Raw genomic sequence first — 112062 nt, 5'->3', positions numbered from 1 at the left:
TCACTCGCCGCCGCGCGCGTAACGCCGTACGGACAGCGGCACGAACACCGCGAGGAGCACCGCCGACCAGGCGAGCGTCCCGGCCACCGGGTGGGCGACCGGCCAGGCGGCGTCGGCCGCCGGGGAGGCGTTGCCGAACAGGTCGCGGGTGGCCGAGGCCATGGCGCTGATCGGGTTCCACTCCGCGACCGTCCGCAGCCAGCCCGGCAGATTGTCGGTCGGGATGTATGCGCTCGACAGCAGCGGCAGGACGAAGGTGGAGCTGCCCAGCTGGCCGGCGATCTCCTCGTTGCGGATCAGCAGGCCCAGCCAGCAGCCCAGCCACGACGTGGCGAACCGCATGAGCAGCAGCAGTCCGAAGGCGCCCAGGGCGGCGAGCGGCCCGCCCTCGATCCGCCAGCCGACCGCGAGTCCGACGAGGATCAGCGGGACCATGCCGATGGCCGTGGTCAGCAGATCGGCGGCGGTCTGGCCGAACGGCACGGCGGGCCTGCTCATCGGCAGTGTGCGGAACCGGTCCATCACCCCGCGGTGGCAGTCCTGCGAGGCCTGGAACATCCCGGTCATGATGCCGCCCGCCGCCGTCGCCGCCAGCAGGCCCGGCACCAGGAACGCGCGGTACTCCTGGCCGGGCACGGCCAGCGCGCTGCCGAACACGTACCCGAAGAACAGCAGCATCGTGATCGGCATGGTCTGGGTCAGGATCACCACGCCCGGTGCGGCCTTGATCCGCTGCAGATGGCGGCCCAGTACGGCCAGGGCGTCGGCGACGGGGGTGCTCGTGGCGGGTGTGTCGGGCCGTTCCCGGACCAGTGTCGTGCTGCTCATGCTGCCGTCTCCTTCAGTGGCGGGGAGGTGCGGCCGTCGCCGCGGTCGGTCAGGCGGAGGAAGACCTCGTCGAGCGTCGGTGGGCGCAGGCTCGCGTCGATCACCGGGACGCCTGCCGTGTCGAGTTCGCGGACGATACGGGGGAGGGTGAGCGTGCTGTCGGACGTGACGGCGCCCACGGTGCGGCGCTCGTGGTCGAGCACCGGTTCGGCGCCGGTGAGCTGGTCGAGCACGCCGGCCGCCGGGACCAGCGCCGACTCATGGGCGACGACCACCTCGGCGTAACTGCCGATCCGGGACTTCAGCTCGGCGGGGGTGCCGCGGTGGGCGGCCCGGCCCCGGTCGATCAGCACGATGTCGTCGGCCAGCTGATCGGCCTCCTCCAGATACTGCGTGGTGAGCAGGACGGTGGTGCCCCGGTCGGCCAGTTCCCTCACCGCCGCCCAGATCTGGTTGCGGCTGTGCGGGTCGAGGCCGGTGGTCGGCTCGTCCAGGAAGAGCACCCGCGGGCGGGTCAGCAGGCTGGCGGCGAGGTCGAGGCGGCGGCGCATGCCGCCCGAGTAGGTGCGGGCCGGGCGGTCGGCCGCCTCGGTCAGCTCGAAGCGTTCGAGGAGCTCGTCGGCGCGGGCACGGGCCGCCTCGCCGCGGAACCGTTGCAGCTTGGCGAAGAGCCGCAGATTCTGCCGGCCGGACAGCTCGCCGTCGACCGAGGCGTCCTGCCCGGTGACGCCGATCGCGGCGCGCACCGAGGCCGCCTCGCGCGCCACGTCGTATCCCGCTACCAGGGCGCTGCCGCCGTCCGGTGCCGTCAGCGTGGTGAGCACCCGGACGGCGGTGGTCTTGCCCGCGCCGTTCGGCCCCAGCACTCCGCAGACGGTGCCCTCGGTGACCGCGAGATCGAGCCCGCGCAGCGCGTGGACATCGCCGTAGCGCTTCTCCAGACCTTCACTAAGTACAGCGTACGTAGTTGTCATGCGGCCTACCGTACCGCACTACGTACGGTGTACGTAACTACGATGGTGGGAGAGGTGGTGATCAATGGTGGGGCGACCCGCTGTACCCGAAGTGATCTGGGCGCGCCCCGAGCGTGCGGGCCGAGGCCCCAAGCCCGCTTTCAGTCGCGCCGACATCGCGGCAGCCGCCGTCCGCATTGCCGATGCGGACGGTTTCGACGCCGTGTCCATGCGGAAGGTCGCGGCGGAGCTCGGCTGCGGCACGATGTCGCTCTACAACTACGTGCCGCGCAAGGAGGACCTGCACGAGCTGATGCTCGACGCGGTCAGCGGCGGGTACGAGTTCCCGGAACCGTCCGGCGACTGGCGCGCCGATCTCATCGCACTGGCCCATCAGGCCCGCGAGATGATGCGCCGCCACACCTGGATGCCCCGGCTGATGTCACCCGTGTACGGCTTCAGCCCGAACGTCTTGCGGTATCTGGAGTACTCGCTCAGCTGCCTGGACGGGGTCGACGCACGGTTCGGCGAGAAGATGGAACTCATCGCCATGATCACCAGTGTGGTCACCACCTATGTGGCCAACGAGATCGCCACGGCAGAGCGCAGCCGGTCTCTGCCCTGGTCCGAGGAGCAGGAGCACGCAGTGCGCACCGGCTATCTGATCAGCCAGCTCGCGACCGGGAAGTATCCGAGGATGGCGGCGGGATTCGCCGAGGACCCGGGGCCGATCGATCTGGACGGGGTCTTCGACCGGGCGCTCCACCGGGTGCTGGACTCCTTCGACCGGTAGGCCCTGTCCGGCGTCCCCTCACAGCAGCGCGAGCTGCCCGTCCGCCCGGTCTCCGGGGCATCGCAGCCGCGCCCCTGCGGCACGAGGCAGTGCGTCGGTGCCCTTGCCGTGGTCAGTGCGCCTCCACGGTGACCGAGAAGGAGAACCGGTCGCCCCGGTAGCGGATCTGCGCCACGTCGACCACCTGGCCGCTCTCGTCGTACGTCACGCCCGTGTAGAACAGGATCGGGCTCAGCAGCGGGACCTGGAGCAGTCCGGCGGTGGCCGGGTCGGCCAGGCGCGCCTCGACCGTGTCGGTGATGCGTGCGATACGGACGCCGACCCGGTCGCGCAGCACCTTGGTCATCGGCCAGCGTTCGAGATCGGCGACGTCGAGTCGGGCCGCGATCTCGGGACGCACCACGTTCTCCGCCCAGTTGGTGGGCTCGTCGCTCTCCCCGTCGCGGCGCAGCCGGCGGTAGCTGATCAGTTCCTCGCAGTCGGGGAAGTACTCGGTGAGATCCCCCGGCACGGCGACCGGGCCGTGGCCGAGCACCGAGGCCCGCTCGCCCGACTGCTGGGCCACGATCGCGTCGATCGAACCCAGCAGCCGGACCGGCGACACCCGGCGGGCGCGCGGCTCGATGAAGGTGCCGCGCCGCCGGTGCCTGCTGATCAGCCCTTCCGCCTCCAGCTCCTTGAGCGCCTGGCGCATCGTCAGGACGCTGACGCCGTAGTGCGCGGCGAGCCGCTCCTCGGTCGGCAGCCGCGCCGAGGCGTCCTTGGTGCGGCCCAGTATCGAGGCGCGCAAAGACTGCGAGACCTGGTACCACAGTGGCAGCTTGCGGTTCAGGACCAGCGAGTCGGGGGCGAAGGCCGGCCCTGCGGGGACCTTGGGCGTCTGAGGCACCTGGGGCCTTTCGTTCGGATCGGGCCGGGCCGGGAGCGACGGGTGCTCCTACGGCCTGAAGTTGCGGCTCAGACCCTGCCACACGTCGTCGTAGCGCTGCTGCAGGTGGCCGGCGGTCGCCGCCTGCTCCGTCGCCGTCACCGGCCAGCGGGTCTCGAACATGAAGGCGAGGCCGTCGTCGATCTTCTGCGGCTTCAGCTCCGCCTCGCTCGCCCGGTCAAAGGTCTCCCGGTCCGGGCCGTGCGCCGACATCATGTTGTGGAGCGAGCCGCCGCCCGGGACGAAACCGCCCTTGCCGGCTGTTTTGGCGTCGTACGCGCCCTCGATCAGGCCCATGTACTCGCTCATCACATTGCGGTGGAAGTACGGCGGCCGGAAGGTGTCCTCGCCGACCAGCCAGCGCGGCGCGAAGACGACGAAGTCGACACCGGCCAGACCGGGGGTGTCGGACGGCGAGGTCAGCACCGTGAAGATGGACGGGTCGGGGTGGTCGTAGCTGATCGAGCCGATGACATTGAAGCGGTGCAGGTCGTAGACGTACGGGGTGTGGTTGCCGTGCCAGGCGACCACATCGAGCGGCGAGTGGTCGTAGGTCGCCGACCAGAGGTTCCCGCAGAACTTGTTGATCACCTCCAGCGGGCGGTCGTCGTCCTCGTACGCGGCGACCGGGGCGAGGAAGTCCCGTGCGTTGGCGAGGCCGTTGGCGCCGATCGGGCCGAGGTCGGGGAGGGTGAACGGCTGGCCGTAGTTCTCGCAGACATAGCCCCGGGCGGTGGCGTCGAGCAGCTCGACGCGGAAACGGACGCCGCGCGGGATCAGCGCGACATGCCCCGGTTCGGCACGCAGCAGGCCCAGTTCGGTACGGAGCAGCAGACCGCCGCGCTCCGGGACGATCAGCAGCTCGCCGTCCGAGTCGCTGAACACCCGGTCCGTCATGGAGGAGTCGGCGTGGTAGAGGTGCACGGCCATGCCGGTGCGCTGCGCCGCGTCGCCGTTGCCGCCGAGGGTCCACAGTCCCGCCAGGAAGTCGGTCCCGGGCGCGGGCTCGGGGAGCGGATCCCACCGCAGCCGGTTGGGGTCCGGCACGGATTCGGTGAACGGGGCGGTCCGGATCGCCCCGTTGCCGATCCGGGTGAACGGGGGATGGGCGGCCGACGGACGGATCCGGTAGAGCCAGGAACGGCGGTTGTGGGCCCGCGGTTCGGTGAAGGCCGAGCCGCTCAGCTGCTCCGCGTAGAGCCCGAGGGGCGCGCGCTGGGGGGAGTTACGGCCCTGCGGCAGCGCCCCCGCAACCGCCTCCGAGCTGTGCTGATTGCCGAAACCGGCGGAATGCTCCAGTGCTTCCGCCGTCTTCCTCGCCTGCTCGTTGCCGCTCATCTGCGCTCCCGGTGCCGAAGGAATCCTATGGGTAACCGTAGGAATCGGATCGGGGTGAGTCAACGGCATTCATGGCGCACGAGGGGGTTCAAAAAGATGAACAATGCTCTACTCTCCCGCACATGTCGTGGACACGAAGACTTCTGGTGGTCCTGGCGGCGCTCGCCTCCGCCCTCCTCGCGGCCCCGGCCGCCCAGGCGCACGAGGAACGTCCGGTCACTCTGCCCGACGGAACCGGCAGCGTCCCCGAATACCGCACCGGGGAACCCGACCTCCTGGTCTGCAAGAGCGACCGGGCGGACTTCGAGCGCCGGGTGTCCCGCTTCCCGGAGAAGCTGCGGACCCGGAACCTCAAGCTCTTCGACCGGTGCCAGGACTCCGGCTACCGCCATCTGCAACAGGCGGTGGACGCGGTCGACAGGCCCGGCATGAACATAGCCGTCCTGCCCGGCCTGTACGAGGAGGAGCCCTCGCTGCCCGAGCCGACCGGACAGTGCGCCCGGCTGAAGGCGCCCAACTCCCAGCTCGGCTACCAGATCCTCTCGTACGCCCAGCAGCAGCGGTGTCCGCACAACCAGAACCTGGTGGCGGTCCTCGGCAAGAAGGACCTCCAGATCGAGGGCACCGGCGCCGAGCGCACGGACGTGGTCGTCGACGCCAAGTACCAGAAGCTCAACGCGATCCGGGCGGACGGTTCCGACGGCATCTACTTCCGGAACTTCACCGCCCAGCGCACCACCTTCAACTCCCTGTACGTACTGGCCCAGGACGGCTTCGTCATCGACTCCGTCCTCACCCGCTGGAACGACGAGTACGGCTTCCTGACCTTCGCGAGCGACCACGGGCTGTACAAGAACTGCGAGTCGTACGGAAACGGCGACTCCGGCATCTACCCCGGCAGCGCGTCGAACATCAACGACGCCTACGGCTACGACGTGCCGCGCTACTCCATCGAGATCACCGGCTGCCGCAGCCACCACAACATGGTCGGCTACTCCGGCACCGCAGGCGACTCCGTCTATGTCCACGACAACGAGTTCGACCACAACATGGGCGGCGCCTCGATGGACAGCGCCTTTCCCGGCCACCCCGGACTGCCGCAGAACCACGCCCGCTTCGAACGCAACCTGATCCACGACAACAACGCCGACTACTACCGCTACGTCGCCGACGGCACCTGCGCCAAGCCGCCGGTGGACCGGGGCTACGAGGAGGGCGTCGTCTGCCCGCAGATCTCCATGCCGCCCGGCTCCGGCATCATCACCGCGGGCGGCAACTGGAATCTGTACGAGAACAACTGGATCTACGGGCACCAGCGTGCCGCCTTCGTCCTGACCGCCGTGCCCGCCTTCATCCGCGGTGAGGACGCGATGGCCAAGCAGGCCGACACCTCGCACCACAACCGGTACGCGGGCAACCGCCTCGGCAGGGACAAGGCGGGCAACTCCCGGCCCAACCGCACCGATGTGTGGTGGGACGGCCAGGGCGAGGGCAACTGCTGGCAGGCGGACGCCGGGCCGTCCTCGCCGCGCGCCCTGCCCGACTGCGGCTCCGCGCGCGGTGACGTGTCCGTGCGCACCGACCGGCTCGTCGGCGAACCGGTCAAACTCGCCCAGCTGCTGGTCTGCGCCGACTACAACGTGCAGGCGCGCCGGCTGCCGGCCGGCTGCGACTGGTACGGGGCGCGTGGCATCGAGCGCATCGAGGTGCAAATAGCGCTGGCGGTCGCGGTGGTGCTCGCGCTGGTCGGCGGGGTGTTGTGGTGGCGCAGGCTGCGCGGCAGCCGGCTCGCCGCGGTGGCCACGGGGCTCGGCGTGATCGGCCTCGGACTCGACGTGGCCGGATCGACCATGGGGCTGGCCGCCACCCATGTGCCCGCGCTGGCACTGCTGCTGACCGGGGTGTGGTGGACCGGCATCGGTCTCGTGCTCCGCAGGGAACGGCCCTGGCTGGGCCGGACCACGGTGGTGCTCGGCGCGCTCACGCTGCTCGACGCCGTGGACAAGGCCGTGTTCATGATCCCGTGGATTCCGCTCAGCCCGGCCTGGGTGCGGGGACTGCTCGGCGTGGTCTGGGTGGTGTGGGCCGTGATCGCCGCCGCCCGCCACGGTGACCGCACCCCGCCGGAGGAGACCGGGACCCCGGCCCCGGACGACGCCCCCGCCCCGACTCCGGGGCCTGCCCCGACTCCGGGGCCTGCCCCGACTCCGGGCTCTGCCCCGACTCCGGGTCCTGCCCCGGAAGGAGACGCATCGTGAAGCGTTCAGGTACACCGCCGCGGACCATCCGGCTGCTTCGGTTCCCCCGCCCGGTCGCCGCCGCCGTCACCGTGCTCACCGCGGGCGCCCTCGTGTTCGGTGCGAGCGCCTGCGGCGGGCGGGCCACCACTCACCACAAACCCGGCACCAGCCATGAGCAGGCCGGCGGCAACGTCGGCCGACTGCTCGCCGACGACGACGGCTCCGGCAACCGGCTGCGCCAGGTCGACGCCGAGGGCGCCCCCGCGGTGACGGTCGCCGTACGACCCGACTCCGAGGACGGATGGAACGTCCATCTCTCCGTACGGAACTTCAGGTTCACCCCGGACAGTGTGGGCGGCGCCGCGCTCCACGGGCGCGGCCACGCCCGGCTGTTCCTCGACGGCCACCCCCTCGCCCGCGTCTACGGCTCCTGGTTCCACCTCCCCGCCTCCGTCGTCCGCGCCGCCGGCGGCGGCACCGGCCTCACCGCACGGCTCTACGCCGACGACCACACCGCCTGGGCGGTGAACTCCACCCCCGTCCAGGCCACCGCCTCCCTCGCCGCTCCCTCCGGGTCGGCCTCCCCCCCCGAGGAGAGCAGACCGGCAACACCCCATCCCGGCACCACACTTGAGATCGTCGTCTCCCACGGCAAGGTCAGCCCGGACCCCGGCCGCACCGAGATCAAGAAGGGCCGAACCGTCGAACTCCGGGTCCGAAGCGACCGCGCCGACGCCCTCCATGTCCACGGCTACGACAAGGAGGCCCGGCTGCCCGCCGGAAAGACCGTCACCCTCACCTTCACCGCCGACCGCAGCGGGCTCTTCGAGGTCGAGACCCATGAGTCCGGCCTGCTCCTCACCCAACTCGTCGTACGGTGAGCGTCCTCGCCCACGGCATCGGCGCCCAGCACGACCTGCCGCTCTCCCCCTTCTACGCCTTCGCCGGTGCCTTCGCCGCGCTCTTCGTCTCCTTCCTCGCGCTCGGCCTGCTCTGGTCCGCCTCACGCTTCCGCGGCGACCGGGCGGGCCGTCCGCTCCCGTCCGCCCTCCAGCGCTTCGCCGACGCCCGCCCCACCCGTATCGCGCTGCGCGTGCTCGGCCTCGCCGCCGCCCTGTACGTCACGCTCCACCTCCTCCTCGGCCCGGACGACCCGGACCGCAACCCCGCCCCCGGGTCCGTATACGTACTCCTCTGGGTCGGGCTGGTGCCTGCATCGCTCCTCCTCGGTCCCGTCTGGCGGCTGCTCAACCCGCTGCGCACCGTCCACCTCCTCGGCTGCCGCGCACTGGGCCGCGACCCCGCCGCGGGGCGGCCCCTTCCCGCACGGCTCGGTCTGTGGCCCGCCGCCGCCGGGCTCCTCGCCTTCACCTGGCTCGAACTCGTCGCCCCCGACCCGGCGTCGGCCACCACCCTCCTGCTCTTCCTCTCGCTCCACACCGCCGTCCACCTCGCGGGCGCCGCCCGCCACGGCGCCGGGTGGTTCGACCGGGCGGACGCCTTCGAGGTCTACTCCGGGCTGCTCTCCCGGCTCTCCCTGCTCGGCCGCCGCCCCGCCGACCGCCGCCTCGTCCTCCGCTCCCCGTTCAACGGACTCGACTCCACCCCGCAGGTCCCCGGACTCGTCGCCACCGTCTGCGTCATGCTCGGCTCCACCGCCTACGACGGCTTCTCCGACTCCCCGTCCTGGATCACCACCGTCCAGACCTCACCCCTGGGCCGCACCACCGCGGCCACGCTCGGACTCCTGGGCGCCGTCGCCCTCGTGGCCGCCCTCTACGCCCTGTGCACCGGCGCCGTCCGGCTGATCTCCGGTCAGCTGAGCCACCCGCTCACCGCCTTCGCCCACTCGCTCGTCCCGATCGCGCTCGGCTATCTCGTCGCCCACTACTTCACGCTCTTCGTCACCGAAGGGCCACGCACGGTCATGATGGCATCCGGCACTGACAATCCGGCCCCGCCCGAGCCGTTTCTGGGCCCCGGCGGGGTCGCCACCCTCCAGGTCGCCGCGATCGTTCTCGGCCACGTACTCGGCGTCATCGCCGCTCACGACCGGTCCGTACGCCTCTTTCCGCCCGGCCGCGCCGTCGCGGGGCAACTCCCGCTGCTGGTCCTGATGGTCACGTACACCATCGGCGGACTGTCTCTGCTCATCGCGTGAGAACCGCGCCGGACACCAGTGGTCACCCGCCCGCCGGCCGACCCGGAACACACCGGCCACCCGCAGCAGAGGAGACCCACGGCATCATGGAGCCCGTGCCCCATACGAACACGAACCTCCGCCGCGCCCCTGTGCAGCAGCGCAGCGCCGAACGCCTCGCCCGGATACTCGACGCCTGCGCCGAACTCCTCGACGAGACCGGCTACGAGCAGCTGTCCACCCGGGCGGTGGCCATCCGTGCCGGGGTCCCCATCGGCTCCGTCTACCGGTTCTTCTCCAACAAACGCGCGCTGACCGACGCACTGGCCCGGCGCAATCTGGACAGCTACGCCGAGCGCATCACCGCCCGCCTGGCCGTCATCCCGCCCACCGACTGGCGCGGCGCCATCGACGCCGTACTGGACGAATACCTGGCGATGAAGCGCTCCGTGGCCGGATTCGCCCTCGTCGACTTCGGCGCTCCGGCCCCCGAGGACGACCCCGCCAATGACGCCAACCAGCGGGTCGCCGGCCGGCTTGCCGAACTGCTCTCCGGGTACCTGGGCGGCGCCTCTGACGAGGATCTGTCGCGCACCGTCCTGGTCTGCGTCGAGGCCGCCGACGCCCTCCTCCAACTCGCCTTCCGCACCGACCCGTCGGGTGACCCGGCCATCGTCGCCGAGACCCGCATCCTGCTACGGGCCTATCTGGCACGCGTCCTGGACTGACAGTGAGGATGTGTGGTGGCTTCTTCGGCGGGTCCGGCTCACGGACTGACCGACGCCGACCGGCTGTCCTTCAGCGGACAGGCCGGCCTGCACGGGGGAGCCACCGCACTCGGCCGGACGAGGGCGAGGGCTTCGAGGGGCTGGACCCGAACCGGGCCACCCTGCGCCCCGGCCGGCCCGGCACCCCGGCCCGGCACCCCGGCACCCCGGCCCGGCCGGCGCTCCGCCGACCGCAGCGGCGCCCGACACCCGTCGGCGGCAGTGCGCTGCCGCCGGAACCCGGCCGTTGACCTCAAGTCCACTGGAGGTCGTACGTTCCTCCCATGAGCATGGAAACCACGGCGTGGACACAGCTCCACAACGTCATGAACGCGCAAGCGGACCGACGCCCCTTCGACCGGAACACCCTGCGGCGCATCGCCGTCTTCGCCCGCCCGCACCGGCGCCGTGTCGGCCTCTTCCTGATCCTGAGCGTGGCGACGGCGCTGCTCGCCGTCGCCACCCCCCTGCTCGCCGGCCGTGTCGTGAACGCGATCGTGGCCGGCAAGGACTCGGGCACCGTCACCCGGCTGTCCCTCCTCATCGCCGTGATTGCCGTCGCGGAGGCCGCACTGGGCCTGGCCGGCCGCTGGCTCTCGGCCAATCTCGGCGAGGGCCTGATCCTCGATCTGCGCACCGCCGTCTTCGACCATGTGCAGCGCATGCCGGTCGCCTTCTTCACCCGGACCCGCACCGGCGCGCTCGTCAGCCGCCTCAACAACGACGTCATCGGGGCCCAGCGCGCCTTCAGCAACACACTGTCCGGCGTCGTCAGCAATGTCGTGACGCTGCTGCTCACCCTTGGCGTCATGCTCTCCATCTCCTGGCAGATCACTGTGCTCGCGCTGGTGCTGCTGCCGGTGTTCGTGCTGCCGGCGCGCCGTATGGGCACCCGGATGGCGAGGCTCCAACGGGAGGCCGCAGCCCACAACGCCGCGATGGGCACCCGGATGACCGAGCGCTTCTCCGCCCCCGGCGCCACCCTGATCAAGCTCTTCGGCCGCCCCGCCGACGAGTCCGCCGAATTCGCCGTCAGAGCCGGCCGGGTGCGCGACATCGGCGTACGCACGGCCATGGCCCAGTCCGCGTTCATCACCGCCCTCACTCTCGTGTCCGCGCTGGCCCTCGCCCTCGTCTACGGGCTCGGCGGGTACTACGCACTGCGCGGGCGGCTCGACGCGGGCGCCGTCGTGGCCCTCGCCCTCCTGCTGACCCGGCTGTACGCACCGCTCACCGCTCTCGCCGGGGCACGCGTCGAGGTGATGAGCGCACTCGTCAGCTTCGAGCGGGTCTTCGAGGTCCTCGACCTCAAGCCGCTCATCGACCAGAAGCCGGATGCCCGGACGGTCCCGGACGGCCCGGTGTCCGTCGAGTTCGACCGGGTGCGTTTCGGCTACCCGTCCGCCGACAAGGTCTCGCTCGCCTCGCTGGAGGACGTCGCGAGCCTCGACACCCGCGGCGGCGGCGAAGTACTGCGCGGGGTCTCCTTCCGTGCCGAGCCCGGCCAGACGGTGGCGCTCGTCGGCTCCTCCGGCGCGGGCAAGTCGACCATCGCCCAACTGCTGCCGCGGCTGTACGACACGGACGAGGGCGTTGTCCGCATCGGCGGCGTCGACGTACGCGACCTGACCGCCGACACCCTGCGCGACACCCTCGGCATGGTCACCCAGGACGGCCACCTCTTCCACGAGTCGGTGCGCGCCAACCTGCTGCTCGCCCGCCCCGAAGCCGCCGAGGAGGACCTCTGGGACGCGCTGCGCCGTGCACGCCTGGACGGACTCGTCGCCTCACTGCCCGACGGGCTCGACACCGTCGTCGGCGAACGCGGCTACCGGCTCTCCGGCGGCGAACGCCAGCGGCTGACCATCGCCCGGCTGCTCCTGGCCCGCCAGCGCGTCGTCATCCTCGACGAGGCCACCGCCCACCTCGACAACACCTCCGAGGCAGCCGTCCAGGAGGCACTGACCGAGGCGCTCGCCGGACGCACCGCGGTCGTGATCGCCCACCGGCTCTCCACGGTACGGACCGCCGACCTCATCCTGGTCGTGGAGGACGGGCGGATCGTGCAGCGTGGTACCCACGACGAACTCCTCGCGGCAGGCGGCCGGTACGAGGAGCTGTACCGCACCCAGTTCGAGAACCCCGGTGCGGAGCACGGGGAACTCGACCGGCAGCCCCTGGCATGACCGGCGTCTCCGGCGCCGGAGAACCCGCAGCGTCAGTGCCGCGGCAGGCGACGTTCGCCCGTCGAGGAGCGGCGCGCGGTGCGTGTTCCAGGCGTGCCGGCCGGAAGTCCTCGTACTGGATGTACTCGGGCTTTCGGGCGGTGCGGCGAGAGCGCGTGCCGTGCGCGGCGACGGGGCGAACGGTGCCTGCCGGGGCACTGGTTCGGCTTGCGGACGACCCCGTCCGCAACGGTGACCGGGAGGAACAGCGATGAAGGCCCACGACGGCATGTACATCGACGGGGCCTGGCGGCCCGCCGCGGGACGGGACACGATCGCGGTCGTGAACCCGGCGGACGAACAGGTCATCGCCGAGGTCCCGGCCTGGCGGGGCCGAGGACGTCGGCGCCGCTACCGAATGGTCGCGGCCTCGATGCCGAGGTGCTCGTACAGCGCCCGCTCCCCGTCCGGGGTGGCCTTCACCGCGCGCCCGGACCCGATCCGTACGCACCATCCGGTGTCCAGCGCGTGGCGGCACAGCGCGGCGCCCGCGACCCCGGCGAGGTGCGGCCTGCGCTCCGTCCAGTCCAGACAGCTCCGTACGAGGGGACGCCGCGAACCGGTCTCCAGGCCGATACCCAGCTCGTCGAACCAGCGCAGACCCACGTCGGTCAGCGCGAAGCCGGTGTCCTGCTCCAGCAGCCCCCGTACGGTCATCGCGTCGGTGATCGCGATGCCGATCCGCCCCGCGAGATGGTCGTAACAGGTGCGGCCTCGGGCCATCGCGCTGCCCGCGTTCACCGCGCCGAGGGTGCGCGGCCGCTCGGGCGCGGGGCCGGGGACGACGTGGGCCGCCAGATCCTCGACGAGGTGCGCGATCCGTTCGTCGGCCAGCCGCAGATAGCGGTGGCGGCCCTGCCGTTCCTCGGCCAGCAGCCCGCCCGCGACGAGCTTGCCGAGGTGTTCGCTGGCGGTCGACGGCGCCACGGAGGCGTACCGAGCCAGTTCCCCGGCGGTCCAGGCGCGGCCGTCGAGCAGGGCCAGGCAGAAGGCGGCGCGGGTCTCGTCGGCGAGGAGCGCGGCCAGGGCGGCGAGGCGGGGCGCTGCCGGGTCGGGGTGTGCCATGCGTGCCATGGGAACCAGAATGCGTCAGGAACGCTTCGGCGCCGGCCGAACCGTTCCGCCCGGTGGCAGGAGCTCGTACTGGAGCGAGAGGCCGTCGACCAGGGCCCGCAGCCCGGTCTCGAAGGCCCCCTCGTCGACCTTCTGGCGCCGTTCGGCCAGCAGGTGGGCCTGGCCGAGGTGCGGGTAGTCGGCGGGGTCGTACGCCGTCTCGTCGTCGACGAAACCCCGGGCGAAGGAGCCCAGTGCCGAACCGGTGATGAAGTACCGCATCAGGGCACCGATGTACGTCGCCTGGGCCGGCGGCCAGCCGGCCCTGACCATCGCGCCGAACACCGCGTCGGCGACCCGGAGACCGGCCGGCCTGCGGCCCGGACCCTGGGCGAGCACCGGAACGATGTGCGGGTGCTCGGTGAGCGCCGCACGATAGGAGACGGCCCAGTCGTGCAGGGCGGATCGCCAGTCGCGGGTGTCCGACTCGTCGAACATCGACAGGTCGACCTGTGCGGACACGGCGTCCGCGACCGCGTCCAGGATCTCGTCCTTGTTGCGGAAGTGGTTGTAGAGCGAGGGTCCGCTGACCCCGAGTTCGGCCGCGAGCCGACGGGTGGACACGGCGTCGAGCCCCTCGGAGTCCACGAGTGCGCTCGCCGCCTCGACGATGCGGTCTCTGCTCAGGAGGGGCTTGCGCGGTCGGGCCATGCGGCACATGGTAGGGTCTGCGAGCGAAAAACTAGCAGTGCTAACCAAAGGTGGAGTGCCGAAGGATCGACCTGGAGCTCGGCGGGGAGCAGGAGCCGTCCGGCAGCTCGCCAAGGACTTCGTCGCCCGCGAGATCGCCCCGCACGTCGTGGAGTGGGACCGGGCCGAGATCTGGCCGCACCGCCGCTCGAACGGGCGTCTGAGTACCGACTGAGTACGCGAGCGGATGTGGCGCCCGCCATGTCGGCCGATGCTGGGCGCCATGAGTGAGACAGCATCGGTCAAGCAGCAGGGCACCGCAGCCTTCTACGGCCAGGCCGTCGCCTCCTTCGGGGTGGCGATCGGCGCGGTGGCTCTGGGCATCTACTTCCTCGACGCCGACGCCTGGGTCCGCGGATTCCTCGCGATCGGTGTCCTCTACCTCGTCACCTCCTGCTTCACCCTGGCCAAGGTCATCCGTGACCGCCAGGAGGCAGGGCAGATCGTCAGCCGGGTCGACCAGGCCCGGCTGGAGAAGATCCTTGCCGAGCACGACCCCTTCCAGAAGCTCTGACAGTCCCGCCGGACGGAATCTAAGCGCTTGCTCAGGTTCGGGGTATGGTGTTCGTCCTGCTGACGAGAGGGGCGAGTGACGATGAGCACGGCGGAGGAGACCGACGGCGACAGTGCGCCGTGGGCCGAGGTGACGCCCGAGGCGGCCCGGCGGCTGCTCGTCGCCGCCGTCGACGCCTTCGCCGAGCGCGGGTACCACGCCACCACCACCCGCGATATCGCGGGCCGGGCGGGGATGAGTCCCGCCGCGCTCTACATCCACTACAAGACGAAGGAAGAGCTGCTCCACCGGATCAGCAGGATCGGCCACGACCGCGCCCTGTTCGTGCTGGAGGCCGCCGCCGACGGTGGCGGCACGGCGGCCGAGCGGCTGGCCGAGGCCGTACGGTCCTTCGTCCGCTGGCACGCCGAGAGGCACACCACCGCCCGCGTGGTCCAGTACGAGCTCGACGCCCTCGGCGAGGAGCACCGCGCCGAGATCGTCGAGCTGCGCCGCAGGAGTGACGCGGTGGTCCGCCGGATCATCGGCGAGGGCGTGCAGGCGGGGGAGTTCGACGTCCCCGACGTCCCCGGCACCACGCTCGCGGTGCTCTCGCTCTGCATCGACGTGGCGCGCTGGTTCAACGCGCAGGGCAGCCGGACGCCGGACGAGGTCGGCGAACTCTACGCCGACCTCGTGCTGCGCATGGTCGCAGCCAAGCGTTAGGGGGTGGCGGGCCCGCGTCGTCAGAAGTAGTAGCGGGACACCGACTCGGCCACGCACACCGGCTTGTCGCCGCCCTCGCGCTCGACCGTGACGACAGCGGTGACCTGCACCCCGCCCCCGGCCTCCTCGACGCTCTTCAGGACGGCCGAGGCGCGCAGCCGTGAGCCCACGGGCACGGTGGACGGGAAACGGACCTTGTTCGTCCCGTAGTTGATGCCCATCTTCATGCCCTCGACCCGCATGATCTGCGGTACGAGCGCCGGCAGCAGCGAGAGCGTGAGATAGCCGTGTGCGATGGTCCTGCCGAACGGCCCGTCGGCGGCCCGTTCCGGGTCCACATGGATCCACTGGTGGTCGCCGGTGGCCTCGGCGAAGAGATCGATCCGCTCCTGGTCGACCTCCAGCCAGTCGCTGTGGCCCAGTTGCTCGCCCACCCCGTCGCTCAGCTCCCGCGCGGACGTGAAGATCCTCGGCTCTGCCATGTCCCTGGTCCTGCCCTTCCGGCTCCGGTCCATCGTTCGTCACGCTGTCTAAGCGCTTGCTCAGCATGGTTGGCGGGTGCGTTCCTGTCAACGACGGACCGGCCGGAGGCAGGCCAGTAGGGTTGGAGGAGTGCCCCAGATCCCACAGATACTCCATGAACTCACGGTCGGACAGCTCTCCGCGCGCAGCGGCGCCGCTGTGTCCGCCCTGCACTTCTACGAGGCCAAGGGCCTGATCAGCAGCCGACGCACCAGTGGCAACCAGCGCCGCTACAGCAGGGACGCGCTGCGCAGGGTCGCGTTCGTCCGGGCGGCGCAGCGGGTCGGCATCCCGCTCGCCACCATCCGTGACGCCCTCGCCGAACTCCCCGAGGAGCGCACCCCGAACCGCGAGGACTGGGCACGGCTCTCCGCGGCCTGGCGCTCCGAACTGGACGACCGCATCGAGCAGTTGGGGAGACTGCGGGACCACCTCACCGACTGCATCGGCTGTGGCTGCCTGTCGCTGGAGAACTGTGTGCTCTCCAACCCGAACGACGTCTCGGGCAGCCGGATCAGCGGCTCGCGCCTGATGCCGGAGCGCCCGTCGGCGGAGCGCGCGTAGGACGTGTTTCGAAGGCCGCGCCCGTCCGGCTGCCGGCCGGGCGCGGCCTGGCCGGATGCCCTCGTCGCGCGTCAGGCCACCGATGCCAGATCCCGCCGCGGTGCGCTCCGGGCCTTCGTCAGTGCCCGCGAGGTGAGCACCGGCTGCGGCACCACGATCCCGCACCCCGTGCAGACCGGCCCCGCCCAAGGGGCGCACCGCAGATCCTGCCGCCAGTGGATCGCGGTGTCCGCGCACACCGGGCAGGCCGTGCCGGGCTCCGACTCCAGCGCGGTGATCAGCCGGTTCAGCACCTCGGCGAGCGGCGCCGACGGATGCACCGCCGGGTCCTCGCAGCGGGCGACTCCGTGGCCGCCCCAGGTGCGCCGGTGCCAGTCGTCGAACGCGCCGGGCCGGCGCAGCCCGTCGTGCTTCTCCCGCCTGCGGCGCTCGGCGAACCCCGCTTCGTACGCGAGCCAGACCGTCCGCGCCGCCTCCAGTTCGTCCAGTGCGCGCATCAGCCGCGCCGGATCGGGGGACCGGTCCTCGGGTCCGATTCCGTGCCGGGTGCACAGATGGTCCCAGGTCGCCCGATGTCCGTAAGGGGCGAACCTCTCCAGGCACTTGCGCAGCGAATACCGCCGCAGTGCCAGGTCGCTGAGCGGATCGCGCACCTGTCTCGCAAGACTCCGGAATCCTGCCACCGCACCGTCACCTCCGTCGCTCGTACTTCGGCGTCAAGGGATGGACGAACGACTGCCCCGTTCGGATCCCGCGAAGACTGATGTTGTCCGGAATTCGGCGTGGCCCACCGATGCGGCGCCGCTGGAGCGTCATCCCGCAGAGGGCTCGCTGCCCGGCTCCGGCGCCCAGAAGCGTGGCATGTCCAACGCCCTGCTGGTCTCCGGGAAGCACACCGCGAGCGGGAACCCCATTGCCGTGTTCGGCCCGCAGACCGGCTACTTCGCCCCGCAGTTGATGATGCTCCAGGAACTCCAGGGGCCGGGCATCAGCGCCCGCGGTGTCTCCTTCGCCGGCGTCGGCATGTACGTCCGGACGGGCTGCGGCCAGGACTGTGCCCGGAGCGCCACCTCGGCCGGCCAGGACATCACCGACAGCCACGCCGTCGACCTGTGCGAGCCCGACGGCTCCACGCCCACCAGGGACTGCCCGCACTACCGCTGCCGCGGTACCTGCACCATCATGGAGACGCCGGAGCGCACCGACTCCTCATTCACCGGCCGCTCGGCGGGATCGGTCTGCAGGTCATCCACTGGCAGAACCGCCCGACGTACCGGCAGGTGGTGGAGTGCCCCGCCCACCGGTAGGGCGCTCGCGTCCGTGAGGGCGGGGGCCGTGTGCCGGGCGGGCCCGATCCTCCGGGCCCGCCCGGCCCGTCTCACCGGTACTGGAGATACCGCTTCCGTACGGCACGGAACGCGGCGAGATCCTCCGACCAGGCTCCCACCACCTCGTCCGTGTCCGCCCCCGCGTCGACCATGGTGCGGACCCGGGTGTTGCCGGTGAGCTTGTCGATCCAGTTGTCCGAGCGCCAGGCGAACCCGCTCCAGGTCCGCTTCGCCGTCACCAGCAGCGCGATGCCCGTGCGTACCGGATCGAAGGCCTCGCGGTCGTGGACGTGCAGTTGCACACCGCCCACCGTTTTCCCCTGGAACTTGGAGAACGTCGGCGCGAAGTACGCCTCGCGGAACGCGACCCCGGGCAGGTCGAGCGCGTTCGCGGCCGCTGCCCAACGGTGGTCGATGCCCTCCGCACCGAGCAGTTCGAACGGCCGGGTCGTGCCGCGCCCCTCGGAGAGGTTGGTGCCCTCGAACAGACAGGTGCCCGAGTAGACGAGCGCGGTGTCGGGCGTCGGCATGTTGGGGCTCGGCGCGACCCACGGCAGCCCGGTCGCGTCGTAGAAGTCCGAGCGCTTCCATCCGGACATCTTGACGATGCGCAGGTCCACCGGACGCTCGGCCAGGAACCGGGCGTTGAAGAGCAGCGCAAGCTCCGTGACCGTCATGCCGTGCGCCTGTGCGATCTCCCGGCGGCCCACGAACGTGCCGAACGCCGGGTCGAGGACCGGGCCGAGTGCCGCCCGCCCGCTCACCGGGTTCGGCCGGTCCAGGACGACGAACCGCTTCCCCGCGAGCGCCGCCGCCTCCATGCAGTCGTACAGCGTCCAGATGTACGTGTAGAAGCGGGCGCCCGCGTCCTGGATGTCGAAGACGACCGTGTCCACGCCGGACGCCGTGAAGACATCGGCGAGCGGCTGGCCGCTCTTCAAGTACGTGTCGTAGACCGGCAGTCCGGTCGCCGGGTCGTCGTAACGCCCCTCCGAACCGCCCGCCTGCGCGGTGCCCCGGAAGCCGTGCTCGGGCCCGAAGACGGCGATCAGGTCCACCCGCTCGTCCGGGTGCATCACATCGACGATGTGGCGCACGTCGGAGGTGATCCCGGTCGGGTTGGTGACGACCCCGACCTTCTGGCCCTTCAGCAGCGTGTAGCCGTCCGCCGCCAGCCGGTCGAAGCCGGTGCGGACCCGGCCGTGGCCCTTGCCCGCGGCGGGGGCGGCGCTCGCGGCCCCGGTCCCGGCGGCCGTCGCCGCGAGGGCCCCCACCGCACCACCGGCGGCCAGCAAACCACGTCTGGTCAGGCTCATTCGGCTACCTCCATGATCGCGACGACTGTCATGGTCACGCACGCTAGCGGGAGATCAGGCCATACGGAATGAGCCGGACGTGACAGGTGTGACAGGAGTGCTTCCCGGGCGGTTTCCACCCCTTCCGCTCCGGCATACCGACTGGTTAGTCTGCCGGTGCGGTCGGCTGGGAGAGGCGGGAGAGATGAGTGCGGTGCAGGGCATGGGCGTGGTGGTCACAGGGGCCGGCGGAGGCATCGGCGCCGCACTGGCGCGCCGGTTCGCCGCTGAGGGCGCGCGGGTCGTGGTCAACGACCTCGACGAGGCGAGGATCAGGGCGCTGGCCGAGGAGATCGGCGCCGTCGCCGTCGCCGGCGACGCCTCGCGGGTCGTGGACGCCGCCAGGGACGCGCTCGACGGCACCGTCGACGTCTACTGCGCCAACGCCGGACTCGCCTCGCCCGGCGACGTCTTCGCGGACGAGGAGGTCTGGGCCGCGGCCTGGGACGTCAATGTGATGGCCCACGTCCGCGCGGCCAGGGCGCTGCTGCCCGACTGGCTGGAACGCGGCAGCGGACGCTTCGTCTCCACCGCCTCCGCCGCCGGACTGCTGACGATGATCGGCGCCGCGCCGTACAGCGTGACCAAGCACGGCGTCGTCGCCTTCGCCGAATGGCTCTCGCTCACCTACCGCCACCGCGGCATCAAGGTCCACGCGATCTGCCCGCAGGGCGTGCGTACGGACATGCTCACCGCCGCCGGATCGGCCGGAGAGCTCGTCCTCGTCCCGAGCGCCATCGAGCCCGAGGCGGTCGCCGAAGCGCTCCTCGACGCCATGGCCGAGGACCGCTTCCTCGTCCTGCCGCACCCCGAGGTCGCCGGGTACTACCGGGCCCGCGCCAAGGACACCGACCACTGGCTCGGCAGCATGAACCACCTCCAGCAGAAGTGGGAGGAGACCGGCGCATGACCGAGCTTCACGGTCTGGCCGCGTGAGGTGGATGACGTCCTCCACACCCACCCGGCGGTCCGGGACGCGGCCGTCGTCGGCGTCCCCGACGACCGCCGGGGCGAGACCGTCCGCGCCCGCACGAGCCTGCGGCCCGGCGCCTCGGCCGAACCCGAGGGGCCCGGCGCGTACTGCAAGGAACGGCTTGCCGTGTACAAGTACCCGCGCGAGGCCGAGATCCTGAGCGAACTCCCGAAGACGGCGAGTGGGAAGATCCTCAGGAGGGAACTGCGTTCCCCCGGCAGACCGATACACGCGGAAGGAAGGTGGCGGCAATGGCCAAGGCGACGGACGGGGACACGGCTCCCGTCCCTCAGCGGCTGCTGGCCGCCGCCACCCGGCTCTTCGCCGAGCAGGGCTACGACCGCACCCCGGTCCAGGAGATCGTCGAGGCGGCGGGCGTCACCAAGGGCGCGCTCTACCACTACTTCGGCTCCAAGGAGGACCTCCTCCACGAGATCTACGCCCGGGTGCTGCGCCTCCAGCAGGAGCGCCTCGACGCCTTCGCCGAGGCCGACGCTCCCGTGGAACAGCGGCTGCGCGACGCCGCGGCCGACGTGGTCGTCACGACCATCGAGAACCTCGACGACGCCTCGATCTTCTTCCGGTCCATGCACCACCTGAGCCCGGAGAAGAACAAGCAGGTCCGGCTGGAGCGGCGGCGCTACCACGAGTGTTTCCGGGCCCTGGTGGAGGAGGGGCAGCGCAGCGGGGTGTTCTCCACGGCCACCCCGGCCGACCTGATCGTCGACTACCACTTCGGTTCGGTCCACCACCTCTCCACCTGGTACCGCCCCGACGGCCCGCTCAGCCAGCAGGAGGTCGCCGACCATCTGGCCGACCTGCTGCTGCGCGCACTGCGCCCCTGAGACCGACCGAGCGGCCCTGGGCGCCTGCCCGGCGAGGACCACGGTCCGGTCTGTTGGACCGGTCACGGACGCGGGCCGAAGCTGGAGGTATGACTCACATCCAGCCGTCCGCGCACGTCCCCGCGCTCTGGACCGCGGCGTACGGCCCCCACCACGCGCCGGCCGTCCGCATCGCCGCCCGGTGCCTGCTGCGGGTGAGGGCCTTCGTCCGCGAGCTGGCCCTGGCGGACCACGTGGGTTTCGGCGGCTACTGAGGCGGCCGGCGAGCGGGAGCGCAGGGCCGGAACTCGCCGGCAGGGCCCGGAGAGCGCCCGGCCAGTGCCGCGGCAGGCAACGTTTGCCCGTCAAGGAGCGGCGTCCGGCGCGTACTCTCGGCGGTGCCGGCCGGAAGCCCTCGTACTGGACCGTACTCGGGCTTTCGTCCGGTGCGGCGAGAATGCCTGCCCCTGCCCGGCGTCGCAACGGGGCGAGCGTGCCTGCCGGACGCCCCCGACCAGGCGGGGCTTTCGAAGCACGCCCTAGTATCCGACGATGCAGACGCCGGCCGACGACCAGTTCCACGCCCTGGGGCGACTGATCCGGCACGAGGACCCCGGGCAGCGTCATCTCGGGCTTGTCCTGCTCACCGAGCGAATCACCGAGCGCCCTCCGTCCGACGACGAGGAGACGGACGGGCTCGCCGGACTGCTGCCCGCATCGCTGACCGGACTGCCGGAGGCCGATCTCCTCCTGGCCGGTCTCTACGAACGACTCGGCCACCGCCTGGGGGCCCGCCCCCGGCCGCCGTGGCGCACGGCCGGGCAGCTGCCGGCGGGGGTACGGATCGCCTGGCTGCGCGCCGATGTGCTCCACGATCCCGAAGTGCTCCGCGGCGAGGCCCGGGGCGAACTCCTGTACCAGGCCGTGCGGGGGGCGGGCATCACCGGTACGCACCGGCCGGCGCGGCTCGTGGACGAGCTGGCGGGCAGCGGCGATCCGGTGCTTCAGGCCGAGGCACTGCGGCTGGCCCGGGAGGGGCTGCACGCCGGACTGCTGGCCCCGGCACTGGTCCGGGAGGACCTGATCGGCCTGCTGGGAGCCGGCAGCGCCCCGGTCGTCGCCGGTGCACTGGGCGAGCTCGCCGAACCGTGGGCGGCGACGGATCCGCTGCCGCCCGGCCTCCTCGCCCGGTTCCTCCAGGCCGATCCGGTACGGGAACACGCCGGGCAACCGTCTCGGGGGCCGGCCCAGGGGCCGGTGCAGGAGTGGCCCGCGGTGGCCGATGCCGCCCTCCGGGCCGCCGCGCGCCACGGGCACCGGGACCTGCTGCGCCGGGCCGTCGAGGACCCCGGCCTCGCGCCGGGTCTTCGCCGACGCGCGATGGAGCTCCTCGGCGATCTGGCGGACCGCGCCGACATCGGCGAGCTGACGGCCGTGGCCGCACGCGATCCGCTGATGTTCGGCGGACCGGCCGTGGCCTGTCTGCGCGGACTCCACCGGCGCGGTCACTTCCCGGACGGGCCGGACGTCCCCGCCGTCATCGGCCTCGCCCTGTCCGACCACTCCATCGCGGCCCGCGACATGGCGACGATTCTCTTCACCGCCCGGAGGGAGGCGCTGCGCGTACTCACGGACGCGCCGGCCGACGACCCGGACTGGCCGCGACGGCTCGCCCTGCTGGTCGCCCTGGCCGGGCAGGGCGCCGGTGACCTCCCGGTCGGGGACGCCGTCGCCCGCGTACTGCCCTTTGCCCCCGCACCCGGCCCGTTCCTCGACGCGATCCGCGAACTGCGCCACGAGGACGCCGAGGAGGCCGTGATCGCCCTGCTGCCCTCGGCGCCGGGCGCGGCACTGGACACGCTGGAGGCGATCGGCGGCGACCGGACGGTACAGGCCCTGCGCCAAGGACTCGGCCTCACCACCGACGGGGGGACGGCGCCCCACCTGCGTGCCGTTCGCGACCGCGCCCTCGAACTGCTGTGGCAGCTGAACCGCGATCCGGAGCAGCGCCGCGCCCTCCTCGTACGACTCGACCCCGTCGGCCTGCCGCCGCGCATCGCGGCCGACCTCGGCGGACCGGACGAGCGGGAACTGGCAGTGCTGCGCTCCCACCTGGACCCGGACGAGCCGGTGGCGGCGCTGTGCCGGCTGGCGGCCCACGGCAACGCCGCCACCCTCCCGGCCATCGCCGACCTGCTGCTGCGCATCGTGGCCGGGCAGGCCGCGTCGAGGAGCCCGGAGGCGGCGCCCCGGACCGGGGAGCACGGAGAGCCGGGCAGTGAGCCGGCAGTGCCGCAGGAGGTCCTGGACGCCGTGAGCGCCCTGGGCCGCCGCCTCCACGCGCGGCGCGCGATCCGGCCGGTCTGTCTGCTCGGTGCCGCGGACGCCCGGGAGGCCGGACACGCACTCGTCGCGACTCTGGCGCTGGACCTGCTGGACCGCCCCGGGCTCCACGACGACGAGCAGGTGGTCCTGCTCGAACTGCTGCTGCGGGCCCCGTGGAAGGGCACCCGTGCGCGGGTGCACCGGCTGCTGCGCCACCGCGACCGGCACGTACGCAAGCACGTCATCGCCCTGCTCGCCCGTGACGCCACCGGCGAGGACGCCCAGGCGCTCTCGGCGACGCTGATCGCGCTGACGCGGGCCCAGGACGTCCAGACCGTCCGGCAGGCGCTGCTCGCCCTGGGCCACGCCCGCGCCCACTGGGCGAGCGACGCGATCGCCGCGTGCCTCGACCGCCCGAACATGAACATCAGGAAGACGGCGGCCGGGGCGCTGGTCCGCTCGGGCACACCGCAGGTGCTCCCGAAGCTCCTCTTCCGCCTCGGGCACCACGAAAACCCCGGCCTGCGCGACACACTCGTCGCGGCCCTGCGCGCCGTCCTCGGCGACGCCTACGCGGCCACCCTCGTCGCCGCCGCCGAGCAGAGCCGGGACGACGGCGCCCGCCGCCTGCTGCTGGAGGGCCTGCACGGCGTCCTTGCCGCACGCTCGGTCCTGGCGCTGGACGACCAGGGGTCACCGGTGGCCGGCCCGCTGCTCGCCCTGGTGGCGTCCGGCCGGGTCGCGCTGGCCTCCGGCACCGTGCGGGACCTGGCGATACCGATGGCCCGGCACGGGATCGCCGCACCGGCGGCCGACGGCCCCGCGTCGGCGGCCGGTGCGGCGGACCGCGACATCGAGGCCCTGGTGGCCGGGGGCTGGGACCCCGAGGTCGCGCTGCGCGTCGCCGAGCGGGACGAGCCGCTCGGCGACGGCCGGTCGCAGCAGCTGCGACCGATGCTCGCCGACTGGCTCCGGCTGGCCGGCTCCCGGCCGGTACTCCGGGACAAGGCACTCCGGAACAAGGTGGTGCGGTTCGCGCTGCGGCTCCGCGCCGAGCCCCGGGACGGTGCGGAGCTCATGGCATTCGCCCGGTCCGCCCCGCTGCTGCTCGACGCGCTCGCCGATGCCCGGGACGGGGACCGGCACGACCTGATCGCCGTGCTCGAAGCGGTCGCGCCGATGCTGACGGCCACCGGGAAACCGGCCGCCGTCGCCGCGGTACGGGCCCTGCGCCCCGCCCCGGCGGCCCCGAGCCGGTCCACGCTGACCCTGCTGCGCCGCCTCGGCGCGGTGCCGGTCCGAGCCGACCTCGACCGGGACCTGGCGAGTGCCCGGCTCGGCCCCGACCCCTGGCGGGCCGAAACGGCCGTGCTCCGGGAGGCCTTCGCCGTACCGGAGACCGCCGACGCGCCCCTGTCCGACGCGACCCGCGCCTGGCGGGCCGCGCTGGACGACGCGGTCCGCACCCCGGGCGCACTGGCGGAGTTCCGCCGACGGGACGACGGCACGGTCCCCTCGCGGGACCGGCTGACCGCGCTGATCGAAGCCCACCCGGGCGCGGGCCCCGGGGTCCGCGCCGCGCTCATCGACTGGATGACGCGGCTCCAGCCCATCGACGCACCGCCCTGGACCATCGCCGAGACCGCCCGCACACCCGAGCCGCCACCGCGCCGGGTCCGCGTCGACGACCTGGACCAGCCGCGTTCGGCGGCGCTGCGGGAACGGCTGCTGGCCATGCTGGGGTCGGCCGAGGCGGACCGCAGACAGGTCGCCGCCCTGGCGCTGGCGCGATGGCCCGAGCCGGAGACCCGGCTGCCGGTGCTGCGCGCGCACCTCCGCGGCAGGGTCGACCTGCCCGCCGGTGCCGGACCGGCCCGCGAACTGGGCGCCGTCGACGAGACGGAACTCCGGGGCGACGGCATCCTGCGCGACAGAGTGGCGCGCGCGGCGGCCGAACTCGCCCCGTGGGAGATGCAACGGCTGGTCCCGCTGTTGCTGGAGTGGTGGGAACACGCGCCGCCCGCCGTCGGCCGGGCGGTCGGCGACGCATTGCGCGCCTGCCCCGCGGACGCGCTGGCCAGGGCCCTGGGCGACCGGCTCGACGCCGGGGCCTGGGGCTTCCTGGACCTGCTCGTCGGCCGCCCGCTGCTGCGCACCCCCGCGCTGACGCGGGCCCGCCGTCGGCTGCGCGCCGAAGGACGCGACGAACTCGCGGACCGGCTCCTGCTCGTCGAGGGCCCACTGCGCGGCCCGGACGCCGAGCGGCAGGACGCGGCGGCACTGGCCGCGCTCCGCGACCGGGACGCGGCCGTACCCGCCGGAGGCCGGCACCGCCCCACCCGGCAGGAACTGCTGGACCTGGCCGTCACCGGCACCGCGGAGCAGATCTGCCGCGCGCTCACGGAACTGGCCGGGGCACACACCGGACCGGAGCCAGATCAGGACCCGGAACTCCTTGATCTGCTGGGCGAGTTGCTCACACACCCCCGGCCCAGGGTCCGGCTGCGCGCCCACCGGACCTCACGGGCGATGCTCGCCCCGCAGGCCCATCTGCGGCACACCGAACTCCTGCTGGACGACCCCCGGCCGGACGTGGTGCGCATGGCGATCGGCACGCTCTGCCGGGCGTGTTGGGAGCCCGCGATCCCCGCGGTGACCGGGCTGCTCGGGCACCCGCGGGCCGTGGTGCGCGAGACGGCGGCCGAGGGGCTCGTCGGGATGGGCGGGGCGGCGGTCCCGGCCCTGCGCAACGCCGCCGCCCACGCCCGCCCCGACCGGCGCACCCTGTACACGGACGTGCTGGACCGGATCAGGGCCGGCGAACACCGAGCGCCCGCAGGCCCTGGCGGGCGACCCGGCCCACCCCCTACACGTACCGCTTGATCTCCCGCCGGGCCAGCGACCGCTGATGCACCTCGTCCGGACCGTCCGCCAGCCGCAACGTCCGTGCCGCCGCCCACAGTTCGGCCAGCGGAAAGTCCTGGCCGACCCCGCCCGCGCCGTGCAGCTGCACCGCCCGGTCCAGGATGTCGACCACCGCGCGCGGAGTGGCGATCTTGATGGCCTGGATCTCCGTGTGCGCGCCCCGGTTGCCCACCGTGTCCATCAGCCACGCCGTCTTCAGCACCAGCAACCGCAGTTGCTCCACCGTGACCCGCGCGTCCGCGATCCAGTTCTGCACGACGCCCTGCCGGGCCAGCGGCTTGCCGAAGGCGGTACGGGAAACCGCCCGCCTGCACATCAGCTCGATGGCCCGCTCGGCCATGCCGATCAGCCGCATGCAGTGGTGGATCCGGCCCGGCCCCAGCCGCGCCTGGGCGATGGCGAAGCCGCCGCCCTCCTCGCCGATCAGATTCTCGGCCGGCACCCGCACATCGGTGAGGACGACCTCCGCGTGACCGCCGTGGTAATGGTCCTCGTACCCGTACACCTGCATGGCGCGGCGCACTTCGAGGCCGGGGGTGTCGCGGGGGACCAGAACCATCGACTGCCGGCGGCGGATGTCGGAGCCGTCAGGGTCGGTCTTGCCCATCACGATGAAGATCTTGCAGTCCGGGTTCATCGCCCCGGAGATGTACCACTTGCGGCCGTTGATGACGTAGTCACCGCCGTCGCGCACGATCCGGGTCTCGATGTTCGTCGCGTCCGACGAGGCGACCTCGGGCTCCGTCATCGCGAACGCCGAGCGGATCCCGCCGGCGAGCAGCGGCTCCAGCCACTGCTTCTTCTGCTCGTCGGTGGCGAACTGGAAGAGCACCTCCATGTTCCCGGTGTCCGGGGCCGCGCAGTTGAGCGCGGTCGGCGCCAACTGCGGGGAGCGGCCGGTGATTTCGGCGAGCGGGGCGTACTGGAGGTTGGTCAGCCCGGCCCCGTATCCGGCGTCCGGCAGGAAGAGGTTCCACAGGCCCTGCCTGCGCGCCTCGGCCTTCAGCTCCTCGACGATCCGCGGAGTGTGCCACGGCGAGGCCAGCAGCGCGCGCTGCTCGTCCACGATCTTCTCGGCCGGGTAGACGTGCTCGTCCATGAAGGCGAGCAGCCTGGTGCGCAGCTCTTCGGTGCGGGCGTCGAATGCGAAGTCCATGGGGGTGATCAGCCTTCCTGGAGGGTGGTGAGGCCGTGCTCGATGAAGACGGGGACGAGGTCGCCGATGCGGTCGAAGCCGGCGCCGACGGTCCGGCCCAGGGTGTAGCGGTAGTGGATGCCCTCCAGGATCACGGCGAGCTTGAACCAGGCGAACGCCGTGTACCAGGAGATGGCGGAGGTGTCCCGGCCGGAGCGGGCGGCATAGCGCTCGATCAGCTCGGCGGGGGAGGGGTGGCCTGCCGCGCCGCTGGTGGTGGAGACCGGCGATTCGGCCGGACCGAGATCGGAGCTGTACATCACCAGCAGGCCGAGGTCGGTCAGCGGGTCGCCGAGCGTCGACATCTCCCAGTCGAGGACGGCCTTGATGCGGTCGTCGGAGCCGATCAGGACGTTGTCCAGCCTGTAGTCGCCGTGCACGACGGTGGGCGCGGGCGAGACGGGCAGCGCACGCCCGAGCGCGGCGTGCAGTTCGTCGATGCCGGGCAGCTCGCGGTTGCGCGACGCGTCCAGCTGCTTGCCCCAGCGGCGCAACTGCCGGTCGAGGAAGCCCTCGGGCCGCCCGAAGTCGCCGAGCCCGACGGACTCCGGGTCCACGGCGTGCAGTGCGACCAGGGTGTCGACGAGCCCGAGAACCGCCGCCCGGGTGCGCTCGGCGCCCAGCGGGGCGAGCTGCTCGGCGGTGCGGTACGGCGTGCCCTCGACGTACTCCATGACGTAGAAGGGCGACCCGGTCACCGAGTCGTCCTCGCAGAGCAGCACCGGCTCGGGCACCGGGACGGCCGTCGGATACAGGGCGCTGATCACCCGGTGCTCGCGCTTCATGTCGTGCGCGGTGGCCAGTACATGGCCCAGCGGGGGCCTGCGGACGACCCAGCGGCCGGTGCCGTCCGTCACGGCGTACGTCAGATTCGACCGGCCGCCCTCGATCAGCCGGGCTTCGAGCGGTCCGCTCACCAGCCCCGGCCTCTCGCGGTCGAGATGTCCGCGCAGCCGGTCGAGGTCGAGACCTGGCGGGTGGGCTGGGCTCATCGTGCGCACCTCCGGGGGTGAAAGACGGTCGGAGGCCATCATGCCGACCAGTCGGTATGTCGTCCAGTACGTGTCCGGGGCCCATGGGTCGGACCTGTGGCGCGGTCCGGCGGGCGGGCTCGGGCCCGGTTCGGCCCGGAGTCTGGCATTCAGTCGCATCCCTGAATATGGTTCACGTATGAATACAGAGCTGTTGATCGACGAAGTCCGGCTGACGCCGGTCCTGATAGCCGACCCGCCCCTGCTCAACACCCAGGGCGTTCACCAGCCCTACACGCCCCGGCTCGTCCTGGAGGTCGTCACACGCGGTGGGGTCACCGGGATCGGGGAGACGTACGGGGACGGCAAGTACCTCGAACTCGCCCGGCCGCTCGCCACCGCACTCGCCGGACGCCCGGTCAGCGATCTGAACGGCCTGTTCGCTCTGGCCGACGAGGTGTGCGGTGATTCACGGGCGGCCGACGACCGGGTCGACGCGGGCGGACTGCGCGGCGTGCAGAGCGCCGACAAGCTCCGGCTCTCCGTCGTCTCCGGCTTCGAGGTCGCCTGCCTGGACGCGCTGGGCAAGTCCCTCGGCCTGCCCGTGCACGCCCTGCTCGGCGGGAAGGTCCGCGACAGCGTCGAGTACAGCGCGTACCTCTTCTACCGGTTCGCCGCCCACCCCGAGGGCGGTGAACGGGACGACTGGGACGCGGCCCTCGACCCGGCCGGGGTCGTCGCCCAGGCCCGGCGCTTCGCCCGCGAGCACGGCTTCTCCTCCTTCAAGCTCAAGGGAGGCGTCTTCGAACCCGACCGGGAGATCGCCGCGATCCGTGCCCTGGCCGAGGAGTTCCCCGGGCAGCCGCTGCGGCTCGACCCCAACGGCGCCTGGTCCGTCGAGACCTCGCTGTACGTCGCCGAGCAGCTGAAGGACGTACTCGAATACCTGGAGGACCCGGCGAGCGGCACGGACCTGATGGCCGCGGTCGCCGCCGGCACCGACGTACCGCTCGCCACCAACATGTGTGTGACCACCCTCGCCGAGGTGCCGGAGGCCTTCGCCCGGGGCGCCGTGCAGGTGGTCCTCTCCGACCACCACTACTGGGGCGGGCTGCACCGTACCCGTGAACTGGCCGGGATCTGCCGCACCTTCGGCGTCGGGCTCTCCATGCACTCCAACACCCACCTCGGCATCAGCCTCGCCGCGATGACCCATGTCGCGGCCACCGTCCCCAACCTCGACTACGCCTGCGACAGCCACTACCCCTGGCAGAGCGAGGACGTCATCACCGCCCGCCATGTCTTCCGGGACGGCCGGCTCGCCGTGTCCGACGCACCCGGGCTCGGCGTCGAACTCGACCGTGAGCGCATGGCCGTGCTGCACCGGCGCTGGCTCGACGACGACGGCACGATGCGCGAGCGCGACGACGCGGCCGCGATGCGCAGGGCCGAGCCGGGATGGGAGACGCCGACGATCCCGCGCTGGTGACGGGCCCGCCGCCCGGGGCGCGGCGGCCTGACCTGCGGGGGCCCGGACCCGGTCCTCAGAACAGCATGGCCGCGGCGAACACCGCGAGCGCCACCGTGCACGCCGCCGCGGTCAGCGCACCGCGCGCCGACAGCGGTCGCGGCCGGGCGGTCCCCAACCCGAGCACCCGCAGATGCGCCACCCGCAGAAAACCCAGCCAGGCCAGCGCGCTCAGCGACACCGCCACGATCGCGGCCGGGCCCGCCCCGCCGTTCAGCGCCTGCTTGACCGCCAGCACCGCCACCACCGTGCACGACAGCGTCGTACGCCGCCAGGCCAGCCGGGTCCGCTCGGGCTGAAGCCCGGGGTCGCGCCCCGTGGCGGTCACCGGCCCTCCCAGCCGAAGAGGACCACCACCACCATCGCCACCGCGACGACCCCGACGGCCAGTGCGAGCAGCGTCGGGAACCGCGAGACCGGAAGGTCCTCCCCGCGCCGCATCGCCCGCTCGCACCGCACCCAGTGGTTGACCGCGCGCAGCGCGCACAGCACACCGGCCGCCAGCAGCGCGAGCGCCAGACCGGTGCGGACCGGCCACACCAGCTCCGGCAGGAACTGGTCGACCGCGAATCCGCCGCCGATCAGCGCCAGAGCCGTCCGGATCCAGGCGAGAAAGGTCCGCTCGTTGGCGAGCGAGAACCGGTAGTCGGGGGTCTCGCCCTCGTCGCGGATGCGCTGCGGTGCGAACCACAGCCGCAGGCTCTGTACGAATTCGTTCACGTGTGAACCTTAGACCGGCCGGCAGTAGGCCTCGCGGCGTCGCTGCTTACGGCCGGTCGCTCTTGTCCGCCGCTCTGCCGGTGACCGCCGTCCGGACTCAGGAGGGCGTACCGGCCGACCTGAAGGCGCGCAGCCGGTGGTATGCCTCCAGGCCGTCCGGCACCCAGTCCCAGTCGTCGATCCGCCGCGCCAGCTCGTCATCGCTGAGGAAGGTGTGCCAGGCGACCTCCTCCACCTGCGGGTTCACCGGAAGCTCGCACCGTACCCGGTAGATGTACGACCACCAGGAGTGCTCGGCGCTCTCGTAGAGGAACTTGAAGAGCGGTTCGGGCCGGGGGAGCCCGGACACCCCCAGCTCCTCCTCGGCCTCCCGCAGCGCCGCCTCGTCGTACGACTCGCCGGCGCCGACCACCCCGCCGACGAACATGTCGTAGTGGGACGGGAAGACCAGCTTGCCCGGGGTCCGGCGGTGGACGAAGAGCCGGCCCGTGGCGTCCCGGGCCTCGATGAAGACGCAGCGATGGCGAAGGCCCCGCGCGGTGGCCTCACCGCGCGGGGCCTGCCCCACGACCACGTCGTTCTCGTCGACGATGTCCAGGATCTCGTCAGAAGGAGTCATGCTCCTCATCCAACATCAGGCCACCGCCCGGACGGTCTACTGCCCCATGACGTACTTGACCGTAGGGCCCGTGGTCCAGCCGCCGTCGACGGCCAGCTCGGCGCCGGTGACGTACGAGGCGGCGTCGGAGAGCAGGAAGGCGACCGCCTCCGCGATCTCCGGGGCCTCGCCGACCCGGCCCATCGGCGTGTTCGGGTAGTTGCCCTCGCCCTGCTGGATGCCGACGGACGCGGTCATCGGCGTGTAGACCATGCCGGGGTGCACCGAGTTCACCCGGATCCTCGCCGTGCCGAGCTCCACCGCGCCGACCTTCGTCAGGCCGCGCACGCCCCACTTCGAGGCGCCGTAGCTGGAGGTCAGGGCGAGGCCCATCAGACCGGCTGCCGAGGAGATGTTGACGATCGAACCGCCGCCGTTCTCCTTCATCACCGGGATCACCGTCTTCATGCCGATGAAGACGGCCGTCAGGTTGATGTCGATGACCTTGCGGAAGTGCTCGACGCTCTCGCTCTCCAGCGGCTGGCCGGTGGACACCCCGGCGTTGTTGACCAGCCCGTCTATCCGCCCGAACTCGGCGACGGCGAACTCGGCGACGCGCTGCCAGTCCTCCTCGGAGGTCACGTCGTGGTGCACGAAGCGGGCCTTGGCCCCCAGCTCGGCGGCGGTGGCGGCGCCCTCCTCGTCCAGCACGTCGGTGATCACCACGTTGGCGCCGCACGCCACCGCGAGGCGGGCGGCCGCGGCGCCCAGGCCCCGGGCGCCGCCGGTGATGACGACGGTCTTGTCGGTGAGGTTGCTCTTGTCGGTCATGTCGCTTCCTTCATGTGGTGCAGGTGGCAAATGGTGCGGTGGTGAGTGGTCCGGTGGTCACGCGCCGCCCGGCAGGGGGGCGTGCAGGAAAGCGGTGGTGGTCCCTACGAGATCGGCGAGGAAGAAATCGTCGCCGGTCAGCGGTTCGGTGCCGTCGAGACGCAGGCGGGCACGGTCGGCCAGCGCCGCCCCGATCAGGGCGAGCGCCAGATCCAGGCGCTCCAGGCGCACGGGTCCGGGGAGCTTGCCCAGGCGGTCCCCGACGCTGCCGATCAGCCGCCCGTAGCTGGTGCCGTCCAGGACGGGGTGCAGCCGGCCGGTCCGCAGCCCGGTCTCATGGGTGAGCCGGGAAGAGATCAGCAGACAGCGGCGGCCGCGGTCGTCGGCGAGCAGACTCGCCTCGGCCGTCACCAGCGCGGTGAGCAGTTCCCGTACGCCGCAGCCCTCGCCCAGTCCGTCGAGCAGGGGCGCCAGCACCTGTTCGGTACGGGCCTGGCGGCCCGCCATCACCGCGTCGAGCAGGCCGGCCCGGGATCCGAAGTGGTACTGGACCGCGGAGGGGTTGCTCTGCCCGGCCAACCGGACGATGTCCCGCAGCTGGGCGCCGTCGGGGCCCTGCGCGGCGAAAACCTCCTCGGCCGCGCGGATCAGCTTTTCCCTGGTCTCCTGCCCGGATGCTCGCGCCATGGCGACACCCTAATGCTGGCCATTATTAAAAACCAGCGCGGGTGCCGCCGGAGGCCGGGCGGCCCGGCTCAGTTCGGCTGAAGGCTCTTCTCCCGGCGCCTGCCCACCGGCCCCTCCGGCATCGCCGGATGCAGCCCGAGCAGCACGATCCCGACGACGATCGCCGCGAGACCGACCGCCTGCCAGGCCAGTGCGCCGGTGTCGGAGCGCAACTGGTCGCCGAGGAAGCCGACCCCGCAGGCGATCCCCGCCAGTGGCTGCGCGGCGGTCAACGGGGGCAGCGAGACCCGGAGCGGGCCCGTCTCGAACGCGCTCTGCACCAGCAGCAGCCCCGTCACCCCCAGTGCCGCCACCGCGTACGGCTGCCACCCCGTCACCAGCGCCGCCCATCCGCCGTCGGACAGCCGCTGGCCGCTGACCCGGGTGAGGGCGTCCTGCAGTCCGTACAGCAGCCCGGCCGCCACCGCGAGCAGTGCGGGGGCGACCCCGGACTCGGAGCGTTTGGCGACGGCGGTGAGCAGCAGCGCGGTGCCCACGACCACGCCGATCACCAGCCAGTGCCGCAGCGGGCTGGTCACCGCCTCGCCGCCCTGGGGCCGGCCCGCCAGCAGAAAGGCGGTGACCCCGCCGGCCAGCAGCCAGAGACCGGCCCAGCCCTGATGGCCGAGCCGCTGGCCGGTGCGGTGGCGCGACAGGGCCATCGCGAAGAGCAGATTGGTCGCAAGGAGGGGTTCGACGACGGAGACCTCGCCCTTGCCCAGGGCCAGTGCGCCCAGCACCATGCCGCAGACCATCAGCCCGATCCCGGCCAGCCAGCTCGGCACCCGCATCAGGTCCAGCAGCAGCCGGGGCGAGAGATAGTCGCTCCGCGGGGCGTGCGAAGCGGCGGCCTGCTGCAGTACGAAGCCGAAGCCCAGACAGCAGGCGGCACTCACGGCGAGCACGAGGACCAGCACCGACACGCTTCTACCTCAAGTCAGGCCAGAAGTGGGTGATTTGTACCGACGATAGCGCCTGTGTCCCGAGGGTGCGGCCGGAGCGCCGCCGACCGGGCGGTTGACGCCGCAGTGGCGGGTGCCGAAGATCTGACGCACGAGTAACTTCCGTCCCGGCAGTCGGCTCCGCAGTCCGCCCCGGAGCCGGCTCCGGCCCCCGACCGCGGCCGTGACCGGATCGACCGCCCCGACAAGGATGGAACCCATGGCGTACGACGCTGATGTGATCGTTATCGGGGCAGGGCTCGCCGGTCTGGTGGCCACTGCCGAGCTGGTCGACGCGGGCCGCTCGGTGATCCTGCTCGACCAGGAGCCCGAGCAGTCGATCGGCGGCCAGGCGCACTGGTCCTTCGGCGGCCTCTTCCTCGTCGACTCGCCCGAGCAGCGCCGGATGCGGATCAAGGACAGCCACGAGCTGGCCCTCCAGGACTGGCTCGGCACGGCGGGCTTCGACCGCGAGGAGGACCACTGGCCACGGAAGTGGGCCGAGGCGTACGTCGACTTCGCGGCCGGTGAGAAGCGCTCCTGGCTGTACGCCCAGGGGCTGCGGATCTTCCCCGTCGTCGGCTGGGCCGAGCGCGGCGGCTACGACGCGAACGGCCACGGCAACTCCGTACCCCGCTTCCACATCACCTGGGGCACCGGCCCCGGCATCGTCGCCCCCTTCGAGCGCCGGGTCCGCGCGGGCGTCGCCAAGGGGCTCGTGCAGTTCCGGTTCCGGCACCGGGTCACCGGCCTCGCCCGCACCGCGGGCGCCGTCGACACGGTGACCGGCGAGGTGCTGGAGCCGAGCGCCGCCGCCCGGGGCACCGCGAGCAGCCGCCGGGCGACCGGCACGTTCGAGCTGAGGGCCCAGGTGGTGATCGTCACCTCCGGCGGCATCGGCGGCAACCACGACCTGGTGCGCAAGCAGTGGCCCGAGCGGCTCGGCACCCCGCCCGCGAAGATGCTCTCCGGCGTCCCCGCCCACGTCGACGGGCTCATGCTCGGCATCGCCGAGGAGGCGGGCGCCCACCACATCAACCGCGACCGGATGTGGCACTACACCGAGGGCATCGAGAACTGGAACCCGATCTGGGCCAGGCACGGCATCCGGATCCTGCCCGGACCGTCCTCGCTCTGGCTGGACGCCCGCGGCAAGCGGCTGCCGGTCCCGCTCTTCCCGGGCTTCGACACCCTGGGCACCCTCGAACACATCATGAAGTCCGGCCACGAGCACACCTGGTTCGTGCTCGACCGGAAGATCATCGGCAAGGAATTCGCGCTCTCCGGCTCCGAGCAGAACCCGGATCTGACCGGAAAGTCGATCCGCGACGTGATCGGCCGGGCCCGTGCCGACGTGCCGGCCCCGGTGAAGGCGTTCATGGACAACGGAGCGGACTTCGTCGTCGAGAAGGACCTCGCCGCGCTCGTCCGCGGCATGAACGCGCTCACCGGGGAACCGTTGATCGACGAGGCCGAACTGCGCCGCGAGATCACCGCACGCGACCGCGAGATCGCCAACCCCTTCACCAAGGACCTCCAGATCACCGCGATCCGCGGGGCCCGCGCCTACCTCGGCGACAAGCTGATCCGGACGGCCGCGCCGCACCGCATCCTCGACCCCGCGGCCGGCCCGCTGATCGCCGTACGGCTGAACATCCTGACCCGCAAGTCGCTCGGCGGACTGGAGACCGACCTGTCCTCCCGGGTGCTGACCGCGGACGGCACCCCCCTGGCCGGTGTGTACGCGGCGGGGGAGGCGGCCGGATTCGGCGGCGGCGGGGTGCACGGCTACCGCTCGCTGGAAGGGACCTTCCTCGGCGGCTGCATATTCTCCGGACGTGCGGCCGGCCGGGCGGCCGCGAAGGCGGTCGGCTGAGGGCTGTCCCGCCAGGGATCACGGGACAGCCCTCGGGGCGGCCTGTACGGCACCGGCCCCGGCCCGCAGCCCGTTCCGCCCCGGCCCGCACCAGCCCGTTCCGCCCCCCGGTTCGTACGGTCAGGGCGGCCGGACCCGCCCCCGGCGGACGTGGATAGAGTCGTGGCGTGAAGATCCCGCGTCTCCTCGACGGCCGGCTGAAGCTCCGCCACCTGGTTCTCGTCGACGCTCTCTCCCGGCAGGGAAGCGTCGTCGGTGCCGCCGCGGAGCTGCATGTGACCCAGCCCGCCGCCACCCGCAGTCTGCACGAGCTGGAGGACATCCTCGGCGTCCCGCTCTACGAACGTGGGCCCCGGGGCGTCACCGCCACCGTGTTCGGAGAGGCCTTCACCGAGCACGCCCGGTCCGTGCTCGCCCAGCTCGCGCAGGCGGGCCGCCACCTGGTGGAGCTGGCTGACGCCGACCGCGGCACGGTCATCGTCGGCACCCATCTGGCCGGTTCCAATGTGCTCCTGCCGCGGGCCATCGCCGACATCAAGAAGGAGCGCCCTTATCTGACAGTGATCGTCCGGGAGGCGTCGCCGGAGGCTCTGCTCCTGGAGCTGGAGGCCGGCCGGATCGACTTCGTCGTCGGTCGGCTCACCGTCCCCTCCGACGAGCGGACGGTGCGCCGCAAGCTCTACGACGAGTCGGTCGAACTCGTGGTCAGGGCCTCGCACCCGCTCGCCGGGCAGGGCGTGGTGGAGCTTGCGGACCTGCCGGACTACCCCTGGATCCTGCCGGGCGCGGAGACCGCGTTGCGACGGGAGATCGAGGAGTTCTTCGCCCGGCACGGGATGCCGCTGCCGATGAACCGGGTCGAGACGACCTCGTTCCTGACCGTCCGTCAGCTTCTGCTGGAGACCGATGTCGTCGCGGCGCTGCCCGGTCTGATCATCCGGGACGACACCCGTATCGTCCGGCTGGCGGTGCCGCTGGACCCGATCGGGCACAGTGTCGGACTGACCCTGTCGGCCGCCCGGGCGCTGGGCCCGTCCGCGCAGGCACTGATCCGGAGCCTGGAGGACATCGCCGCCGGCATGGCGGCACGGGGCGCGGACGGCGGCGACGGTCCGCTGTAGGGCGTGTTTCGAAAGTAGCGTCGTCCGCCCGGACGCCCCCGGCCAGGCGGGACTTTCGAAACACGCCCTGGGCCGTGCCGTCGAACCGGCGCCGCCCGAAGGCGACCGTGCGGCGTCGGTCGCGTGCGCGACGACGCCGCACGGCGTACGGCAATCCCGGCGACGGGTCCTAAAGACCGGTGAGTCCAAGAAAACGCTCGGCGTTGCCGTGTGTGATCAGCTCCCGGCTGCGGTCGTCCAGGAAGGAGCTCTTGCGGACCACCTCGCCGACCGGCCGTTCCCCCAGCGGGTACGGATAGTCGCTGCCCACCATCACCCGGTCCGCACCGACCGTGTCGACCAGCAGCCGCAGGGCACGGTCGTCGAATACCACCGAGTCGACGTAGAAACGGCCCAGATAGTGCGAAGGAGGGTGCTCGGAGGTGCCGATGACATCGTGCCGGCCGTGCCAGGCGTTCTCCATCCGGCCGAGCCAGAACGCGAACGAGCCGCCGCCGTGCGCGAAACAGATCTTCAGCCGGTCGTCGATCCGGTCGAAGACCCCGCCCAGGATCAGGGCGAGGATCGACAGATGCGTCTCGGCGGGCATGGCCGTGAGCCACTGCGCCATCCACCGGTCCAGCCGCGGCGAACTCGCCATGTCCCAGGGGTGCACGAACACCGGCACATCGAGCGAGGCACAGTGCTGGAGAAAGGTGACGACCCCTTCGCTGTCCAGGTCGCGATCCCCGACATGGTTGCCGATCTCCACGCCCCGGTGCCCGTTGGCGATGCTCCGTTCCAGCTCCCGGCAGGCCGCGTCGGGATCCTGCAACGGCACCTGGCAGAACGGGATCAGCCGGTCCGGTGCCGGGGCGGTGATCTCCAGCGCGAGATCGTTGAAGATCCGCGAGACCTTGGCGGCCTCGGCCCCGCTGCGCCCGTAGGTGAAGAACGCCGGTGTGGGGGAGACCACTTGACGGTGCACCCCGTCCGCGTCCATGTCCCGCAGCCGGGTCCCGGCGTCCCAGGCATCGGCCTGGATCCGCCGGAACTCCCTGGAACCCATCATGATCACGGCGTCGGACTCGGACTCGATCCGCAGCCAGGGAGCGTTCGGACCGGCCTCGGCCGTCAGATCCGGCCAGCCGCGCGGAACGTAATGCGTGTGTATGTCGATCGTGCGGTCCACGCTCAGCCCTTCCCAGGATGCAGAGCACCGCACTCGGGGCACGTACGCGCCTTCTCGTCACCGTAGAACTCGGCGAAGACCGGCGGCAGATCCGCGACGATGTCCCGCACCTGGAGCTCGACCTCATGGATCTTCTCGGCGCACTCGGGGCAGTACCACTGGAACTGCTCCAGGGTGCCCTCCTTCCGGACCCGCTCGATGACCAGCCCGATCGAACCGGCGTCCGGCCGCTGCGGGGAGTGCGGCACATTGCCGGGCAGCAGCCAGACCTCGCCCTGCCGGATGTGTACGGTCCGCGGCCCGTCCTCGGTCATGAGGTTGACGTGCATATCGCCCTTGACCTGGTAGAACCACTCCTCGTAGGGGTCGAGGTGGAAATCGGTCCGCTGGTTGGGCCCGCCGACGACCTGGACGATGAAGTCCTGGCCCAGGGACATGGTGCGGTTGTTCACCGGCGGCTTGAGCAGGTGCTCGTGCTCGGTGATCCAGCCCTGGAAATCGATGACCGGGGGAATGGCGGTCATGAGGACACCTCCGTGCTGTGCGCTGTGTGTGACTGGCCGGGCCGCGGCAGATAGGCGACCGCCTGGATCTCGATCAGCAGATGGGGATGCGGCAACTGGTGCACCGCGACGGTCGTCCGGGTCGGTCCCCGCTCGTCGAAGAACTCGCCGTAGACCTCGTTGTATCCGCCGAAGTCGTTCATGGACACCAGATAGGCGGTGATCTGGGCGATGTCGGAGAGCTCCGCGCCCACCTCGGCCAGGATGTCCCGGATGTTCTCGATCACCGCCCGGGTCTGTGCCCGGATGTCCAGTTCCGTGGTGCCGAACTCATCGGCCTCGACACCCACGAACGTGTTGTCCGGCCGGCGCGAACTGGTGCCGGAGACGAATACCAGGTCCCCGGCGACCTTCACATGAGGGAACCGCCCGCGCGGAGTGGCCTTGCCCTCGATCACCCGTGAACCGTTCATCAGAACCCCTTCACCGTGACGGACCCGATGCCCGCCACATCGCACTCGGTGACCCCCGCCACCAGCGGCACGGCCGCCGTGGCAGCGCCCGCGAGTACCACCTGACCGGCCTTCAGCGAAATGCCGCGGCGGCGGCACATGTCCAGCAGGGCGTGCAGCGCGTGCACCGGGTCGCCGAGAATGGCGGCGGTCGATCCCACCGTCTCCGTCGCCGCGGTACGCAGCCGCACCGCGCGGTTGGAGACGTCCGCCAGGGGCCGCCACGGCCCGATCGCGTAGCCGGCCGCCGAGGTGTTGTCCGCGACGACATCGGTGTACGTGAACCGGAAGTCCCGGTAACGCGAGTCGATGATCTCGACCGCCGGGGCCACGGCATCCACGCACGACTCGATGGCCGTCAGCGGATCCTCCGGATCCACGTCCCGGCAGAGCCGGAAGGCGACCTCGGGCTCGACCTTCGGGTGGATGAAGCGCGACAGATCGACCTCGTCGCCGTCAGCGATCCGCATGGCGTCCGTGAGCCGGCCCACGATCACGTCGGAGACACCCATCTGAGCCATCTTGGCCTTGCTGGTGAATCCGAGCTTCACCCCCACGACCCGCTCGCTGCGGCCCACCCGCAGTTCCAGCAGCGCCGCCTGCACCGCGTACGCGTCATCGATGTCGAACTCATGACTTTCGGCGAGGCTCGGGGTGTCCCTGCGGGACGTCTGTGCCGTGTCCAGCCGCTGCGCCAGTGTGCCGGTCAGCTCTGCCGAGATCATTTGCCGCTCCCTTCCGTGCCGGCCGCGCGCCGCGCGGCCAGGTCCAGTGCGATGTCCACGATCAGGTCCTCCTGGCCGCCCACCATCTGCCGCCGGCCGACCTCCAGGAGGATCTCCCGGGTGTCGACCCCGTAGCGCCGCCCCGCACGTTCGGCGTGCAGCAGGAAGCTGGAGTAGACACCGGCGTAGCCGAGCGTCAGGGTCTCCCGGTCCACCTGGACCGGACGGTTGCGCAGCGGGCGGACGATGTCGTCGGCGGCGTCCTGGAGCGCGAACAGATCGCAGCCGTGCTCCCAGCCCAGCAGGTCCGCGACGGCGACGAACGGCTCCGCCGGGCAGTTCCCGGCCCCGGCGCCCTGCCCGGCCAGTGCCACGTCGACGCGGTACGCGCCGTGCTCCACGGCGGTCACGCTGTTGGCGACCGACAGCGAGAGGTTCTCGTGGGCGTGGATGCCGATCTCGGTCGCCTCGTCCAGCACCTCGCGGTACGCGTCGACCCTGGCGGCGACGTCACGCATCGTCAGACGGCCGCCGGAGTCGGTGACGTAGACGCAGTGCGCCCCGTACGACTCCATCAGCGCGGCCTGACGGGCCAGACCCTCGGGGGAGTTGAGATGGCTCATCATCAGGAACCCGGACACGTCCATCCCGTTCTCCCGGGCCCAGGAGATGTGCTGCGCACTGACATCGGCCTCGGTGCAGTGCGTCGCGACGCGCACGCTGCGCACCCCGAGCGCATGGGCCCGGCGCAGATGGTCGATGGTGCCGATGCCGGGCAGCAGCAGGGTGGTCAGCTTCGCGTGTTCGAGGACGTCCGCCGCGGCTTCGATCCACTCCTCGTCGCTGTGCGCGCCGAACCCGTAGTTCGCGCTCGAACCGCCGAGACCGTCGCCGTGCGCGACCTCGATGGCCGCGACCCCGGACCGGTCGAGCGCGGCGACGATCCGGCGTACCTGGTCGACGGTGTACATGTGCCCCATCGCGTGCATGCCGTCGCGCAGGGTCACGTCCTGGACGTACAGCTTCATGAGGTCACCCATCCTCGGAGTGCGGCGATCTTCTCCGCGGTGCGGACCGCGGCGGAGGTCATGATGTCGAGATTGCCCGCGTAGTCGGGCAGGTAGTGGCCGGCGCCGAGCACCTCCAGGAACACCGAGATCCGGACCCCGGTGACCCGTCGGCCCAGGGCCGGGACGACGGTGTCCTCGACCGGGTCGAACTGAACGTCCTGCTTGAGCCGGTAGCCGGGCACGTACTCCCGTACCGATTGCGCCATCTGCTCGACGGAGGCCACGATCCGGTCCCGTTCGGCGTCGGACAGTTCGCCCTCGACGAGGCAGAAGACCGTGTCGCGCATGGCGAGCGGGGGCTCGGCCGGGTTGAGCACGATGATGGCCTTGCCGACCTCGGCGCCGCCGACCAGGCGGATCGCCTCACCGGTGGTCTCGGTGAACTCGTCGATATTGGCCCGGGTTCCGGGACCGGCCGACTTCGAGGCGATGGAGGCGACGATCTCCCCGTACGCGACCGGCGCGATCCGGGAGATCGCGGCGACGACCGGAATGGTCGCCTGGCCGCCGCAGGTGACCATGTTGACGTCCCCGGCGGCGAGATGCTCGTCCAGATTGACCGACGGCACCACGAACGGCCCGAGAGCCGCCGGAGTGAGGTCGATCATCAGCTTCCCGTGCTCCGCGGCGATCCGGGCGTTGCGCACATGGGCCTTGGCCGAGGTGGCGTCGAAGATCACCTTGATGTCGGCGAATCCGGGCAGCTCCACCAGCCCGTCGATACCGCGGTGCGTGGTGGTCACCTTGAGCCGGGCGGCGCGGGCCAGCCCGTCGGAGTCCGGGTCGATGCCCACCATCGCGCCCATGCGCAGCGTCTTCGAGAGCCGCAGCACCTTGATCATGAGGTCGGTTCCGATGTTGCCGGACCCGATGACGGCTACCGGAACGGTGCCGGATGCGGTGGAACTCACTTGTTCTCCTCCTCGATGACTGCCTCGACCTCGCCGAGCCCGTCCAGCGCCAGCCGGTACCGGCCGGGACCGCCGATCGGCACCATCGGGCCCAGTGCCCCGGACATGACGACGTCTCCGGCGCGCAACGGCTGTTCCCGGGCGGCCAGTTCGCGGGCCAGCCAGGCCACGGCGACGACCGGTGAGCCGAGGCAGGCGTGTCCAGCGCCGAAGGAGACCGGTTCGCCCTCGCGCTGGAGCATCATGCCGACCCGGGACAGGTCGAGCCCGCTCAGCGGATACGGAGTGGTACCGAGCACGAACGCGCCGCTGGAGGCGTTGTCGGCGACCGTGTCGGTGATGGCGAGATCCCAGCCGGTGATCCGGGAATCGACGATCTCGATGGCGGGCAGCACGAACTCGGTGGCCCGCAGCACATCGGCGACGCCGGCACCGGGCCGGTCGATGTCCCGGCCGAGCACGAAAGCGATCTCGCCCTCCGCACGCGGCTGGAGGAAACGGTTCAGCGGCAGCGGCTCGGTGTGGGCATACATCATGTCGTCGAAGAGCACCCCGAAGTCGGGGCGGAACACGCCGAACTGCTGCTGTACGGCGGGCGCGGTGAGGCCGATCTTGGCGCCCACCACCCGGGCCCCGGCGGCGCTCCGGCCGGCCGCGATGCGGCGTTGCACCTCATAGGCGGCGTCGATGTTCTCGCGGCCCAGGAACTCCCGGACGGGAGCGCACGGGGTGCGCGTGGTGGCGGCGGCAGTGAGGCGTGCCGCGGCCGCGTCGATCCGTGCGGACAGGTCGGGGGTGTCGTGATCGGTCACAGCTGTACGCACACATTCGTCGGCTCGGTGTAGAAGTGCAGGGAGGACTCGCCGCCCTCGCGGCCGATGCCGGAGAGTCCGACACCGCCGAAGGGGGAGCGCAGATCGCGCAGGAACCAGGTGTTGACCCAGGCCATGCCGACGTTCATGGACTGCGCCACCCGGTGGCCGCGGCGCAGGTCGTTGGTCCACACGGAAGCCGCGAGGCCGTACTCGGTGTCATTGGCCAGGGCGATGGCCTCCGCCTCGGTGTCGAAGGGGATCAGGGCGGCCACCGGGCCGAAGATCTCCTCTCGCACGGGCCGGTCGGCGTTGGTCAGGCCCGTCCACAGCGTCGGCTCGATCCATGAGCCGCCCGCGAGTCCGGGACCGAGCTGCGGTACGCCGCCGCCGGTGAGCACCTTCGCCCCGGCCTGTTCGGCCAGTTCGAAGTAGCTCAGCACCTTGTTCCGGTGGGTCCGGGAGATCAGCGGTCCGGTGGTGGTCCGCTCGTCCAGCGGGTCGCCCAGACGCAGGCCGCGGGCCCGCTCGGCGAGCCCCTCGGCGATGTCGGCGAAGACCGAGCGCTGTACGTAGACCCGCTCGGTGCACAGGCAGACCTGGCCGGTGTTGGTGAAGACCGACTTGGTCAGCCCGGTCAGCGCCTCGTCGATGTCGACATCGTCGAAGACGACGGCGGCGTTCTTGCCGCCGAGTTCGAAGGACACCGGACGGACGCGGGGCGCGACGGTCTTCATCACGTGGGAGCCGGTGGCCGACGAGCCGGTGAAGGTCACCCCGTCGATCCCCGGGTGCGAGGTCACGTACTCACCGGCGGAGTCGCCGCCGAAGCCGTGGACGACGTTGTACACCCCGGCGGGCAGTCCGGCCTCGGCGAGTACGTCGGCCAGCAGCGTGGCGGTGGCCGGGGTCTCTTCGCTGGGCTTGACGACCAGGGCGTTGCCGCAGGCCAGGGCCGGGGCGACCTTCCAGGTCAGCAGCAGGAGGGGCAGATTCCACGGGACGACGACCGCGACGACCCCGAGCGGCTTGCGCACCGCGTAGTTGAGTGCCTGCCGGCCGCCCGCGAGGTCGGTGAGGAAGGACTCCTGGCCGGCGGCGGCCACCACGTCGGCGAAGGTGCGGAAGTTTGTCAGCGCGCGTGCGACATCGAGTTCCCGCGCCTGGGTGACCGGCTTGCCGGTGTCGGCGACCTCCGCCGCGACGAACTCCTCGAAGCGCTCCTCGATACGGTCCGCGGCCCGGCGCAGCACCGCGGCCCGCTCCCGTACCGGCGTCGTCGCCCACCCGTCGTGCAGGGCGTGCCTGGCCGCGTTCACCGCGCGGTCCACCAGGTCTCTGTCCGCCTCGTGCACCCGGGCGAAGACCCGGCCGGTCGCCGGATCGGTCTTGTCGAAGCTGCGGTTCTCGTCGGGCTCCACGAACTGCCCGGCCACGAAGTTGCGGATCCACCGCCCAGTCTCTGCCGTCATGCGTCCCACTGTGATCCGCGTAGCCATGCCGGACAAATGCAGTTCTCGTGCCGAGCCATACCTGAAATGGCATATCGGGTTGCTGGCGTCAGATGCGGGCGTGGGGCCGCTCAGTGATCATCCGTATGCCCGCGAGGGCATTCGGCATTCGGGTATACCTGAACAGGTATGGCAGGTCCCGGATTCGGCATTTGTGTGTCATGTCTCAGGCCATCAGGATCCACGGTTGACGACGGGTGAAGCCCGGCCGTCGTAGCGGCTGTCCGGGGCGAACCGCCCACAGCCCGCCATCCAAGTGATAGGTCACCCCGTGAACACTTCACCTCACGAAGAACTCTCGGGCGGCGCCCGAGCGACTGCCGGCAGAACCGCCCTCGCCACGCTCGCGGGCACCACGCTGGAGTGGTACGACTTCTTCCTCTACGGAACCGCCGCGGCCCTCATCTTCAACGAGCAGTTCTTCCCCTCGCTCAGCCCCGCCGCCGGCACCCTGGCAGCCTTCAGCACCCTCGCCGTCGGCTTCGTCGCCCGCCCCCTCGGCGGCCTGGTCTTCGGCCACTACGGAGACCGCATCGGCCGCAAGGCGACGCTGGTGGTCTCCCTCGTCCTGATGGGGATCGGCTCCACCCTCATCGGCGTCATCCCGAGCTACGACTCCATCGGCTTCTGGGCCCCGGTCCTCCTGGTCACGCTGCGCATCGTCCAGGGCATCGGGCTCGGCGGCGAAGGGGCCGGAGCGACCCTCATGTCGATGGAACACGCACCACCGGGCAAGAAGAACCTCTACGCGGGCTTCCCGCAGATGGGCACACCGGGCGGCCTGGTCCTGGCCAATGTGATCTTCCTGGTCACCAACGCGGTCATGGGCGACCACGCGTTCACTTCGTGGGGCTGGCGCATCCCGTTCCTGCTCAGCTTCGTCCTGGTGGCCGTGGGGCTGGTGATCCGGCTGCGGGTGACTGAGTCACCGTCCTTCGACCGTGTCCGGGCCCAGGACCAGGTGGTCAGGTTCCCGCTCGCCGAATCCATGAAGGTCGGCTTCCCCCGGCTCGCGCTGACCCTGCTCGCCGTCGTCGCGAACTCGGCCGTCGCCTATGTGTTCATGGTCTTCACGCTGTCCTACGGTTCCCAGCACCTCGACTACGACAAGCAGTTCCTCGTCGTGAGCGTCACCGTCGCGGCGGCCCTGTGGTTCGCGACCATTCCGGTGTGGACGAAGATCGCCGACCGGCACGGCCGCCGGACCATGTTCATCGCCGGATCCGCTGCCATCCTCATCTGGTGCGTCGCCTTCTTCCCGCTCCTCGACACGGGCAACTCCGCCCTCGCCGTGGTGGCCCTCCTCGGCATGGGCCTCATCATCCCGGTCACCCACTGCGTGCAGGGCAGCATCATCGTCGACACCTTCCCCGCCAATGTCCGGTACTCGGGCTCCTCGGTGATCCTGCAGGGCGGCGCCATCCTGGGCGGCGGACTCGCTCCCATGATCTCCACCGCACTGCTCAACTCGGGCGGCTCGGCGACCGGGGTGACGTGGTACCTCGTCGGGATCTGCGCCGTCAGCCTGGCCGGCGCGGTCGCCCTGTTCCGGCTGGTGCCCGAAGAGGCGCCGGAACGGGTTCGGGCCGCCCCGGCGGAGTCGCTCCCCGGGCGCGGCGCATGACGCGCCCCGCCGTGGTCCGGTCCGGCCCAGTCCGCTACGCCGTGGCCGAGCGCTTCGCGCGGCCCCGCCCGGTGCGTGAAGACGACGGCCGCCCGCCCACCGGCGAGATCTGCCCGCAACTGCCGTCCAGGCTCGACGCGGTGATGGGACCGCCGCACGACCGGCACCCGCAGGGCGAGGACTGTCTGAACCTGACCGTCACCACACCCGCCCGCGACAGCGCGGCGCGGCCGGTGATGGTCTGGTTCCACGGCGGCGGGTTCAGCAGCGGTGCGGGCCTCATGGACTGGTACGACGGCGGGGCACTCGCCGCCGAGGGCGATGTCGTCGTGGTGGCCGTCAACTACCGCGTCGGCGCGCTCGGGTACCTCTGCCTCGACGGGGTGTCCGAGGGCAATCTCGGCCTGTACGACCAGGTCGAAGCGCTCCGCTGGGTGCGGACGCACATCGCCGCGTACGGCGGCGACCCCGCCGATGTCACGGTCTTCGGGCAGTCCGCCGGGGCGCTCTCCATCCGGCTGCTGATGGAGCTGCCCGAGGCCCGGGGGCTGTTCCGTCGCGCGATCCTGCAGAGTGCGCCGCTGGCGATCGCCACCCGGTCGCGGGCCGATGCCGAAGCCCTCGGCCGGATCTTCGCCGAGCGGCTCGCGGTACACGCCCCCGGCGCCGGCCCGCGGACCGCCGGCCCGGCAGCCGTACTCGCGGCGCAACGGGACACCGGGCTCGCCCACCGGGAACGTGCCGCGTCCACCCTGGAACCGCCGTTCGGCCCCGTCGGCACGGCCGACGCCGCCCCCGGACCGCACGTTCGCGGCCTGGACATCATGTACGGCTGGAACGCGGACGACATGTCGGCCTTCCCCGGAGAGCCGGGCGGGAACGGCGACCCGGCGGAGCCGACGCGGCGGATGTACACCGAACCGCTGACCGCCCTCGGGCATCAGTTCGTCCGGGCCGGAGCCAGGGTGCACGCCTACCAACTGGACTGGCGCCCGGCCGGATCGGAGTACGGCGCCACGCACTGCGTGGAGCTGCCCCTGCTCCTGGGCTCGCGGGCCGCCTGGCGGGACTCCCCGATGCTGGGGGACACCACCTGGGAGGAGGTGGACGAGCTGGGCAGGGCCGTGCGCGCCACCTGGACCGCTTTCGTCCGCACCGGCCGTCCCGGTGCCGTCGCGCCCCCGCTGACCTGCGGCGAGATCCTCACCCGACGGCTGTAGTGCCCCGTACCGCACTGCCCTGCCACCCCGACCGGTCTACCGGCTTTCCGTGCCCACGGCGCGGTCCAGCAGCTCGACGACCCGGAACCGTTCGGCGACGACCATGGTGTCGTCGTCGACGGTGAACCCCGGGTCGCCGAGCGCCTCGCGCATCTCCTCGCTGTGCCAGAACCTTTCGTGTCCCGCGCGCCACTCGGCGACCGAGGTGTCGCCCTCGCCCTCGTCGATCACATGCTGGAGGTCGACGTCGCCGAGGCGCAGCACCCGCACCTCCGTCACCTCCAGCACCGCGGTCTCGCGGCCGTCCGAGTCGATCAGCGCCGACCGCTCACCCACCGGGGGCAGCTCCTCCTTCTCCGCCTCGTACTCCGCGAGCAGCCCGGTCGTCGACACCTTCGTGCCGGCGAGCACCGCTCCCACCAGCCGGTCGCGCAGCGGTCCGGGGAAGGCGAGCAGAAAGGGCTTGAGGGGTTCACGGTTCGACATGGCGCCAAGTCTGACATGGCCCGCCGGGGCGCGGCGCCGGTACTGGAACCCCGGCGTGTGCCGCCAACTGCGCTCCGGACGGGCCGAGTTGTGAGCCGGTATCGGCAGGTGGCCCGCGCGGTGGCCGACGGGTGCAGCTGGTCGAACGGCCGGGCGAGCAGTCGTCCTTCCGAAGCCGAGGGGACCCCCGTGGGCCGCCGGCTCGTCCTGGCCGTGCTCGGCCTGGGCGCCGCCGGGGCGGTCGCGGCGCCCGCGCTGCAACGCACGCCGGAATCCGGCCTGGGCGCGGTCGCCGACCAGGACCCCACCGGACCGACCGGCCTGCTCCTCAACGGCGGCGGCTTCCGCTACTGCTCCGTCGCCTCCTCGGTGACCGACGCACACGGCAATGGCGCTCGCCGGCCCGGAGGCACGCCGTGGCATGCGCACCGGGTCGGTCGAGCGCCATTGGGCACGGTCACAGCATGCGCTGTGGGGGGAGGACCGTGCGGGCGGCCGCGCGCTAGAGAACCAGCGACAGCAGCAGGATGAAGACCAGTGAGACCACGGAGATGATGGTCTCCATCACCGACCAGGTCTTCACCGTCTGGCCGACGTCCATGCCGAAGTACTCCTTCACCAGCCAGAACCCGGCGTCATTGACATGGCTGAAGAAGAGCGAGCCCGCGCCGACGGCGAGGACCAGCAGAGCGGCATGGGTCGTCGACATGTCGGCGGCCAGCGGGGCGACCAGACCGGCGGCCGAGATGGTGGCCACGGTCGCCGAGCCGGTCGCGAGCCGGATCCCGACGGCGATCAGCCAGCCCAGCAGCAGTGCCGGGATCGACCAGTCCTTGGAGAAGTCCAGGATCATCTGCCCCACGCCGGCGTCGATCAGGGTCTGCTTGAAGCCGCCGCCCGCGCCCACGATCAGCAGCACACCGGCGATCGGGGCAAGGGACTTCTCGACGGTGGCGGAGAGCCGGCCCTTGGAGAAACCGGCCGCCCGGCCCAGCGTGAACATGCCGACCACGACGGCCGCGAGGAGCGCGATCAGCGGCGAGCCGATCACATCGGTGACCTTCTGCAGGCCCTGCTCCGGGTCGTCCACGACGATGTCGACCAGAGCCTTGATCAGCATCAGCACGACCGGCAGCAGAATGGTCGCCAGGGTGGCGCCGAAGCTGGGACGGCGGTCGAGTTCCTCCGAGGGGCGCTGCGGGATCATCTTTTCCGGGGCCTCGATGTCCACCCAGCGCGCCGCGTAACGGGAGAAGACCGGCCCCGCGATGATCACGGTCGGGATCGCGACCAGCACACCCAGCGCCAGTGTGACACCGAGGTTGGCGCCGAGGGCGTCGATCGCCACCAGCGGGCCGGGGTGGGGCGGGATCAGGCCGTGCATCACGGAGAGACCGGCCAGCGCCGGGATACCGATCCGCATCAGGGAGAAGTTGCCGCGCTTCGCGACGAGCAGCACCACCGGGATCAGCAGCACGATGCCGACCTCGAAGAAGAGCGGCAGGCCGATGATCGAGGCGATCAGGACCATGGCCCACGGCATGGACCGCCTGCTCGCCCTGGCGAGGATGGTGTCCACGATCTGGTCCGCACCACCGGAGTCGGCCAGCAACTTGCCGAGGATCGCGCCGAGCGCGATGAGCACACCGACACCCGCGACGGTCGAGCCGAGCCCGGCGGTGAAGCTGGCGATCGTCTTGGCCGGTGCGGCGCCGGCGAACGAGCCGAGTGCCAGCGAGCCGATGGTCAGCGCGAGAAACGCGTGCATCTTGAACTTGGTGATGAGCACAACGATGACGGCGATGCCCGCCAGGACTGCGATGCCCAATTGCGCGTTGCCTGCCGAAGTGATCGGTTCGACGGCGTCCGCTGCCAATATCTCGACGCTGAGACTGGTCACGGTGGTGATCCTTAGTATTCGAGCCGGCGCAGCGCGGCGACGGCTCGCTGGGTGATTTCTTCGGGGGTGCCGGACACGTCGACCGAGACCCCGGCCTCGTCCTCCCGCAGCGGCTGCAGGGTGGCGAACTGCGAGTCGAGCAGCGCGGTGGGCATGAAGTGACCCTTGCGCTCCGCCATGCGGTGCTCGATCAGAGCCCGGTCGCCGGTCAGATGGAGGAAGACCGCGCCGGGTGCCTCGGCGCGCAGCCGGTCGCGGTAGGACCGCTTCAGCGCCGAGCTGCTCACCACTCCGCCGAGCCCGGCCCGGCTGTGCGCCCACCGGCCGATCGCATCGAGCCAGGGCCACCGGTCGGAGTCGTCCAGCGCGGTGCCGGCCGACATCTTGGCGATGTTCGCCGCGGGGTGGAAGTCGTCGCCCTCTGCGTACGGAACGCCGAGTTCGGCGGCGAGCAGGGGGCCGATCGTGGTCTTGCCGGTCCCTGCTACGCCCATCACCACGACGACGTGGGGGATGCTCATTGGTGGTGCCTCGCAGTCCTCTTCGATGTCTTCCTCGACATCGGTCCGTCGCGCTACTGAAACGTATACGTACGACTTATTCAAGGCGATGTGATGTAAACGTCGTACTTTTTGTTCCTGAAAGGTGCCCCGTAGGCTGTGCTCATGACCACACAGGGCCCCGGGCTGCATACACATGTGCTGGACACCCTGGGTCTGGAGATCGCCGCCGGGGAGCACCCGCCGGGACAGGTCCTGCGCACCGATGAGCTGGCCCAGCGCTTCGACGTCTCGCGCACCGTCGTGCGCGAGGTGATCCGCGTCCTGGAGTCCATGCACCTGGTCGAGTCCCGGCGCCGGGTCGGCGTCACCGTCCGGCCGACCGAGGCGTGGAACGTGTACGACCCCCAGGTCATCCGGTGGCGGCTGGCCGGCGCCGACCGCCCGCGCCAGCTGCGCTCCCTGACCGTGCTGCGGTCGGCGATCGAACCCGTCGCGGCCGGCCTCGCCGCCCGCAACGCCACCCCGGAGCAGTGCGCGGCCCTCACCGAGTGCGCGCTCGGCATGGTCGCCACCTCGCGCGGCCAGCAGCTGGAGGGCTATCTGGAGCACGACATCGCGTTCCACCGGATCGTGCTCGACGCCTCCGGCAACGAGATGTTCGCGCGGCTCGGCGACGTCGTCGCCGAGGTCCTGGCGGGCCGCACCCACCACCAGGTGATGTTCGAGGACCCGGACCCGGCCGCGGTCACTCTCCACGTCCGGCTCGCCGAGGCGGTGCGCGAGGGCGACGCGGCGGCGGCGGAGCGGCTGACGAAGGAGATCGCGGTGGGCGCCCTGCACGAACTGGACGTCCTCGCGCCCTGAGGCCGCGGATGCGCGGACACACGACGGCCCCCGCGGAACGATCCCGCGGGGGCCGCCGGTTCGGTCGGTCAGCCGCTGTGACCGTGGTGGCCGCCGTGCCCGGCACCGTGGTCGAACTTCACCGCCTCGGGCGGCATCACGACGAACGGCCGCATCATGCCCATGTCCTCGTGCTCCAGCAGATGGCAGTGGTACATGAACCGCCCGTACGCCCCGTCGAACTTCCCGAGCACCTTCACCAACTGCCCCTGGGGCACCCGGAAGACGTCCTTCCAGCCCTGCTCGTTCGGTGCCGTCGGGATCGTGGTGCCGTGGTCGAACGCAACGGGGGTGCGGGTTCCGCCGACCGCCGGATCGAAGCCGTCCAGCCGGTACGCCTCCCGGCCCATCACCTGGAAGTCCGCCAGGTGGATGTGGATCGGATGCGTCGGACCGCCCAGGTTGAGGAACGACCACTGCTCGTAGCTGCCTTCGCCCACCGTGAAGCCCAGGCCGTCGTTGAAGGTCCGCGAGATCCTGCGGTACGTGCGCACCGCGCCGTCCTCGCCCCGGACCTGGACGACACCGTCCGAAGGTACCTGCACCTCGGAGGCGTCCTCGACCTCCGCCATCTCCCAGATCTCCGGGTGACCGCCGCCGCCGACCGTGCCCGGCGCCGTGAGCACCACGAGCCGGTGCCCGTGCTCCAGCCCGCCGTGCTCGTACCGCCGGAACGAACCGGACAGCACCTCGGGCAGCTCGAAGCCGTCCCGCTGCCCCGTCTCCCGTACCCGGAACTCCATCACCTGCGGGAACGGCACGTTCGCCGACAGGTCCGGCACCCCCGGTGCAAGCCTGCCGCGGTTGACCAGCCGGACCCGGCGCCCGGCCAGCGCCGAGAAGTCGATCAGCAGGTCCATCCGCTCGGCCGGGGCGATCGTCAGCTGTGGCAGCACCTCGTCGAAGTCGACCGGCACCGGGCGCGGCAACAGCCCGCCGTCGCTGCCGATCTGCCGGATCACGCCCGGCACCGGGTTGTTGTCCTCGTCGACCAGCACCAGATCGTAGATCCGCGCGTTGGAGGCGTTGACGAGGCGGAAGCGGTACCAGGCGTCGTCCACGTCCAGATGCGGCCAGATGCGGCCGTTGACCGTGGTGTACGGGCCGAAGAACGGCAGCGACACGGGCTTCCCGGTCTCCGGGTGGGCCTCGGTGATCACCGTCGTCTTGTGCAGCAGCCGCCCGTTGAGCCGGCCGTCCGCGTCGGTGTCCAGGTTGCGGTCGGCGAGGATCAGCGGCAACTCCCGGTCGCCGGACGGCAGACCGAGCGCATCCTCCTCGTCGTCCCTGATCAGATAGGTGCCGACGAGCCCGGCGTACACATTCCACCGGGTGATGTTCATCGCATGGTCGTGGTACCACCACTGCGTGGCCTGATGGTCGTTCGGGTACTCCGACAACTGCGCGTCGCCGAAGCCGACCGCGTTGTCCGCCCAGCCGTCGTTGCCGCCACCGGTCTGCGCGCCGTGCAGATGCGTCACCGTCCAGGCGGGCAGCGCGGCGACATCCGCGTTCGGCTCGACGCCGTCGCGTCCGGGACGGTTGTGCGGCGCCGGTTCGTCCTGCTTGACCGGTCCGACCTCCACCGCCGTGACCGGGTACTCGCTGCCCTTGGGGGTGCGGTTGGTCCAGGCGATCCTGATCCGCTCCCCGCGCCGCACTTCAATGGTCGGCCCCGGCACCGTGCCGTTGTACCCCCACATCAACGTCGGCGGCAGCTGCGCGTGCAGCCGCACCCAGGTGGGCGACAGGGTGATCTCGGTCTCGCGGAGCACATCGCCGCTCTGCGGACGGAGCACCGGCGGGACGGGCAACGCGTCGGTGTACGGGACGAGTCCGCCGGCCGGCACCGCGAGCCCGGCCGTTGCGGGCTCCGGTCCCGGCTCGTCGGTCCGGTGGCCGTTCCTCTCCGTGGTCCGGGTGGTCTCGGTCAAGGTGATTCCCCCATTGATCCGTAATTCCACTGCTGTTGGACCACGCGACCCCTGCCCCCGCAGGTATTGATTCGGCGGTCCCTGTGCATCGAAGGACGGTCTGGAAACCGCCGGAGTTCAGCAGGGCGCATCATCTGACCGAAAGCGGTACATCCCACCGGGTGGACGGCGGTCGATTCCCGCCAACGCGGCGCGCCGCCGTGACACCCTCGCGGGGCGTACCGTTGTTCGCGTTCGATCTTCGCAAAGAGACGAAAACAGGGAGACCACGGTATGTCGCAGCAGGTGCAAGGGGTCATCGCACCGGGGAAGAACGAGCCGGTACGGATCGAGACGATCGTGATCCCGGACCCGGGCCCCGGCGAGGCCGTGGTGAAGATCCAGGCGTGCGGCGTCTGCCACACCGACCTCCACTACAAGCAGGGCGGGATCAACGACGAGTTCCCCTTCCTGCTCGGCCACGAGGCCTCGGGAGTGGTGGAGTCCGTCGGCGAGGGCGTCACGGACGTCGCGCCCGGCGACTTCGTCATCCTCAACTGGCGTGCCGTGTGCGGGCAGTGCCGCGCGTGTCTGCGAGGCCGCCCCTGGTACTGCTTCGACACCCACAACGCGAAGCAGAGGATGACCCTGCTCGACGGCACGGAGCTGTCGCCGGCCCTCGGTATCGGCGCCTTCGCCGAGAAGACCCTGGTCGCCGCCGGCCAGTGCACCAAGGTCGACCCGGAGGTCTCCCCGGCCGTCGCCGGTCTGCTCGGCTGCGGCGTGATGGCGGGCATCGGCGCCGCCATCAACACCGGACAGGTCGGCCGCGGCGACTCGGTCGCCGTGATCGGCTGCGGCGGCGTCGGCGACGCGGCGATCGCCGGAGCCCGGCTGGCCGGCGCGGCGAAGATCATCGCCGTGGACATCGACGACCGCAAGCTGGAGACGGCGAAGACGATGGGCGCCACGCACGCCGTCAACTCCCGCTCCACCGACCCGGTCGAGGCGATCCGCTCCCTCACCGGCGGCAACGGCGCGGACGTCGTCATCGAGGCGGTCGGCCGCCCTGAGACGTACAAGCAGGCCTTCTACGCCCGCGACCTCGCCGGCACCGTCGTCCTGGTCGGCGTCCCGACCCCCGAGATGCAGCTGGAGCTGCCGCTCATCGACGTCTTCGGGCGCGGCGGCTCGCTCAAGTCCTCCTGGTACGGCGACTGCCTGCCCTCGCGCGACTTCCCGATGCTCATCGACCTGCACCAGCAGGGGCGGATCGACCTCGGCGCGTTCGTCACCGAGACCATCGGACTCGGCGACGTCGAGCAGGCCTTCGCCCGGATGCACGAAGGCGACGTGCTGCGCTCGGTGGTGGTCTTCTGATGACCGCCCGCATCGACCACCTCGTCACCTCCGGCACCTTCGCACTCGACGGCGGGGAGTGGGACGTCGACAACAACGTCTGGATCGTCGGCGACGACACCGAGGCGATCGTCATCGACGCCGCCCATGACGCCGCCGCCATCGAGGCCGCGCTGAACGGCCGTACGCTGCGCGCCATCGTCTGCACGCACGCGCACAACGACCACATCGACGCGGCCCCCGCCCTGGCCGGCGCGACCGGTGCGCCGATCCTGCTGCACCCCGACGACCTGCCGCTGTGGAAGCAGACCCACCCGGACCGCCTCCCGGACGGCGAACTGACCGACGGCCAGGAACTGGAGATCGCCGGAACGACGCTCAAGGTCCTGCACACCCCCGGCCACGCCCCGGGCGCCGTCTGCCTGTACGCCCCCGAGCAGGCCACCGTCTTCACCGGGGACACGCTCTTCCAGGGCGGGCCCGGCGCCACCGGACGGTCCTTCTCCCACTTCCCGACCATCGTCGCGTCGATCCGGGACCGGCTGCTCCCGCTGCCGCCGCGGACCACCGTCCGTACCGGCCACGGAGACTCCACCACCATCGGCGCGGAGGCCCCGCACCTGGACGAGTGGATCGCCCGCGGTCACTGAGAGCCGCCGGGGCTCACCGGTCCGGCCACGCGGAGAGCCGCAGCCCGCTCTCGAAGCGGCGTGGATCGCCCGTGACCGGATCGGTGAACTCCAGTACCCGGGCCAGGAGTTGGAGCGGGTGCGCGAAGTCGTCCGGCGCTCCTTCCGCCTCGACCACCGGATAGACCGGATCGTGGACGAGCGGTAGCCCCAGGGCGTTCATATGGACCCGCAGCTGATGGGTCCGCCCGGTGGCGGGCAGCAGCCGGTAGCGGCCGAGCCCCTCCCGGTGCTCCAGCAGCTCGATCCGGCTCTCGCTGTTCGGCTCGCCCGGCTCCTCACGGGCGGCGATCACCCCGCGCTCCTTCACGATCCGGCTGCGGACGGTACGCGGGAAGACCAGCGTGGGATCGTACGGCGCCACCGCCTCGTACTCCTTGCGCACCAGACGGTCCCGGAACATCGTCTGGTACGCACCCCGCTCCCCGGGCCGTACGACGAACAGGACGAGGCCCGCCGTCAGCCGGTCCAGCCGGTGCGCCGGCTGCAACTGCGGCAGCTCCAGCTCGCGGCGCAGCCGGGCCACCGCGGTCTCGGTGATGTGTCGGCCGCGCGGCGTCGTCGCCAGGAAGTGCGGCTTGTCGGCGACGACGAGATGCTCGTCGCGGTGGACCACACCGACCGGGAACGGCACCGGGTCCTCCGGCGCGAAGTCCCGGTGGAACCAGATGTACCGGCCCGCTTCGTACGGCTCGTCGGCGGACACCGGGCCCCGCACGGAGACGAACCGGCCCTCGGCGAACATGGCGTCCACCTGCCGCGCGCCGATCGCCCCCGCGAACCGCGCCAGCAGATGGTCACGCACCGTCGGCCACGCCCCGTCCGGATCCGCGGGGAGCCGCAGCCGGACCGGATCGATCCCGTCCCGCTGCGGCAGCGGCGCCGACGGGGGCTTCGCACGCCCCCTCACCGGGGAACGCCGGCCACTGCTGCGGTACTCATGGTGCAGGCTCCTCGCTCTGTCGCCCGGGGTGTCCGCAAAGTATCGCCGGTCGCCGGCCGGGCGCCGTCAGGAGCCCGGCAGCGTCACCTTCTCCGGACCGCAGCCGACCCGCTCGGCCTCGGCGGCCACATAGCCGGGCAGCAGCTCACGGGCGAGGCCGGCAACCGAGTGCTCCGTGTGATCCAGCTGCTCCACCACGAAGACCACCGGACCGGTCTGGCATTTCGCCCGGTAGACGGCCCTGGTTCCGTCGATGGAGCCGGAGCCCTTGGAACCCTGGACGGGCAGACCGGTCCTGAGCGTGCCCGAGGAGAAGATCTCGGACAGCGCCGCGTCGGTCACCGTCGTCAGCCGTACGGCGGGGTTGTAGGAGCCACCGGCCTCGCAGATCCGGGCCGGTCCACCGTCGCCACCGACGCGCGTGCGGGCCAGATCCCTGCGGTGCGCCTCGGGAAGTGTGAAGCCCCGGATGCCGCAGAAGGCAGCGGCATCCGTCTTCTTCCGCTCCTTCGGGGCGGGCATCGTGCCCGGTGTCCGGTACGTGCCGGAGCAGCCGAAGTCGCGGATGACCCCGTTGGCGGCCTCCACCAGCGCACGGGTCAGCGCCGCGCGGTCCTCCCGCTCGTAGTCCGACGCGAGGTCGAGCCCGGTCGGCCCCATGCCGATGTCCACCACGGTGGGGCCGGTGAATTCGTCCCGCCCGGTGCAGCTCTGCGGCAGTGCCAGCCAGGCGCGCGACGACGAGGCCAGCCCTGGGAGCCCGTCGCCGAGCGGGACCATGTCGGCCGCGAGGAACTCCGCGGGCCAGTCGCGCCCGTCCGTGCCCATCAGGCCGTCCAGCCGGTGCACCCTCAGGGTCACCTGGCGGCGCGCCCGGTCGTCCTTGTAGCTGGTGATGCGGCACTGCCCGTACGAGTCGCCCCGGCCGACCGGATCGGCCTGGAGGGTCTGCTCCTCGACCTCGGTCCTGCGGTCACCGAAGAGGCCGGACATGGCCGAGTCGCCGAGCGAGTCCCAGCACGGGGCGGGCCCTACCAGCGGCAGCGTGTCCGTGCGCCAGGCCACCGCACCGGCGCCGAGCAGCGCACCGGCCAGCCCGGCGGCGGTGACCGCACGGGCGGTACGGCTGCGCAGCAGGCTGCGCAGCACCGGCACGCGCGCCGGGGCGGGTTCCGGCTGTGCGGAGGGCTCCTGCTCGGGCCCGTGCTCCCGCGCCTCCTCGGCGGGTTCCGTCGTGTTCTCGCCGTCCACTGCCGCCGCCTCGTGTTCCACGGATTCCCCCTCGCTCATGCGCCCTCACCGGTCCCGCATCCGATGCGCTTGCCCACGGACTCGGTGAAGCGTGTGAACACCGTGCGGTCGTCGGGCCGGCCCGAACCCTTCAGCCCGGAAACGAGGTTCGCGTAGAACACCGTTCGCCGCCCGTGGCACTCGGTGCGCACGAGCCCGTTGCCGACGCCCTCGGGGAGACCCTCGAACAGCGCGACCAGGCGAGGTTCGGACGCCATCACGTACTGCGCCGCCGGCTCGTCGGGCAGCCCCCGCGCGCGCCACACCACCGAACACGTCTGGAGCCGTCCGTCGACCACGCCCACCTTCTCCTGGTAGGCGGAGCCCTTGCCGAAGTCCAGCGTCACACCGGGGATCCGGCACAGCGGGCTCCGGGCGGAGCCGGTGTCCTCGGGGACGGTCACGAAGGGCGAGGTCGTGCGCAGCGGCTTCTTCGGCGCACAACCAGCCTTCTGCATACCGGTGTTGGCCGCGTCCAGCAGCATCCGGGTGACTGCGGACCGGGTGCCGATCGTGAACGGCATGGCCACCTTGCCCAGATGGCCGTCACCGCTGCTCGCGCTCCGGATCGTCACCGCGGTCGGCCTGCCGTCCACGTCGCAGGTCTCGGGCAGGACCAGCATGGCCCGGTCACCGGCGACCAGTCCGTCGAGACCGTCGGGCAGTCGCGCACCCGAGCCGTCGAAGTACCGGGCGATCCAGGTGCGTTGGGCCTCGGCCTCGGTGGGGACCGGTCCGTACTCGACGGTGACCTGCTCCTTGAAGGAGAGCGGCTCGTCCGAGTCGTCGTCGGGGGCCGTCGAGGTCACCGTGACCGTGCAACTGGCGTGGTGACGGGAGGCGGAGGGCGGTGCGGACTCGGTCGCGCTCCGTTCGGAGCCGGACGTGGCGAGCGCGTCCTCGCCCAGGAAGTCCGCACCGCTGTCCTGCTCCCACGCCCCCCAGCAGTAGCTCTCCCGGAACGGCCAACTGTCCGTCGCCCACAGCCCGATGCCGGAGACGAGCACCGCCCCGGCGACCGCCCCGGCCACTGTCGTTCCGCGCCTTCTGCGCCTGCCGCCCATCACATGCCCCCTGCGAAGAACCAAGATCGCGCAAAACGCCGATGGTACGTCGTCGCCCCCGGAGCGCGGATCGGGCCCCTGCGTGGATCAGCCCAGCGGCGTGAGGACGAAGGAGAACTCCGCGGCGCGCGTGTCGAGCCGGTACTCCGGCAGCACACCCGGCCCGCACGACCGCGAGCCGATGCCCTGCACCGCGTGATCCGGATTGCCCCGGACGGTCCCGTCGGCCCGCAGCCCCGTCCGGTGCTCCGCCGCGTCCAGCTCCTCGCTCGTCCACCGCCGCGCGGTGAACCGGAACGGCGCACCCCTTCGACCCGCAGCCCCAACCGTCGCCGTCACGTCAGCTCCGCCCACCGGTGCCACTCCAGGTCAAAGAAGCCATGCGTCCCCGGATCGCACTCGTCGATCACCCAGAGACCCAGCTCGTCGCAGAGATCGAGGAAGGCCGGATGCGGCGGGTAGTGGCTGGTCCGCACGGCGTTGATGTTGCGCTGTTTCATCAGCACCAGATCGCGCCGCATGGTCGCCGCGTCCATGGTCCGCCCGGTCTCCGGATGGAACTCGTGCCGGTTCACCCCGCGGAAGAGCCCCCGCCGCCCGTTGACCCTGATGAGCCCGTCCTCGACCACGGCACTGCGGAACCCCACCCGCAGCCCGATCCGTTCACCGGACGTCACCAGCTCCCCGTCGTACAGCAGGGGCGTCTCGGCCGTCCACGGCTCGACCACCATGGTCACCGCCTCGCCCGTCGCGACAACCACCCCCAGCTCGGGCGCGAGGACCCGCCCCTCGGTCCCCTCGCGCTCCACCCGCAGTGTCCCGCGGACCCGTCGCGATGGTCGTACCCGGTGTGCACGAAGAAGTCCCTCGGCGCACCCCGCGGCCGCTCCAGCAGGGTCACGTCCCGGAAGATCCCGGGCAGCCACCACTGGTCCTGGTCCTCCAGACAGCTCCCCACATTCGTGCAGGCGGGAGCGCCGCCGCCCCCCTGGAGCACCCAGTGCCCGGGAACCCCGACCGTCGCCCACCCCGAGGCGTCGAAGCCGGGGCGCGCGAACGACTCGTCCCGGGTGGCGGCACCCGGCGAGAGACGGAAGCGCCACTCCCCGTTCAGCGACATCCGTCCGGCGTCCGAGTCCGCGTACCAGGCGCGCGGCTCCAGTCCGCCGGATCCGGGCTCCATGTCCTCGTACCAGGGCAGTGCGGGGGCGTGTGTGCGGATCACAGGGACTCCTCGCTCGGAGCGCAACGCAAAGTGCCGATCAGGATATTTCCTGATCGGCACTTGCTCTGTGTCCGAGGGGGGACTTGAACCCCCACGCCCGATAAAGGGCACTAGCACCTCAAGCTAGCGCGTCTGCCATTCCGCCACCCGGACAAGGTGTCTGTCTCGCGGGCTCCGGCCCGTTCCGACGTGGAAAACAATAGCAAACATTCGGGGGTGCTCGATCACGCCCCGGACGTGCGAAAGGCGCATGGCGAGGGGTGGGTGCCCTTGGGCTCGCGGGCCCGGCGCGGGAGGATGAGGCGAGCACCTCAGCGACGGTGGAAGGAAGCAGCGTGAGCGAGACCAGCACGGACCGGACCGGCTCAGGCGAGGACGAGGTCGTGGACCTCTGTCGTGAGCTGATCCGGATCGACACCAGCAACTACGGGGACCACTCGGGACCGGGGGAGCGGGGCGCGGCCGAGTACGTCGCGGAGAAGCTCGCCGAGGTCGGGCTGGAGCCGCAGGTCTTCGAGTCCCACAAGGGCCGTGCCTCGACCGTGGCGCGGATCGAGGGCGAGGACCCGTCCCGGCCCGCGCTGCTGATCCACGGCCACACCGACGTGGTTCCGGCCAATGCCCACGACTGGAGGCACCACCCGTTCTCGGGTGAGGTCGCGGACGGCTGCGTGTGGGGCCGCGGCGCGGTCGACATGAAGGACATGGACGCGATGACCCTCGCGGTCGTCCGCGACCGGATGCGCAGCGGCCGCAAGCCCCCGCGCGACATCGTGCTGGCCTTCCTCGCGGACGAGGAGGCGGGCGGTACGTACGGCGCGCGGTACCTCGTGGACAAGCACCCGGGCCTCTTCGAAGGGGTCACCGAGGCGATCGGCGAGGTCGGCGGCTTCTCCTTCACGGTGAACGAGAAGCTGCGGCTCTACCTCGTCGAGACGGCCCAGAAGGGCATGCACTGGATGCGGCTCACCGTGGACGGCACCGCCGGCCACGGCTCGATGACCAACGACGACAACGCGATCACCGAGCTCTGCGAGGCGGTCGGGCGGCTCGGGCGGCACAAGTGGCCGGTCCGGGTGACCAAGACCGTACGGTCCTTCCTGGACGAGTTGTCCGACGCGCTCGGCACTCCGCTCGACCCGGAGGACATGGAGGCCACGCTCGCCAAGCTGGGCGGTATCGCCAAGATGATCGGTGCCACGCTCCGCAACTCCGCGGCTCCCACCATGCTCGGCGCCGGCTACAAGGTGAACGTCATCCCCGGCCAGGCCATCGCCCATGTCGACGGCCGGTTCCTGCCCGGCTTCGAGGACGAGTTCCTGGCCGATCTGGACCGGATCCTCGGGCCGCGGGTGAAGCGCGAGGACGTGCACGGCGACAAGGCGCTGGAGACCAGCTTCGACGGCTCGCTCGTCGATGCCATGCAGGTCGCCCTGAAGGCGGAGGACCCGATCGCCCGCGCCGTGCCCTACATGCTCTCCGGCGGCACCGACGCCAAGTCCTTCGACGACCTGGGTATCCGGTGCTTCGGGTTCGCCCCGCTGAAGCTGCCGCCGGAGCTCGACTTCGCGGGAATGTTCCACGGTGTGGACGAGCGCGTGCCGGTGGACGGTCTGAAGTTCGGCGTGCGGGTGCTCGACCGTTTCATCGACAACTGCTGACGCCTTGCCGGATTTCCGCCGACTTTCCGCACCAACAATCGCCAGCATGTGCGCATTTGACCGGAACGAGTGAAAGGGGCCATACGCTCGTAGCCCGATTACCTCTTCCTCGTTACACGTGATGCGGTCCGCGGCTGGGACCGCATTGCCAACTAGGAGGAATAATGATCAAGAAGGTCGTCGCTGCTGCGGCTGTCACCGGTGGTCTGGTGCTCGCGGGTGCGGGCATGGCCGTCGCGGACTCCGGTACCCAGGGTGCCGCTCTCGGCAACCCCGGTGTGATCTCGGGCAACAACATCCAGGCGCCCATCCACATTCCGGCGAACGTGTGCGGCAACACGGTCTCCGTGGTCGGGGTGCTGAACCCCACCTTCGGCAACATCTGCGTCAACGCCTGACGTTGTGCGTCAACCCGTAAGGGTTTGAATCCGGTCGGCCCCGAAGCGCACGCCATGCGCTCCGGGGCCGCTGGGTACCCCGCCCCCGCACGGTCGAGTCCGGGGGTATTCCGGAAGGCAGAAGGCAGGAAACAACCTATGCGACAGGTCACGCGTAAAGGCCTGATCACCATGGCGGCAGCGGGCGGCGTGCTTGCGCTGAGCGGCGGCTACGCGCACGCGGACGCGGGAGCGTCCGGCGAGGCGACGAATTCCCCGGGGGTGCTGTCAGGGAATTCGGTGCAGATTCCGGTCCACGTACCGGTCAATGTGTGCGGCAACTCCGTGGACGTCGTGGCACTGCTCAACCCGGCGTCCGGGAACACCTGCGGAAACGGTGCGCAGGACGGCTCCCAGGGCAAGCACGTCTCCGGCAGTCAGGTCTCCGGCGACCTCACCCAGGCGAGCCGGCCCGGCACGGGCAAGCACCGGGCCCCGATCGGCGGCGGGGCGAAGACCGAGGGCGTCGCGAAGGGCTCGCCGGGGGTGCTGTCCGGCAACAGCATCCAGGCGCCCATCGACATCCCCGTGAACGTCTGCGGGAACAGCATCACCATCGGCGGTCTGCTCAACCCCGCCTTCGGCAACGACTGCGGGAACAGCACGGATGTCGTCACGCCGCCGCCGGTCACGCCGGTCACGCCGGTCACGCCGGTCACGCCGGTCACGCCGGTTACTCCGGTCACCGAGCACAAACCCCCGGCGCCGGAGAAGCCGGCTGTGCCCAACGTGCCCGAGGAGCAGAGCGTCGTGCAGCTCGCACACACCGGAGCGGGCGGGCTCGACCTGCTGATCCCGGTGAGCGCGGGCCTGCTGCTGGCGGGCGCGGGCACGGTGCTCTACCGCCGCGCCCGGACGGCCGCCTAGGCCCCAGGACGGCGACGCGAATACGGCGAAGAGGGCGGGCCCCGCGACTGCGGGGCCCGCCCTGTCTCACCAAGTGGCCCGGAGCTGGCGGATGATCCGCCGCCGCAGACGAACCCTGCGGCTGCCGTCGTGGCGCAGCGTCAGCCGGTCCAACTCCCAGTGACCGTACTCGGCGTGGTCGGTCAGCAGGCGGGCCGTCTCCTTCCGGGACACCCCGCGCGGTACGTACACATCGACAAATTCGTATTCCGGCATCGCATCTATTGTGCGGGCAGAGCCCCTGTACGGATAGCGTCTGCACTATGTCTGATGCTGCGCAGCCCACCGCTGCCGAGGTACGCGCCGCCGCCGAGGCGGTCAAAGCCGCGCTCGACCACCACCTCGCGGCCGTCGAACGCCGGACCGGGGACGACGACGCGGCCGTCTACGACGCGTTCAACGCACTGGCCGCTGCCGCCGAGTTCTACGACGAACTGCTCTACGACCGATACGACGAAGTCACCCCCTTCGAGATCCCGGGTGCGGAGGATTCGCTGCCGCCGTACACCGGCCCCGAGGAGCCGAACGCACTCAGTGTCCTCATCCGGCGCGACTACGCGGTGGTGGAGCCACCGAGGCTGCTCGCGCAGGCCCAGCGGATCGCCGACCTCGATCAGGACGAAAGCGGCGGAAGCGCCGCAGTGGTCGGCGCCAGCGTCCACGCGGCGCTCGGTGTGCTCTTCGGGGAGTACGAACCAGACGAAATCGCTTCCCGGCACGCGGAGTTCGGCCTGGAGGAGGGCGACTCCACACTCTGGGTCACCGCCGCCGAAGAGCTCCCTGAGGCGGGGGAGTGGCTCGGCGCCCCCTTCGACGACACGGATCCCCAGCTGGTGGTCTGCCGCTTCGACGTCAGCGCCGTTTTCGACGAGGACGAACCGGACGAGGAACCGGCCCGCCTGGTTGTGGAAGGCTCCTGATCCGCCGGCCGGACGGGCTCGCGACCGAGCCCGTCCGGTGAGGTGCTCGCCGACCCGGCCCGGTCAGCGGGCCGCGGTCTCCAGCAGGGTGCGCAGCCGCGTCGTGCGGTCCTGGGCCGGGGGCTGGGCGACCGCGCGCTGGAGGGCCTGATCCACCCCGTGCACCACGGACAGATGCCGCTCCCCGCGGCTGAAGGCGGTGTACACCCAGGAGCGGTTCAGCCCCTGCGCCGCGTCGCCCGGCAGCACGACGACCACCGCGGGCCACCGCATCCCGGCCGCCTGGTGGGCGCTGACGGCCCAGCCGTGGCGCACGCAGGATGCCACCCGCTCCTGGGCCACGACGAGCTCCGTGCCCGCGCAGTCCAGTCGCAGGCCCTCGGCGTCCGCCGAGACGACCACCGCCGGCACGGCCCTGCCGGGTGCCGGGACGTGGACGACGCGGTCGCCCGGGTCGAAACCGCCGAAGCGGCCCGGCCCGGGGTTGAGCCGCTGCTTCAGCGCCGCGTTCAGTGCCCGGGTGCCCGCCGAGCCGCCATGGCCGACGGTGATCACCTGGGTGTCGGACGACGGTACGCCGATGGCGCGCGGCACCGAGTCGGCGACCAGCTGCACGGTGCGGTGCACCGCCTCGCCCGCATCACGGACGGGGACGATCACCACCTCCTTGCCGGGCGCGTCGACCTGGTTCAGCTCACCGATGCCGATGCCGGAGACCAGCTCACCGATCGGTCCCGGATCCGGTGTGCGGGAGACGATCCGGGGACACGCACGGGCCGCGAGCACATCCGCGAAGACCTGTCCCGCACCGGCCGAACCCAGCACACCGGGGTCACCGCTGAGCACCAGACGGGTGCCGTCGGCCAGCGACTCGACCAGCATGGCTGCGGTCTCGACGTCCAGCTGCGGGGAGTCCAGCACGACGAGCAGATCGACGGCGATCGCCCCCTCCTCGTCCCGCCCCGGGCCCTGTTCGCCCGAGAGCAGACCTGCCAGGGTGACGGCTGTCTCCGGATCGCCGGTCGCCTCGGCCAGCCGGCGCCTGCCGTCGGCGCTGTGCACGGCGCCCAGAGCCCGCAGCCCGAGGCCGCGGGCCGCGGTGACCAGGGCGGCGGGCTCGGCCCTGGCCGCCTCGCCCCCGGTGTGCGCCACGAGGCCGTGGGCCGCGACCGTGCGGATCAGCTCGGCCGCCGACGGGGAGCTTGCGGCGGAGGCGGCCTGTGTCCAGTCGGCGTCCCTCTCGCAGGAGTTGACCAGCCGGGCCAGGCCGTCGGCGAGGCTCTCCTCGGCGAGTGCGTACCGGTCGAGGCCGAGCAGCACCTGCACCGGTTCGCGCCCGGTGTCCGGGCCGGTGTCCCCGCCGGGTTCCGTGGACGGACCGGATTCCTGGCTTTCCTGGCCCTCCCGGCCGTCCTGGAAGACCAGGACGACTCCCTCGGCGACGGCGTGCCGCACGGCCGCGTCGGGGTCGGTCACCGACCGCTCGGCGAGCGCGGCCCGTACCTCCGAGGCGTCCAGCGCCGTGTGCCCCCGCAGCGCGGCACGCTCCAGCAGCCAGCCCACCAGGGCGGCGGTCCGCCGCTCGTCGTCCGGGCCGCACTCGGCACCGAGCAGGGCGCGCGCGAATCCGTCCGCCTGCTCGGGCCTGACTCCCGGCACGGTCAGCAATTGCCAGGGGTCGGCGCGCAGGACAGCGGCCGCCTGCGCCCCGAGGGCCTCGGCCGCAGGCCCCGCCAGTGCCGCCGGAGCCCCGCCCTCGGCCAGCACGGCGGCGGTCGCGGCCACGGCCTTTGGCGGGGCGCCCTGCGGTGCCCGTACCGGTGCGGGGGCACGGGGGCGGGCCGGAGCGGGCGTGGGCGCGGTCCGGCGGGGGGCGGCGGGCGCGGGTGAGTCGAAGAACGAGGTGGCGGGCTGCTCGCCGCTCTCCACCGCGCGCACGGCCGCCAGCAGATCGGCCGCCCTGCCGCTCAGCTTCCCGCCGGCGGCGATGGGGCCTTCCTTCTCGGCCTTGCGCCTCTCGATCCGCTCCCGGACCTCCCGCTGGGCGGCGAGCTCGGCCTCGGCCTCGGTGAGCGCCGCGGGCGGGGCCTTTGCCGCGTCCCCGGAGCCTGCCCCGTCCCCGGATTCCCCGTTGCCGGAATCGTCCCCGTTCCCGTCCTCGACGGACGGGGCGGGCACGGCGGCGGAGGGGGACGCGACGACGCCGTCGTCGTCGGCGGCCGGGGAACCGGGGGTTTCCCCCCGGGGAAGCGCAGTCACAGCGTGCTCCAGTCCTGGTCGGGATAGCGGTGCACGGGCGCCGACACATCGTCGAGCGCCTGGCAGATCTCGTCAGGAAGACTAAGCGCCTCCACTGACAACGCCTCCGTGAGCTGCTGCGCGTTGCGCGCGCCGACGATCGGAGCCACCACTCCGGGCCGGTCCCGCACCCAGGCGAGAGACACCTGGAGCGGCGTCGTGGCCAGGCCGTCCGCCGCGATCGCCACCGCGTCCACGACGCGGCCCGCCGGCTCGTCGAGATACGGCTCGACGAACGGAGCCAGCAGCTCCGAGGCGCCTCGCGAGTCCGTCGGAGTGCCCGACCGGTACTTTCCGGTGAGGACCCCGCGGCCCAGCGGGGAGGACGGCAGCAGTCCGACGCCGAGATCCAGGGCGGCGGGCAGCACCTCGCGCTCCACGCCCCGCTGCAGAAGCGAGTACTCCATCTGCGTGCTCGCCAGCCTGGTGCGCACCCCGGGCGAGGCGAGCTGCCAGGTCGCCGCCTTGGCCAGCTGCCAGCCGCAGAAATTCGACACCCCCGCGTACCGGGCGCGCCCGCTGGACACCGCGAGATCCAGCGCCTGAAGGGTCTCCTCCAGCGGCGTCACCGGGTCGAAGGCGTGGATCTGCCACAGATCCACGTGGTCCGTGCCGATCCGCTCCAGCGAGGCGTCCAGTGCGGCGAGCAGATGCCCGCGCGAGCCGTCGAACCGGCGGTACGGGTCGGCCACGCTGCCGGCCTTCGTCGCGATGACCAGATCGTGCCGGGGCACCAGGCCGCCGACGAGCTGGCCGAGCAGATATTCGGCCTCCCCGCCGCCGTACACATCGGCCGTGTCGACCAGTGTGCCGCCCGCCTCCCAGAAGGCTTTCAGCTGTTCGGCAGCGTCGTGCTCATCGGTGTCCCGACCCCAGGTGAGGGTGCCGAGCCCGATCCGGGACACTCGAAGGCCGGTGCGGCCGAGATGCCTCTGCTCCATGGGGGCTGAGATTACTGGCCAGAACCCCACTCGGCGGAAGCCTGTGGACAACCCGGCGTCAAGTCGCCCCTGCCGGATCACGCCACCGCGCGCTAGAGTCCGGAACCCAGAGACGTTACTGATCGGTAAGGGGAGCGGCTATGCGGCTCGGCATCAATCTCGGTTATTGGGGCGCGGGAATGGACGGCGACAATCTCGCCGTCGCCCAGGAGGCCGACCGGCTCGGCTACGACGTCTGCTGGGTGGCCGAGGCGTACGGCTCCGACGCGCCGACCGTGCTCTCCTGGGTCGCCGCCCGGACCGAGTCCATCGATGTCGGCTCCGCGATCATGCAGATCCCGGCCCGCCAGCCCGCCATGACGGCGATGACCGCAGCCACCCTGGACTCGCTCTCCGGCGGCCGGTTCCGGCTCGGCCTCGGCGTGTCGGGACCGCAGGTCTCCGAGGGCTGGTACGGCGTCAAGTTCGACAAGCCGCTGTCCCGCACCCGGGAGTACGTCGAGATCGTCCGCAGGGCGATGTCGCGCGAGCGGCTCTCGTACGAGGGACAGCACTGGACGCTGCCGCTGCCGGACGGTCCGGGCAAGCCCATCAAGCTGACCGTCCACCCGCAGCGCGAGCACATCCCGCTCTACATCGCCGCGATCGGCCCGAAGAACCTTGAGCAGACCGGCGAGATCGCGGACGGCGCGCTGCTGATCTTCCCCTCCGCCGAGCACCTTGAGGACACCGCGATGAAGTACCTGCGGGCGGGCCGCGAGAAGGCCGGCCTGACCATGGAGGGCTTCGACGTCTGCCCGACCCTGCCGCTCGCCGTCGGCGACGACGTCAACGGTCTCGCGGACATCTTCCGTCCGTACACCGCCCTGTACGTGGGCGGTATGGGCAGCCGCAAGCAGAACTTCTACAACCAGCTCGCGCAGCGCATGGGCTACGAGAAGGAAGCGGCCGAGATCCAGGACAAGTACCTGTCCGGCGACAAGAACGGCGCCGCCGCCGCGGTGCCGCACCAGCTGATCGACCAGACCGCGCTGCTCGGTCCGGTCGAGCGGATCGCCGAGCGGATGCAGGCCTACGCCGCCGCGGGTGTCACGACACTGACCCTGGCCCCGGCCGGGTTCACCCTTGAGGAGCGGCTCACGGCCCTGAGGGCCGGCACAGACGCGCTGGAGCGCTCCGGGCTCGCATAGAACGGGGCTTCGCCGCTCCCTGAGCGGCACTACGGCCGTGGTGGGGGCTCGGGGCCTCCCCGCCACGGCCGTTACGCATATCAACGCGCGCACGGCCCGGCGGTTACGGCGGCACACACCCCATCCGGCCTAAGGACTGTCCCGTGATCCCCGGCGGGCGCGCGACGTCACATGCAGCACCTCGCGGCGGCCGGGGATTACGGGACAGCCCTCAGCCGGGGCCCGTTCCTGTTGCCCGGGCATGTGTGCCGCACTTGACTGTCGCTCGGCGGATGCGCACGGAGGTGGCATTGATGCTCTCGGCAAAGACCCTGTTCCAGGAGATTCTCGACGACGACGAGTCATTCCGGCTGTTCTGTTCCATCGCGGCCGGCGGGGAGTCCCAAGGCGGCTGGGAGAACGGCCGCATCGCGGCCCTGGTGCCCGAGAGCCAGCGCGCCCTGGCGCCCAAGATCGCACGGCACGGCGCCGACGAGGACAAGCACGGCAGGATCTTCGACGCGTTGCTGAGGAAGCGCGGGCTCCAGCCCGTGGAGGTCCCGCACGAGACCGACTACACGATGCTGCTGGAGAAGCACGGCATCGGCCTCGCGCATGAGCAGCTGCGGGGCGAGGAACGGCTCTCCGAGCGCGACATCATCACCTACCTCGCCCACAGCCGGGTCACCGAGCAGCGTGCCTCCGAGCAGATGGCCCTGCTGCGCAAGCACTTCGCCGACCACCCCGACCTCGGCCACGCCGTGAAAATGATCTCGAACGACGAGGACAACCACCTGGCGTACTGCCACGAGGAGCTGCTCCGCTTCGCCCGGGCCGGACACGGCCGAACCATCCAGCGCATCCTGCGCGAGTGCGCGCTCGCCGAGATCCGGGTGTACCGCGACGTCAGCCTCGCCGTGATGGACCACATGGGCCGCATCCTGGGCTGGTCCCGGGCCAGGGCGGCGGTGCTGGCCGCCGGGATCCACGGCCTCTACGCGTACGAGCGGTTCGTGGGGTGGCGGCGGATGGTGAGCCTGGAGCAGCCCGCGCGGCGCGACGCGCTGGGCGGCCCCGCCGGGCCGGAGCCCGGCCCCGCCTGAACCGGGCGGGGCGACGGCCCGTCCGTCAGAGCCAGCCGCGGCGCTTGAACTGCCGGTACAGCGCGAAGACCACGGCGGCCATCAGCGCGATGACCGCAGGATAGGCCCACACCCAGCGGAGCTCCGGCATGTGCTCGAAGTTCATGCCGTAGATCCCCGCCACCATCGTCGGCACGGCGGCCATCGCCGCCCAGGCCGAGATCTTGCGCATGTCGTCGTTCTGCCGCACGCCCACCTGGGCCAGATGGGCCGAGAGGATGTCGGAGAGCAGCCGGTCCAGCCCCTCCACGTACTCGTTCGCGCGCGTCAGATGGTCGCTGACGTCGCGGAAGAACGGCTGCGAGTGTTCGTGGACGAACGGTACGTCCGCGCTCGCCAGCCGGGCCATGGGGGCGCTCAGCGGCCCGGTCGCCCGGCGGAACTCCAGGATCTGCCGTTTGAAGGTGTAGATGCGGGACGCGGTGCTCTTGGTGTCGCCGACGCCGGTCGGCGCGAACACCTCGGTCTCCAGCTCCTCCAGGTCGACCTGGAGCTCGCCCGCGACCTCTATGTAGTGGTCGACGACGGCGTCGCTGATCGCGTACAGCACCGCCGTCGGTCCGTGCTTGAGCACCTCGGGCTCGGCCTCCAGCCGGCGGCGTACCGCGGTGAGCGGCGCGCCCTCCCCGTGCCGGACGGTCACGACGAACGAATCGCCGATGAAGGCCATCAGCTCGTCGGTGGTGACCGTGTCGCTCGCCTGCTCGTACACCACCGGCTTGATGACGGCGAACAGCGAGTCGTCGTACACCTCCAGCTTGGGACGCTGGTGTGCGCTCAGCGCGTCCTCCACCGCCAGCGGATGCAGTCCGAACTCGCTGCTGACGAGTTCGAACTCCTTCTCCGTCGGCTCGTGCAGCCCGATCCAGAGGAACGCGTCCCCGGTGGCCCGTGCCTCGTCGAGGGCGGCGGAGAGGTCGGCGGGGCCGTCGGTGCGGCGCCCGCCCCGGTAGATGGCACAGTCCACGATCACGGCGCGCATTCTTCCCTGCCGCGTTGCCCGGCGCACCTCGCCGACGGCCTACGCTGGCCCGTATGCCCACGCTGATCCTCGTACGCCATGGACGCTCCACCGCCAACACGGCCGGGGTGCTCGCCGGCCGCACCCCGGGTGTCGCGCTCGACGAGCGCGGCGTCGAACAGGCCGCGGCACTGCCCGGACGGCTCGCCGGGCTGCCGCTGGCCGCGGCCGTCAGCAGCCCCCTGCAGCGCTGCCGGGAGACCCTGCGGCCGCTGCTCGCCGCCCGGCCGGAGCTGGAACTGCACACCGAGGAGCGGATCACCGAGTGCGACTACGGCGACTGGTCGGGGCGCAAGCTCGCGGAACTCTCCGACGAACCGCTGATGAGCGTCGTACAGCAGCATCCCTCGGCCGCGGCGTTCCCCGGTGGCGAGTCGATGCGCGGCATGCAGGCGCGCGCGGTGGACGCGGTACGGGACTGGAACGCCCGCATCGAGGCCGGGCACGGCGACGACGCCGTCTACGTGATGTGCTCGCACGGCGACATCATCAAGGCGCTGGTCGCCGACGCGCTCGGCATGCACCTCGACCTCTTCCAGCGGATCCACGCCGACCCCTGTTCGGTCACCGCTATCCGCTACACCGGACTGCGGCCCTTCCTGCTGCGGCTCGGCGACACCGGGGACCTCGGATCGCTGGCGCCGCGCGAGCACCCCGGCCCGGCGGCGGGCCCCGACGCGGCAGTCGGCGGCGGCGCTGGGGCGCCGTGATCGCTTCGCGCAGTAGGGTGGACGCTCCGTAGGCGCCTTGCCCCAAAGAACCTCCCGCGGCCCCGGCCGCCCCTCATCCACCGTCAATCTCAAGGGAGACAGGACGTGTCCCGTCAGGTGTTCCTCTACGACCCCCCGGACCGCTTCGTGGCCGGTACGGTCGGGTTGCCTGGACGCCGTACGTTCTTCCTGCAGGCATCCTCAGGCGGACGTGTCACCAGCGTGGCCCTGGAGAAGACCCAGGTCGCCGCGCTCGCCGAGCGGATCGACGAACTGCTCGACGAAGTGGTGCGGCGGACCGGCGGAAACTCTCCGGTGCCCGCCGTGGCGCCGATGGACGTCACCGACACCGCGCCCCTGGACGTCCCCGTCGAGGAGGAGTTCCGGGTAGGCACGATGGCGCTCGCCTGGGACGGCGAGGAACAGCGCATGATCGTCGAGGCGCAGGCGCTGGTCGAGCTGGACGTGGACTCCGACGAGGACCTCGCCGAGGCCGAGGAGCGGCTGCTCCAGGACGAGGAGAACGGTCCGCCGATGCTCCGGGTCCGCCTCAGCGGCGCACAGGCCCGCGCCTTCGCCAAGCGTGCCCTGGACGTGGTGAACGCCGGCCGTCCGCCGTGCCCGCTGTGCAGCCTGCCGCTCGACCCGGAAGGACACGTATGCCCGCGCCAGAACGGATACCGTCGCGGAGCCTGACCGGCACCGAACTGGTCGCCCTGCTCACCGAGGGGGAACTCACCGTCCTCGGACAGATACGTGAGGCCTCCAACGCCGTGCTGTACTGCACGGTCGCACGCGACGGCGAGGAGGCGACCTGCGTCTACAAGCCCGTGGCCGGCGAACAGCCCCTGTGGGACTTTCCGGACGGCACACTCGCCGCGCGCGAGGTGGCCGCGTACGAGATCTCCGAGGCGACCGGCTGGGGCCTCGTGCCGCCCACCGTGCTGCGGGACGGTCCGTACGGCGAGGGCATGTGCCAGCTGTGGATCGGCGCGGCACCCCAGGACGACGAGGACGAGGGGGCGGCCGGGCCCCCGCTGCTCGCGCTGGTCGAGGACGAGGAGCCCGGGGCGGGCTGGAAGGCCGTCGCCCACGCCGAGGTCGGCGGGGGGAGGACGGCCCTGCTGGTCCACGCGGACGACGCGCGGCTGCGGCGACTGGCCGTCCTCGACGCCGTGATCAACAACGGCGACCGCAAGGGCGGCCATCTGCTGCCCGCACCCGGCGGCCGGCTCTACGGCATCGACCACGGTGTGACCTTCAACGCCGACGACAAGCTGCGCACGCTGCTGTGGGGTTGGGCGGGGGAGCCGCTGACGGCCGAGGCCGTCGAGGTCGTCGAGCGGCTGGGTACGGAGCTCGCGCCGGGAACCCCGCTCGTCACCCGGCTGGGCGAGCTGATCACCGACGCCGAGATCGAGGCGTTGCGGGGCCGCGTGGCGGGGCTGAGAGCGACGGGAAGACACCCGGAGCCGAGCGGGGAATGGCCGTCGATCCCCTGGCCGCCGGTCTGAGCGGAGCAGGGGTTACGTGGTGTCAGAGGGGGGCGGACCCGTATTGCACGGGCCGGCCCCGAAGCAGAAGGGGCCATGCGGCGCAAGACTGCCTCTTCGGCCAAGGTCCGGTATCCGGTTCGTATCCGGAACATGCATCCGGTTAGGCTCGTGGCATGCATGCCTGGCCCGCTTCTGAGGTCCCCGCCCTGCCCGGCAAGGGCCGCGACCTTCGGATCCACGACACCGCGACCGGCGGACGGATCACCCTTGACCCCGGTCCCGTCGCCCGCATCTATGTCTGCGGCATCACGCCGTACGACGCGACCCACATGGGTCATGCGGCGACCTACAACGCGTTCGACCTCGTTCAGCGCGTGTGGCTCGACACCAAGCGGCAGGTTCACTACGTCCAGAACGTGACCGACGTGGACGACCCGCTGCTGGAGCGGGCCGTGCGCGACGGGCAGGACTGGACCGAGCTCGCCGAGCGCGAGACGGCCCTGTTCCGCGAGGACATGACTGCCCTGCGCATGCTTCCGCCGAAGCACTACATCGGTGCCGTGGAGGCGATACCCGGCATCGTTCCGCTCGTGGAACGGCTCCGCGACGCAGGCGCCGCCTACGAGCTCGACGGCGACGTGTACTTCTCCGTCGAGACCGACCCGCACTTCGGCGGGGTCTCCAACCTCGACGCCGAGGCGATGCGGCTGCTCTCCGCCGAGCGCGGCGGAGACCCGGAACGTCCCGGCAAGAAGAACCCTCTCGACCCGATGCTCTGGATGGCCGCCCGTGAGGGCGAGCCGAGCTGGGACGGCGCCTCGCTCGGCCCCGGCCGGCCGGGCTGGCACATCGAGTGCGTCGCCATCGCCCTGGACCACCTCGGCATGGGCTTCGACGTCCAGGGCGGCGGGTCCGATCTCGCCTTCCCGCACCACGAGATGGGCGCCTCGCACGCCCAGGTGCTGACCGGCGAGTACCCCTTCGCCCAGGCGTATGTGCACGCCGGAATGGTCGCTCTGGACGGCGAGAAGATGTCGAAGTCCCGGGGCAACCTGGTCTTCGTGTCGAAGCTGCGCCGCGACGGCGTGGACCCGGCGGCGATCCGGCTGGCTCTGCTGTCCCACCACTACCGGTCCGACTGGGAGTGGACGGGCCAGGTGCTCGCCGACGCGGTGGAGCGGCTCGCCCGTTGGCGGTCCGCGGTCTCCCGCCCCGACGGTCTGTCCGCCGAGGCCCTGGTCGAGGAGGTCCGCGAGGCCCTCGCCGACGATCTGGACGCGCCGGCCGCGCTGGCCGCCGTGGACCGCTGGGCCGAGCGCCAGAATGCCGAGGGCGGTACGGACGAGGGCGCGCCCGGCCTCGTCTCGCGCACTGTCGATGCACTGCTGGGCGTCGCGCTGTAGCGCCGCGCAGGCCGGCAACCCGCTGATTTCCACCGGACGTTCCGGATGAACCGGCCCTGGACTTCTCGACGAAGTCCAGGGCCGGCTCCGCTTTGTCCGTGCTCAAGTGCTCGATACTGCGCTGAGAGTCATCAACGCGCTTCAGAACAGCGGCAGTTGCAGCCTTGCTGGGCTTCCGGGAGCGTCAGCCCTCCGGGGAGCCCTCCGACGAATCCTGCGGGCCGTCGCCGTCACCGCTGCCGTCGCCTGCCCGGCCACCCGGAGGCCTCGGGCCGGGTCCGCCCGCGGGCGGCGTGCCGGTTCCGGGGCCGCCCCCGGTCTCGGGGCGCAGCGGCTTCGGTGGACGGGTGTGCCCGCTGGAGGTGTCGCGGAGATACGAGGTGTCGCCGCTCTCCGTCGCGTGTCCGCCCGGCGTCTGGCCCGGACCGACGTCCCTGCGGCGCAGATAGCGCTCGAACTCCCGAGCGATGGCCTCGCCGCTCGCCTCGGGAAGCTCGGCGGTGTCCCGGGCCTCCTCGAGCGTCTGCACGTACTCGGCCACCTCGCTGTCCTCGGCGGCCAGTTGGTCGACGCCGAGCTGCCAGGCGCGCGCGTCCTCGGGCAGTTCGCCCAGTGGGATGCGCAGACCGATGAGGTCCTCCAGGCGGTTCAGCAGTGCGAGTGTGGCCTTCGGGTTGGGCGGCTGCGACACGTAGTGCGGCACCGCCGCCCACAGGCTCACCGCGGGCACACCCGCGTGCGTGCAGGCCTCCTGGAGGATGCCGACGATGCCCGTCGGTCCCTCGTACCTGGTCTCCTCCAGATCCATGGTCCGCGCCAGGTCAGGATCGGAGGTGACTCCGCTGACCGGCACCGGGCGGGTGTGCGGGGTGTCGCCGAGCAGGGCGCCCAGGATCACCATCATCTCCACACCCAGTTCATGGGCGAAGCCCAGGATCTCGTTGCAGAACGAGCGCCAGCGCATGGATGGCTCGATACCGCGGACCAGGACGAGATCGCGGGGCTTGTCCCCGCCGACACGGACCACGGAGAGCCGGGTGGTCGGCCAGGTGATCCTGCGCACCCCGCCGTCCAGCCAGAGCGTCGGCCGGTTGACCTGGAAGTCGTAGTAGTCCTCGGCGTCCAGCGCCGCGAACACCTCGCCCTTCCACTCCCGGTCCAGGTGGGCGACCGCCGTGGAGGCGGCGTCCCCTGCGTCGTTCCATCCCTCGAACGCGGCCACCATGACCGGGTCGATCAGCTCGGGAACCCCCTCGAGCTCGATCACCCAGGCCTCCTTCCGAAGTTCCCTTGTGTACCCATCAACCTTACGGCTTCCGGCCACTTGTGCCGCAGCCTCCGCGCACAGCCGGGCGAACCCGGCCCACGAGGGTGTATCAGCGGTCGAATCAGGGCATCGGATTGTGAATACATCCGAGCTGTGCCCGGCAAATTTGATCAAACCCTGGACGTTGGCGCTTTGATGGCGCTATACATCGGATGATCGGAACAGAGGTCCGATGTTATTTCCCTGGGGGCGCACATGAGTCAGACCGTCACGGATTTCGAGGTCCACGACATCCGTTTTCCGACCTCGGAACAACTGGACGGCTCGGACGCCATGAACCCCGATCCCGACTACTCGGCTGCCTACGTCGTACTGCGTACCGATGTCCCCGACCGCACGGGCGGCCCGGACAGCGGCAGCGGCGGCATCGAGGGACATGGCTTCTGCTTCACCATCGGGCGCGGCAACGAGGTGATGGCCGCCGCCATCGACGCGCTGCGCCCCTATCTGGTGGGGCGCCCGGCGCCCCGTACCGCGGCCGATCTCGCCGCACTGCACCGTGAGCTCACCCACGACTCCCAACTGCGCTGGCTCGGCCCGGAGAAGGGCGTGATGCACATGGCGGCCGGCGCGGTCGTCAACGCCGCCTGGGACCTGGCGGCCAAACTTGCGGGCAGACCCGTCTGGGAGTTCCTCGCCGGGATGACGCCCGAGGAGCTCGTCTCCCTCGTCGACTTCCGCTACCTCAGCGACGCCCTCACCCCCGACGAGGCCCTGGCGATACTGCGGGCCGCCGAACCGGGCCGGGCCGAGCGCGCCGAACGGCTGCGCGCCGAGGGATACCCGGCGTACACCACCTCGCCCGGCTGGCTGGGCTACAGCGACGACAAGCTGGTCAGGCTGGCCAAGGAGGCCGTCGCCGACGGCTTCACCCAGATCAAGCTGAAGGTCGGCGGCAGCCTCCACGACGACGTCCGCAGACTGGCCCTGGCCCGCGACGCGGTCGGCCCCGGCGTCCGGATCGCCGTCGACGCCAACCAGCGCTGGGACGTCACGGACGCGGTCGAGTGGATGAACGCGCTCGCGCCGTACGACCCGCACTGGATCGAGGAGCCGACCAGCCCCGACGACATCCTCGGCCACGCCGCCGTCCGGGCCGGACAGCCGGTCAAGGTCGCCACCGGCGAACACGTCGCCAACCGGGTCGTCTTCAAGCAGCTGCTCCAGGCCGGCGCCGTCGACTTCGTCCAGATCGACGCGGCCCGCGTCGCGGGCGTCAACGAGAACCTGGCGATCCTGCTGCTCGCAGCGAAGTACGGCGTACCGGTCTGCCCGCATGCGGGCGGGGTAGGACTCTGCGAGCTGGTGCAGCACCTCTCGATGTTCGACTACGTGGCGGTCTCCGGAAGTTGGGACAACCGCGTGATCGAGTACGTCGACCATCTCCACGAGCACTTCGCCGACCCCACCGTGATCGAGGCCGGCCGCTACACCGCACCGAGCTCCCCGGGCTTCTCCGCCCGGATGCTCCCCGAGTCGATCGCCGCACACCGCTATCCGGAGGGCGCCGTATGGCAGGCCCGCCGCACCGAGGAGGCCAACCGATGACCACAACGAGCGACTTCGAGGGAATGGGCGCCCTTGTCACGGGCGGTGCCTCCGGCATCGGGGCCGCCGTCGCGACCCTGCTGCTGGCGCGCGGCGCGCGGGTGGCCGTACTGGACCGGGAGACCGCCGGCGTCCCGGCCGGCGCGCTCGCCGTCAAGGCGGACGTCACCGACGACGACGCCGTGCGCGAGGCGGTCGACCGCGCCGCCGCCGAACTCGGCTCACTGCACACCGTCGTCTCCAACGCAGGCATCGGCTCCATCGGCACGGTCGAGGACAACGCCGACGACGAGTGGACCCGGGTCCTGGACATCAACGTCCTCGGCATGGTCCGCACCGCCCGGCACGCCCTGCCCCATCTGCGGCGCGCCGCGGCCGGCCGCCCCGGCGCCGTGTCGATCACCCAGACCTGCTCCATCGCGGCCACCGCCGGGCTGCCGCAGCGCGCCCTGTACAGCGCGAGCAAGGGCGCGGTCCTCTCGCTGACCCTGGCGATGGCCGCCGACCACGTCCGCGAGGGCATCCGGGTCAACTGCGTCAACCCCGGCACCGCGGACACCCCGTGGATCGGACGGCTGCTCGGCCGGGCCGACGACCCGGACGCCGAGCGGGCCGCGCTCAACGCCCGCCAGCCGCTGGGACGACTCGTGTCGGCCGACGAGGTCGCCGCCGCGATCGTCTACCTCGCGAGCCCCGCCGCCGCGTCGGTCACCGGCACGGCCCTGGCCGTCGACGGCGGCATGCAGGGACTGCGCCTGCGCCCCGCCGAGAGCTGACCCGGGGGAGCGGCCCGAGCCGCGTCATGGACCCGTACCCCGCGCACGATGCACCTCCGCTTCGCCGACAGAGCTCCGAGCCGGTACTCACAAAGGACGGGAACCAATGAGCGTGCGTACGACGAGTGCGGCGGCCTGCGCCGTACTGCTGGCAGTCACCGCCCTCGCGGGCTGCAACCGCGAGTCGGCCGACGACGGCGCGGGCGGCGGGAAGGTCGGGATCGACCTGCCACGCAGCGACAGCGACTTCTGGAACTCGTACCAGAACTACGTGGAGAAGGGCGTCAAGGAGGGCGAGGTCGAGGCGCTGCCGCTGACCAACTCGCAGAACGACATCGGCAAGCTGGTCGCCAACGTCCAGACCTTCAGCGACCAGGGCGCCAAGGCAGTCGTGATGGCACCGCAGGACACCGGCGCGATCGCCGAGTCGCTCAACACCCTGAACGAGAAGAGGATCCCGGTCGTCAGTGTCGACACCCGCCCCGACAAGGGCGACATCTACATGGTGGTGCGCGCCGACAACGAGGCCTACGGCACCAACGCCTGCAAGTACCTCGGCGAGCAGCTGGGGGGCAGGGGCAAGGTCGTCGAGTTCCAGGGCGACCTCGCCTCGATCAACGGCCGCGACCGGTCCGAGGCGTTCAAGGCCTGTATGGACAAGGACTTCCCCGGCATCGAGGTCTTCGAGCTGGCCACCGACTGGAAGGGCGACGTGGCCTCCGCCAAGCTCCAGGCCACCCTGGCCGCCAACCCCGACATCAACGGCATCTACATGCAGGCCGGCGGTGTCTTCCTGCAGCCCACCCTCGCCCTCCTGGAGCAGGAGAAGCTGCTGAAGCCGGCCGGTACGCCGGGGCACATCACGATCATCTCCAACGACGGCATCCCCGAGGAGTTCGACGCCATCAGGGCCGGGAAGATCGACGCGACGATCTCCCAGCCCGCCGACCTGTACGCGAAGTACGCGCTGTACTACGCCAAGGCGGCCCTGGACGGCAAGACCTTCAAAGAAGGCCCCACCGACCACGACTCCACCATCATCAAGATCCCGAACGGCTTCGAGGACCAGCTCCCCGCGCCGCTGGTGACCAAGGACAACGTCGACGACCCGAAGCTGTGGGCCAACCAGCCGGCGAAGAAGAGCTAGCCATGGACCAGGAACCACCTGCCGTACAGGCAGAAGGCGTTGTCAAACGCTTCGGGCCCACCGTGGCGCTGGACGGGGTCCGGCTCACCGTGCAGCCGGGCGAGTCCCACGCCCTGGTCGGGCGCAACGGCGCGGGCAAGTCGACGCTGGTCGGTGTCCTGACCGGACTCCACGAGGCGGACGCGGGCACGGTCGCCTTCGGCGGGGAGCCCGCTCCCGCCTTCGGCGACACCACGGCCTGGCAGTCCAGGATCGCCTGCGTCTACCAGAAGTCCATGGTCGTCCCGGACCTGACCGTCGCGGAGAACCTCTTCCTCAACCGCTTCGACGACAACTCCCGCTGGATCAGCTGGGGCAGGCTCCGCAGACGCGCCGAGCGGCTGCTGGCCGACTACGGCGTCCAGGTCGACCCCAGCACCCGGGCGCGCGATCTCGCCGTCGAACAGCGGCAGTTCGTCGAGATCGCCAGGGCGCTGTCCTTCGGCGCTCGGCTGATCGTCCTGGACGAGCCGACCGCCCAGCTCGACGCCCGGGGCATCGGACGGCTCTTCGACAAGCTGCGCGAACTGAAGTCCCAGGGAGTGGCGTTCCTCTTCATCTCCCACCATCTGCAGGAGGTGTACGAACTGTGCACGGCGGTGACCGTCTACCGCGACGCCCGCCATGTGCTGACCGTCCCGGTCGCCGACATCGCCAAGGCGGAGCTGGTGGCGGCGATGACCGGCGAGCGGCCCGCCGGCGCCACCGCCTGGCATGCGGGGCGCGACGGTGCCGCAGCGCCGGACGAGTCGTCCGAACCCGTGCTGCGTACCGAAGGACTCACCGTCCAGGGCCAGTTCGAACCGGTGGACCTGGAGGTCCGCCCCGGCGAGGTGCTCGGCCTCGCCGGATCCGCCGCCAGCGGCAACACCGCCCTGGGCGAGACCCTGGCCGGCATGCGGAAGGCGGGCGGCGGCACGGTCCGCGTGCACGGCAGGGCCGTGCGCTCCGGCAGCGTGCCGCACGCGCTGGACGCCGGGATCGGCTACATCCCCGAGGACCGGCACGACCAGGGCCTCGTCCTGGAACGCAGCGTCGCCGAGAACGCCACCCTCACGGTCACCGACCAGCTCGGCCCGTGGGGGACCGTGCTGCCCTCCCGCACCAGGGAGTTCGCGCGCTCGGTGATCGCCTCGCTGGACATCAGGACACAAGGGCCCGAGCAGCCGGTCTCCGGACTCTCCGGCGGCAACCAGCAGAAGGTGGTGGTCGCCCGTGCGCTGGCCCGCGAGCCGAGCGTGCTGGTGGCGGTCCGGCCCACCGCGGGTGTGGACATCAAGTCCAAGGACTCGCTGCTCGGAGTCGTGCGACAGGTCGCCGACAGGGGGAACGCCGCAGTGATCATCTCGGACGAGCTGGACGATCTGCGGGTCTGCGACCGGGTGCTCGCCCTGTTCCACGGACGCGTGGTCGCGACATTCGCAAGCGGGTGGAACGACGGGGAGCTCGTCGCCGCCATGGAAGGTGTGGGGGAGAGGGAATGACCGGCACGGTACGGCCCCTGGCGGCCGACGGCATCGACAGCGGACCGAAGGGCTCGACCGGGGAGCGGCCGCTGGACCGGCTGAAGCTGATCAGATGGAGCGACTTCTCGCTGGTACCGGTGATCCTGGTGCTGATGGTGATCGGGTTCATCGTCTCGCCGGTGTTCCTGACCTCCGAGAACCTGATCAGTGTCGTCCAGCAGTCCTCCGAGCTGAGCCTGCTGGTGCTGGGCCAGGCGCTGATCCTGATCTGCGGGCGGATGGACCTGTCCCTGGAGTCGACGATCGGCATCGCGCCGGTCGTCGCGATGTGGCTGGTGCTGCCCGCCGAGGATGGCCGCTTCGCGGGCCTCGGCCTGCTGCCCACCTGGTCGGCGATCCCGCTCTGCCTGCTGGTGGGCCTCGCCATCGGCGCGGTCAACGGCTTCCTGATGCTGAAACTGAGGGTCAACGGCTTCATCGCCACACTCGGCATGCTCACCATGCTGCGCGGCCTCCACATCGGGATCACCGAGGGCAAGTCCATCACCGACGTCCCGGAGTCCTTCCGCTACCTCGGCAAGAGCGAGTGGCTCGGCGCACCGGCCGCCGTCTGGATCTGCCTGGCCCTGTTCGCCGTCGGCGGCGCCGCGCTGGCCTGGCTGCGCCACGGACGTTCGCTGTACGCCATCGGCGGCAACCCGGAGGCGGCGCGCGCCGCGGGCATCCGGGTGGACCGGGTCACCTGGATCGTGCTGGCCGTCGGCGGCCTGCTGGCGGCCTTCGCGGGCATCCTCTACACCGGCCACTACGGATCGGTCGCGGCGACCCAGGGCAACGGCTGGATCTTCCAGGTGTTCGCCGCGGCGGTCATCGGCGGCATCAGCCTCAAGGGCGGCCGCGGCACCCTGTTCGGCGCCCTGACCGGTGTGCTGACGCTCCAGCTGGTGGTCAATGTGATGACCCTCGGCGGCGTCCCGGCGCTGTGGAACCAGTTCCTCAACGGCGCGATCATCATCGTCGCTCTGGTCATCTCCCGCTTCGCGAGCGGCGAGAAGCAGGACTGACGCACTTCGGTCCCGCCGGCGTCCGAGCCCCGGTTACGGGCAGGGGCGGGCAGGGGATCACCCACCCGCCCCGCTCCGCGCTACAGCGTCGACCGCAACCACTGCTCCACGCTCGCCACATGCACCGTCGCCCAGGCCCGCGCAGCCTCCGCGTCCCGGTCCCGCAGCGCCGAAACGATCGCCCGGTGCTCCTGGAGCGTGCGGGTGACCGCGTCCTCCTGAGTCAGCCCGCGCCAGACCCGCGCCCGGGTCGTCGGCCCCGACAGCCCGTCGAGCAGCGAGCAGAGCACCGAGTTCCCGGACGACTGCACGATGCCGCGGTGGAACTCCAGATCACAGGCGACCAGCTCCTCCACCGAGGGCTGCGCCCCCAGCGCGTCCAACTGCGAGCTGAGCACGTCCAGTTGGGCTTCGCTGATCCGGGTGGCCGCCATCGCCGTCGCGGCGGGCTCCAGGATCCTGCGGACCGCGAGGAACTCCAGCACCGTGTCGTCGCGGTGGAAGTCCACCACGAAGCTCAGCGCCTCGAGCAGCAGCTGCGGATCGAGGCTGGTCACATACGTGCCGTCGCCCTGGCGCACATCGAGGATGCGGATCAGCGAAAGGGCCCGAACCGCCTCGCGGAGCGAGTTGCGGGAGAGCCCGAGCTCCGCCGCGAGTTCGCTCTCCTTGGGGAGCCGGTCGCCAGGGCGCAGCGCACCCGAGACGATCATTCCCTTGATCTTCTCGATCGCCTCGTCTGTGACAGCCATGACGGTCCTCCTGGATCCGGACTTGGAATCAGACATCCGATGTATCCCTTCATTATGCGGGTCGGAAGGGCCTGATGAACCAGGTCCGCCGCAGGCCGTCCCGGGTGCGGCTCCGGAGCCGCACCCGGGACAGTCGCAGAGCGTGGACGGCGCCACGCGGCGTACCACCGGAGCGATCTCCTCTGCGTACCGCCGGAGCGTCTCGGTCTGCTCGTCCCGGCTCAGCCCGAAGTGGTCCACGCTCACCGGCACGAGAGAAGTGCGCCGAGGGGCGGCTCCCGCCGCGCGGGAGCCGCCCCTCGGGCGCACCTCAGGAACCGTCAGGGCGTGCTGCGAAAGCGGCGTGGTCCGCCCGGGGGACGCCCCCGACCAGCCGCGTCCCCAACCTCCCAGGACAGAACACCTAGCCCCGGTCGCCGAGCATCGACTCGACGCCGGCCCGGATCTCGTCCGTCGCCAGGCCCCGGATCGTCAGCGTGGTCCGGCGGCGCAGTACGTCGTCCGCCGTCTCGGCCCACTCGTGGTCCCGGGCGTAGGCGACCTGCGCCCAGATCTCCGGCGCGTCCGGGTGGATGCGCTCGGCCAGTGCCGGGTTCTCGTTCGCCATCCGGGCGATGTCGAAGGAGAGCGAGCCGTAGTGGGTGGCGAGGTGCCGGGCGGTGTCGGCCGCCATCCGGGGGCCGGGCGTGCCGCCGTCGACCAGCAGCCGGTGCGCCACCGCGTTCGGGTTGGCGATGCCGGGCAGCGGAAGCTTCTTCGGCAGGTGCGCGATCGGCTCCATGTCCTCGGCCAGCGGGTGCCCGGGAAGCGCGGCCAGCTTGTTCATCACCGTACGGCCGATGTGGCGGAACGTCGTCCACTTGCCGCCCGCGACCGACAGCATCCCGCCGCGGCCCTCCGTCACGACCGTCTCGCGCTTGGCCTTGGAGGTGTCGCCGGGACCACCGGGCAGCACCCGCAGGCCTGCGAAGGAGTAGGTGATCAGATCGCGCGAGAGCTGCTGGTCCCGGATGGAGAACGCCGCCTCGTCGAGGATCTGCGCGGTGTCCTTCTCGGTGACCGCGACGTCCGCGGGATCGCCCTCGTACTCCTCGTCCGTCGTGCCGAGGAGCAGCATGTCCTCCCACGGCAGGGCGAAGGTGATGCGGTACTTGTCGATCGGGGTGGCCAGTGCGGCCTTCCACGGGCGGGTGCGCTTGAGCACGAGGTGCGCGCCCTTGGACAGGCGTATGGAGGGCGCCGCGTCCGGGTTCTCCATCCTGCGCAGGTGGTCGACCCACGGCCCGGTGGCGTTCAGCACCAGCCGGGCGTTGACGCCGAACTCCGTGCCGTCCGTGCGGTCCTTCAGGTCGGCGCCGGTCACCCGGCCCTTGGTGAACCGCAGCCCGGTCACCGCGGCGTGGTTGAGGACGACCGCACCCGCGTCGACGGCCGCGCGGACGGTCATCAGTGCCATCCGGGCGTCGTTCATCTGGTCGTCGCCGTAGACCGCGACGGCCTTCAGATTGTCCGTGCGCAGCTCGGGCACGTCGCGCCGGGCCCGCGCCGGGCTGATGACATGCCCGACCCCGTCGCCGAACGCGGAGAGCGCCGAGTAGGCGAACACGCCCGCGCCGAGTTTGGCCGCGCCGTGCGGCCCGCCCTTGTAGACCGGCAGGTAGAAGGTGAGCGGATTGGCGAGGTGCGGGGCGACCTGACGGGACACCGCGCGCCGCTCGAAGTGGTTCTCCGCGACCAGCTTCACCGCGCCGGTCTGCAGGTAGCGCAGACCGCCGTGGAGCAGCTTGGAGGAGGCGGAGGAGGTGGCGCCGGCGAAGTCGCCGGCGTCCACCAGGGCCACCCGCAGCCCGGACTGCGCGGCGTGCCAGGCGGTGGAGATGCCCAGAATGCCGCCGCCGATCACCAGGAGGTCGTACGCCGCCTTGGACAGCTGTTCCCGGGTTTCGGCGCGGCTCGGGAGGGAGCCGGAGGCCGGGTGGGTCCCGAGGGCCGGGACGCTCTGCAGGGTGGTCATGTCGATTACTCCTCGTCTTCGATCCAGCCCATGGTCCGTTCCACGGCCTTGAGCCAGCTCTTGTACTCGCGGTCGCGGGTCTCCGCGTCCATGCGGGGGGTCCACTCGGCGGCCCGGCGCCAGTTGGCGCGCAGCGCGTCGGTGTCCGGCCAGAAGCCGACGGCGAGACCGGCGGCGTAGGCGGCGCCGAGGCAGGTCGTCTCGGCGACCATCGGCCGCACCACGGGTGCGTCCAGGAAGTCGGCGAGCGTCTGCATCAGCAGGTTGTTGGAGGTCATGCCGCCGTCGACCTTGAGGGCGGTCAGCTCGACCCCCGAGTCCTTGGTCATGGCGTCGGTGATCTCGCGGGTCTGCCAGGCGGTGGCCTCCAGGACGGCACGGGCGATGTGCGCCTTGGTGACGTACCGGGTCAGACCGGCGATGACGCCTCGGGCGTCGGAGCGCCAGTACGGGGCGAACAGGCCCGAGAACGCCGGCACGAAGTACGCGCCGCCGTTGTCCTCGACCGACAGGGCCAGCGTCTCGATCTCGGCCGCAGACTTGATCAGGCCCATCTGGTCGCGCATCCACTGCACCAGCGAACCGGTGACGGCGATGGAGCCCTCCAGGGCGTAGACCGGCTTCTGGTCGCCGATCCGGTACCCGACGGTCGTCAGCAGTCCGTTGTACGAGTTGACGGGCGTCTCACCGGTGTTCATCAGCATGAAGGTGCCGGTGCCGTATGTGGACTTGGCCTCGCCCTGGGAGAAGCAGGTCTGGCCGAAGAGGGCCGCCTGCTGGTCACCGAGCGCGGACGCCACGGGGACCCCGTCGAGCACACCGCCCTTGGTGTTTCCGTACACCTCGGCGGAGGAACGGATTTCGGGAAGCACCGCGGCCGGGATCTCCATCGACTGGAGGATCCGCTCGTCCCACTGCATCTCGTGCAGGTTCATCAGGAGCGTGCGCGAGGCATTGGTGACGTCGGTGACGTGGACGCCGCCATCGGTGCCGCCGGTCAGGTTCCAGATGACCCAGGAGTCCATGGTGCCGAAGAGGATGTCGCCGCGCTCGGCGCGCTCGCGCAGCCCCTCGACGTTGTCGAGCAGCCAGCGCACCTTGGGGCCGGCGAAGTACGAGGCGAGCGGCAGACCGGTCTCGCGGCGGAAGCGGTCCTGCCCGACGTTGCGGCCGAGCTCCTTGCAGAGCGCGTCCGTCCGGGTGTCCTGCCAGACGAGCGCGTTGTGGACGGGCTCACCTGTGTTCTTGTCCCAGAGCAGCGTGGTCTCGCGCTGGTTGGTGATGCCGATCGCCTTCACGTCGGCGGCCGTGATGCCCGCCTTGACGACGGCGCCGGCCACGACCTCCTGGACGTTCTCCCAGATCTCGGTCGCGTTGTGCTCGACCCAGCCCGGCTTCGGGAAGATCTGTTCGTGCTCCTTCTGGTCGACGGAGACGATCCGGCCGTCCTTGTCGAAGACGATGCAGCGGCTGGAGGTGGTGCCCTGGTCGATGGCCGCGATGAACGGGCCGGTGGTGTGTGCGTCGGTCACGGTGTGCTCCCGGAGGTCTGTGTGGTCGTGAGGGTTACGGCTCTGGGCGCCGCGGCTCAGGCGAAGGCGATGTTGTAGAGCCCGCCGGCGATCGCGCCGCCGATGAGCGGTCCGGCGACCGGGATCCACGCGTAGCCCCAGTCGGAACCGCCCTTGTTCGGCAACGGCAGCAGCGCGTGCACGATACGCGGGCCGAGGTCGCGGACCGGGTTGATCGCGTAGCCCGTCGGGCCGCCGAGCGAGAGACCGATCCCGACGACCACCAGGGCGGTGACCAGCGCGCCGAGCGTGCCCAGGCCATTGCCGTCGTTGTTGAGGCCCTGGGTGAGGATCGCCAGGACGAGTACGACGGTGGCGATGATCTCGGTGACCAGGTTCTGCACGGCGTGGCGGATCTCGGGGCCGGTGGAGAAGATGCCCAGGACCGGGCCGGCCTTCGGGGCGGAGGCCTTGTCGACCATGCCCTCTTCACCCGTATGGGCGGACAGGATCTCCGGGTCGGTGAGATGTGCCCGGAACTGTCCGTAGTACGTCAGCCAGACCAGCACCGCGCCGATCATCGCGCCGAACAACTGGGAGCCGAGGTACAGCGGTACGTCGCCCCACTCGGTGCCGCCCTCGATCGCGAGTCCGATCGTGACCGCCGGATTGAGATGCGCACCGGAAACGCCGCCGGCCAGATACGCCGCGGTCAGCACGGCGAAACCCCACCCGAAGGTGATGGCCAGCCAGCCTGCGTTCTGCGCCTTGGAGCGCTTGAGAGTGACGGCGGCACAGACACCGCCGCCGAGCAGGATGAGCACGGCGGTACCTATGGTCTCGCCGATGAAGATGTCGGAGCTGGACACCCGCGACTCCTTTGTCCTTCGTCCAGGGAAGCCGAACCCCGGGTCCCTCCGGTGGTCCGCGCCCTCGTGTGAGGGCGTTTTCCGGCCCTTGGCGCTGTCACACCCTAACGCTTGTTTCCGTGTGGTGTTCGACAATGCCGACCGATGAACGGCAATGCTTCCCCCCGGTGAATCAGGCGTCAAGGGTTGTGTGGCCTATAACTCGATCGTTACCGGCGCCGTTCGGCCGCGGCGGTCAGAACCGTCCGGCGCCCAGGTCCCTGGAGACCGCCCGCGCGCAGTCGCGCACCGCGGCGATCAGCTCCGGGCGCAGCTCCCCGTCCGCGCAGACCCGCTCCACCGCGCCGGTCACGGCCACCGCGCCGACCGGCATCCGCCGCCGGTCGTGGATCGGGGCGGCCACCGCGGCCACGCCTTCCCAGGTCTCCTCCACGTCGGCCGCCCAGCCGCGCGCCCGGATCAGGTCGAGCATCGCCTCGAACTCTTCCGCGTCGGTGACGGTGTGCGGCGTGAAGGACTGCCGCTCGGCCTCCAGGGCCTCGGTGTGCGCCACCGGGTCGTACGCCGAGAGCACCTTGCCCAGGGCCGTGGAGTGCAGTGGCTGCATGGCCCCGACCTCCAGGACCTGTCGGCTGTCGTCGGGGCGGAAGACGTGGTGGACGATGAGGACGCCCTGCTGGTGCAGCACGCCGAGATGGGTGCTCTCGCCGCTGGAGCGGGCCAGGTCGTCCGTCCAGACCAGGGCGCGGGCCCGCAGCTCGTGGACGTCCAGATAGCTGTTGCCCAGGCGGAGCAGCTCGGCGCCCAGCTGATAGCGGCCGGACGCGGCGTCCTGCTCGACGAAGCCCTCGTGCTGGAGCGTACGCAGGATGCCGTGTGCGGTGCCCTTGGCCAGCCCCAGTGAAGAGGCGATGTCGGACAGCCCCAGCCGACGCTCGCCGCCTGCCAGCAGACGCAGCATCGCCGCCGCCCGCTCCAGCGACTGGATGTTCTTGGCCATCGCGCCGTACTCCTCCACCTTGGTTCGACAATGCTGAACACTATCGGTCGATGCCGACCCTCGCTCGATCGTGCGGCAAAACCGCGACACCGCTGCGAACCGGACATCCCCCCGCACAGCATGCAGTCCGCTCCGTGGGACGGAGTGACGGCCCCGGGCGCCGCCCGGCTAGGCTGGCCTGGTGCGCCTTCCACCGAAGACGCAAAGCCGACAGCCGTCGCATCCCAGGGAGTACATCCATGGCCCCGTCGCCGACCCCTTCCGCCGACAGCCGGAACCGAGCCGAAGCCCTCCGTGAGGCGCTCGCCACCCGTGTGGTGGTGGCCGACGGTGCCATGGGCACCATGCTCCAGGCACAGGACCCGAGTCTTGAGGACTTCCAGAACCTCGAAGGCTGCAACGAGATCCTGAACGTCACCCGCCCCGACATCGTGCGCTCGGTCCACGAGGCGTACTTCGCCGTCGGTGTGGACTGCGTCGAGACGAACACCTTCGGCGCCAATCTGGCGGCCCTGGGCGAGTACGACATCCCCGAGCGGGTCTTCGAGCTCTCCGAGTCCGGGGCGCGCATCGCCCGCGAGGTCGCCGACGAGTTCACCGCCTCCACCGGGCAGCAGCGCTGGGTGCTCGGCTCGATGGGTCCGGGCACGAAGCTGCCGACGCTGGGCCACGCCCCGTACACCAGGCTCCGCGACGCCTACCAGCAGAACGCCGAGGGCATGATCGCCGGCGGCGCCGACGCCCTCCTGGTCGAGACCACCCAGGACCTGCTCCAGACCAAGGCCTCCGTCATCGGCGCGCGCCGCGCCCTGGAGGCCACCGGGGCCAACCTCCCGGTGATCTGCTCCGTCACCGTCGAGACGACCGGCACCATGCTGCTCGGCTCCGAGATCGGTGCGGCGCTCACCGCCCTGGAGCCCCTCGGCATCGACCTGATCGGGCTGAACTGCGCCACCGGCCCCGCCGAGATGAGCGAGCACCTGCGCTACCTCGCCCGGCACTCCCGCATCCCGCTCTCCTGCATGCCCAACGCCGGCCTCCCCGTGCTCGGCAAGGACGGCGCGCACTACCCGCTGTCCCCGGCCGAGCTCGCCGATGCGCAGCAGACCTTCGTCCAGGAGTACGGCCTCTCGCTGGTCGGCGGCTGCTGCGGTACGACCCCGGAGCATCTGCGCCAGGTCGTCGAGCGGGTCCGCGGCGCGGCCGTCACCCCCCGCACCCCGCACCCCGAGCCGGGTGCCGCCTCCCTCTACCAGAGCGTCCCGTTCCGCCAGGACACCTCGTACCTCGCGATCGGCGAGCGCACGAACGCCAACGGATCGAAGAAGTTCCGCGAGGCCATGCTCGAAGCCCGCTGGGACGACTGCGTGGAGATGGCCCGTGACCAGATCCGCGAGGGTGCGCACATGCTCGACCTCTGCGTCGACTACGTGGGCCGCGACGGTGTGACGGACATGGAGGAGCTGGCCGGCCGTTTCGCCACCGCGTCCACCCTCCCGGTCGTGCTGGACTCGACGGAGCTGCCCGTGCTGCGGGCCGGTCTGGAGAAGCTGGGCGGCCGTGCCGTCCTGAACTCGGTCAACTACGAGGACGGCGACGGCCCCGAGTCGCGGTTCGCCAAGGTCACCGCGCTGGCCGTGGAGCACGGCGCCGCGCTGATCGCGCTGACCATCGACGAGGAGGGCCAGGCCCGCACCGTCGAGCACAAGGTCGCCGTCGCCGAGCGGCTGATCGCGGACCTCACCGGCAACTGGGGCATCCAGGAGTCGGACATCCTCATCGACACCCTGACCTTCACCATCTGCACCGGTCAGGAGGAGTCCCGCCGCGACGGTGTCGCCACGATCGAGGCGATCCGCGAACTGAAGAAGCGCCACCCCGATGTGCAGACCACACTGGGCCTGTCCAACATCTCCTTCGGCCTCAGCCCGGCCGCCCGTGTCGTGCTGAACTCCGTCTTCCTCGACGAGTGCGTCAAGGCCGGCCTCGACTCCGCGATCGTGCACGCCTCCAAGATCCTGCCGATCGCCCGCCTGGAGGAGGAGCAGGTCAAGGTCGCCCTCGACCTGATCTACGACCGCCGGGCCGAGGGCTACGACCCCCTCCAGAAGCTCATGGAGCTCTTCGAGGGCGTCAGCACCAAGTCCATGAAGGCGGGCAAGGCCGAGGAGCTCCTGGCCCTGCCGCTCGAGGAGCGCCTCCAGCGCCGCATCATCGACGGTGAGAAGAACGGCCTGGAGAGCGACCTCGACGAGGCGCTGCAGACCCGCCCGGCCCTCGACATCGTCAACGACACCCTCCTGGAGGGCATGAAGGTCGTCGGCGAGCTCTTCGGTTCCGGCCAGATGCAGCTGCCCTTCGTCCTCCAGTCCGCCGAGGTCATGAAGACCGCGGTGGCGTATCTCGAACCGCACATGGAGAAGTCCGACGCCGAGGGCAAGGGCACCATCGTCCTGGCCACGGTCCGCGGTGACGTCCACGACATCGGCAAGAACCTCGTCGACATCATCCTGTCCAACAACGGCTACAACGTCGTCAACCTCGGCATCAAGCAGCCCGTCTCCGCGATCCTGGAAGCCGCGGAGGAACACCGGGCCGACGTCATCGGCATGTCCGGCCTCCTGGTCAAGTCCACCGTGATCATGAAGGAGAACCTGGAGGAGCTGAACCAGCGCAAGCTGGCCGCCGACTTCCCCGTCATCCTCGGCGGCGCGGCCCTCACCCGGGCCTATGTCGAGCAGGACCTCCACGAGATCTACGAGGGCGAGGTGCGCTACGCCCGTGACGCGTTCGAGGGGCTGCGCCTGATGGACGCGCTGCTCGCGGTCAAGCGCGGGGTTCCGGGTGCGGTCCTGCCCGAGCTCAAGCAGCGCCGGGTGCCCAAGCGCGACACTGCGGTCCTGGAGGTCGACGAGCCGGAGGAGGGCGTACGCTCCGACGTCGCCGTCGACAACCCGGTCCCCGAGCCCCCCTTCTGGGGCACCCGTGTCGTCAAGGGCATCCAGCTCAAGGAGTACGCGTCCTGGCTCGACGAGGGCGCCCTCTTCAAGGGCCAGTGGGGACTGAAGCAGGCCCGCACCGGCGACGGACCGACGTACGAGGAACTGGTGGAGACCGAGGGCCGCCCGCACCTGCGCGGCTGGCTCGACAAGCTCCACACCGAGAACCTGCTGGAAGCCGCCGTGGTCTACGGCTACTTCCCGTGCGTGTCCAAGGGCGACGACCTGATCCTGCTCCACGAGGACGGCTCCGAGCGGACCCGATTCACCTTCCCGCGCCAGCGCCGCGGCCGCCGACTCTGCCTCGCGGACTTCTTCCGTCCCGAGGAGTCCGGCGAGAAGGACGTGATCGGTCTCCAGGTCGTCACCGTCGGCTCGAAGATCGGCAGCGAGACCGCGAAGCTCTTCGAGGCCAACTCCTACCGCGACTACCTGGAGCTGCACGGTCTGTCCGTACAGCTGGCCGAGGCCCTCGCCGAGTACTGGCACGCCCGGGTCCGCTCGGAGCTGGGATTCGGCGGCGAGGACCCGACCGATGTCGAGGACATGTTCGCGCTGAAGTACCGGGGAGCGCGTTTCTCCCTCGGCTATGGCGCCTGCCCCGATCTGGAGGACCGGGCGAAGATCGCCGATCTGCTCCGGCCGGAGCGGATCGGGGTGCATCTCTCGGAGGAATTCCAGCTGCATCCGGAGCAGTCCACCGACGCGATCGTCATCCACCACCCGGAGGCGAAGTACTTCAACGCGCGGTAAGACGCCGTTCGACGCGCGGTAGCAGGACACGTCGTAGACTTGTCGGTCCAGTGCAGGCCGGTCGCCCCTTCCCCACGGGAAATGGCGGCCGGCCTTCTCGTCCCTTACGGAAGGTGTGGCGGATGACCAGCACGGTCCCCGTGTCCTTGACCCGCACGGCCGAAGGTGCCGCGCTCCAGGCTGTCCTCCTCGACATGGACGGCACCCTCGTCGACACCGAGGGCTTCTGGTGGGACGCGGAGGTGGAGGTCTTCGCCGAACTCGGTCACCGGCTCGACGAGGCATGGCGGGACGTGGTGGTCGGTGGGCCGATGACCCGCAGCGCGGGCTACCTCATGGACGTCACCGGCGCGGATGTCACCCTCGACGAACTCACCGTGCTGCTCAACGACCGCTTCGAGAAGCGCATCGGCCGAGGTGTGCCGCTGATGCCGGGCGCGGAACAGCTGCTGGCCGAGCTGGCCAGGCACGAGATCCCCACAGCCCTGGTCTCCGCCTCGCACCGGCGGATCATCGACCGGGTGCTGGACTCGGTGGGCCGTCACCACTTCGCCCTCACCGTCGCCGGCGACGAGGTCACCCGTACGAAGCCGCACCCGGAGCCCTATCTCACCGCCGCCTCCGGCTTCGGCGCGGATCCCGAGTGCTGCGCGGTGATCGAGGACACCGCGACCGGTGTCGCGGCCGCGGAGGCGGCGGGCTGCCGGGTGGTCGCCGTACCGTCCGTCGCCCCCATCGCCCCCGCGTCCGGCAGGGTGGTCGTGCGTTCCCTCGAGGAAGTCGATCTCGCTTTTCTCCGGCGCCTGGTCACGGGAATGCGTTGATTCGCGCACCGAGCGTGCTTCTGTGAATAACGTGCTTCTGTGAATAAACGGAAAAGCTCCCGGTGGTGGATGGTGCGTTTTCTGTCGAGTGCAGGTGTGGGCGAGTCCGGTGAGCAGTAAAGGAGTCGGGTGAGCAGTAAAGGATTCGAGCAGTCCGGCGCGTGAGCTTGCTCACCCGAATGCGCTTCGGATGCACTTCGGGTCACTTTCAAGATCGCCCGACATGTCTGTTTTGAGGGGGGTGAAGTGCCCCGGTTCATGCGGATATCGGCGAAACCTTTTCGATGCGGGGAAATGGCTCGCCGGTAATTCCCATCACCATCCGTTTACGCGCCGGTACTTCTCCGGCCCGTCATTGCCGACAGCGCCTACTAATGTCGTTTTCTCCATGCCCGGGTGAGGGAGAGCGTCCAAGATGAACCGCAAGACTCTGGTGCTGCCGGCCGTCGTCGGCCTGCTCGCACCCGTACTCGCCGCCTGCGGCGCACCGGGCGACGGGGGCGATGACAAGGCCACCATCGTTGTCGGCACCACGGACCGGTTCATCGCCTCGAAGGACAATCCCGCGCCGCTCGATCCCGCCATCGGTTATGAAGCCGGTGTGTGGAACGTGCTCCGGCAGACCCTGCAGACCCTGGTGCATGTGCCGCGCGGTGGCGGCGAGCCGGTGCCCGAGGCCGCGGAGAGCTGCACCTTCACGGACACGCAGAACGAGAGCTACCGCTGCAGGCTGCGCAGCGGTCTGAAGTTCGCCGACGGCACGGCCATGACCGCCGACGACGTGAAGTACTCCATCGACCGCGTCATCCGCATCGATGCCCCCAACGGGCCCGTCGCCCTGCTCGACAACATCGACACGGTAGAGACGAAGGGTGAGCGGGAGGTCATCTTCCACCTGCGCGCGCCGGACGCCACGTTCCCGTACAAGCTCGCCACCCCGGTCGCCGGGATCGTGCCGCGGAGCCATTACTCGGCACAGTCCGCGCGTACCGGATTCCAGGTGGACGGCTCCGGCCCTTACACCATGAAGCCGGTGGTCGAGCACAACCAGGTCGTCAAGGTGCTCTTCACCAGGAACCCTCACTACAAGGGAGATCTGACGGTACGGAACGAGAGGGTCGAGCTGGACGTCTTCCCCGACCCGGCGGCCATGGGCAAGGCCCTCGACAACGAGAAGATCGACATGATGACCCGCACCATGTCGCCCGAGCAGTCCCAGCAGATGCTCGAACACCCCAGGGACGGTATCGAGCTCACCGAGGTGCCCGGCCTCGCCATCCACTTCCTGGGCTTCAACACCGACCATCCGGCCGTCAAGAACAAGGCCGTCCGCCAGGCCATGGCCCAGGTCGTCGACCGCGGTGAAATCGCGAGCAGGGTGTACGGCACCACGGCCGAGCCGCTGTACTCGCTGATCCCGTCCGGAATCACCGCGCACGCCAACTCGTTCTACAACAAGTACGGCGAACCCAGCGCCGAGAAGGCTGCGGCGATCCTGGACACGGCGGGCGTCGAAACCCCGGTGAAGCTCACGCTCCACTACCCGACCGACCGTGTCGGCGCCGGCACCGCCGCCGAGTTCGGAACCCTGAAGAAGCAGTTGAACGACACCGGGCTGTTCGACGTCACCGTCCAGGGAACCCCCTGGGCGAAGTACCGCCCGGCACAACTGCGCGGCGACTACGCCGTCTACGGCATGGGCTGGTTCCCCGACTTCCCGGACCCCGACAACTTCATGGCGCCGTTCCTCGACCGGAACAACTTCCTCAACTCGCCCTACAAGTCGACCCTGGCGCAGAAGACGCTCATCCCGCAGTCCCGCCGCGAGGCCGATCGCAGTGCCGCGGCGGGGACCTTCCAGCAGCTCCAGGACATCGTCGCCGAGGACGTGCCGGTACTGCCGATCTGGCAGGGCAAGCAGTACGCCGCCTCGCGCGAGGACCTCACCGGCGTCGAATGGGCGGTCAACTCGTCCGCCGATCTCCAGCTGTGGGAGCTGGCGAAGGAGGCCCGCTGAGCCCGGACGGCGCCCCGGCCGGGGCGGGAGACCCCGCCCGGACCCGGACCCGGGCCCGGGGCACTACTGGGCGCCGGGGCGCACCAGACCGCTTTCGTACGCGTACACGGCGGCCTGCACGCGGTCGCGCAGCCCGAGCTTGGTCAGCACATGGCCGACATGCGTCTTGACTGTCGTCTCGCTGACGAACAGATCCGCAGCGATCTCCGCGTTCGACAGACCGCGCGCCACCAGCTTCAGTACCTCGACCTCGCGGTCGGTCAGCGTGTGCAGGGTGTCGGGCACCGGCTCCTCGCCGGACGGCAGATGGTCCGCGTACTTGTCGAGAAGCCTGCGGGTGATGCTCGGCGCGAGCATCGCCTCGCCCGCCGCGACCACCCGGATGGCCTGCACCAGCTCATTGGCCGGAGCGTCCTTCAGCAGAAAGCCGCTGGCACCGGCGCGCAGGGCCTCCACCACGTACTCGTCGAGATCGAAAGTGGTCAGCACCAGCACCTTCGCCGGGCCGTCGCGGCCCGGCCCGGTGATCTGGCGCGTCGCCTCGACGCCGTCCATCCGTGGCATGCGGATGTCCATCAGCACCACATCGGGCTGCAGCGCCCGCACCTGGTCGAGAGCCTGGAGACCGTCACCGGCCTCGCCCACCACCGCCAGATCGCCCTCCGCCTCCAGAATCATCCGGAAGCCGGTGCGCAGCAGCGGTTGGTCGTCGACCAGTAGGACGCGGATAGCCACAGGGTCTCCTTCAGGGTCCTTCGAGGGCCACAGGCCGGCCGGCCTCAGCGCGGACCGGATTCATTCTGCCCTGCACATCCTGCCCCTGCTCCGCCGGGCGGACCGTCAACGGATAGACCGGGGGAGTACCGCCGAATTCGGGACAGACCGACTGGTGGTCGCACCAGCCGCAGAGCTTCGTCGGCCGGGGCCGCCACTCACCCGTCTCCGTGGCCAGCCGGATCGCGTCCCACAGCGCCAGCAGCTTGCGCTCCACCCGCTCCAGGTCGGCCACCACCGGGTCGTACGTCAAGATGTCCCCACTGCCGAGGTAGACCAGCTGGAGCCGCCGCGGCACCACACCCTTCAGCCGCCAGATCACCAGGGCGTAGAACTTCATCTGGAAGAGCGCGCCTCCCGCGTACTCCGGGCGCGGCGCCTTTCCCGTCTTGTAGTCGACGATCCGGACCTCGCCCGTCGGTGCCACGTCGATCCGGTCGATCACCCCGCGCAGCCGCAGCCCCGACTCCAGTTCCGTCTCGACGAAGAGCTCCCGTTCGGCGGGCTCCAGACGCGTCGGATCCTCCAGCGAGAACCACCGCTCCACCAAACTCTCCGCCTCCGAGAGCCAGCGCGAGAGCCGCTCGCCCCCGGCATCCTCGGCGAACAGCTCCGACAGCTCCGGCTTCGACTCCAGCAGCCGGTCCCACTGGGCGGGGACCAGGGCCGTGGCCCGTCCCGCCGTGCGTTCCACCGCGGGGTTGTCGAAGAGCCGCTCCAGCACCGCATGCACCAGCGTGCCCCGGGTAGCCGCCTCACTGGGCTTCTCCGGCAGTCTGTCGATGACCCGGAAGCGGTACAGCAGCGGGCACTGCATGAAATCGCTCGCCCGCGACGGCGACAGGGACGATGGCGGCTGAGGGGGCCGCGGCACGGTGGTCATGTCGAAGACCCTATGGCCCGCCACTGACAGCGGGCGGCATACCATCGACCACACAGCCTCGAACACTGCATGATCGTGCCGTAGGGCACCGACCGGAGGGACCCCGTGGACGAGAGCGGCGACAGCGGGCAGCCGCAGCCCGGCGCAGGGGGCAAGACCCCTGGCACCGGCCCCGGCGAGGGCGAACCGCAGCGCCCCGAAGAGCCCGGAGGCGGCCTCCTCATGGGCCGTCCCTTCGGCGTGCCGGTGTACGTCGCGCCCAGCTGGTTCCTGGTGGCCGCGCTGATCACCTGGGTCTTCGGCGGGCAGCTCGACCGGGTGCTGCCCGAGCTCGGCACGGCGCGCTATCTGGTCTCCCTCTTCTTCGCGATCGCCTTCTACGCCTCCGTGCTCGTCCACGAGCTCGCCCACACCGTCGTGGCGCTGCGCTACAAGCTGCCGGTGCGCCGCATCCAACTCCAGTTCTTCGGCGGCGTCTCCGAGATCGAGAAGGAGTCCGAGACCCCGGGCCGCGAATTCCTGCTCGCCTTCGTCGGACCGCTGCTCTCCCTGGTGCTCGCGGGCGTGTTCTACGGCGGGATGAAGCTCGTCGCCCCCGGCACCGTCCCCGGTGTCCTGCTCGCCGGGCTGATGATCTCCAACCTCCTGGTGGCCGCCTTCAACCTGCTCCCCGGCCTCCCGCTGGACGGCGGGCGGATGCTCCGCGCCGTCGTGTGGAAGATCACCGGCCGCCCGATGAGCGGCACCGTCGCCGCCGCGTGGGTCGGCCGCGCCCTCGCCGTCGTCACCCTGATCGGCCTGCCGCTGCTCACCCGCACCGGGGCCCTGGGCAACGACCCGGCCGAGCTCAGCGGCACGGACACGATCACGGACGCGCTGCTCGCCGCCATCCTCGCCGCGATCATCTGGACCGGAGCGGGCAACAGCTTGCGCATGGCCCGCCTGCGCGAACATCTCCCCGAGCTGCGCGCCCGTACCCTCACCCGGCGCGCCGTCCCGGTCGAGTCCGCCACCCCGCTCTCCGAGGCTTTGCGCCGGGCCAACGAGGCGGGCGCCCGCGCCCTCGTCGTCGTCGACGGACGAGGCGAGCCCAAGGGCATCGTCCGGGAGACGGCCATCGCCGGCGTGCCGGAACACCGCCGCCCCTGGGTGGCTGTCAGCGGCCTCGCCCAGGACCTCACCGAAGGCATGAAGGTCTCCGCCGAGCTGTCCGGCGAGGCACTCCTGGACCGGCTCAAGGCCAGCCCGGCCACCGAGTATCTCGTCCTGGAGGAGACCGGCGAGATCTACGGCGTCCTCTCCACCGCCGACGTCGAACGCGCGTTCGTTGCGGCCCTGGCCAGGCCGGCCGCCTGACCACCGGGGTCCGCCCCGGGCTCGCGGTCGGAGCCCCGGGAATCACCGGTACGCTGGTCACATGTCTGAACCGACCGGTGCCGCCCGCCGACGCGGGCCCTTCAAGGTCGGGGACCAGGTCCAGCTCACCGATCCCAAGGGACGCCACTACACCTTCACGCTCGAAGCCGGAAAGAACTTCCACACCCACAAGGGTTCTTTCCCGCACGACGAGCTGATCGGTGCTCCCGAGGGCAGTGTTGTCCGGACCACGGGAAACGTCGCCTATCTCGCGCTGCGCCCGCTGCTCCCCGACTACGTCCTGTCCATGCCCCGCGGCGCCGCCGTGGTCTACCCCAAGGACGCGGGGCAGATCCTGGCCTTCGCCGACATCTTCCCCGGCGCCCGCGTCGTGGAGGCCGGCGTCGGCTCCGGCTCGCTCTCCACCTTCCTGCTGCGCGCCATCGGCGACCAGGGCATGCTGCACTCCTACGAGCGCCGCGAGGACTTCGCCGAGATCGCCCAGCAGAACGTGGAGCGCTACTTCGGCGAACCGCACCCTGCCTGGCAGCTCACCGTCGGCGACCTCCAGGACAACCTCTCGGACACCGACGTCGACCGCGTCATCCTGGACATGCTCGCCCCCTGGGAGTGCCTGGAGGCCGTCTCCAAGGCCCTGGTGCCCGGCGGCATCCTCTGCGCGTACGTCGCCACCACCACCCAGCTCGCCCGGACCGTCGAGTCCATCCGCGAGATCGGCTGCTTCGCCGAGCCGCAGCCCTGGGAATCGATGATCCGCAACTGGCACGTCGAGGGCCTGGCCGTCCGTCCGGACCACCGCATGATCGGCCACACCGGCTTCCTCGTCACCGCCCGCCGCCTGGCCGACGGTGTGGAACCCCCGCTCCGCCGCCGCCGCCCCGCCAAGGGCGCCTACGGCGAGGACTACGACGGTCCCGGCAGCCAGAGCGGCTCCTCACGCGGCTGACGCGCGCAACGCACCGGCGCCGTCGTGGAGTTCCCGGACCGGCCCGGGAACTCCACGACGGCGCCCTTTCGTTGCGGGTACGGGGACACCGTCCCCACGGGCCCGGCAATCGGTGCCCACCCCACCGTTCCGCTGTTCTGTGAGGTGTGGCACGATGCTGGCCACCCCGCGCCACCGCAGCGGTCCCACCGGCGGCGCCGCCCGTCCCGGCATCCTTGACCACAGGAACCACAGGAGACATCCCGCGTGCAGACCTCCGAGCTCCCGGACCTCGCGCACACCGACACCAAGCCGCTGCACTGGCTCGCCACCGCGACCGCCATGGCCGTCGTCGTCGCAGCCGCCGGCCTGCTCCAGCCGGACCCCACGGCCTCGGCCTCCACTTCCCACCGCACCGAGTCGCGGCCCGGCACCACGGCTGTCACCGCCCCGGATCCGGCACGGGCGGACTTCCCCCTGGAATGCGGGGGACTGGAGCACACCGTGGCCCAGCAGGCCACCGGCGACCTGGACGGCGACGACCGCCCCGAAACCGTCGCGGTGGTCCACTGCGCGGCCGGCTCGGGCACCCCGCCCAGCGGCGTATACGTCCTCACGCGCGGCAGCGGGGCCGCACCACGGGTCGTGGCGACCCTGGTGGACCCCGCTCAGCAGATGAGCATCGGCGATTTCGCGGTGCGTGACGGAATCATCTCGGCCACTCTGCTCGGCTACTCCTCGGACGCAGTGGCGCGCTGCTGCCCCGACCAGCAGGAGCGGGTCACCTGGCAGTGGAAGGGCGGCGCATTCGTCCGTGCCACCCGGGCCGCCCCGAGCAGCGTCTGACCGGTCACCGGGCGTGAGCGAAGAGGCCCGGTGACCGCGGGATCAAGCGGCCTCGGGCCCGTACACCTCGACGCTGTCCGAAACGCGACGTACGTGGATACAGTCGCCCGGGCACTCCTTGGCCGAATCGACGACGTCCTGGAGCAGGGGCAGCGGAACGGGCGTGGTCGCGCCCTTGTCCTGCAGCAATTCGTCGTCCGCGCTCTTCACGTACGCCAGACCGTCGATGTCCAGCTCGAAGACCTCGGGCGCGTACTGGACGCAGATGCCGTCTCCCGTGCAGAGGTCCTGGTCGATCCAGACCTCCAGCTCCTGTGCGTCGCCACCGTTGGGAGCGTCCTGCTGCACGGTCATTTCTCCTGCCGTTTCCTGCGTATCCGAACCAAAAGAAGCCAGCCCTGACGGGTGTTGAACGGTTCGACGATACAACCGGCCGCTTTCCGATGTTGAAGGGTGGGTATTCCCCTGTCACGAGGGGGAACGCAAGGGTGAAGATCGGACACGCCCCGCAGTCTTTGTGATCTAGGGGTTTCAATCATCACCCACCCAGGTAGGGTCAGGAAGCGTCCAGCTCCCCTTGGAGGAGGTGAGGACCGTGGCAGCCCACGACGACGACATCAACCGCGGCATCCGGCCCGGGCGGGGGTCCGAAGACCCAGCCGGCCAGGTCGCCTATCTCGAGCAGGAAATCGCCGTCCTGCGACGTAAGCTCGCCGACTCTCCGCGCCATACGAGGATTCTCGAAGAGCGGATCGTCGAGTTGCAGACCAACCTGGCAGGCGTGTCCGCACAGAATGAGCGGCTCGCCAACACATTGCGCGAGGCCCGCGACCAGATCGTGGCCCTCAAGGAAGAAGTCGACCGGCTCGCACAGCCGCCGGCCGGTTTCGGTGTGTTTCTGCAGGGCAATGGGGACGGCACCTGCGACATCTTCACCGGGGGCCGGAAGCTCCGGGTGAACGTCAGCCCCAGTGTCGAGCTCGACGACCTCCGGCGCGGCCAGGAAGTCATGCTCAACGAAGCTCTCAACGTGGTTGACGCCATGGAATTCGAGCGGGCCGGGGACATCGTCACCCTCAAGGAGATCCTTGAGGACGGCGAGCGGGCCCTGGTCATCGGGCACACCGACGAGGAACGGGTGGTGCGGCTCGCCGAGCCGCTGCTGAACGCCTCCATCCGCCCCGGCGACGCCCTCCTGCTCGAACCCAGGTCCGGCTATGTCTACGAAGTAGTGCCCAAGAGCGAGGTCGAGGAGCTCGTCCTCGAAGAGGTACCGGACATCGACTACGACAAGATCGGCGGCCTGGGCGATCAGATCGAGCTGATCCGGGACGCGGTCGAGCTCCCCTACCTCCACCCCGACCTCTTCAAGGAACACGAACTGCGTCCGCCGAAGGGCATCCTGCTCTACGGTCCGCCCGGCTGCGGCAAGACACTTATCGCCAAGGCCGTCGCCAACTCCCTTGCCAAGAAGGTCGCCGAGGTCACCGGCCAGCCGGCGGGCAAGAGCTACTTCCTCAACATCAAGGGTCCGGAGCTCCTCAACAAGTACGTCGGCGAGACCGAGCGGCACATCCGCCTGGTCTTCCAGCGTGCCCGCGAGAAGGCGAGCGAGGGCACCCCCGTCATCGTCTTCTTCGACGAGATGGAGTCCCTCTTCCGCACCCGGGGATCCGGCGTCAGCTCGGACGTGGAGAACACCATCGTCCCCCAGCTGCTCGCCGAGATCGACGGCGTCGAGGGCCTGGAGAACGTCATCGTCATCGGCGCCTCCAACCGCGAGGACATGATCGACCCCGCGATCCTGCGCCCCGGCCGTCTCGATGTGAAGATCAAGATCGAGCGCCCGGACGCGGAGGCCGCGAAGGACATCTTCGCGAAGTACCTCACGCCGTCGCTGCCGCTGCACGCGGACGACCTCGCGGAGCACACCGGTTCCAAGGAAACCGCGGCACACGCCATGATCCAGTCCGTCGTCGAGCGGATGTACACCGAGTCCGAGGAGAACCGCTTCCTCGAAGTCACGTACGCCAACGGTGACAAGGAAGTCCTGTACTTCAAGGACTTCAACTCCGGCGCGATGATCCAGAACATCGTCGACCGGGCCAAGAAGATGGCCATCAAGGCATTCCTCGACCAGGGCCAGAAGGGCCTTCGCGTCTCCCACCTCCTCCAGGCATGCGTGGACGAGTTCAAGGAGAATGAGGACCTGCCGAACACCACCAACCCGGACGACTGGGCCAGGATCTCCGGCAAGAAGGGCGAGCGGATCGTCTTCATCCGTACGCTCGTCACAGGAAAGCAGGGCGCGGACACCGGGCGCTCCATCGACACGGTGGCGAACACCGGGCAGTACCTGTAGAACACGGACAGGCTGCGGATGCCCGGCCGGGCATCCGCAGCCGGTTGCTTTCGGTCCAGCTCACGCGACACCGCAGCAATGACGTAATTGATCTCCCCACCAGCACAGAGGCGCTCTAGGCTCTTGCGTACCGCCCGGTCGCGCAGTGCGTGGACGGGCAGCGCACGCGCACCGACAAGCAGCGGTACTTGAGCGCCGCCCCTCAAGGGAGCGCCGCCGGGCAAGGAGGGCCGCATGACCGTACGGCGAGTAATGGGCATCGAGACGGAGTACGGGATCTCCGTCCCCGGCCACCCCAACGCCAATGCCATGCTCACCTCGTCCCAGATCGTCAACGCCTACGCCGCGGCGATGCACCGGGCGCGCCGCGCCCGCTGGGACTTCGAGGAGGAGAACCCGCTGCGGGACGCGCGAGGTTTCGACCTCGCCCGCGAGACCGCGGACTCCAGCCAGCTCACCGACGAGGACATCGGCCTCGCCAATGTCATCCTCACCAATGGGGCCCGCCTCTACGTCGACCACGCACACCCGGAGTACAGCTCCCCGGAGGTCACCAATCCGCGGGACGCGGTCCTCTGGGACAAGGCCGGCGAACGCATCATGGCCGAGGCCGCCGAGCGCGCGGCCCAGCTTCCCGGCGCCCAGCCGATCCATCTCTACAAGAACAACACCGACAACAAGGGCGCCTCGTACGGCACGCACGAGAACTACCTGATGAAGCGGGACACCCCGTTCTCCGACATCGTGCGCCATCTGACCCCGTTCTTCGTCTCCCGCCAGGTGGTCACCGGCGCGGGGCGCGTGGGAATCGGCCAGGACGGCCACGAGCACGGCTTCCAGATCAGTCAGCGCGCCGACTACTTCGAGGTCGAGGTCGGGCTGGAAACCACGCTCAAGCGTCCCATCATCAACACCCGCGACGAACCGCACTCCGACGCCGAGAAGTACCGCCGGCTCCATGTGATCATCGGGGACGCGAACCTCTCGGAGGTCTCCACCTATCTCAAGCTGGGCACCACCGCCCTGGTCCTCTCCATGATCGAGGACGGCTTCATCAACGTCGATCTCGCGGTCGACCAGCCGGTGCGCACCCTGCACAACGTCTCCCACGACCCGACCCTGAAGCACCTCGTCACGCTGCGCAGCGGCCGCACCCTCACCGCCGTACAACTGCAGATGGAGTACTTCGAGCTGGGCCGCAAGTATGTCGAGGAGCGGTACGGGGCCGATGCCGACGAGCAGACCAAGGATGTCCTGATCCGCTGGGAGGACACCCTCAACCGGCTGGAGAACGATCCGATGAGCCTGTCCGGCGAGCTCGACTGGATCGCCAAGCGGGAGCTCATGGAGGGCTACCGCCGCCGGGACAGCCTCGACTGGGACGCGGCACGCCTGCACCTGGTGGATCTCCAGTACGCCGACGTGCGGGCCGAGAAGGGCCTGTACAACCGCCTGGCGGCCCGCGGGAAGATGAAGCGGCTCCTGGACGAGAGCGAGGTCGAGCGGGCCCGTACGGGGCCTCCGGAGGACACCAGGGCCTACTTCCGCGGTCGCTGCCTGGAGCAGTACGCCGACGACGTGGCGGCGGCCTCGTGGGACTCGGTCATCTTCGACCTGCCGGGTCATGACTCTCTGCAACGGGTACCCACCCTGGAACCGCTGCGCGGCACCCGCAGCCACGTCAAGGAGCTCCTGGACCGCTGCCGCACGGCCGAGGAGCTGGTCCAGGTCCTGTCGGGCGGCTGAAAGGGCGGGGATCGGGGAATCATCGGGATGTCCCCCGGACGTTGAGGGAAGTACCGGGCCGATGTCGGAGCCCGTGGGTAGGGTCTGATCAAGTGCTTCGAACCGAGCGGGGTGAGCTAGATGGCGACCAAGGACACCGGCGGCGGACAGCAGAAGGCGACGCGTTCCACCGAGGAGGTCGAGGAGCAGGCGCAGGACGCCCAGGTCTCCGAGGACCTCAAGGACCGCCAGGAGAAGCTGAGCGACGACGTCGACTCGGTTCTGGACGAGATCGATGACGTGCTGGAAGAGAACGCGGAGGACTTCGTGCGCTCCTTCGTTCAAAAGGGTGGACAATAGTTCACACATCTGAACCCGGGGGAGTGGAGAGCGTTGCGCGCGGTACGGGCCGACCGGCCCGTACCGCGCGGGCGCAAGCGGCACCGCGAGCCGTGCGGCTGCCCCCGCCGTTCGTGTGGATCACCGCCGCGGGACGGGTAGGGTCCGTGGCGTAACCGCATCAACTGCAATTCGGCCATCGGCAAGTTGGGAGACGATCCTGACGCCTAGCTCAGGGCCGTCGCTTACCTGGAGGGAAACGCGTGGAAGCCAACACTCGTAGCACCGGGCGTCTACCAGCTGCCTTCCTGACGCCGGGATCCTCTTCGTTCATGGATTTCCTGTCCGACCAGTCGCCCGGGATGCTCCCGGGCAACCGGAACCTGCCGCCGCTCCAGGGGGCCGTCGAGGCACCGCACGGGACGACCATCGTCGCGGCGACCTTCGACGGCGGCGTGGTGCTGGCCGGTGACCGGCGCGCGACCATGGGCAATGTGATCGCGCAGCGAGACATCGAGAAGGTCTTCCCGGCCGACGAGTACTCGGCGGTGGGCATCGCCGGCACGGCCGGGCTGGCCGTGGAGATGGTCAAGCTCTTCCAGCTGGAGCTGGAGCACTTCGAGAAGGTCGAGGGAGCACAGCTCTCCCTGGAGGGCAAGGCGAACCGGCTCTCCACGATGATCCGCAGCAATCTGGCCATGGCCATGCAGGGCCTTGCCGTCGTGCCGCTCTTCGCAGGCTTCGACATCGACCGTGAGAAGGGCCGCATCTTCTCGTACGACGTCACCGGCGGCCGTTCCGAGGAGCAGGGCTACGCGGCCACCGGCTCCGGGTCGGTCTTCGCCCGCAGCTCGATGAAGAAGCTCTACCGCCAGGACCTGACGGAGCAGGAGGCGCTCACCCTGGTCGTACAGGCGCTGTACGACGCCGCGGACGACGATTCGGCAACCGGCGGTCCGGATGTGGCCCGGCGGATCTACCCGATCGTCACCGTCATCACCGACGAGGGCTTCCGGAGGCTGGAGGAGGCGGAATCCTCCGAGATCGCCCGCTCCATCCTGGAACAGCGTCTGGAGCAGCCCGACGGCCCGCGCGCCGCGCTGCTCTGACCGCGGTTCCGCTGCTTCTTCGATGCTCTTGTCACTGACAGAAAGGGACGGATAACCGGTGTCGACGCCGTTCTATGTCTCACCCCAGCAGGCCATGGCCGACCGGGCGGAATACGCCCGGAAGGGCATTGCCCGTGGTCGCAGCCTGGTTGTGCTGCAGTATGCCGACGGCATTGTGTTCGTCGGCGAGAACCCGTCCCGTGCGCTGCACAAGTTCAGCGAGATCTACGACCGGATCGGCTTCGCTGCCGCCGGCAAGTACAACGAGTACGAGAATCTCCGTATCGGCGGCGTACGCTATGCCGATCTGCGTGGATACACCTACGACCGTGACGACGTGACGGCCCGTGGGCTGGCCAACGTCTACGCGCAGACGCTGGGCACCATCTTCTCCAGTGCGGCCGAGAAGCCGTACGAGGTGGAGCTGGTGGTCGCCGAGGTGGGCGTCGAGCCCGAGGGCGACCAGATCTACCGGCTGCCGCACGACGGCTCGATCGTCGACGAGCACGGATCGGTCGCGGTCGGCGGCAACGCCGAGCAGATCAGCACCTTCCTGGACCAGCGGCACCGCGACGGGATGACGCTCGCCGAGGCGCTGAAGCTGGCGGTGCAGGCGCTGTCGCGCGATCCCAACGGCAGTGAGCGGGAGATCCCCGCGGAGCGGCTGGAGGTCGCGGTCCTGGACCGTACGCGGCCGCAGCAGCGGAAGTTCAAGCGGATCGTCGGCAGGCAACTGGCGCGCCTGCTGGAGGCGGACGGTGGCTCCGCCCCGACGGACGCCCCCTCCGACACGGAAGAGGGCGAGGGCGGCGAGTCCGCCGCGACGGATGCTCCCGAGTCCACCGACTCCGGCGGGGACGTGGAGTAGCCCCCGGGACGCCCCATCGCTGTTCCAGTGCCCCGGCCCGCCGCACTCGGCGGGCCGGGGCACTGTCATGTGTGCGGGGTGCCTGCGGGCGGGGGCGCCGACGACCCTCGGGCCACCAGGTGCACGGGGAGGCTGCCGGGTTCGGCCGACCGGTCGTCCAGGACCGCCAGCAGCGCCGCCATGCCGCGCTCCCCGACCTGCTCGGCGGGCAGCTGCACGGTGGTGAGTTCCGGCTCGACGGCCGTGGCCAGGGCCAGATCGTCGAAGCCGGTGACGGACAGGTCGTCGGGCACGCGGAGGCCGAGCCTGCGGGCGGCCTTGCAGGCACCCGCGGCGAGGATGTCGTCGTCGCAGACGATGGCGGTGGGCCGGGGGCCCGGGGCGGCGAGCGCGTGCTCCGCCGCGATGCGGCCCGCGTGGACGTCGAGCGCCGCCGGTACGGTCCGTACGGAGGTGCCGGGAACGGCCCGCAGGGCGTCGTGGAGCGCCCGGCCGCGCACCGCGAAGGTCCAGGAGCCCACCGCCGAGGCCAGGTGGACGAAGCGGCGGTGGCCGAGGGTGAGCAGATGGTCTGCCACCTGCCGCATTCCGTCGGCGATGTCCAGATTGACGCGGGCAGCGACACCGGTGTCCGCCGGGTCGCTGTCGAGCATGACCAGCGGCAGGCCCGCGCCGCGCAGCTCGTCGAGCGCGCCGGCGGCCATGGACGAGGCGATCACGCCGTCCAGGGAGGCACTCGCGGAGTCGAAGGGGTCCCGGGCCGGGCCGGTGCCGTCGGGGGACGGGTAGAGGACGACGCCGAAGCCGTGTTCGGCGGCGACCGCGGCGGCGCCGGTGTAGACACGCGCGAAGAACTCGTTGGTGAGCGCGGGGACGACCAGCAGCGCGGTCCTGGTACGGCCCAGGCGCAGGTTGCGGGCGGCGAGGTTGGGGCGGTAGCCGAGCTCGTGGGCGGCGGTGCGTACGCGCTCGGCGGTGGCCTCGGAGACCCGGCCGCGCCACTTGCCGCCGAGCACGAGGGAGACGCTGGCCTGCGAGACGCCCGCGGCCCGGGCGACGTCGCGGCTGGTGGGCCGGGTCGGGACGGGCTGTGCTGCGCTGGTCACTCGGACCTCCGGGCCGGTCGGGGCAGGCGCCGTGAGGTGGACCTGCGGACTGGGCACATGGTACGTATGACCCTGACGTTATACGTAAAACCTCGGGGTCGTCGGACGCCGGGGGAGAGGGGCGACAGGACATGGCCGCGGGATATCTGGACATCCTCCGGACGCGGCATGCCGCCCGGCTGCTGGCGGGGACCCTGGTGGGGCGACTGCCCAACGGCACCGCCCCCGTCGCGATCGTGCTGTTCACCCGCTCCGAGGGCGGCAGCTACGCCCTCGCCGGAGCGCTCGCGGCCGTGTACGGGCTGGCCACCGCGGTCGGCCAGCCGCTGCTGGGCCGCGCAGTGGATCTGTACGGCCAGCCGCGCGTCCAGCTCCCGGCCGCGGTGGTTTCGGCGCTCGGCATGGCTCTGCTGGCCCTGGCGGGCCTGGGGTCGCTGCCGCTGGCCTACGCGGCGGTGGCGGTGGCCGGCGTCTTCACGCCGCCGCTGGAGGGTGGCCTGCGGGCCCTGTGGCCGAGTGTTCTGGGCGGTGAGGACCGGGTGCACCGAGCGTACGCCCTGGACGCCGTCGCCCAGGAGGTCATGTTCACCGTTGGCCCGCTGCTGGTGACGGTGCTGGTCTCGCTCTGGTCACCCGCCGCGGCCCTGCTGGTCATCAATGCGACGGGGGTCCTGGGGGCGCTCTCCGTCGTCCTGTCCGAGCCCTCCCGGGCCTGGCGCTCCGCACCCCGCGAGGCGCACTGGCTGGGCGCGCTGCGCTCGCCGGGGCTGCTGGCGCTGCTCGGATCGTTCTTCTTCGTCGGACTCGCGCTCGGCTCGATCACGGTGGCCGGTGTGGCGTATGCCGACGACCACGGCCGGGAGTCGGTGTACGGCTGGCTGATGGCCGCGCTCGGGCTGGGTGCGCTGATCGGCGGCGTGGTCTACGGGGCACGGCAGTGGGCCGGGGCGCCGGAGCGCCGGCTGCGGGTCATCGTGGCGCTGCTGGCACTGGGCTATCTGCCGCTGATGCTGACCCCCGGAGTGGTCGCCATGACCGCACTGGCGGCAGTGGCCGGAGTTTTTCTGGCCCCCGCCATCGCATGCTCCTTCATCGTGGTCGACCGGCATGCCCCGCGGGGTACTGTGACCGAGGCGTTCTCCTGGCTGGTGACCACCTTCGGGGTCGGCGCGGCGGCGGGAACGGCCGTGGCGGGCCCGGCCATCGAGCTGGGAGGCACCTCATGGGGCTTCGCCGTGGCGGCCGCCGGTGGGGTGGCGGCACTGCTCGTCCTGCTGGCGACGGGAAGGGTGCTGGCAGTTCCCGGGCGTACGGCCGTTGCCGTGCGGGGATCGGAAAATGATCGAAACGGTGCTGTCGAACCCGGTTTCAGCTCAGGCCATCAGGCGTAATGTTCAGTCATGGACCGCCGCATTTTCGGGCTGGAGAACGAGTACGGCGTCACGTGCACGTTCAGGGGACAGCGCCGACTGTCCCCTGATGAAGTGGCGCGCTACCTCTTCCGCCGTGTTGTGTCATGGGGCCGCAGCAGCAATGTCTTTCTGCGGAACGGCGCCCGCCTCTACCTTGACGTGGGATCGCATCCGGAATATGCAACCCCCGAATGCGACAACCTGACCGAACTGGTCACCCACGACAAGGCCGGCGAGCGCATTCTCGAAGGCCTGCTCGTCGACGCCGAACGCCGCCTGCACGAGGAGGGAATCGCGGGCGACGTCTATCTCTTCAAGAACAACACCGACTCGGCGGGAAACTCCTACGGATGTCACGAGAACTATCTCGTGGCCCGGCACGGAGAATTCTCCCGGCTCGCGGACATCCTCATTCCCTTCCTCGTCACGAGGCAACTGATCTGCGGCGCGGGCAAAGTGCTGCAGACCCCCCGGGGCGCGGTCTACTGCGTCAGCCAGCGTGCCGAACACATCTGGGAGGGCGTCAGTTCCGCGACCACGCGTTCCCGCCCGATCATCAATACGCGTGACGAACCGCACGCGGACGCGGAGCGGTACCGCCGCCTCCACGTCATCGTCGGTGACTCCAACATGTCCGAGACGACCATGCTGCTCAAGGTCGGCGCGACCGACCTGGTGCTCCGCATGATCGAAGCGGGCACGGTGATGCGGGATCTGACGCTGGAGAACCCCATCCGGGCGATCCGGGAGGTCAGCCACGACACCACGGGGCAGCGCAAGGTGCGCCTGGCCAGTGGCCGTGAGGCGTCCGCCATCGAGGTGCAGCGCGAGTACTACGAGAAGGCCGTCGACTTCGTCGACCGCCGTGGCATCCGCACCGGAACCGTCGCCCGGGTCCTGGAGCTCTGGGGCCGCACGCTCGACGCGGTCGAGGCCCAGGACCTCGACCGGATCGAAACCGAGATCGACTGGGTGATGAAGCACAAGCTCATCGAGCGGTACCGGGCCAAACACAACATGACCATGTCGCATCCGCGGGTCGCCCAGATAGACCTCGCTTACCACGACATCCACCGCCGTCGCGGCCTGTACTACCTGCTGGAGCGCAAGGGGCAGGCCGCCCGTGTCTGCAATGACCTGAAGATCTTCGAGGGCAAGTCCGTGCCCCCGCAGACGACCAGGGCACGGCTGCGCGGCGACTTCATCCGCAGGGCGCAGGAGCAGCGGCGGGACTTCACCGTCGACTGGGTCCACCTCAAGCTCAACGACCAGGCGCAGCGCACCGTGTTGTGCAAAGACCCGTTCCGTTCGGTCGACGACCGTGTGGAGAAATTGATCGCGGGTATGTGAGCCGGCGCAGGACGATCCCGGCCACCGACGCGACGCGGGCCCCGTACGTTCCTCGTACGGGGCCCCGCGTACGCCCTAGAGTGTCGGGGACTCAACCAACTGTGCCGTCTGAGATCTGAGGAACAAGTGCGCCGACTTGCCGGCCTTCTCGTCGTCCCCCTGTTGCTGCTGACAGCGGGGTGCGGCGAAGAGAAGGGCTCCGATTCTGATTCCGTTTCCGCTTCCGCCGCGTCGAAGGACGGGTTCCCCGCGATCACCGCAGGCGCGAAATTCGGTGAGAAGCCGACCCTGGCCAAGGGCACGGGGAACCCGCCCAAGGAACTGAAGACCAGAGTCGTCAGCCAGGGAGACGGCGCCACGCTCAAGAACGGCGACGCGATCCAGGTCAACTACCTCGGTCAGTCCTGGGACTCGGACAAGCCCTTCGACAACAGCTTCGACCGCAAGCAGCCGTTCGATCTGACCCTCGGCGCCGGCATGGTCATCCAGGGCTGGGACAAGGGCCTCGTCGGCCAGAAGGTCGGCAGCAGGGTCCAGCTGGTCATTCCGCCGGACCTCGGCTACGGCGCCCAGGGCCAGGGCGACATCAAGCCCAACGCCACGCTCGTCTTCGTCGTCGACGTCCTGAAGGCGACGCAGATCCCGGCCTCCGCCAAGGGCACCGAGGTCGCCCAGGACGACATCGACCTGCCGAAGGTCGGCACCAACACGGACGGCAAGGCCCCCAAGGTCACCATCCCGACCAAGACCGACCCGCCGACGAAGCTCGTCTCCAACTACGTCCTGGAGTCCAAGGGCGACGTCGTGAAGGACACCGACAGCGTCGTCGTGAACTACGTCGGAATGACGTGGAAGGACGGCAAGACCTTCGACAGCACCTACGCCACGGGCAAGACACAGACCTTCCCGCTCGCCCAGGTGACCCTGAAGGGGCTGAAGAACGGGCTGGTCGGCAAGAAGATCGGCAGCCGGGTGCTGCTCGTCATCCCGCCGGACCAGGGCTTCGGTGACAAGGCGCAGCAGTCCATCCCCGCCAAGTCCACCCTCGTCTTCACCGTGGACATCCTGGCGAAGATGTAAGACTGTCCCGGTTGCCCAGCAGTTCATCAGTAAGAGGAGCAAGTCAGTGAGCATCGAGAAGCCCGAGATCGACTTCCCGGGTGGCGAGCCGCCGGCCGATCTGGAGATCAAGGACATCTGGGAGGGCGACGGCCCGGTCGCCAAGGCCGGCGCCACCGTCTCCGTCCATTACGTGGGCGTGGCCTTCTCCACCGGCGAGGAGTTCGACGCCTCCTGGAACCGTGGCACCCCGCTGCAGTTCCAGCTCGGTGCCGGCCAGGTCATCACCGGCTGGGACAAGGGCGTGGAGGGCATGAAGGTCGGCGGCCGTCGCCAGCTGACCATTCCCGCGCACCTCGCGTACGGCGACCGCGGCGCCGGCGGCGGCCGCATCGCGCCCGGCGAGACGCTGATCTTCGTCTGCGACCTGGTCGCCGTCTGATCCGCATCCGTGCGATACGAGGGCCCGTGCCGCGAGGCACGGGCCCTCGCTTTTGTCCCGACACCGCGTAGCGGTACGGTCGACGGTCGTAGAGCGAAACAGAAAGGGCATCGATGGCGATTGCCAAGGCCGAGCGGCTGATGAACCTGGCGCTGTGCCTGTTGGGGACCCGCCGTCCGCTCAGCAAGCGCGAGCTGCGCGGATCCATCGAGGCCTATCTGGAAGCGGGCTCCGACGACGCCTTCAACCGGATGTTCGAGCGTGACAAGGACGACCTGCGCGAGCTCGGCCTGATCATCGAGACGGTGGAGAACCTGGACGGCGAGACGGGGTATCTCGCCCGCCGCGACAGCAACCGGCTGCCCCCGATCACGCTGGACGCCGAGGAGGCCGCCGCGCTGGGGCTGGCTGCCAAGGTCTGGCAGCAGGCGCGGCTGGCCGGCGCGGCCAGCGGTGCGCTGCAGAAGCTGCGGGCCGCCGGGATGCCGGAGGCCGAGGACGCGTACGAGGTGCACAGCGCCCTCGAACCGCGCATCCCCGTCCACGAGGCGGCGTTCGAGCCGCTGATGCTGGCCTGCCGCAACCGCCGCCCGGTGACCTTCGACTACCGCAAGGGCAACGCCGCCAAGCCCGAACAGCGCCAGGTCGAGCCGTGGACCCTGGAGTGCTGGCGCGGACACTGGTACCTGGCCGGCTGGGACCGGGAGCGCGGCGCGGAGCGGGTGTTCCGGCTCTCCCGGATCACCGGACGGGTCCGCTCCCGGGCCGGGGCGTTCACCGCCGAGGTGCCCGACGTCGTGACCGTACGCGAGACGGTCGAGAGCTGGGCGGGGGAGACGGCCACCAGGACCGCGCTGATCAGGCTGCGCACCGGTGCCGGCTACCCGCTGCGCTCGCGCGCCGTGGCGGTCCGGGAACTCGGGAACGGGTGGGACGAGTTGGAGATTCCGTACGGACACGGTCTGGACGCCTGGCTCGTCGAGTTCGGTCCGGACGTCGTCGTGCAGGAACCCGCCGACCTGCGGGCCGATGTGGTGGACCGGCTGCGCGCCGTGGCCAAGGACTGAGAGGGAAACGGCACCCATGGCCACGAACGCGATCGACCAGACCCGCCGGATGCTCTCCCTGGTGACGTATCTGCGCGAGCGCCCCGGCGCCCATGTCCAGGACGTCGCCCGCGCCTTCGGGATCTCCGAGGACGAGCTGATCTCGGACCTCGACGTACTGCCCATGTGCGGTACGAGCTTCCGCGGCGGGGACCTGCTGGACATCGACACCGACGGCGACCGCATCTGGTGGCACAACCCGGACGACGTCGCGGAGCCGCTGCGGCTCGCGGCCGACGAGGCGACGGCCCTGCTGGTCGCCGCCCGCGCGGTGGCCACGCTGCCGGGGCTGCGCGAGAGCGACCGGCAGGCGCTGCTGCGGGCCACCGCGAAGCTGGAGACCGCGGCCGGCGAGGTGGGGGCGGCGAGCTCGCGGCTCTCGGTCACCTTCGAGTCCGAGGGCGGCGTCTTCGCCGATGTGGACCGGGCGATCTCCGAGCGGCGCCGGCTCTGGCTGCGCTACTACTCTCCCGCGCGCGACGAGCTCACCGAGCGCGAGGTGGACCCGATCCGGCTGTTCGCCGTGGGGCACACCTACATGGAGGCCTGGTGCAGGTCGTCCGAGGACCGGCGTACGTTCCGGCTCGACCGGGTTGCCGAGATCCGGCTGCTCGACGAGCCGGCCGCGCCGCCCGAGCTGGAACTGCGGGATCTGTCCGAGGGACTTGTCCAGCCGGCCGCCGAGGACCCGGAGGTCGTCGTCGAGGTGGGCCCAGGCGGACGCTGGGTCGCCGAGTACTACCCGCACGACAGCGCGGAGGAACTGCCCGACGGCGGACTGCGGATCGCCCTGCGCACGCCCGACCCGGCCTCGCTGCGCAGGCTCGCACTGCGACTGGGCGGCGAGGGCCGCATCGTCTCCCCGCCGGAGCTGGCCCGGAGCGCACAGCAGGCGGCCCGTGCGGCGCTCGCCGCGTACGACGTGCAGGTCTGAGCGGAAACCTGAGGGAGATATGAGCAATATGTCTGTGATGTCGGGTGTTCCGACCGTGGTGGTGCCCGAGTCCGTACGGTTCAAGGCAGCCTGCCCGGACTGCCACGAGCGGTTCGAACTGGCTGCGGCCGCTATCCGCCTCGCCGTGGGGGCGAGCCGTCGGACGACGTTCTACTCCTTCACCTGCCCGCAGTGCGGCGCGGCGGTCCGCAAGCCGGCGGGGGAGCGGATAGTCGAGCTCCTCAGCCGGGGCGGTGTGCGGACGCTGCGCCTCCACACCGGCAACTAGGGCGTGTTTCGAAAGTCCCGCCTGGTCGGCGTCGTCCGCCCCCTGGGCGGACGAC

The 112062-nt window shown here is 70.9% G+C and carries 102 protein-coding genes, 1 tRNA gene and 6 pseudogenes; 60 read left to right on the top strand and 49 right to left on the bottom strand.

Features of this window, described 5'->3' with window-relative positions; all coding sequences use genetic code 11:
- The gene (locus ACWCQ6_RS11890) at positions 1-828 is read right to left on the bottom strand and encodes an ABC transporter permease (RefSeq protein ID WP_451088013.1); all 828 of its coding nucleotides are present in this window, start codon (positions 826-828) and stop codon (positions 1-3) included.
- Complete coding sequence (locus tag ACWCQ6_RS11885) at positions 825-1802, bottom strand: ATP-binding cassette domain-containing protein (protein WP_451088011.1); 978 nt, start codon at positions 1800-1802, stop codon at positions 825-827. The genes ACWCQ6_RS11890 and ACWCQ6_RS11885 overlap by 4 nt, the downstream gene beginning before the upstream one ends.
- 64 nt (positions 1803-1866) lie before the next feature.
- Between ACWCQ6_RS11885 and ACWCQ6_RS11880 the strand changes: the two genes are divergently transcribed.
- A complete protein-coding gene (locus ACWCQ6_RS11880) occupies positions 1867-2574 on the top strand; it encodes a TetR/AcrR family transcriptional regulator C-terminal domain-containing protein (protein ID WP_451088009.1) in 708 nt (235 codons plus the stop codon).
- A 112-nt stretch (positions 2575-2686) separates the two neighbouring features.
- Here the strand turns inward: ACWCQ6_RS11880 and ACWCQ6_RS11875 are convergent, their stop codons facing one another.
- On the bottom strand, positions 2687-3463 hold the full coding sequence (locus ACWCQ6_RS11875; protein WP_451088007.1) for a GntR family transcriptional regulator: 777 nt from the start codon (positions 3461-3463) through the stop codon (positions 2687-2689).
- 48 nt (positions 3464-3511) lie between these two features.
- The gene (gene hmgA / locus ACWCQ6_RS11870) at positions 3512-4840 is read right to left on the bottom strand and encodes a homogentisate 1,2-dioxygenase (RefSeq protein ID WP_451088005.1); all 1329 of its coding nucleotides are present in this window, start codon (positions 4838-4840) and stop codon (positions 3512-3514) included.
- A gap of 122 nt (positions 4841-4962) precedes the next feature.
- Here hmgA and ACWCQ6_RS11865 point away from each other — a divergent pair, with 122 nt between their 5' ends.
- The 6 genes and pseudogenes from ACWCQ6_RS11865 to ACWCQ6_RS11840 form a co-directional block, all read left to right on the top strand.
- Positions 4963-7098, top strand: a complete 2136-nt coding sequence (locus ACWCQ6_RS11865) for a right-handed parallel beta-helix repeat-containing protein (RefSeq protein ID WP_451088003.1) — start codon at positions 4963-4965, stop codon at positions 7096-7098.
- The gene (locus tag ACWCQ6_RS11860) at positions 7095-7961 is read left to right on the top strand and encodes a hypothetical protein (protein WP_451088001.1); all 867 of its coding nucleotides are present in this window, start codon (positions 7095-7097) and stop codon (positions 7959-7961) included. Before ACWCQ6_RS11865 ends, ACWCQ6_RS11860 begins: the two co-directional genes overlap by 4 nt.
- Positions 7958-9241, top strand: a complete 1284-nt coding sequence (locus ACWCQ6_RS11855; RefSeq protein ID WP_451087999.1) for a hypothetical protein — start codon at positions 7958-7960, stop codon at positions 9239-9241. The genes ACWCQ6_RS11860 and ACWCQ6_RS11855 overlap by 4 nt, the downstream gene beginning before the upstream one ends.
- 86 nt (positions 9242-9327) lie before the next feature.
- Positions 9328-9948: a TetR family transcriptional regulator gene (locus ACWCQ6_RS11850; RefSeq protein WP_451087997.1), complete on the top strand. Its 621-nt coding sequence runs from the start codon at positions 9328-9330 to the stop codon at positions 9946-9948.
- Between the two features lie 323 nt (positions 9949-10271).
- Positions 10272-12173, top strand: coding sequence for an ABC transporter ATP-binding protein (locus ACWCQ6_RS11845; protein WP_451087995.1), 1902 nt, complete (start codon positions 10272-10274; stop codon positions 12171-12173).
- Between the two features lie 250 nt (positions 12174-12423).
- Positions 12424-12661, top strand: a pseudogene (locus tag ACWCQ6_RS11840) (hypothetical protein); the annotation flags it as partial.
- Here ACWCQ6_RS11840 and ACWCQ6_RS11835 read toward each other — a convergent pair.
- Positions 12564-13286, bottom strand: coding sequence for an ArsR/SmtB family transcription factor (locus ACWCQ6_RS11835; protein ID WP_451087993.1), 723 nt, complete (start codon positions 13284-13286; stop codon positions 12564-12566). The pseudogene ACWCQ6_RS11840 and the gene ACWCQ6_RS11835 sit on opposite strands and share 98 nt — an antisense overlap.
- 15 nt (positions 13287-13301) lie before the next feature.
- Positions 13302-13976 carry a TetR/AcrR family transcriptional regulator gene (locus ACWCQ6_RS11830; RefSeq protein ID WP_451087991.1) on the bottom strand — a complete coding sequence of 225 codons (675 nt, stop codon included), beginning with the start codon at positions 13974-13976 and terminating at the stop codon, positions 13302-13304.
- A gap of 55 nt (positions 13977-14031) precedes the next feature.
- On the opposite strand from ACWCQ6_RS11830, the gene ACWCQ6_RS11825 reads away from it, so the two are divergent.
- From ACWCQ6_RS11825 to ACWCQ6_RS11815, 3 genes are all read left to right on the top strand, one after another.
- A complete protein-coding gene (locus ACWCQ6_RS11825; RefSeq protein ID WP_451088051.1) occupies positions 14032-14190 on the top strand; it encodes a hypothetical protein in 159 nt (52 codons plus the stop codon).
- 48 nt (positions 14191-14238) lie between these two features.
- Complete coding sequence (locus ACWCQ6_RS11820; RefSeq protein WP_451087989.1) at positions 14239-14529, top strand: YiaA/YiaB family inner membrane protein; 291 nt, start codon at positions 14239-14241, stop codon at positions 14527-14529.
- A gap of 81 nt (positions 14530-14610) precedes the next feature.
- Entirely contained in the window at positions 14611-15234 is a 624-nt protein-coding gene (locus tag ACWCQ6_RS11815; protein WP_451087987.1) for a TetR family transcriptional regulator, read from the top strand.
- A gap of 20 nt (positions 15235-15254) precedes the next feature.
- Here ACWCQ6_RS11815 and ACWCQ6_RS11810 read toward each other — a convergent pair whose 3' ends face one another.
- The gene (locus ACWCQ6_RS11810; protein WP_451087985.1) at positions 15255-15716 is read right to left on the bottom strand and encodes a MaoC family dehydratase; all 462 of its coding nucleotides are present in this window, start codon (positions 15714-15716) and stop codon (positions 15255-15257) included.
- Positions 15717-15846: 130 nt separating this feature from the next.
- On the opposite strand from ACWCQ6_RS11810, the gene soxR reads away from it, so the two are divergent.
- The gene (soxR, locus tag ACWCQ6_RS11805; protein ID WP_451087983.1) at positions 15847-16320 is read left to right on the top strand and encodes a redox-sensitive transcriptional activator SoxR; all 474 of its coding nucleotides are present in this window, start codon (positions 15847-15849) and stop codon (positions 16318-16320) included.
- 71 nt (positions 16321-16391) lie between these two features.
- Here the strand turns inward: soxR and ACWCQ6_RS11800 are convergent, their stop codons facing one another.
- On the bottom strand, positions 16392-17003 hold the full coding sequence (locus tag ACWCQ6_RS11800) for a hypothetical protein (RefSeq protein ID WP_451087981.1): 612 nt from the start codon (positions 17001-17003) through the stop codon (positions 16392-16394).
- A gap of 118 nt (positions 17004-17121) precedes the next feature.
- Between ACWCQ6_RS11800 and ACWCQ6_RS11795 the strand changes: the two are divergent.
- A pseudogene (locus ACWCQ6_RS11795) lies at positions 17122-17529 on the top strand (penicillin acylase family protein); the annotation flags it as partial.
- 169 nt (positions 17530-17698) lie between these two features.
- On the opposite strand, the gene ACWCQ6_RS11790 reads toward ACWCQ6_RS11795, so the two are convergent.
- Entirely contained in the window at positions 17699-18964 is a 1266-nt protein-coding gene (locus ACWCQ6_RS11790) for an exo-beta-N-acetylmuramidase NamZ family protein (protein ID WP_451087979.1), read from the bottom strand.
- Positions 18965-19148: 184 nt separating this feature from the next.
- Here ACWCQ6_RS11790 and ACWCQ6_RS11785 point away from each other — a divergent pair, with 184 nt between their 5' ends.
- The 5 genes and pseudogenes from ACWCQ6_RS11785 (at position 19149) to ACWCQ6_RS11765 (ending at position 26008) form a co-directional block, all read left to right on the top strand.
- Positions 19149-19913, top strand: coding sequence for an SDR family oxidoreductase (locus tag ACWCQ6_RS11785; RefSeq protein WP_451087977.1), 765 nt, complete (start codon positions 19149-19151; stop codon positions 19911-19913).
- A 6-nt stretch (positions 19914-19919) separates the two neighbouring features.
- Positions 19920-20192: pseudogene (locus ACWCQ6_RS11780) on the top strand (AMP-binding enzyme); the annotation flags it as partial.
- Between the two features lie 35 nt (positions 20193-20227).
- Positions 20228-20821 (top strand): TetR/AcrR family transcriptional regulator, encoded by a 594-nt coding sequence (locus tag ACWCQ6_RS11775; protein ID WP_451087975.1) that lies wholly within the window; start codon positions 20228-20230, stop codon positions 20819-20821.
- A gap of 89 nt (positions 20822-20910) precedes the next feature.
- Positions 20911-21075: a hypothetical protein gene (locus ACWCQ6_RS11770; RefSeq protein WP_451087973.1), complete on the top strand. Its 165-nt coding sequence runs from the start codon at positions 20911-20913 to the stop codon at positions 21073-21075.
- Between the two features lie 277 nt (positions 21076-21352).
- On the top strand, positions 21353-26008 hold the full coding sequence (locus ACWCQ6_RS11765) for a HEAT repeat domain-containing protein (RefSeq protein ID WP_451087971.1): 4656 nt from the start codon (positions 21353-21355) through the stop codon (positions 26006-26008).
- Here the strand turns inward: ACWCQ6_RS11765 and ACWCQ6_RS11760 are convergent.
- Positions 25992-27206 (bottom strand): acyl-CoA dehydrogenase family protein, encoded by a 1215-nt coding sequence (locus ACWCQ6_RS11760; protein ID WP_451087969.1) that lies wholly within the window; start codon positions 27204-27206, stop codon positions 25992-25994. The two genes, ACWCQ6_RS11765 and ACWCQ6_RS11760, sit on opposite strands and share 17 nt — an antisense overlap.
- 8 nt (positions 27207-27214) lie before the next feature.
- On the bottom strand, positions 27215-28237 hold the full coding sequence (locus tag ACWCQ6_RS11755; RefSeq protein ID WP_451087967.1) for a phosphotransferase family protein: 1023 nt from the start codon (positions 28235-28237) through the stop codon (positions 27215-27217).
- Between the two features lie 178 nt (positions 28238-28415).
- On the opposite strand from ACWCQ6_RS11755, the gene ACWCQ6_RS11750 reads away from it, so the two are divergent.
- Positions 28416-29705: a glucarate dehydratase family protein gene (locus ACWCQ6_RS11750; RefSeq protein ID WP_451087965.1), complete on the top strand. Its 1290-nt coding sequence runs from the start codon at positions 28416-28418 to the stop codon at positions 29703-29705.
- Between the two features lie 55 nt (positions 29706-29760).
- On the opposite strand, the gene ACWCQ6_RS11745 is transcribed toward ACWCQ6_RS11750, so the two are convergent.
- The 6 genes from ACWCQ6_RS11745 to ACWCQ6_RS11720 all read right to left on the bottom strand — a co-directional run bounded on the left by ACWCQ6_RS11745 (position 29761) and on the right by ACWCQ6_RS11720 (position 33542).
- The gene (locus tag ACWCQ6_RS11745) at positions 29761-30072 is read right to left on the bottom strand and encodes a DUF202 domain-containing protein (protein ID WP_451087963.1); all 312 of its coding nucleotides are present in this window, start codon (positions 30070-30072) and stop codon (positions 29761-29763) included.
- A complete protein-coding gene (locus ACWCQ6_RS11740) occupies positions 30069-30464 on the bottom strand; it encodes a YidH family protein (protein ID WP_451087961.1) in 396 nt (131 codons plus the stop codon). The genes ACWCQ6_RS11745 and ACWCQ6_RS11740 overlap by 4 nt, the downstream gene beginning before the upstream one ends.
- Positions 30465-30561: 97 nt before the next feature.
- Positions 30562-31083: an NUDIX hydrolase gene (locus ACWCQ6_RS11735; RefSeq protein ID WP_451087959.1), complete on the bottom strand. Its 522-nt coding sequence runs from the start codon at positions 31081-31083 to the stop codon at positions 30562-30564.
- A 36-nt stretch (positions 31084-31119) separates the two neighbouring features.
- Positions 31120-31893 carry a glucose 1-dehydrogenase gene (locus tag ACWCQ6_RS11730; protein ID WP_451087957.1) on the bottom strand — a complete coding sequence of 258 codons (774 nt, stop codon included), beginning with the start codon at positions 31891-31893 and terminating at the stop codon, positions 31120-31122.
- 57 nt (positions 31894-31950) lie between these two features.
- Positions 31951-32580: a TetR/AcrR family transcriptional regulator gene (locus tag ACWCQ6_RS11725; protein ID WP_451087955.1), complete on the bottom strand. Its 630-nt coding sequence runs from the start codon at positions 32578-32580 to the stop codon at positions 31951-31953.
- 68 nt (positions 32581-32648) lie between these two features.
- Complete coding sequence (locus ACWCQ6_RS11720; protein WP_451087953.1) at positions 32649-33542, bottom strand: DMT family transporter; 894 nt, start codon at positions 33540-33542, stop codon at positions 32649-32651.
- 238 nt (positions 33543-33780) lie between these two features.
- Here ACWCQ6_RS11720 and ACWCQ6_RS11715 point away from each other — a divergent pair, with 238 nt between their 5' ends.
- Entirely contained in the window at positions 33781-35436 is a 1656-nt protein-coding gene (locus tag ACWCQ6_RS11715; RefSeq protein ID WP_451087951.1) for an FAD-binding dehydrogenase, read from the top strand.
- Positions 35437-35603: 167 nt separating this feature from the next.
- Positions 35604-36557 carry a LysR substrate-binding domain-containing protein gene (locus ACWCQ6_RS11710; protein WP_451087949.1) on the top strand — a complete coding sequence of 318 codons (954 nt, stop codon included), beginning with the start codon at positions 35604-35606 and terminating at the stop codon, positions 36555-36557.
- 169 nt (positions 36558-36726) lie between these two features.
- On the opposite strand, the gene ACWCQ6_RS11705 is transcribed toward ACWCQ6_RS11710, so the two are convergent.
- The 8 genes from ACWCQ6_RS11705 to ACWCQ6_RS11670 are packed head-to-tail and all read right to left on the bottom strand — an operon-like array spanning position 36727 to position 43733.
- A complete protein-coding gene (locus ACWCQ6_RS11705; RefSeq protein ID WP_451087947.1) occupies positions 36727-37728 on the bottom strand; it encodes an amidohydrolase family protein in 1002 nt (333 codons plus the stop codon).
- Positions 37729-37730: 2 nt separating this feature from the next.
- A complete protein-coding gene (locus ACWCQ6_RS11700) occupies positions 37731-38252 on the bottom strand; it encodes a 3-hydroxyanthranilate 3,4-dioxygenase (protein ID WP_451087945.1) in 522 nt (173 codons plus the stop codon).
- The gene (locus ACWCQ6_RS11695) at positions 38249-38704 is read right to left on the bottom strand and encodes a RidA family protein (RefSeq protein WP_451087943.1); all 456 of its coding nucleotides are present in this window, start codon (positions 38702-38704) and stop codon (positions 38249-38251) included. Before ACWCQ6_RS11695 ends, ACWCQ6_RS11700 begins: the two co-directional genes overlap by 4 nt.
- Positions 38704-39468, bottom strand: a complete 765-nt coding sequence (locus ACWCQ6_RS11690; RefSeq protein ID WP_451087941.1) for a 2-keto-4-pentenoate hydratase — start codon at positions 39466-39468, stop codon at positions 38704-38706. Before ACWCQ6_RS11690 ends, ACWCQ6_RS11695 begins: the two co-directional genes overlap by 1 nt.
- Positions 39465-40496, bottom strand: a complete 1032-nt coding sequence (gene dmpG, locus ACWCQ6_RS11685) for a 4-hydroxy-2-oxovalerate aldolase (protein WP_362001307.1) — start codon at positions 40494-40496, stop codon at positions 39465-39467. Before dmpG ends, ACWCQ6_RS11690 begins: the two co-directional genes overlap by 4 nt.
- Positions 40493-41449 (bottom strand): acetaldehyde dehydrogenase (acetylating), encoded by a 957-nt coding sequence (locus ACWCQ6_RS11680; RefSeq protein ID WP_451087938.1) that lies wholly within the window; start codon positions 41447-41449, stop codon positions 40493-40495. Before ACWCQ6_RS11680 ends, dmpG begins: the two co-directional genes overlap by 4 nt.
- Positions 41446-42261, bottom strand: a complete 816-nt coding sequence (locus tag ACWCQ6_RS11675) for a 2-keto-4-pentenoate hydratase (RefSeq protein ID WP_451087936.1) — start codon at positions 42259-42261, stop codon at positions 41446-41448. The genes ACWCQ6_RS11680 and ACWCQ6_RS11675 overlap by 4 nt, the downstream gene beginning before the upstream one ends.
- Positions 42258-43733 (bottom strand): 2-hydroxymuconic semialdehyde dehydrogenase, encoded by a 1476-nt coding sequence (locus ACWCQ6_RS11670; RefSeq protein WP_451087934.1) that lies wholly within the window; start codon positions 43731-43733, stop codon positions 42258-42260. Before ACWCQ6_RS11670 ends, ACWCQ6_RS11675 begins: the two co-directional genes overlap by 4 nt.
- 310 nt (positions 43734-44043) lie before the next feature.
- Here ACWCQ6_RS11670 and ACWCQ6_RS11665 point away from each other — a divergent pair, with 310 nt between their 5' ends.
- Positions 44044-45396: an MFS transporter gene (locus ACWCQ6_RS11665; RefSeq protein WP_451087932.1), complete on the top strand. Its 1353-nt coding sequence runs from the start codon at positions 44044-44046 to the stop codon at positions 45394-45396.
- A complete protein-coding gene (locus tag ACWCQ6_RS11660; RefSeq protein WP_451087930.1) occupies positions 45393-46616 on the top strand; it encodes a carboxylesterase family protein in 1224 nt (407 codons plus the stop codon). Before ACWCQ6_RS11665 ends, ACWCQ6_RS11660 begins: the two co-directional genes overlap by 4 nt.
- 36 nt (positions 46617-46652) lie before the next feature.
- Here ACWCQ6_RS11660 and ACWCQ6_RS11655 read toward each other — a convergent pair whose 3' ends face one another.
- A complete protein-coding gene (locus ACWCQ6_RS11655) occupies positions 46653-47102 on the bottom strand; it encodes an ASCH domain-containing protein (RefSeq protein WP_451087928.1) in 450 nt (149 codons plus the stop codon).
- Between the two features lie 120 nt (positions 47103-47222).
- Here ACWCQ6_RS11655 and ACWCQ6_RS11650 point away from each other — a divergent pair.
- Positions 47223-47474, top strand: a pseudogene (locus ACWCQ6_RS11650) (hypothetical protein); the annotation flags it as partial.
- Positions 47475-47604: 130 nt separating this feature from the next.
- Here the strand turns inward: ACWCQ6_RS11650 and ACWCQ6_RS11645 are convergent.
- Positions 47605-49002 carry a GntP family permease gene (locus tag ACWCQ6_RS11645; protein WP_451087926.1) on the bottom strand — a complete coding sequence of 466 codons (1398 nt, stop codon included), beginning with the start codon at positions 49000-49002 and terminating at the stop codon, positions 47605-47607.
- Positions 49003-49013: 11 nt separating this feature from the next.
- Entirely contained in the window at positions 49014-49523 is a 510-nt protein-coding gene (locus ACWCQ6_RS11640) for a gluconokinase (protein ID WP_451087924.1), read from the bottom strand.
- Between the two features lie 144 nt (positions 49524-49667).
- Between ACWCQ6_RS11640 and ACWCQ6_RS11635 the strand changes: the two genes are divergently transcribed.
- On the top strand, positions 49668-50369 hold the full coding sequence (locus tag ACWCQ6_RS11635) for a FadR/GntR family transcriptional regulator (protein ID WP_451087922.1): 702 nt from the start codon (positions 49668-49670) through the stop codon (positions 50367-50369).
- Between the two features lie 68 nt (positions 50370-50437).
- On the opposite strand, the gene phsA is transcribed toward ACWCQ6_RS11635, so the two are convergent.
- Positions 50438-52258, bottom strand: coding sequence for an O-aminophenol oxidase PhsA (phsA, locus tag ACWCQ6_RS11630; protein WP_451088047.1), 1821 nt, complete (start codon positions 52256-52258; stop codon positions 50438-50440).
- A 357-nt stretch (positions 52259-52615) separates the two neighbouring features.
- Between phsA and ACWCQ6_RS11625 the strand changes: the two genes are divergently transcribed.
- Complete coding sequence (locus ACWCQ6_RS11625; protein WP_451087920.1) at positions 52616-53701, top strand: S-(hydroxymethyl)mycothiol dehydrogenase; 1086 nt, start codon at positions 52616-52618, stop codon at positions 53699-53701.
- Entirely contained in the window at positions 53701-54330 is a 630-nt protein-coding gene (locus ACWCQ6_RS11620; protein ID WP_451087918.1) for an MBL fold metallo-hydrolase, read from the top strand. The genes ACWCQ6_RS11625 and ACWCQ6_RS11620 overlap by 1 nt, the downstream gene beginning before the upstream one ends.
- A gap of 13 nt (positions 54331-54343) precedes the next feature.
- On the opposite strand, the gene ACWCQ6_RS11615 is transcribed toward ACWCQ6_RS11620, so the two are convergent.
- The 6 genes and pseudogenes from ACWCQ6_RS11615 to ACWCQ6_RS11590 form a co-directional block, all read right to left on the bottom strand.
- Positions 54344-55279 (bottom strand): pseudouridine synthase, encoded by a 936-nt coding sequence (locus ACWCQ6_RS11615; RefSeq protein ID WP_451087916.1) that lies wholly within the window; start codon positions 55277-55279, stop codon positions 54344-54346.
- Positions 55280-55378: 99 nt separating this feature from the next.
- Positions 55379-56602, bottom strand: coding sequence for a hypothetical protein (locus ACWCQ6_RS11610; RefSeq protein ID WP_451087914.1), 1224 nt, complete (start codon positions 56600-56602; stop codon positions 55379-55381).
- Complete coding sequence (locus ACWCQ6_RS11605) at positions 56599-57633, bottom strand: hypothetical protein (protein WP_451087912.1); 1035 nt, start codon at positions 57631-57633, stop codon at positions 56599-56601. Before ACWCQ6_RS11605 ends, ACWCQ6_RS11610 begins: the two co-directional genes overlap by 4 nt.
- A 120-nt stretch (positions 57634-57753) precedes the next feature.
- Entirely contained in the window at positions 57754-58005 is a 252-nt protein-coding gene (locus ACWCQ6_RS11600) for a beta-galactosidase small subunit-related protein (protein ID WP_451087910.1), read from the bottom strand.
- Between the two features lie 20 nt (positions 58006-58025).
- Positions 58026-58849: pseudogene (locus tag ACWCQ6_RS11595) on the bottom strand (glycoside hydrolase family 2 TIM barrel-domain containing protein); the annotation flags it as partial.
- Between the two features lie 110 nt (positions 58850-58959).
- Positions 58960-59044, bottom strand: a tRNA-Leu gene (locus ACWCQ6_RS11590).
- Between the two features lie 182 nt (positions 59045-59226).
- Here ACWCQ6_RS11590 and ACWCQ6_RS11585 point away from each other — a divergent pair.
- The 3 genes from ACWCQ6_RS11585 (at position 59227) to ACWCQ6_RS11575 (ending at position 61856) form a co-directional block, all read left to right on the top strand.
- A complete protein-coding gene (locus ACWCQ6_RS11585) occupies positions 59227-60552 on the top strand; it encodes a M20/M25/M40 family metallo-hydrolase (RefSeq protein ID WP_451087908.1) in 1326 nt (441 codons plus the stop codon).
- A 164-nt stretch (positions 60553-60716) separates the two neighbouring features.
- Positions 60717-60950 carry a chaplin gene (locus ACWCQ6_RS11580; RefSeq protein ID WP_451087906.1) on the top strand — a complete coding sequence of 78 codons (234 nt, stop codon included), beginning with the start codon at positions 60717-60719 and terminating at the stop codon, positions 60948-60950.
- 138 nt (positions 60951-61088) lie between these two features.
- The gene (locus ACWCQ6_RS11575; protein ID WP_451087904.1) at positions 61089-61856 is read left to right on the top strand and encodes a chaplin; all 768 of its coding nucleotides are present in this window, start codon (positions 61089-61091) and stop codon (positions 61854-61856) included.
- 66 nt (positions 61857-61922) lie between these two features.
- Here the strand turns inward: ACWCQ6_RS11575 and ACWCQ6_RS11570 are convergent, their stop codons facing one another.
- A complete protein-coding gene (locus tag ACWCQ6_RS11570) occupies positions 61923-62111 on the bottom strand; it encodes a DUF5703 family protein (protein ID WP_072484370.1) in 189 nt (62 codons plus the stop codon).
- 47 nt (positions 62112-62158) lie between these two features.
- Here ACWCQ6_RS11570 and ACWCQ6_RS11565 point away from each other — a divergent pair, with 47 nt between their 5' ends.
- Positions 62159-62815 carry a hypothetical protein gene (locus ACWCQ6_RS11565; protein WP_451087902.1) on the top strand — a complete coding sequence of 219 codons (657 nt, stop codon included), beginning with the start codon at positions 62159-62161 and terminating at the stop codon, positions 62813-62815.
- A 63-nt stretch (positions 62816-62878) separates the two neighbouring features.
- Here ACWCQ6_RS11565 and ACWCQ6_RS11560 read toward each other — a convergent pair whose 3' ends face one another.
- Both ACWCQ6_RS11560 and ACWCQ6_RS11555 read right to left on the bottom strand, forming a co-directional pair.
- Positions 62879-65074: an ATP-dependent DNA helicase gene (locus ACWCQ6_RS11560; RefSeq protein WP_451087900.1), complete on the bottom strand. Its 2196-nt coding sequence runs from the start codon at positions 65072-65074 to the stop codon at positions 62879-62881.
- Positions 65071-66054: an aldo/keto reductase gene (locus tag ACWCQ6_RS11555; protein ID WP_451087898.1), complete on the bottom strand. Its 984-nt coding sequence runs from the start codon at positions 66052-66054 to the stop codon at positions 65071-65073. Before ACWCQ6_RS11555 ends, ACWCQ6_RS11560 begins: the two co-directional genes overlap by 4 nt.
- Positions 66055-66194: 140 nt before the next feature.
- On the opposite strand from ACWCQ6_RS11555, the gene ACWCQ6_RS11550 reads away from it, so the two are divergent.
- Together ACWCQ6_RS11550 and ACWCQ6_RS11545 are read left to right on the top strand one after the other, a co-directional pair.
- Positions 66195-67244 (top strand): LLM class F420-dependent oxidoreductase, encoded by a 1050-nt coding sequence (locus ACWCQ6_RS11550; RefSeq protein WP_451087896.1) that lies wholly within the window; start codon positions 66195-66197, stop codon positions 67242-67244.
- A 293-nt stretch (positions 67245-67537) separates the two neighbouring features.
- Entirely contained in the window at positions 67538-68326 is a 789-nt protein-coding gene (locus tag ACWCQ6_RS11545; protein ID WP_451087894.1) for a ferritin-like domain-containing protein, read from the top strand.
- A 25-nt stretch (positions 68327-68351) separates the two neighbouring features.
- On the opposite strand, the gene corA is transcribed toward ACWCQ6_RS11545, so the two are convergent.
- A complete protein-coding gene (gene corA / locus ACWCQ6_RS11540) occupies positions 68352-69347 on the bottom strand; it encodes a magnesium/cobalt transporter CorA (RefSeq protein ID WP_451087892.1) in 996 nt (331 codons plus the stop codon).
- A 53-nt stretch (positions 69348-69400) separates the two neighbouring features.
- On the opposite strand from corA, the gene ACWCQ6_RS11535 reads away from it, so the two are divergent.
- The 4 genes from ACWCQ6_RS11535 to mshC all read left to right on the top strand — a co-directional run bounded on the left by ACWCQ6_RS11535 (position 69401) and on the right by mshC (position 72995).
- Complete coding sequence (locus ACWCQ6_RS11535; RefSeq protein WP_451087890.1) at positions 69401-70096, top strand: histidine phosphatase family protein; 696 nt, start codon at positions 69401-69403, stop codon at positions 70094-70096.
- 105 nt (positions 70097-70201) lie between these two features.
- Positions 70202-70792, top strand: a complete 591-nt coding sequence (locus ACWCQ6_RS11530) for a DUF3090 domain-containing protein (RefSeq protein ID WP_072484378.1) — start codon at positions 70202-70204, stop codon at positions 70790-70792.
- A complete protein-coding gene (locus tag ACWCQ6_RS11525; protein ID WP_451087888.1) occupies positions 70756-71610 on the top strand; it encodes an SCO1664 family protein in 855 nt (284 codons plus the stop codon). Before ACWCQ6_RS11530 ends, ACWCQ6_RS11525 begins: the two co-directional genes overlap by 37 nt.
- A gap of 155 nt (positions 71611-71765) precedes the next feature.
- Entirely contained in the window at positions 71766-72995 is a 1230-nt protein-coding gene (gene mshC / locus ACWCQ6_RS11520) for a cysteine--1-D-myo-inosityl 2-amino-2-deoxy-alpha-D-glucopyranoside ligase (RefSeq protein WP_451087886.1), read from the top strand.
- Positions 72996-73179: 184 nt separating this feature from the next.
- Here mshC and ACWCQ6_RS11515 read toward each other — a convergent pair whose 3' ends face one another.
- Entirely contained in the window at positions 73180-74262 is a 1083-nt protein-coding gene (locus tag ACWCQ6_RS11515; RefSeq protein ID WP_451087884.1) for a PAC2 family protein, read from the bottom strand.
- A gap of 255 nt (positions 74263-74517) precedes the next feature.
- On the opposite strand from ACWCQ6_RS11515, the gene ACWCQ6_RS11510 reads away from it, so the two are divergent.
- From ACWCQ6_RS11510 to ACWCQ6_RS11490, 5 genes are all read left to right on the top strand, one after another.
- Positions 74518-75870: an L-fuconate dehydratase gene (locus tag ACWCQ6_RS11510; RefSeq protein WP_451087882.1), complete on the top strand. Its 1353-nt coding sequence runs from the start codon at positions 74518-74520 to the stop codon at positions 75868-75870.
- Complete coding sequence (locus ACWCQ6_RS11505) at positions 75867-76646, top strand: SDR family NAD(P)-dependent oxidoreductase (RefSeq protein ID WP_451087880.1); 780 nt, start codon at positions 75867-75869, stop codon at positions 76644-76646. Before ACWCQ6_RS11510 ends, ACWCQ6_RS11505 begins: the two co-directional genes overlap by 4 nt.
- A gap of 106 nt (positions 76647-76752) precedes the next feature.
- Positions 76753-77793: a sugar ABC transporter substrate-binding protein gene (locus ACWCQ6_RS11500; protein ID WP_451087878.1), complete on the top strand. Its 1041-nt coding sequence runs from the start codon at positions 76753-76755 to the stop codon at positions 77791-77793.
- A gap of 2 nt (positions 77794-77795) precedes the next feature.
- Entirely contained in the window at positions 77796-79316 is a 1521-nt protein-coding gene (locus ACWCQ6_RS11495; protein WP_451087876.1) for a sugar ABC transporter ATP-binding protein, read from the top strand.
- Positions 79313-80362 (top strand): ABC transporter permease, encoded by a 1050-nt coding sequence (locus ACWCQ6_RS11490; RefSeq protein WP_451087874.1) that lies wholly within the window; start codon positions 79313-79315, stop codon positions 80360-80362. The genes ACWCQ6_RS11495 and ACWCQ6_RS11490 overlap by 4 nt, the downstream gene beginning before the upstream one ends.
- 80 nt (positions 80363-80442) lie before the next feature.
- On the opposite strand, the gene ACWCQ6_RS11485 is transcribed toward ACWCQ6_RS11490, so the two are convergent.
- The 5 genes from ACWCQ6_RS11485 to ACWCQ6_RS11465 all read right to left on the bottom strand — a co-directional run bounded on the left by ACWCQ6_RS11485 (position 80443) and on the right by ACWCQ6_RS11465 (position 86508).
- Entirely contained in the window at positions 80443-81114 is a 672-nt protein-coding gene (locus tag ACWCQ6_RS11485; protein WP_451087872.1) for a FadR/GntR family transcriptional regulator, read from the bottom strand.
- 403 nt (positions 81115-81517) lie between these two features.
- Entirely contained in the window at positions 81518-83128 is a 1611-nt protein-coding gene (locus ACWCQ6_RS11480) for an FAD-dependent oxidoreductase (RefSeq protein WP_451087870.1), read from the bottom strand.
- A gap of 5 nt (positions 83129-83133) precedes the next feature.
- Complete coding sequence (gene glpK, locus ACWCQ6_RS11475) at positions 83134-84660, bottom strand: glycerol kinase GlpK (RefSeq protein ID WP_451087868.1); 1527 nt, start codon at positions 84658-84660, stop codon at positions 83134-83136.
- 56 nt (positions 84661-84716) lie between these two features.
- Positions 84717-85508 (bottom strand): MIP/aquaporin family protein, encoded by a 792-nt coding sequence (locus ACWCQ6_RS11470; RefSeq protein WP_451087866.1) that lies wholly within the window; start codon positions 85506-85508, stop codon positions 84717-84719.
- A 235-nt stretch (positions 85509-85743) separates the two neighbouring features.
- Positions 85744-86508, bottom strand: a complete 765-nt coding sequence (locus tag ACWCQ6_RS11465) for an IclR family transcriptional regulator (protein ID WP_451087864.1) — start codon at positions 86506-86508, stop codon at positions 85744-85746.
- Positions 86509-86747: 239 nt separating this feature from the next.
- Between ACWCQ6_RS11465 and metH the strand changes: the two genes are divergently transcribed.
- The 3 genes from metH (at position 86748) to ACWCQ6_RS11450 (ending at position 93101) form a co-directional block, all read left to right on the top strand.
- On the top strand, positions 86748-90260 hold the full coding sequence (gene metH, locus ACWCQ6_RS11460) for a methionine synthase (RefSeq protein WP_451087862.1): 3513 nt from the start codon (positions 86748-86750) through the stop codon (positions 90258-90260).
- A 122-nt stretch (positions 90261-90382) separates the two neighbouring features.
- Positions 90383-91084 carry an HAD family hydrolase gene (locus ACWCQ6_RS11455; protein ID WP_451087860.1) on the top strand — a complete coding sequence of 234 codons (702 nt, stop codon included), beginning with the start codon at positions 90383-90385 and terminating at the stop codon, positions 91082-91084.
- A gap of 415 nt (positions 91085-91499) precedes the next feature.
- Positions 91500-93101: an ABC transporter substrate-binding protein gene (locus ACWCQ6_RS11450; protein WP_451087858.1), complete on the top strand. Its 1602-nt coding sequence runs from the start codon at positions 91500-91502 to the stop codon at positions 93099-93101.
- A 63-nt stretch (positions 93102-93164) separates the two neighbouring features.
- Here ACWCQ6_RS11450 and ACWCQ6_RS11445 read toward each other — a convergent pair whose 3' ends face one another.
- On the bottom strand, positions 93165-93836 hold the full coding sequence (locus ACWCQ6_RS11445; RefSeq protein ID WP_093541287.1) for a response regulator: 672 nt from the start codon (positions 93834-93836) through the stop codon (positions 93165-93167).
- Between the two features lie 10 nt (positions 93837-93846).
- A complete protein-coding gene (locus ACWCQ6_RS11440) occupies positions 93847-94692 on the bottom strand; it encodes a RecB family exonuclease (RefSeq protein WP_451088045.1) in 846 nt (281 codons plus the stop codon).
- Between the two features lie 171 nt (positions 94693-94863).
- On the opposite strand from ACWCQ6_RS11440, the gene ACWCQ6_RS11435 reads away from it, so the two are divergent.
- From ACWCQ6_RS11435 to ACWCQ6_RS11425, 3 genes are all read left to right on the top strand, one after another.
- Complete coding sequence (locus tag ACWCQ6_RS11435) at positions 94864-96114, top strand: site-2 protease family protein (protein ID WP_451087856.1); 1251 nt, start codon at positions 94864-94866, stop codon at positions 96112-96114.
- Positions 96115-96175: 61 nt separating this feature from the next.
- Complete coding sequence (locus ACWCQ6_RS11430) at positions 96176-97081, top strand: tRNA (adenine-N1)-methyltransferase (RefSeq protein ID WP_072484399.1); 906 nt, start codon at positions 96176-96178, stop codon at positions 97079-97081.
- 246 nt (positions 97082-97327) lie between these two features.
- A complete protein-coding gene (locus ACWCQ6_RS11425) occupies positions 97328-97906 on the top strand; it encodes a hypothetical protein (protein ID WP_451087853.1) in 579 nt (192 codons plus the stop codon).
- 42 nt (positions 97907-97948) lie between these two features.
- Here ACWCQ6_RS11425 and ACWCQ6_RS11420 read toward each other — a convergent pair whose 3' ends face one another.
- On the bottom strand, positions 97949-98260 hold the full coding sequence (locus tag ACWCQ6_RS11420) for a ferredoxin (RefSeq protein WP_189543606.1): 312 nt from the start codon (positions 98258-98260) through the stop codon (positions 97949-97951).
- A gap of 241 nt (positions 98261-98501) precedes the next feature.
- On the opposite strand from ACWCQ6_RS11420, the gene arc reads away from it, so the two are divergent.
- From arc to prcA, 6 genes and pseudogenes are all read left to right on the top strand, one after another.
- A complete protein-coding gene (gene arc / locus ACWCQ6_RS11415; protein ID WP_451087851.1) occupies positions 98502-100268 on the top strand; it encodes a proteasome ATPase in 1767 nt (588 codons plus the stop codon).
- A 234-nt stretch (positions 100269-100502) separates the two neighbouring features.
- Entirely contained in the window at positions 100503-102014 is a 1512-nt protein-coding gene (gene dop / locus ACWCQ6_RS11410; protein WP_451087849.1) for a depupylase/deamidase Dop, read from the top strand.
- 120 nt (positions 102015-102134) lie between these two features.
- Positions 102135-102353, top strand: coding sequence for a ubiquitin-like protein Pup (locus tag ACWCQ6_RS11405; RefSeq protein ID WP_124718707.1), 219 nt, complete (start codon positions 102135-102137; stop codon positions 102351-102353).
- Between the two features lie 100 nt (positions 102354-102453).
- A pseudogene (locus ACWCQ6_RS11400) lies at positions 102454-102644 on the top strand (endonuclease domain-containing protein); the annotation flags it as partial.
- Positions 102596-103441: a proteasome subunit beta gene (gene prcB / locus ACWCQ6_RS11395; RefSeq protein ID WP_451087847.1), complete on the top strand. Its 846-nt coding sequence runs from the start codon at positions 102596-102598 to the stop codon at positions 103439-103441. The pseudogene ACWCQ6_RS11400 and the gene prcB, both read left to right, overlap by 49 nt.
- Before the next feature lie 58 nt (positions 103442-103499).
- Entirely contained in the window at positions 103500-104309 is an 810-nt protein-coding gene (prcA, locus tag ACWCQ6_RS11390) for a proteasome subunit alpha (RefSeq protein ID WP_451087845.1), read from the top strand.
- Between the two features lie 65 nt (positions 104310-104374).
- On the opposite strand, the gene ACWCQ6_RS11385 is transcribed toward prcA, so the two are convergent.
- The gene (locus tag ACWCQ6_RS11385; RefSeq protein WP_451087843.1) at positions 104375-105415 is read right to left on the bottom strand and encodes a LacI family DNA-binding transcriptional regulator; all 1041 of its coding nucleotides are present in this window, start codon (positions 105413-105415) and stop codon (positions 104375-104377) included.
- 131 nt (positions 105416-105546) lie between these two features.
- Between ACWCQ6_RS11385 and ACWCQ6_RS11380 the strand changes: the two genes are divergently transcribed.
- The 7 genes from ACWCQ6_RS11380 to ACWCQ6_RS11350 all read left to right on the top strand — a co-directional run bounded on the left by ACWCQ6_RS11380 (position 105547) and on the right by ACWCQ6_RS11350 (position 112007).
- Positions 105547-106806 (top strand): MFS transporter, encoded by a 1260-nt coding sequence (locus ACWCQ6_RS11380; RefSeq protein ID WP_451087841.1) that lies wholly within the window; start codon positions 105547-105549, stop codon positions 106804-106806.
- Between the two features lie 9 nt (positions 106807-106815).
- Entirely contained in the window at positions 106816-108177 is a 1362-nt protein-coding gene (gene pafA / locus ACWCQ6_RS11375; RefSeq protein WP_451087839.1) for a Pup--protein ligase, read from the top strand.
- Between the two features lie 126 nt (positions 108178-108303).
- Positions 108304-109257, top strand: a complete 954-nt coding sequence (locus tag ACWCQ6_RS11370) for an FKBP-type peptidyl-prolyl cis-trans isomerase (RefSeq protein ID WP_451087837.1) — start codon at positions 108304-108306, stop codon at positions 109255-109257.
- A 46-nt stretch (positions 109258-109303) separates the two neighbouring features.
- Complete coding sequence (locus ACWCQ6_RS11365; RefSeq protein WP_451087835.1) at positions 109304-109678, top strand: FKBP-type peptidyl-prolyl cis-trans isomerase; 375 nt, start codon at positions 109304-109306, stop codon at positions 109676-109678.
- Between the two features lie 113 nt (positions 109679-109791).
- Positions 109792-110745 (top strand): helix-turn-helix transcriptional regulator, encoded by a 954-nt coding sequence (locus tag ACWCQ6_RS11360; RefSeq protein ID WP_451087833.1) that lies wholly within the window; start codon positions 109792-109794, stop codon positions 110743-110745.
- A gap of 16 nt (positions 110746-110761) precedes the next feature.
- Entirely contained in the window at positions 110762-111718 is a 957-nt protein-coding gene (locus ACWCQ6_RS11355; RefSeq protein ID WP_451087831.1) for a helix-turn-helix transcriptional regulator, read from the top strand.
- A 19-nt stretch (positions 111719-111737) separates the two neighbouring features.
- On the top strand, positions 111738-112007 hold the full coding sequence (locus tag ACWCQ6_RS11350; RefSeq protein WP_451087830.1) for a hypothetical protein: 270 nt from the start codon (positions 111738-111740) through the stop codon (positions 112005-112007).
- The last annotated feature ends 55 nt before the right edge of the window (positions 112008-112062 follow it).

Source organism: Streptomyces sp. NPDC001880 (assembly GCF_053594575.1).
Note: the sequence above shows the minus strand (reverse complement) of the source record. Positions and strands in the feature narration are given on the sequence as shown.

Excerpts from the sequence above, each read along its gene's own strand:
- ACWCQ6_RS11890 (WP_451088013.1), bottom strand. The coding sequence starts at position 828 with ATGAGCAGCACGACACTGGTCCGGGAACGGCCCGACACACCCGCCACG.
- ACWCQ6_RS11885 (WP_451088011.1), bottom strand. The coding sequence starts at position 1,802 with ATGACAACTACGTACGCTGTACTTAGTGAAGGTCTGGAGAAGCGCTAC.
- ACWCQ6_RS11880 (WP_451088009.1), top strand. The coding sequence starts at position 1,867 with ATGGTGGGGCGACCCGCTGTACCCGAAGTGATCTGGGCGCGCCCCGAG.
- hmgA (WP_451088005.1), bottom strand. The coding sequence starts at position 4,840 with ATGAGCGGCAACGAGCAGGCGAGGAAGACGGCGGAAGCACTGGAGCAT.
- ACWCQ6_RS11865 (WP_451088003.1), top strand. The coding sequence starts at position 4,963 with ATGTCGTGGACACGAAGACTTCTGGTGGTCCTGGCGGCGCTCGCCTCC.
- ACWCQ6_RS11850 (WP_451087997.1), top strand. The coding sequence starts at position 9,328 with ATGGAGCCCGTGCCCCATACGAACACGAACCTCCGCCGCGCCCCTGTG.
- ACWCQ6_RS11845 (WP_451087995.1), top strand. The coding sequence starts at position 10,272 with ATGAGCATGGAAACCACGGCGTGGACACAGCTCCACAACGTCATGAAC.
- ACWCQ6_RS11835 (WP_451087993.1), bottom strand. The coding sequence starts at position 13,286 with ATGGCACGCATGGCACACCCCGACCCGGCAGCGCCCCGCCTCGCCGCC.
- ACWCQ6_RS11830 (WP_451087991.1), bottom strand. The coding sequence starts at position 13,976 with ATGGCCCGACCGCGCAAGCCCCTCCTGAGCAGAGACCGCATCGTCGAG.
- ACWCQ6_RS11820 (WP_451087989.1), top strand. The coding sequence starts at position 14,239 with ATGAGTGAGACAGCATCGGTCAAGCAGCAGGGCACCGCAGCCTTCTAC.
- ACWCQ6_RS11815 (WP_451087987.1), top strand. The coding sequence starts at position 14,611 with ATGAGCACGGCGGAGGAGACCGACGGCGACAGTGCGCCGTGGGCCGAG.
- ACWCQ6_RS11810 (WP_451087985.1), bottom strand. The coding sequence starts at position 15,716 with ATGGCAGAGCCGAGGATCTTCACGTCCGCGCGGGAGCTGAGCGACGGG.
- ACWCQ6_RS11790 (WP_451087979.1), bottom strand. The coding sequence starts at position 18,964 with ATGAGCCTGACCAGACGTGGTTTGCTGGCCGCCGGTGGTGCGGTGGGG.
- ACWCQ6_RS11785 (WP_451087977.1), top strand. The coding sequence starts at position 19,149 with ATGAGTGCGGTGCAGGGCATGGGCGTGGTGGTCACAGGGGCCGGCGGA.
- ACWCQ6_RS11775 (WP_451087975.1), top strand. The coding sequence starts at position 20,228 with ATGGCCAAGGCGACGGACGGGGACACGGCTCCCGTCCCTCAGCGGCTG.
- ACWCQ6_RS11770 (WP_451087973.1), top strand. The coding sequence starts at position 20,911 with ATGACTCACATCCAGCCGTCCGCGCACGTCCCCGCGCTCTGGACCGCG.
- ACWCQ6_RS11765 (WP_451087971.1), top strand. The coding sequence starts at position 21,353 with ATGCAGACGCCGGCCGACGACCAGTTCCACGCCCTGGGGCGACTGATC.
- ACWCQ6_RS11760 (WP_451087969.1), bottom strand. The coding sequence starts at position 27,206 with ATGGACTTCGCATTCGACGCCCGCACCGAAGAGCTGCGCACCAGGCTG.
- ACWCQ6_RS11755 (WP_451087967.1), bottom strand. The coding sequence starts at position 28,237 with ATGAGCCCAGCCCACCCGCCAGGTCTCGACCTCGACCGGCTGCGCGGA.
- ACWCQ6_RS11750 (WP_451087965.1), top strand. The coding sequence starts at position 28,416 with ATGAATACAGAGCTGTTGATCGACGAAGTCCGGCTGACGCCGGTCCTG.
- ACWCQ6_RS11735 (WP_451087959.1), bottom strand. The coding sequence starts at position 31,083 with ATGACTCCTTCTGACGAGATCCTGGACATCGTCGACGAGAACGACGTG.
- ACWCQ6_RS11730 (WP_451087957.1), bottom strand. The coding sequence starts at position 31,893 with ATGACCGACAAGAGCAACCTCACCGACAAGACCGTCGTCATCACCGGC.
- ACWCQ6_RS11725 (WP_451087955.1), bottom strand. The coding sequence starts at position 32,580 with ATGGCGCGAGCATCCGGGCAGGAGACCAGGGAAAAGCTGATCCGCGCG.
- ACWCQ6_RS11715 (WP_451087951.1), top strand. The coding sequence starts at position 33,781 with ATGGCGTACGACGCTGATGTGATCGTTATCGGGGCAGGGCTCGCCGGT.
- ACWCQ6_RS11700 (WP_451087945.1), bottom strand. The coding sequence starts at position 38,252 with ATGACCGCCATTCCCCCGGTCATCGATTTCCAGGGCTGGATCACCGAG.
- ACWCQ6_RS11695 (WP_451087943.1), bottom strand. The coding sequence starts at position 38,704 with ATGAACGGTTCACGGGTGATCGAGGGCAAGGCCACTCCGCGCGGGCGG.
- ACWCQ6_RS11690 (WP_451087941.1), bottom strand. The coding sequence starts at position 39,468 with ATGATCTCGGCAGAGCTGACCGGCACACTGGCGCAGCGGCTGGACACG.
- dmpG (WP_362001307.1), bottom strand. The coding sequence starts at position 40,496 with ATGAAGCTGTACGTCCAGGACGTGACCCTGCGCGACGGCATGCACGCG.
- ACWCQ6_RS11670 (WP_451087934.1), bottom strand. The coding sequence starts at position 43,733 with ATGACGGCAGAGACTGGGCGGTGGATCCGCAACTTCGTGGCCGGGCAG.
- ACWCQ6_RS11660 (WP_451087930.1), top strand. The coding sequence starts at position 45,393 with ATGACGCGCCCCGCCGTGGTCCGGTCCGGCCCAGTCCGCTACGCCGTG.
- ACWCQ6_RS11655 (WP_451087928.1), bottom strand. The coding sequence starts at position 47,102 with ATGTCGAACCGTGAACCCCTCAAGCCCTTTCTGCTCGCCTTCCCCGGA.
- ACWCQ6_RS11640 (WP_451087924.1), bottom strand. The coding sequence starts at position 49,523 with ATGAGCATCCCCCACGTCGTCGTGGTGATGGGCGTAGCAGGGACCGGC.
- ACWCQ6_RS11635 (WP_451087922.1), top strand. The coding sequence starts at position 49,668 with ATGACCACACAGGGCCCCGGGCTGCATACACATGTGCTGGACACCCTG.
- ACWCQ6_RS11625 (WP_451087920.1), top strand. The coding sequence starts at position 52,616 with ATGTCGCAGCAGGTGCAAGGGGTCATCGCACCGGGGAAGAACGAGCCG.
- ACWCQ6_RS11620 (WP_451087918.1), top strand. The coding sequence starts at position 53,701 with ATGACCGCCCGCATCGACCACCTCGTCACCTCCGGCACCTTCGCACTC.
- ACWCQ6_RS11610 (WP_451087914.1), bottom strand. The coding sequence starts at position 56,602 with ATGAGCGAGGGGGAATCCGTGGAACACGAGGCGGCGGCAGTGGACGGC.
- ACWCQ6_RS11580 (WP_451087906.1), top strand. The coding sequence starts at position 60,717 with ATGATCAAGAAGGTCGTCGCTGCTGCGGCTGTCACCGGTGGTCTGGTG.
- ACWCQ6_RS11575 (WP_451087904.1), top strand. The coding sequence starts at position 61,089 with ATGCGACAGGTCACGCGTAAAGGCCTGATCACCATGGCGGCAGCGGGC.
- ACWCQ6_RS11570 (WP_072484370.1), bottom strand. The coding sequence starts at position 62,111 with ATGCCGGAATACGAATTTGTCGATGTGTACGTACCGCGCGGGGTGTCC.
- ACWCQ6_RS11565 (WP_451087902.1), top strand. The coding sequence starts at position 62,159 with ATGTCTGATGCTGCGCAGCCCACCGCTGCCGAGGTACGCGCCGCCGCC.
- ACWCQ6_RS11555 (WP_451087898.1), bottom strand. The coding sequence starts at position 66,054 with ATGGAGCAGAGGCATCTCGGCCGCACCGGCCTTCGAGTGTCCCGGATC.
- ACWCQ6_RS11550 (WP_451087896.1), top strand. The coding sequence starts at position 66,195 with ATGCGGCTCGGCATCAATCTCGGTTATTGGGGCGCGGGAATGGACGGC.
- ACWCQ6_RS11545 (WP_451087894.1), top strand. The coding sequence starts at position 67,538 with ATGCTCTCGGCAAAGACCCTGTTCCAGGAGATTCTCGACGACGACGAG.
- corA (WP_451087892.1), bottom strand. The coding sequence starts at position 69,347 with ATGCGCGCCGTGATCGTGGACTGTGCCATCTACCGGGGCGGGCGCCGC.
- ACWCQ6_RS11535 (WP_451087890.1), top strand. The coding sequence starts at position 69,401 with ATGCCCACGCTGATCCTCGTACGCCATGGACGCTCCACCGCCAACACG.
- ACWCQ6_RS11525 (WP_451087888.1), top strand. The coding sequence starts at position 70,756 with ATGCCCGCGCCAGAACGGATACCGTCGCGGAGCCTGACCGGCACCGAA.
- mshC (WP_451087886.1), top strand. The coding sequence starts at position 71,766 with ATGCATGCCTGGCCCGCTTCTGAGGTCCCCGCCCTGCCCGGCAAGGGC.
- ACWCQ6_RS11510 (WP_451087882.1), top strand. The coding sequence starts at position 74,518 with ATGAGTCAGACCGTCACGGATTTCGAGGTCCACGACATCCGTTTTCCG.
- ACWCQ6_RS11505 (WP_451087880.1), top strand. The coding sequence starts at position 75,867 with ATGACCACAACGAGCGACTTCGAGGGAATGGGCGCCCTTGTCACGGGC.
- ACWCQ6_RS11500 (WP_451087878.1), top strand. The coding sequence starts at position 76,753 with ATGAGCGTGCGTACGACGAGTGCGGCGGCCTGCGCCGTACTGCTGGCA.
- ACWCQ6_RS11495 (WP_451087876.1), top strand. The coding sequence starts at position 77,796 with ATGGACCAGGAACCACCTGCCGTACAGGCAGAAGGCGTTGTCAAACGC.
- ACWCQ6_RS11490 (WP_451087874.1), top strand. The coding sequence starts at position 79,313 with ATGACCGGCACGGTACGGCCCCTGGCGGCCGACGGCATCGACAGCGGA.
- ACWCQ6_RS11485 (WP_451087872.1), bottom strand. The coding sequence starts at position 81,114 with ATGGCTGTCACAGACGAGGCGATCGAGAAGATCAAGGGAATGATCGTC.
- ACWCQ6_RS11480 (WP_451087870.1), bottom strand. The coding sequence starts at position 83,128 with ATGACCACCCTGCAGAGCGTCCCGGCCCTCGGGACCCACCCGGCCTCC.
- ACWCQ6_RS11465 (WP_451087864.1), bottom strand. The coding sequence starts at position 86,508 with ATGGCCAAGAACATCCAGTCGCTGGAGCGGGCGGCGGCGATGCTGCGT.
- metH (WP_451087862.1), top strand. The coding sequence starts at position 86,748 with ATGGCCCCGTCGCCGACCCCTTCCGCCGACAGCCGGAACCGAGCCGAA.
- ACWCQ6_RS11455 (WP_451087860.1), top strand. The coding sequence starts at position 90,383 with ATGACCAGCACGGTCCCCGTGTCCTTGACCCGCACGGCCGAAGGTGCC.
- ACWCQ6_RS11450 (WP_451087858.1), top strand. The coding sequence starts at position 91,500 with ATGAACCGCAAGACTCTGGTGCTGCCGGCCGTCGTCGGCCTGCTCGCA.
- ACWCQ6_RS11440 (WP_451088045.1), bottom strand. The coding sequence starts at position 94,692 with ATGCAGTGCCCGCTGCTGTACCGCTTCCGGGTCATCGACAGACTGCCG.
- ACWCQ6_RS11430 (WP_072484399.1), top strand. The coding sequence starts at position 96,176 with ATGTCTGAACCGACCGGTGCCGCCCGCCGACGCGGGCCCTTCAAGGTC.
- ACWCQ6_RS11420 (WP_189543606.1), bottom strand. The coding sequence starts at position 98,260 with ATGACCGTGCAGCAGGACGCTCCCAACGGTGGCGACGCACAGGAGCTG.
- dop (WP_451087849.1), top strand. The coding sequence starts at position 100,503 with ATGACCGTACGGCGAGTAATGGGCATCGAGACGGAGTACGGGATCTCC.
- ACWCQ6_RS11405 (WP_124718707.1), top strand. The coding sequence starts at position 102,135 with ATGGCGACCAAGGACACCGGCGGCGGACAGCAGAAGGCGACGCGTTCC.
- ACWCQ6_RS11380 (WP_451087841.1), top strand. The coding sequence starts at position 105,547 with ATGGCCGCGGGATATCTGGACATCCTCCGGACGCGGCATGCCGCCCGG.
- pafA (WP_451087839.1), top strand. The coding sequence starts at position 106,816 with ATGGACCGCCGCATTTTCGGGCTGGAGAACGAGTACGGCGTCACGTGC.
- ACWCQ6_RS11360 (WP_451087833.1), top strand. The coding sequence starts at position 109,792 with ATGGCGATTGCCAAGGCCGAGCGGCTGATGAACCTGGCGCTGTGCCTG.
- ACWCQ6_RS11355 (WP_451087831.1), top strand. The coding sequence starts at position 110,762 with ATGGCCACGAACGCGATCGACCAGACCCGCCGGATGCTCTCCCTGGTG.
- ACWCQ6_RS11350 (WP_451087830.1), top strand. The coding sequence starts at position 111,738 with ATGAGCAATATGTCTGTGATGTCGGGTGTTCCGACCGTGGTGGTGCCC.